We start from the raw sequence: 115,343 nt of genomic DNA, 5'->3' as shown, positions 1-115,343 counted from the left end.
GGCATGGCCAGACCGGTCTGGATCCCGGTCGAGGCGTGCTCGGCGAGCGCCCACGTTCCCGCGATCCCGGCCGCGACGACCGCGCCGCCCACGGCGAGTCCGAAGGTGAGGTCCTTCCTCTCCTTGCTCTCCTGTTCGTCCCGGGGCGTCTCCCGCTTGGCGTACGCGCCGAAGAGGACGGCGACGAACAGGGCGGCGGCGCCGAGCAGCAGCAGCCGGGAGACGAGCGCCGCTCCGGTCTTGGTGGCCAGGACGTCCTGGAGTCCGCCGAGGTCGAAGGCGTCGCCCAGCTTGCCCGAGCCGGTGTACGGGCTGCGCAGGAGCAGCAGGACGAGCGTGGCGGCGGTGAGGGTGAGCCAGCCCTGTACGACGAGCCGTTGCAGGGGACGTACGGACGCGCCGCGAGGCCAGCAACCGAGGACGAAGGCCGCGCCGCCGACGAGGAGGATGAAACCGGCGTACGAGATATAGCGCGCGATGTCATAGAGGGCGCCGACGAGTCCCCCGCCGGCTTCCTCGCCGGGCACGGCGGCCGTGGTCTTCGACGGCGCTCCGATGGAGAAGGTGAAGGCGCCGGAAATGGGATGGCTGTCGGCGGAGACCGCCTGCCAGGCGACGGTGTAGGTGCCGTCGGGCAGCCCCGCGTGGAGGTCGATGCCGTAGGCGACGGTGCCGCCGCTGCTCAGATCGCGGATCTTCCCGGAGTCGGCGCGCTTGTTGTCCGGATCGAGCACACGGATCGAGTCGTCGCCCAGCGCGACCTGTTCGGAGAAGGTGAGGCTGATGTCCTTGGGAGCGGTGGCGACCACCGCCCCGTCCTCGGGGGTGCTCCCGGTCAGTGCGGCATGCGCCGACGCCGTGCCGGAGAGCACGGTGAAGACGGTGCCGAGAAGCACCGTGGCAACGAGCAGTAGCCGCACCAACGGTGCGGATCCGAAGCGCGGGGCGGTGGCTGTCATGGTGTGTCAGTCCCTCATCGCTGGGCCGGGTTGTAGTTGATCTCCTTCACGGGAAGCTCGACCTTGATGGGGTCGGCCTTCTCGAAGTGCAGTTCAATGCCGACCTTCTGGCCCTGCTCCGGCTGCCGTTTGAGACCCATGAACATGATGTGCTTGCCACCACGCGCGAGGTTCAGTTCGCCGCCGGCCGGGATGTCGAAGGACTTCACCTTCCGCATTTTCTGGTTCTCGGTGCTGTGGATCGTGATGTCGTCGGAGATGTCGCTGGTGACCGAGGTGAGCTTGTCGGCGGCGCCACCGCTGTTGGTGACGACGAGGAAGCCCGCAGCGAGATCGCCGACGGGGCGCGGCATATAGCCCCCGCTGACCTTCAACTGAGTTGCGTTGCCCGAGGGGTTGGCGGAAGAGCTGGCGGAAGAGTTGGACGAAGACGAATTGGACGAAGATGAAGAGGAGGAAGCGGATGATGCCGAGGAGCAGCCCGCCAGGGCCAGCGCGGCGGTCAGTCCGACTGCGAGAGCGAGAGGGGCGCGGCGGTTCACGGGGTCTCACCCTTGATGAGCTTCGGCAGGTCCTTGGCGTAGTCGTCCGAGGAGGCGTCCTCGCCGTAGAGGACATACCCGCCGTCGGTCTTCGGTGAGAACGCGATGACCTGTGCGCCGTGCATCGATACGACGGTGCCGTCCTTCTCCTTCTTGGGCGCGTCGATACCGATGCCGAGCTGACGCGCGCCCGCCTGGATGGTGGGGAAGTCGCCGGTGAGACCGACGAAGGACGGATCGCCCGCGCTGGCCAGCCACTTGCCGAGTTCGGCGGAGGTGTCACGCTCCGGGTCGGTGGTGACGAAGATGACCTGGAGCTTGTCCTGGTCGGCCTTGGGCAGCGACTTACGGGCGATGGCGATATTGCTGATCGTTGTCGGACAGACGTCCGGGCAGTTGGTGTAGCCGAAGTAGATGAGCGTCGGCTTGCCCTTGGTCGCCTCGCGGAAGTCGTACGACTTCCCCTTGGTGTCCTTCAGGACGAGGTTCGGCTTCTTGAACGGTGTGTCGAGCACGGTCGCGGCTTGGGTCTTCGGCTCGGCGGAGACATCGGCGACGGACTTCGCCGAGTCGTCGCCGCCACTGCCGCAGGCGGTCAGGGTGAGTGCCAGAGCCGCGACGAGGGCGGCGGCGGAAGCCACTGCCTTCTTGCGGGAGGTCACTGTTTTCGTACGCATGGGGATATTTCCTGGTCGTGGAGTACGGGCACCGGACACGCGGGCCGGGGGTGTTTCCCGGCCGGCGTGTCTGGGGCGCCTCGGGTACGTGGTGTGTGGCGCGGTGGCGCCGTGGTGTGCGGGGCCGCAGCGCGTGAGGGGAGCGTCAGGCCGTACGGCGCCGGCCGGCCAGCACGGCGAAGGTCACCCCGGCGATGCCGACGAGAATGCCGATAAGGCCGAGGGCACGGGCGGTGGTGTCACTCGTGTCGGCGGAGGCCGTCCCGTTCTTCGCGTCGTCCTTCGCGTCGGTCGCGGCGTGGGTCGTTCCGGCCGAGGCGCCGTGCTCGTCCCCGGTGGCCGCGGTGAGCTTCAGTACGGGCGCGGGGCTCAGGGGCTCCGTCGCACCCTCCTTGGGCTCCTCGATCCAGCGGGCGACTTCCTTGTTGTCGTACGTCTGGATCGTCTTGAACACCAGCTGGTCGGCATCCTCGGGGAGTTGTCCGACGGAGAGCGGGAACTGCTGGAACTGGCCCGGTCCGATCTTGCCGCCGTCCGCGGTCCAGGTGACCTTGGACACGGCCTCGGTGATCGTGTTGCCGTGCATCTCCAGTGGCTTGGCGAGCTTGGTCTTGACGACCTCGACCTTCCAGCCCGGCACGGGCTGCGGCAGCACGGACGCCAGCGGGTGGTCGGCCGGGATGTTCACCTCGACCTTGACGGTGGAGGCGTTGTCGCGCTCGTTGGGGACCTTGAAGTTGACCGTCACGGTGCTGCCCTTGGCGGCCTCGCCCTGCGGCTGCACGCTGACATGCGCGGAGGCGGGGCCGGCCAGCAGCAGAAGGGCCGTCGCGGCGATACCGCCGGCGACGGAGACGCGGGTGACGTTCTTTACTGAGAACACAGAGCACTCCATGGTGCGAGAGAAAGTAGAGAGGGGTGATCGGACAGGGGCGCCGCGGCGGTGCGCGACGGCATCGCGACCTCACCCCGGTCCGTGTCCGATGTCCACCGGCACGCGGAAGCGCGGAGGGTGTCGCGTCAGGCCGCGAGAGCGAATACGGCCGGAGGACCGCGTCTGATCACCGTGTGCTGGAGCGTCTCACCGGCCGGTGGCGGGAGAGTGCGGTACGAGCCGCGCCGGGCGGGTGGCCGCGGCGCGGGTACGCCGGGCAGCCCGGCGCGCAGCGCCCGTACGAGGGCGAGAGCCGCGCGCAGGGCACGCAGCACCGCACTGTCGGTGACTTCACCGATGCTCTGTGTCGACAGCTGAGTGAGCCGGAGAAGCGCGAGATCCCCGCGACGCAGCAGCCAGCCCGTCGCGAGGGCGGCGAGGAGATGCCCGAGCACCATGGGGAGGGAGGGCAGCAGTCCCTCGCCGCCGGCGGCGGTGGCCGACGCGGCGGTCGAGGCCGCAGGGCCGAACGCGGACGCGATGTGCTGATGGGTACCCGTCGTCGAACCCACCGGGCTGATCCCCGCGTTGGCGACGATCCGCTGTGCGTCGATGGCGCTGAGTGAGGCGGGGCCCGGTCCGCAGACCAGTTTCGCGGCCATTCTGATCAGCGCGTCGTCCGTGCCCACCGGCACCTTGAGGTGTTGCTGACCGATGCCGAACAGGCTGTGCAGGCCGAGCTGACCACCCATCAGGGCGATGACGATGGAGCCGGTCGAGCGCGCCCGTCCGGCGAGCGGGGCGGCGACCGCGAACACTCCCAGGAAGCCGAGGAGCAGGGTCCACCAGGGGACCGGCGCGCAGGCGGCCAGTACATGCCCCGTCGCCGACAGCACGACGCAGACCGCGGTGAACACCGCGGCCCTCAGTAGCCGCGGAGCGGCTCCGGCGTACATGCGGGCGGGTCTGGACATGGCCGGGTCATCATCGCACTGCGGCCACGGGCGCTGTAGGGCAGGTCCGGAAGATCACTCTCTGCCCGATCTCTGCCCGGTCTCTGTCCAGTTTCCGTCCAGTCCCGGCCTCTGTCCGCAGACCGGGGTGGGCTGTTCCCCGTACCGCTGTGCCCCGTCCCATACACCGCGGTGCGCCACAGACGCGTCCGCCGAATGAGGGTTATCACGTCAACCGCGTGCTTACGACCGGAGGCGCGGGGCAATACGTATCGGTATGTCGAGCCTCGATATGTCGAGCGCCGGTATGTCGAGCCGCAGCCTGGAGGCTGGAGCATGAGCATCTGGTGGTCTGTCCACTTGCGGCGCGAAGCCGCGAGCGTTCCGCTCGCCCGCCGCCTTCTGCTCGGCGCCATGGACACCGCGGGTGTTGACCCGGACATCTCCTTCGACCTGTCGGTCGCGCTCAGCGAAGCCTGTGCGAACGCCGTTGAGCACGGCGGGGACGAAGGGGCCGGCGAGCCCCCGGGGGCGTACCGGGTGACCGCGTATCTGGACGGGGAGAGATGCCGTATCGAAGTGGCGGACTCGGGCCCCGGCTTTCCCGCCCGACGGGTGGTGCGGCCTACGGCCCCGCCCGCGCTCACGGCCGAGAACGGCAGGGGGCTGGGGCTGATCGAGCAGCTCGCCGATCATGTGCAGTTCGGGAACGGGCCGGGGCGCGGCGCGGTGGTCAGCTTCGACAAGATCCTGAAATGGCGCGAGGGCGCCCTGCTCAGAGCCATGTGAACTCCGAGCGGAACGCCCTCCACCAGAATTGGGCCCAGGATCGGGCCCGGGGACCAGGCCCAGGGGCCGGCCCCTGGGGATCAGGCTCAGGTCTGCTTGAGCGCCGCCATCCAGGACTCGACCTCGTCGGCCCGGCGCGGCAGCGCGTCCGACAGGTTCCGGTTCCCGTCCTCCGTGACGAGGATGTCGTCCTCGATCCGGACGCCGATGCCGCGGTACTCCTCGGGCACGGTCAGATCGTCGGCCTGGAAGTACAGCCCCGGCTCCACCGTGAGGCACATCCCCGGCTCCAGCGTCCCGTCCGCGTACGCCTCCCGGCGCGCGGCCGCGCAGTCGTGGACGTCCAGACCGAGCATGTGACCGGTGCCGTGCAGGGTCCAGCGGCGCTGGAGCCCCAGCTCCAGAACCTTCTCGACCGGCCCCTCAAGCAGCCCCCACTCGACCAGCTTCTCGGCGAGGACCCGCTGCGAGGCGTCGTGGAAGTCGCGGTACTTCGCGCCCGGCCGCACCGCCGCGATGCCGGCCTCCTGGGACTCGTACACCGCGTCGTAGATCTTCCGCTGGATCTCGCTGTAGCGGCCGCTGATCGGCAGGGTGCGCGTGACGTCCGCGGTGTAGAGCGTGTGGGTCTCCACGCCGGCGTCGAGCAGCAGCAGATCGCCGGGGCGTACGTCACCGTCGTTGCGCACCCAGTGCAGGGTGGTGGCGTGCGGTCCCGCCGCGCAGATCGAGCCGTAACCGATGTCGTTGCCCTCGACGCGGGCGCGCAGGAAGAACGTGCCCTCGATATAGCGCTCGCTGGTGGCCTCGGCCTTGTCGAGGATCTTCACGACGTCCTCGAAGCCCCGGACGGTGGAGTCCACGGCCTTCTGCAGCTCACCGATCTCAAACGCGTCCTTCACGGCGCGTGCCTCGGAGAGATGGACGCGCAGCTCCTCGTCGCGCTCGGCGGTGACCTTGTCGGTCAGCGCGGCCTCGATGCCGGCGTCGTGTCCCCGGACGTTGCGGACGGGGCCCGTGGCGTCCTTGAGGGCGGCGGGCAGTTCCCGTACATCCTTCGCGGGGATGCCGAGCAGCTGCTCGGCCTCGGTGAGGGAGTGCCGGCGGCCGACCCACAGCTCGCCCTGGCCGTCGAGCCAGAACTCGCCGTTCTCGCGGTTGGAGCGCGGCAGCAGATAGACGGTCGCGTCGTGCCCGTCCTGGTTGGCCTTCGGCTCCAGTACGAGGACGCCGTCCTGGGTCTGGTCGCCGGTGAGGTACGCGTACTCCGTGGAGGTGCGGAAGGCGTACTCGGTGTCGTTGGAGCGGGTCTTGAGGTTGCCCGCGGGGATCACCAGGCGTTCGCCGGGGAAGCGCGCGGAGAGCGCGGCGCGGCGGGCGGCGGTCTCGGACGCCTGCGCGATCGGCTCCAGGCCGTGCAACTCGGTGTCGGCCCAGCCTGACTTCATGTTCTCTGCGAGCTCATCGGACACGCCCGGGTACAGACCGTTCTTCCTCGGCTTGATGGATGCTTCTTCTGTCTCAGGGGTCTCCGGCTCCGGGGTCTCCGGTGTGAGCTCCTCAGCCACGTCTTCTCCTCATACGACTACGGATCTGGACCATCTTTTCCATCGTATGTGCGAGAGGAGGAAGGCTCCGGCTCTCTGTGAGGAATCCGTCATGATCACTCAAAGCGGGCGGCGAGGAGCACGAAGTCCTCGGCCTGCTCCGGGGGACGGGGAGCGTTCGCGAGACCGGCCGTCCCCGTTCCCGTGGGCTCGAAGGGACTGGGACCGTGACTGGGACCGGGACCGGGACCGGCGGGCAGCAGGGCCCGCAGTACGTGGTCGGCGACCGCTCCCGGATCGTCCCTGGCGGTCGCGGGGACACTCGCGGCCGCTGTGTGCAGCCGGGCGAAGGCCTGGTCCATGGGCTCGCCCGTACGGCGCAGCAGCCCGTCCGTATAGAGCAGCACCGTTTCTCCGGGGGCGGTCACCAGCTCCACGCTCGGCGCCTGCCAGCAGGAGAGCATTCCGAGCGGCGCGGAGAGCGATGTCTCGACGAACTCGGTGCGCCGGTCTCCGACGACCAGTGGGGGCGCGTGCCCGGCTCCGGCCAGTAGGAGCGTGCGCCGGGCGGGTTCGGCGTACGCGAAGAGCGCGGTGGCCGTACGCGCGGGCTCGGTCAGCCGTAGCAGCAGTTCCAGATCGGACAGGACGGCGATGGGGTCCTCGCCCTCCATGACGGCGTACGCCCGCAGGGCGGCGCGCAGCCGTCCCATCGCGGCCATCGCGCCGGGCCCGGAGCCGCTGACCGAGCCGACGGCGAGGCTGAGGGCGCCCTCGGGGAGCGGCAGCGCGTCGTACCAGTCGCCCCCGCCGCTCGCCGCGGTGCGGTGGCGCACGGCGAGTTGTACGCCGGGCGTCCGGGGCAGCCGGCCGGGCAGCAGCTCGTGGGTGAGGGCGGTCACGTGGGCGCGGGCCCGTTCCAGCTCCAGCAGGCGGGCGAGGTGTTCACCGGCGTAACGGACGTAGAGACCGATCAGATGGCGCTGTCGTTCCGTCGGCTCGGTGGGTTTGTCGTACAACCAGACGGCGGCACCCCAGCTTTGCGGGACGAGAGGGCTCGCCCGGAGGTGCCGTGCGGGGGTCGCCCCTGGTGCCACCGGCCAGCAGCGGTACGGCGTAACTGGCGCCCAGGCCGAGCCGTGCGGCCACCTCGCGCTGGCGCGGGTCTGTCTCCGTACCTGTCTCCGTACCTGTATCTGTACCGGCGTCCGTACCCGCGTTCGTATCCGCGAGCAGATCGGCGACAGCCACCGGTTCGACCGGTCCGTCGGGACTACCGGGGCTGTCAGGGCTGTCGAGGAGTCTGCCGTAGGAGGTGGCTCGGCGCGGCACGGTCTCCAGAAAGCCGAGATCGGCGTGGCTGAGTCCGAGCCCCAGGGTGGTGACAGGACCCAGACCGTCGGCCGGTTCGAACAGGACCAGACCCCGCCGCGCGCCGACCAGGGCGGCGCCGGCGCGCAGCAGTTCATGGAGCGCGCTGTCCAGGGAACGGGTCCTGGCCAGGCCTTCGGTGAGTTCGTGGAGGGTGGTGAGATCGGAGACCCAGCCCGCCAGCCGGTCCTGGATCAGTGCGCCCGGCACGGACGGAAGGGCGTCGAGGGGCGAGGCAGTCTGCGTGGGGGCAGGGACCGCGGAGTTGATTCCAGCCACTTTCGGCATGTGCGGAGCGCTCATGGCAGCCGACTTCCGAGACGGAGCATTTCACTGAATAGCATCGCAAACCCCCATGTTATTCTGCGCAGCTATCAATAGATCCACATCTACACGCACAACTGATGCGATGTCCAGCATTGTCCTGGAGGAACGACAGGTGTCTGTGAGACGCCGAACTTGGCCAAAAAATGACCGTGGTGATGTGGTTTTGCGGTCGACTGAGGGCGCTCAACTGGGAGTCCTTCAGAGCTGAGTTCGAGTACGACCCGTGTGGAGCGTCATTCCGAACGTGATGGGTACGTAAACGGTGACGGACAGGGGCAGTTGGGACCGCCTCGGAACCTGCCGACGGGCTTGGGCGTCTTAACCGCCGTAGCCCGCGCCCATCCCCCGGAGTGGCGGGAAGAGTACAGCGGTACGGCAGCGGGACAGTAAGTGCCATGCGCACGCCACCCCTCGCCACGCGTTTAATGAAGACAGTCCGAGTTCGGTTCAGGGACGGTGCGACGCACCACGGACCGAGGAGGTCTGTTCATGCCTTGGGCAAGGGGCGGCCACGCGTCGAAATGTACGCACGGTGAAGTGATGCACACACATGGTGTCAGTGTCATGTGGACCTCGGCGTTCAACGGAAAGGAACGAGCGCTCATGCGCGAGATCCTCGGAAGGCGACGCAGGCTCCGGTTCCGGCGCAAGGGGAGGGCTGCCCAACTCGACGCGGCGCTCACCTGCGCCACCGCGTGGAGATGGCCCGTACTGCCGGGCGCCGGACTCAAGTCGGCCGGTGGACGCGGGACGCGCGGCCACGGCTGCGCCTGCCCCGACCTCGAATGCGTCGTGCCCGGCGCGCACCCCTTCGATCCGGGGCTGCTCGCCGCGACCACCGACGAGCGAATGGTGCGCTGGTGGTGGGGCAACCGCCCCACGGCCCCGATCGTGCTGGCCACCGGCGGCAGCGCGCCGTGCGCGGTGAGCCTGCCCGCTGTCGCCGGCGCGCGTGCGCTGGTGGAGCTGGACCGGATGGGCATGCGGCTGGGGCCGGTTGTCGCGACCCCGACCCGCTGGTCGCTGCTGGTGGCTCCGTACAGCCTCGAACAACTCGGTGAGCTGCTCTACAGCAAGGACTGGGTGCCCAGTTCGCTGCGGTTCCACGGCGAGGGCGGCTATTTGGTGCTGCCGCCGTCCGAGGCGGCAGGCGGCCAGGTGCGCTGGGAGCGGGCGCCTCTGGAGGGTTCGGCGGCGCCTTGGCTGCCGGATGTGGAGGCGGTCGTGGACGCGCTCGTCGAGGCGAGCACGAGCGCGCCGGACGGCGGCAGCAGGCTCGCGTACTGACGGCTCTTCGCGCTCTGGTCCGGTCCGGTCAGCTCTGATCCCGACCGGACCCGACCGGATCCGACCGGACCGGCCCCGAACGGATCGACCGGACCGGGGCGGATCAGACAGCGGCGCGTTCACGCTCTGTCACTCATACGGGTGCGAGTAGGACCGAGTTGCGGGGGAATTGGGCGCGCGGGGTCAGTAGGCCCCTCATTCCGTCGATATCTTCGGCCCACCGTCAGCAATTCCCCGGCAGTGACAGGTGGGCCCCACCATGAATCTCCGCATGATCGGGCTCGCGGCCGTTGTGGTGTTCACCGCATTGCTGCCGCTCGCCGCCTCCGCCGGCCCCGTGGACGGCCCATGGTCCGACACGGGAGGGGCGACGGGAGCGACGAACGGCACGAGCGCGATGGGCGGCAGAGAGGGCGGACCGGCGGGCGGAGCGGTGAGCGGCGTGGCGGGCGGAGCGGCCGGGCTCCTTGCGGATGCGAAGACGGGGTTTTCGTCCGTGTCCGGAATTAAAGGGTCCGCGACGGCTGGGAGCGCCGGGAACGCTGTGGCCGCCGGTGCGCGTGATACGGACGCTGTGGCACGTACGACCGAGCGATGCGGGCCCGAAGTCGCCTCTCCCGAGGGAATCGAGGCGCAGACCTGTGTCCTGAGCGCGGCACGCGGCAGAGACGGCAGGCCCGACACCTGGGCGCGTACCTACTACGGCAATGAGACGGGTGGTGAACTGCTCGCCGTACTGAGCCTGATGGGGCCCTACGGACGGACCGTACAGACCCGCTGCCCGATCGACGCCGACGACGAACCGGCGATCTGTGAGACACCGCGCGAGCCGTCCCGGGGCGAGCACGCCGCGTACATGGCGGTGGCGGAGTTCTCCGCGCCCGCGAACAGTGGGAACGCCAGGAACGATGGGGAGACCGATGGACAGATCGATGGACAGACCGATGGGGAGATCAAGGGCGACGGTGCGGAGATCGAGCCGCTGCTGCTGAGGTCCGGGAGCAATTCTCCGGCCCCGGCGGCTCGTTGACACGCCGGGGGCGTCCGAGAACGCGGACGCCCGGTCGCTGGCGACGGGGGATGCACCAGCGACCGGGCTTCTAGAACGGTAACAAGAGATCGGCGGTTAGCAAATTCGATCCGGTGTATTCGGACAATGAATTACCTGCCGGTAGAGGAAGTTGTGACAGGTGTCACCGACTTCAGTGGAACGCGTCACACTCCGTTGGGACTCTCAGCTCAGCGTCACCTGGCGGTTGGTGAGCCCGCCGCGCGCCCGGCGTTCGTCCCCGGTCAGCGGCGCGTCGACGGCGAGCGCCGCGGCGAGCCGCTCGGCGAACTCCGCCGCGGGCTTCTCGCACTCCTCCGCCCCCATCGCGCTCGGCAGGTCCCACACCGGCACCGTGAGCCCATGTGCCCGGAAGGAGCCGACCAGCCGGGTGCCCTCACCAAGGCTTGATGTGCCCGCGGCGTGCAGCCGGGCGAGCGCGTCGAGCAGCTTCTCCTCGGGGTACGGCATGACCCAGCGGAGGTGGTTCTTCTCCGGCGTCTCGCACCAGTACGCGGCGTCCGTACCCGAGAGCAGCGCGGTGGGGATGGCGGCGGCGTTGGCGCGCTCCAGGGAAGCGGTCACCTCCGCCGAGGCGTTCTGCGCGTCCGGGACCCAGAACTCGAATCCGGAGTGGACGACCGGCGTGAAGGCGGCGTCGGGGGCGAGCAGGTCCTGGAGGCGCGGACCGTCGGCGGGCACCCGCTCGGCGGCCACCGGGTTCCCGGGCTCGGCGGTCAGCGCACGCCGGAGCGTGTCGGCGAGATCGCGGCTCAGGTCACCGGACGAGGTGTCGTTCTGGAGTGCGAGCAGTACGGAGCCGTCGTCGCGGCGCAGTGCGGGCCAGGCCATCGGCAGGACCGTCGCGAGGGTTACGGACGGAACTCCCTCGGGCAGTCCGTCCTTCAGGGTCAGCTCGGCGGTCGCGGCGGGCACCAGCTCGCGCAGCGCGACCCAGTCGCACTCACCGGCGAGGCCCTCGAAGGGGCGCTGGACCAGCTCGGTGACGGCGTGCGCGGCGGCCCGGCCGTGACAGGCCTTGTAGCGACGGCCCGAACCGCACGGGCAGGGCTCACGGGCCCCCACCACCGGAATAGGTCCGTCCTTGAGTTGAGCCTTCGCGGCCTTCGTCTGGGGGCGCTTCTTGGCCATGGTGTGGCTTTCTCCCGGTAGCGGCGATGCGGTGTCGGCGCGAGCCTAGCCGTACGGGGATTGCCGGGGGCGCGCTGCGGCCGCGCGAACGGGCGAGGCGGGAGGACGGCGGGGCGAAGGGGTGACGAGGCGCAGGAGCGGCGGGGGAAGACCGACCGAGCGCGGGAGCGGCGGGGGAAGCACCGACCGGGCGAAGGAGTGGCGGGGCGGTGAGACCACGGCGTTGACGAAGCCGGTCTCCCCGGGTCCTCCCGGCAGCCCCTCCGTCGGCTCTCCGCCGCCCCCCGTCAGTCCCCGTCGGCCCCCGTCAGTCCCTTTCCTCCAAGACGTCCGCGAGACCCAGCCCGTTCAGCCCGTCCAGTCCGTCGAGGCCTTCCAGTGCGTCCAGCCCGTCCAGTCCATCCAGTCCGTGCAGTCCGTGTCCGTCCAATTCCTCCGGACCGTCGCGCCTCTCCAGCCCCTGGCGAGGGGATGTGACGCGCGTAGCGAAATTGTCGCGGCGCTGCTCATCCGTAACGATGACCCACACCGTGACTTCTCCGGAGGCGCTGTCCCGTACCCCCCACTCCTGGGCGAGGGCCGTGATGATGTTCAGCCCGCGCCCGCCGCGTGCCGTGACCGAGGGTGTGGCGGGGATGGGCCGCGTAGGACCACCGCCGTCCGTCACCTCGACGGTCAGCCGGCCCGCCTTGTCGACGCGCCAGGCGGCACGTATGTCGCCGTCACCGATCTCCGTACGCCCCAACGGTCTGCCGTGCCGACAGGCATTGCTGAGAAGTTCGGAAAGGATCAGTACGGCGTCGTCCACCACCGAGTCCGACATCCCGCTGCGCCTCAACTGCTCGCGCATCCGGTGTCGCGCTTCACCCACGCCCGCAGGGCCATGGGGTACGGCCATGCACGACGACGTGGGCACTTCCTGTGCCACCACAAACGCCACCCCCGAGACCTCCTTTGCCCCACGCCACGGTGTGAATGCCCCAATGGCCTGGACCGGAAACCGGCCAGAGGAAGGCCATTGACGCACTCGTGACGTTCGAACACGGAACGAACGCGCCGGTGCGCTCTTCGTCGCTGTCCGTGAGCTGGAGTCGGGAGATGTCAGGCAAGACGGCCCAGCTGGGACAGGACCTGTTTGGGGCGGTTGGTGATGATCGCCTCCACTCCGAGGCGGACGCAAAGATCGACATCTTCCGGCTCATTCACAGTCCAGACATGGACACGGTGGCCCGCCCTGTGCAGTCGGGCGATATAGCCGGGGTGGTTACGGACGATCCGCATGCCGGGACCCGCGATCCTGGCCCCGGCGGGAAGCCGTCCGTCGCGCAACCGGGGTGAGACGAACTGCATCAGATAGACCGTCGGCAGCTGGGGCGCGGCGGAGGCGATCCGGTGCAGTGAGCGCGCCGAGAAGCTCATGATCCGTACGGCCGATTCGTCCGGAACGGGTCCGCCCGGCGCGGACCGGCCCCGGAAGGACTCACCCGGCGCCGCGCCGCCCAGGACGCGGCCGCCCCGCGTGGGGGCACCCGGGGTCCGGCCGCCGTGCGTGGGGTCGTCCAGTCCGAACCGCTTCAGCAACTGCAACAGCCGCTCCTCCACCTGCCCGGCCCACCGGGTGGGGTGCTTGGTCTCGATGGCCAGCTGGATGGGGCGGCCGGCGTCCGCGACCAGTTCGAGCAGGCGCTCCAGTGTCAGTACGGAGGTGAACTCGGGATCCCGCCAGTCCGGGCTCTCCTCGCTGTCCTTCCAGGAGCCGAAGTCGAGGGTCGCGAGATCGGCGAGTTCCAGGGCGGAGACGGCGCCGCGGCCGTTGGAGGTGCGGTTCACCCGGCGGTCATGGACGCAGACGAGATGACCGTCGGCGGTGAGCCGTACATCGCACTCAAGTGCGTCCGCGCCGTCCTCGATGGCTTTCGTGTACGCCGCCAGGGTGTGCTCGGGGGCGTCCTCCGAGGCTCCGCGATGGGCGACGACCTGGATGCTGTGCTGGCGTGCTTGAGTCACCGCGTCATGGTGTCATCGTGAGGGGGTAGACGAGTGAACGGTTGGTGTCTCACGGCAGGTCGGTCCAGGTGTGTGCGTTTTGTCCGGAGTAAAGGATGGCGGACAGATGCACAGGTCCTGCTTACAGTGGCCTGACGTGCTGTGGGAAAAGCTGACCGCGGACACTTGCACAGCGGACTCTTGCCGAAGACGACGTGGAACCGAGGAGAAAGAGCTGTGAGCACTGAGAACGAGGGCAACGCGGTCCCTGCCGACCCGTCCGTACCTCCCGTGCCGGATGCCGCTCCCGAGGGCACACCCGCGTCCGCTCCGCGAGGGGCCGCGCATGAGCCGAAGGCGCATGGGCCGAGCCCCTACGAGCCGTCGCCCGCGGCACATGAGCCTGCGGCGCACGAGTCTGCCGGGCACGAGCCTGCCTCGCGTGAGCCGGCGGCGCCGACGGGCGACCGGGCGGGCCATTTCCCCGAGTCCGCCCCCCAGTACCCCTCATCGCAGTCGCAGTCGCAGTCACCGACCCCGGCGCAGCCCGGTTCGGCGCAGGAGCACGCCGCCACGCCGCCACGTGCGGCCGACGCGGGCTGGCCCCCGCCGCCGCCCGAGTTTCCCTCGTACGGCGCAGCGGGCAACGGCGGTCCGGCCTGGGGCGCCCCGGTGCCGGAACACGAGCCGCGGCCGCCGCGCAAGCGCCAGAGCGCGCTGATCACCGGCGTGCTCGTGGCCGCGCTGATCGCGGGCGGGGTGGGCGGTGGAATCGGCTACTGGGCGGCCGAGAGGAACGACGAGGGCTCGATCGGTTCGACCACGGTCTCCGCGGCGGACGCCCCGAAGGAGGTCAAGCGCGACGCCGGTACGGTCGCCTCGGTGGCCGCCAAGTCGCTGCCGAGCGTGGTCACCATCGACGCGCAGGGCGGTAACGGCGAGGGGGGTACGGGCACCGGCTTCGTCTATGACAAGGAGGGCCACATCCTCACCAACAACCACGTGGTGGCCTCCGCGGCGAACGGAGGTGACCTCACGGCGACCTTCTCCAACGGCAAGAAGTACGCCGCCGAGGTCATCGGCCGGGCCCAGGGCTACGACGTGGCGGTGGTGAAGCTCAAGGAGGCGCCCGCCGGTCTGACCCCGCTCCCGCTCGCCAACTCGGAGCAGGTCGCCGTCGGGGACTCGACGATCGCGATCGGCGCCCCGTTCGGTCTGTCCAACACGGTCACCACGGGCATCATCAGCGCCAAGAACCGCCCGGTCGCCTCGGGCGACGGCTCCGGGTCCAGCAACTCGTACATGAGCGCCCTCCAGACCGACGCCTCCATCAACCCGGGCAACTCCGGTGGCCCGCTGCTGGATTCGCGGGGCGCGGTCATCGGTATCAACTCGGCCATCCAGTCGGCGGGCAGCGGCGGCCTGGGGCAGTCCCAGGCGGGCTCCATCGGGCTGGGCTTCGCCATCCCGATCAACCAGGCGAAGAACGTGGCCGATCAGCTCATCAAGACGGGCAAGCCGGTCTACCCCGTGATCGGCGCGACGGTCACGATGGCCGAGGGCGGCGAAGGCGCCACGATCTCGGCCCAGGGCGAGGGCGGCAGCCCGGCCGTCGTCGCGAACGGCCCGGCCGCCAAGGCGGGTCTGAAGGCGGGGGACGTCATCACCAAGTTCAACGGCACCCCGATCGACAGCGGCCCCACCCTCATCGGCCAGATCTGGACCCACCGGCCCGGCGACAAGGTCACCCTGACCTACAAGCGCGACGGCAAGGAGTCCACGACCGAGGTCACCCTGGGCGAGCGCGAGGGCGAGAGCTGACGGGCGGGCTCGTACACGACACGTAACCGGACCCGTGTCCGGAGGTCGGCGGCAGGGCGTGGAGCACGCTCAGCCGCCGACCGAAGAGGCTGAGGTAAGCCCCCACCAAGGCCGACGAATCAGGGGCTCGCCAACCTCACAGCTTGCCTGTGATGACTCCGCGCCAGGTCCACCCCGCGCCCAGGACGGTGTCCTGTAGGGGGTCCTTGAGGTCAGAGCTGTCGAAGCTGAACGTCTCGGTCGCTTTGAGGCCGTTGTCCTCACCCCCGCCGAGCGTCCAGCGCTTCGAGACGGTCTGCACCTGGCCACGTTGGGCCTCGGCCGCGATCGCCAGCCTGGGGGTGTCGCCGACCCACGTGACCTCGTACTCCTGGTCGAGACAGCGGACTTCGTTCTTCTCCGGGACCAGGCGCATACGGACCTGGAACACCCGACTCACTTGTGTGCGGACGAAGAAGGTCTGCCAGGCCGGGTCCAGGATGCGCCACTCGGCCACCAGGTCGGCGCCCTCCTCGTGGCCGTCCCGGATGACGTACGGGACGTCGGGCCGGTTGAGGCCGAGCACGGCCGCGTGGACCTCAGAGGCGGGTCGGGGGGCAACACCGTCGGCGGGGCGCTTGGTTCCGGTCAGTTTGTCGAAGAGTCCCATGAGATCAAACTATGAGGAGTCGGTTTGCCGTTTCAAGGTCTGCCGCTTCCGTGCGACGAGCCATGAGGCCGTGGAGGTGTCCGGGCGGACTGTGCGCAGGAAGTCCTGGAAGTCGTCCACGACGGAGGGGTGCTGGGACGCGATGACCGTCAGGACCGGGCGGATCACTGCCTGCTCGCTCGGATCGGCGACGTCCAGCATGGACAGGCGCATCTGGGACTGGACGAGGTCGCGGGGTACGCCGCCGTTGATGGCCGAGATGGCCGAGATGGCCGAGATGGCCGAGATGGCCGAGATGGCCGAGATGGCCGGCGTCCGCGTGAAACCGGGCGCGTCCGTGGAGCCGATCTCACGGTGTCCGGCGACCCACGACCGACGTAGTGCGCGTGAGAGTCTGCTCGGCGGGGCGTGATCCCTGGTTGGACGTGGTCGGTGGAAGCGTGCCGTGGCCGTGCACCCACCATCGCGACTGACTGTCGTTTGCTGAGGTCGCGACGGGCAGTGCTCGGATCTAACGGCATCGCTGGCCGAACGCGCCGAGGCCGGCTGACCGACCGGCACACAGCCGGGGCCGCCCGATAACCAGCCAAGCCCGGAGACGGTGCGGACTGTCAAGGGTGACCGCAGGTCATCGCCCTGGCGACGCCGAAGGCGCCGTGCAACCGCGCAGGAAACGGCTCAGACGACCATGACCCGGCGCCCGCGCGTGTGACCGGCCTGGCTGTCGATGTGCGCCGCTGCGGCCTCGTCGAGCGTGTACGTCTTCTCGACCGGGATGTGGAGCTTTCCCCGCGAGATGAGGCCGGCGGCCTCGGCGAGCGCATCCGGCACGCTCCCGGCGACGCCGGAGAACCGAACACCGAGCTTCGGCGCATCGAGGTCGGCGATGGAGATCACCTTCCGCGGGTCCCCGGTCAGCTCGACGAGCTCATGGATCACACCCGAGCCGGCCAGATCGAGGGCCGCGTGGACATGGCCGAGCCGCCGCACCCGCTCGACCCAGCCCTCGCCGTACGTCGTGGCGAGGGCACCCAGGCTCCGCAGATAGTCCTGGTTCGCGGCTCCGGCGGTGCCGATCACCGTGATGCCGCAGTCGCGGGCGATCTGCAGCACCGCCGATCCGACTCCCCCGGACGCACCGCTGACCAGCAGCGTCTGTCCGGGCCGCACACCGACCTCGCGGATGATGCGCAGCGCGGTCTCCACCACGGAGGGGTACCCGGCGGCCTCTTCGAACGTCAGGCCCTCGGGCATACGGGCCCAGGCCGACAGCACGGCGAACTCGGCATAGGTGCTGGAGCCTTCGCCGAACACGTGGTCGCCGACCTCGACTTCTTCGACGCCCTCGCCGACCTCGTCCACCACCCCGGCGGCGTCCAGCCCGACTCCGGCGGGCAACTCGATCGGATGGGCCTTCAGGATCTGGCCTTCACGGACCCTCCAGTCTACGGGGTTCACGCCCGCCGCCCGCACGGCGATGCGTACCTGGCCGGGGCCCGCGTGGGGCTTCTCGGCATCTATGAGTTGCAGAACGTCCGGACCGCCGAACTCGGCGAAGCGAATTTTCTTCATGCGATGGACCGTAGCACTAACGGTTAGCATTTTGAAACCGCTATGACTTTGTATCTGATAGTGTTAGGCCATGACCGTGCCGTCCGGGCGCCGTGAGCGCAAGAAGGCCGCGACCCGCCAGAAGATCGCTGACACTGCCCTGCGGCTCTTCCTGGAACGCGGGTACGACGCGGTGGGTATCCGTGAGGTGGCCGCTGAGGCCGACGTGGCCGTCACCACGCTCTTCTCCCACTTCGCGTCCAAAGAGGCCCTGGTGTTCGAGCAGGATGAAGACTTCGAGCAACGCCTCACGCAGGCGGTCACCGGCCGGGCGCCGCACGAGCCGCTCATCCCTGCGCTCCATCACGAGATCCAGGCCCTGGTGCGACATTGCACGGCGGACAGCGCCGCGCCGATCTGGCGCATGATCGACGAATCACCCGCCCTGCGGAAGTACGAGGAGTCGATGAGGCCGCGCCACGCGGAGACGCTGGCAACGGCCATCGCCGCCGATCCCGAACTGTCACAGACCGCAACGGCGAGCCGGACGATCGCGAGGTTCGTGATCGACGCCTATTCGCTGGCCCGCGAGGCGGCCGATCCGGAGGCCGCGGTGGACGAGATCTTCCGGATGATCGAGGCAGCCTGGGAGGTCACCTGCCCTTCTCGACGTGCGTGAGGAACTGTTCCTCCAGTGAGGACAGGGGCCGGTCGGGGATGACGAGCTTCGCTTGGCTGTCGGGACGGTCTTGACTTCCCGGACACGGCGTTCGGCGCGCTTGACCGTGGACCAGCTCCAGCGGCAATCCGTTGCGCTCTGCTCAGCCTTGGGCGGCCACTCTCCGCCGACGTGTCGTCGACGATCTTGTCGTAGCCCTGGCGCGAGCGACATTAAAACTCAGTGACATTGATCAAGGCCGCAGGGCCAGAACGACTCCCGAACCCACCGGCAAACGACTCCCCTGAGAACTGATGTCCTGTCTCAACGAAGTTGGTCGCCCACGTGCTGCTGAACTGCATGGACTGGATTGGGTGAGACACATGGACCGGGTTCGTTGAAACGATCTGGTCCGCGCCTGCCGTCGGCAATCTCTCAAACCTGGGGTGGTCGGGGCTGCGCACCTTCTGCGAGAACGAGTGTCAGCAGTCCAGGAAACCGCGCGTCAAACTCGGGCCGGCGAAGCCGGTTGAGCCTGCGTGATCCCTTGTCCACCTGCTCCAGGAGTCCGGCGGCACGTAGCACCGCGAAGTGGTGGCTTGCCGTTGCCTTTGAGACCGGCAGGTCGAATGTCCCGCATGCCCAAGTGAAGTCCGGTTCACCGGCGCATTTGCGCAGGATCGAGCGCCGCACCGGGTCGGAGAGAGCATCGAGTGCGGCCTGCAGGCTCACCTCTTCCAGGTCGGCGTGGACCAGGTTCCTGACGCGCCGCGCGACCGGTTCGGCCATGGCGGATCCTTCCTCGACTTGACATGTTCGATCCTCATCGTACAGTCATAAGTGTTCGATCCGTATCTAACTCAGTGGGGCGTGCCATGCCAGCGTCGATCAACAGCGGGCCGCAGGTGGCGGTGGTCACCGGAGCCAGCCGGGGAGCCGGCAAGGGAATTGCCCTCGCCCTCGGACAGTCGGGCGCGACCGTCTACGTGACCGGACGCAGCCGGCAATCCTCCGACTCGCCCTACGGCGGCACAGTCGCGGAGACCGCTGCGCTCATCGACGAAGCCGGCGGCAAAGGCGTCGCGGTGGCCGTCGACCACGCCGACGATGAAGCCGTGGCGGAACTGTTCGCCCGGGTAGAACGCGATCACGGCCGACTCGACATCCTGGTCAACAACGCGGCCCAAGTGCTCAACGCCCCGCCCCCCGGGAGGTTCTGGGAACAGCCGCTGGAAGCAGCCGATCTCATCACGGTCGGCCTGCGATCGCACTACGTCGCAAGCTTCCACGCCGCACCCCTGCTGATCGCCAATGGCCGAGGACTGATCGTCAACACAGGTCACTACGGTGCTGTGGCCTACCACCTGGGCCCCGCTTACGGCGCCCAGAAGGCAGGCGCCGACAAGATGGCGGCCGACATGGCCAAGGATCTGCGCCCCCACAACGTTGCCGCCGTCTCGATCTGGATGGGCGGCCTGGACACCGAGCGCGCACGCGCGCACTTCGCAACACTGCCCGCTGAAGCCCGGCCCACCACCAGGCGCGAATCCACGCAGTTCACCGGCCAGGTGATCTCGGCCCTCTACGCGGCCGACGATCTCATGCAACTCTCCGGCAGGGCGCTGATCGGCGCTGAACTGGGAGCACACCTCGGTATCACCGACATCGACGGCAGCACCCCACTCTCCCTGCGCTACGCCCTGGGCGGACCACCCGAACTCCACCCCAGCCTGAGCTGACACCGCTCGACGGCCTCCCGACAGGGAGCATCCGGCAGACCGGAACTGACGGTGTGCGGCGGACGAAGCAGTCCGGGGCGTGGCGACGCTCCCAGTCGTCGCCGCCCAGTACCAGCCCGGGAAGTGACTCTCGCTGCGCGACCAGCGAAACGGGTACCGAACCTGCCTTCTCGAACCGACTCGTCACGCAGTCCCGCAGCGGACGCCGACGGCGTCCACGTACGACATCTCTACGGACGGTTCCGCCGGTTCCACCCCAACTGGTACAGCCATCCAGCACTCGGCCGCGCGACTGGGTTCGCTGAGGCAGAAGCCCGAACGACTCGGTTCATTGAGAAGTGACTCGATTGGGTGAGACAGGACAACTGACACAGCCGGCCAACCCGGAGCCTGCGGCCACGACGCTGGTCAGAGGCGACGTTGGTCAGAAGTCCCAGGATCTGGGGCGCGTCAGCGCCTCCCACTCGGTGCGGAGCAAGGACAGGACCGCGAGGTCGTAGCGGCGTCCCCGGTGCAGGCAGGCTGAGCGGCGCACTCCCTCCTGGACGAACCCGGCGTTTGCCAGGGTGGTGAGTGCGGCTTTGTTGTCTGTGTGGGTGACTGCCTGGAGTCGGTGCGTCGGCAGTTCACCGAAAGCCAAATCGACCAGAGCGTTCAAGGCGTCCGTGCCGTAGCCCTGCCCACGGTTCTGGGGGCCCAGCATCAGATAGACCTCCGCCGTACCTTCGACCATGTCCTGGTCGAAGAGGGCGATATGGCCGATCGGCGTGCCATCGGGGAGGAGAACGATGAAGTCGTCGCGGTCCTGGTCGTTCATGTGGCGCTCGATACGTTCACGGAGGCCGGACAGCGGCTGCGGCCAGATGCCGATCTCATGAGCGGCTACCGGGTCGGACCGCCACCTGTGCACCAGCTCGGCGTCATCGACGTCGAGAGGTGAGAGACCGACTTTCTTCCCCCGCCAGCACGGCTCCCGGTCCGCCTTGGCCGCCGGCTCTTCCATCGCATCCTCGGTCACGGGCGGATGCTACGGGCCAATAGAGCTTGCGGCCACACGATTTAGTCGGTGGGCACCGCACCTCAGCCGGCACCGAACGGTATTCGTGGGAAGGGGGACTGGACCTAGCCGTGCATCGCGGTGCTGTAGACGTACAGGGCGATCACACCGGCGACACAGGCGAGTATCACCCATGAACCGAAACTGGTGTGTTTCCCACGGCCTTTGGGCCGCGCGGCCTTCCCGGACCGCTTCGACCGCTTGGGCGCTGCCCCTCCCGGCGCGACCGGTGCCACATCGGCCGCCGCCTCGGCGAGCAGGCGACGGCAGGTCGCGGCGAGCACGCCTGTACCGGCGGCGAGGGGCACCACGGCCTCGGAACGCGCCGGAGCGGTGGTGCCGCCGTCCAGGATGCGCCCCGCGCGTACGAGGACCTCGTCCCGGCCGCCCGCCGGAGCGAGGCTGATCCACCGCCGTACATGCTCGCCCCGGATGACCACGCCACCGGACCGCTCCCGGTACACGGTGTGTTCCCGCCACAACACCTCCGCCAACTCCCCGGCGATGTCTCTCAGTTGTACGCTCACAACCCCTCCCCCTTCGCCCCCCGACGAATCGAACAAGCATCGCACTCTAGCGGTAGGTGTGGAGCGGGGGTCGAGCGGTCTCCCCAGCGGCCGTGCCCGCACTCGGGAACGGATCTCGTACTACGGGAACGCATCAGCTTGCCCACACGGGAAGGGCGAGGCGGCATAGCGCGGCCTTGCGCAGCGTCGGCAGGTCGAACGAGACCGTCCTCTGTAGTACGAGGACATGGGACAGGCTCTAGTCGGTCAGTTGCGGACGGGCACCTCGTAGACGATTTCGCAGGTGGCGGTTGGGATGACGATGTCCGCCGTTTCCACCGGGCGTGCGTCGTCGCTGTAGTACGTCCGGCGGATGCGTGTGACGAGGGCGCCGCGTTGTACGCCGAGGAGCGTCGCCTCGTCGGCGTTGGCATGTCCGGGCTCCGGTTGCTCCACGACGTGGCTGACGGTGATGCCGGTCTCCGCCACGCGGTCGACCACTCCCGCGCCGGCGTGCGGTCCGCCCTCGGGAAGAACGATCAGCGTGCTGGACGTGATCTCGTACGGCTCCCAACTGGTCGACACCTCGCAACGTCTCCTCAGCGGAGTCGCCGAGCTGGGCCATACGGTCGGGAGTTACCTCGACCGTGATCTCGGCGTCCGGCCAAAGCTTGTCGAGCATGGGCACCATCCCCCGCACGACGGGCCCCTCCGCCCCCTCGACATCTCGTCCGACTCAAGCAGTTCGGGCAGTGGCCGCGCCTCAATCTCAAACGACGACTCCGCCGGCCCGGCATACGGCACGATGCTGTTCGCCCCCATGTTCGCCGAACTGGCCAGCACGAAGGTCAGCGTCTAACGGCTGCCGGAGACGGCGGCATTGACCGCCCGCACGTTGCCGCACTCGTTGAGCTGCACCTGCTGCAACAGCTTCCGGTGGAAGTCCGGCGAGGCTCGATCGCCACCACCTGGCCCTCGTCACCAACGAGCCCAGGTGCGAGGACGCTGTAGTAGCCGATGCTCGCCCCGACGTCGACGAACGCGTCACCGGGCAGAAGCCGACTCTGGATCTACCGGGCATCTGCGGCTCCCGTCCAATCGCCTCTCCGCAGGGTCCCTGCGAACGGGAACGCTCACCAAGAGAGGCAGGATTGTTCCGTCGCGTCCTGGCTGTCACTGTCACGTGTCCGGGCATGCCTCCATGCCTCTGGTCGGCCATTCGTAGACTCGCGCACGTGATAGCAGCCGCCGTTGTCAGACAGTGCCGGTAGAGTGCCTCCGCCCATTTGATGACCACCGCGTTCCGATCTGATAAAGCTACTAAGCTGTGGCAAATCGATTCATTGAACTATTCGCGCGAGTGTGCTCTAGGTCACCCAACGGCAGTGATCTGCGTCACATTTGAATGGGGAATGCCCCGGTGGGCGGGATCCTTGCCTGTTTTTGCTGATCTTGCGTGCAGTTCGACATGTGGCCCGTTGTCGCGTCTCCCATCGTCACAAGGCAAGATGGGGGCAGTCGCGGGGGCAGCGTGTGACCATCATCACTTGATGGGTGTCTGGCTTGCCTACGCTTCGGTAACCAGCATGCGGACATGATGAAGGCCCCACCCTCGCCGGCCTAGCTTTGAGTGAGGCCTTCCTTCAACCGCCGCCTGCGGCGCGGCCCCGACCGTTAGGTCGGGGCTTCGCGTTATCGGTCCATGAGGTCGCGAGTGAACCTGTAGATCACGTAGACCGGGCCGAGCAGCCGGAGCCACTTGTAGTGGCGGTCCGTCTTGCCACAATGACAGCGTCCTTCAGGCGTGTGTGCCATCAGGCCCACCCCTTCTGGTTAGGGTCCACGATCTTGTTCGTGGACTCCCGCGGGAATGGTTCACGAAAGCGATCCGGACCCTCAGGGGTGGTTTGTACCGGGCAGCTTACCCGGGCTGCGGGGTCCGTTCGGCTCGCCGACTGTCGAACGGAGGGTGGCGTATCGGGCACCGAGTGCCACGCTGTCCGACTTCAAGATCGACGCCGGCTCAATGCCGAGGTGCCGCAACCCTCTTAGCTGCGAAGGTATCTGAGGGTGCGTCTGTTGCGCGGTTCGGTTCCCGGGATCGGAGTTGTGTAAATCACATTGTGAAACCATGATTTGGGTGAACGGGCGGGCAACGAGGCGCCCGACCATCCGCTCCGTGCGCTCGCCGTGTGCCCGTTTCCAGGCAATTGTCTTCTGAGGAGCGTCCGTTCGGGTCCGCTGGTCGGGTTCAGCCCTCCCTCTGCCTTGCGACCGACTTCGCTCCTAGAGATCTGGATGACTTGGGTGTCTGGGGGACGGGTTGGGGACAGGCGAGCAACTTCTCACTGTCGCTGCGGTGTTGCTCGGTGCGTTGACGACGCATTCGCCGAAGCGAACAGTCCGAGGCGGAGATGATCGCGGAGATGGCTGAGGCTGAGCGCGACCGCGGGCGGTCGTTCGAGCAGGTCATGCTCCTCGGTGGCGACGAGGCCGCTGAGGCGGCGCACGAACTCCACGCCGCGGTTCGTGAGATCGACTGGCAGGCGACCGGGAGGCGGGAGCGGAACCGCGTCGCAGGGGCGCACAGGGGCGCGTGAGGGTCCGCTCGGCGGGGCGTGATTCCTGGCTGGACACGGTCGGCGGAAGCGCGCCGTGGCCATCCTCCGGCCAGGGCCGCACATCGAGATCGCGCAGCCGGTAGGCTGTAGCCGCTCCGTCGCTGGTGGGCGGGGCCGAGGTGGGTTGCCCGAGCGGCCTAAGGGAACGGTCTTGAAAACCGTCGTGGCAGCGATGTCACCGTGGGTTCAAATCCCACACCCACCGCAGCAGGCCGGCGTAGGCGCTGGTCGGAAGGGGTGGCTCCGGCTGAGGAGTCGCCCCTTCCGCGTTGGGCCCGGAAACCCGCGGCCACCCCCCAACCAGGCATCCTGGCCACGGACACCAGCAGACCACTCACACCACGACACCCAACCCACCACCGACGACCAGCCCCGCCGAGCATGTTCACGAGGTACGGCAGAGGGCTTGGTCGATGAGGTTGCGCAGTGCGTCTTCCTGGCGGATCGCGGTGTTCGGGTCTGCGGAGCGGCTGTGAGCCGAGACGGTGATGGCGCGCCGTCCGTCCGTGGTGACGGCGGTGCGGATGACGTAGCCGAAGCCGCTTCCTCCGTGCCCGAAGTAGCCGCCGCCGCAGGACAAGGGGGTGAAGAACAGGCCCAGGCCGTCCCGGGTGCCTGCCGGGTGGCCGCTGTCCTGCGGCACCGGGACGGTTGTCCGCATGGCAGCGAGTTCAGAGGGTCCCAGCAGCCGTCCGGTGGCCAGGGCGGTGAAGAAGCGGTTGAGATCGTGGGCCGTGCCGGTCATCGAGCCGTCGGCCCCGCTGTCGAAGGGGCGGTAGGGGATCGTGGTGTCGGTCATCGGGTCGTCCGCGGTGAACTGCTGGTAGTTGGCTGTGTGCGGATCGGGGAGGAAGGGCCAGGTGCCGGGAGTTTCCGTGCGACGCAGACCCAGGGGGCGCAGGATGCGGTCGCGGACCTGCTGTTCCCAGGAAAGGCCGGTCACCTTCTCGATGATCATTCCGGCGAGGACGTAGTTCGTGTTGGAGTAAGCCCATCGTGTTCCCGCCGGGAAAGCAGGCTCATGACGCATGGCTTTGGCGATCAGCTGTTCGGGCCGGTAGGTACGCCATCGGTTGGCGTAGTACGTCTGAGCACTGGGTTCGGGGAACACGTCGTAGATGTAGTCGTACAGGCCACTGGTGTGCTGCAGGAGGTCGCGGACCGTGATGGTCCGGCCGTCGTTGCCGGCTCCGGACACGGTGCCGGGCAGCAGTTGCTCCACAGTCCGGTCGAGGGACAGCCGCTTCTCGCCCACCAGTTGCAGCACGACGGTGGCGACGAACGTTTTGGTGGTACTGCCCAGACGTAGATAGCCGTCCATTGGGACCGGCTGGTCGCTGACCAGGTTTCCTACGCCGGACCGGGCCGTGGTGGTCCCCTGCGGAGTTTCCAGCCGGACCGACACCCCCGTGACCCCGGTGTCACGCAGTGCGTCGGCGCCGCGCTGCACAGACCAACCCGCGGCAGAAGAGCGCGGCGTGGCCGAGGACGCGGTGGACGGTAGAGCCGACACAGCCAGCGCCAGCACGGCAGTTGATAACCATAAGCGGCGAATGATCATGACTTGACGCTACGGACACCACGTGTCACCAGCCATCCAGTCCACCCCCTGACCGAACGGGTGCCAGCTGGATGGACACCAGCACCGGTAACGGGCGGAACCACCGGCCTCCCCGCGGCCCTCTTGCAGGGCCACGAAAAACATCACGGGGGCGACCGGCGGTTCCGTCGGGCTTGTGGAACGACTGCGGCTTGGGTCCTCAACTCGGCTGCCGCGAGAGGCCGTTCTTGCTCAGGAGAGTGGCGCCCGGAGGTTTGACAGGTCCCGCGGTGACGGCTGCCTTCGCCCTTTGGGCCGAGGGCGGCTTCGGCGGCGTCGGCTCCGTCGGGGTGGGGGTTGTCGGGGTGGGGGTTGTCGGCTCAATCGAGATAGGCGAGATGGTCGGCGTTTCCTCCGCGCCACTCGATGAGGAGGATGGTCGCGTCGTCGCTGGTGGTGCCGCCTCGTTCCTTTTTCAGGGCGTGGGAGAGCGCGCGCACCACCGCCCGCACCGCGGTGTGGTCACGGACGACGCGGTTGGTCCACTCGATGAGCTGTTCCTCACCGAACTGTTCCCCGCCGGCTTGGTGCTCCTCGATGAGGCCGTCGGTGAAACACAGCAACCGGTCCCCGGGTTGCAGCATCCGCTCGGTTACTTCCGGCTCCTCACCGCCGAATCCGACCGGCAACGTGGTCGGGCTCTCCAGCCGGTCCACCACGGCACGGTCACGGATCAGCAGCGGTGCCGGGTGGCCGGCATTGACCCATTGCAGCCGGCCCGTGGCGATGTTCAGACACATCATCTGTGCGGTGACGAAGTGGTCGTGGCCGAACTGTTCATTGATGGCCTTGTCCATGAACGCGTACACCTGGGACAGGCTGGTGCTGGCCCGTCGCGTATGGCGGTAGGCGCCGATGGCCACCGTCGCCATGGTCGCCGCGTCCAGACCGTGGCCCATCGCGTCGATCATGGCCACATGAAGGATGTCGCCGTTGAGCGCGTAGTCGAAACTGTCGCCGGCCACGTCGTACGCGGGCTCCAGGATGCCGGCCACCTCGACCTGCGGAACGGTCATCGACAGCGGGGGCAGCAACGACCACTGGATCTCCGCGGCCACGCTCATCGGAACCCTGCGCCGGGCCTGGAAGAACAGGTCGGTGTAGGCGTCCTTGGTGACAATCATGTCTGCGACCAGACCGGCGAGTCTGCGCTGCAACCGCCGATCGTCGTCATCGACCCCGTCCAGGGTGACGGCCATCACCCCGATCTGGTCACTGCCGTCCAGCAACGGCAGATACATCCGCACATCGCCGTCCTGCGACACCTCTACCGTTCTGCGGCTCAGGAACGCCTCGCCGGCGGGCGAGCCCTCGACCGGCTCCGGGGCACCGACCATCAGCCGCCGGCCCGGCAGCGGCACCATCAGCATCTGCTCGTAGTCCTGCAAGAGGATCGACAGGTCCCGGCCACCCACCCTGGCCACCTCTTCCGCAACGAGCGGGGCGATCAACTGCGGCGGCATCTCGTGCGCCCGGTCCAGCAGCACACCCAGCAACCGCTCACCAAACCCCTCGGACCGGTCCACCCCGGACTTGCCCGGCTTCCGCCCGCCTTCGGTCATCGCTGCTTGCGTCCCTTCGTACAACGGCATGGGAACTCAGTGGGCGGTTGTATCCATGAGGCGGTCGCGGGCGGCGTGGTGCTCGGCTTCGTCGGTCCGGAGCCGGTACGAGGCGGTGCCGGCCAGAGTGTGGAGCGGTTTGTGCCTTTCTCGGCTTCGGTGCTCTCAGCACCCCGAACACACGGGGCTCCGCGCACGGCAGTGATCAACCCGCACACCCTGACACCGCCAACCGGCCCAACGAACCGATTACGCCAGCGGCGGCATGTCGCAACCGGTCAGAACAATTGGCATGCATGGTCTCCCGCGCGAACGGGTCCGCCGTTCGGCGACGTACGTGCCCGATCCCGTACGGCCCGCCAACACGCCCAGTGAGATCAAGAGTTCCCGCGCGCGGCGATTGACCCTCTCGCCGCCCCGCGTTCCTGTGTCAGTCGCGTTCCACGAGGATGGGTGTTCGTTGCGTTGAAGTGGCCGTGATCAGCGGAAGCGGCCGTGACTAGCGATCGGTGGATCAGTGATCAGCCCCCGCGCCATTCAGAGGCGAGAGAGCGGCAGCGCTCCGCCGAGTCAGGTCTGGTACACGTCGTACGGTTCCAATACGTGCCTTGAGCGGCTTTCGTGCTACATCGCCGGCGGACGGCCGCCGGGCGCCGCCAGGTCGTACCCCGGGTGCAGGGACAAGAGTCTGCCGGGGGTCTCCGTGCCGGTGGAACTCGACGGTGTCATGTACTTCGCCACCGAGTCGCTCGTGTGGGGAGGCGGGAGGGCCTTCTACGACCCCGGCGTCAGGGGCAGGGTGCTGGCGAGGGCGCACCTTGTCTCGGTCGGGCAGTTCTCGGATATCGCGGCACAGGAGATGTACCGGGAGCCGGGGGTTGATCTCGATCTGACGGAAGTGTTGAGCGACGGGCGGGTGACGCTCGGGAACGGGCGGTACGAGACGCTTGTTTGCCCGGGGGCGATGGACGGGGTTCCGGTGCTTACCTTCACCGCTCCGTGGAGCGTCAACGAGCTGGAGTGGAACGCGCCCTCGGCGCCCTACCTGAGGCTGGTGGGTTCCGGCCTGCTGGAGGCGGGTGCCTGGGATGTGGACACCATCGCGCGCTATCTCGCTGCGTGCCCAGGTGCGGCCGGCCGGTGGAACGCGCGTGACGTCGCGGACCTGATCGCTATGTGAGGGGTGGCCGGTGCCGTCGGGTCAGGGGCCGGCGACGAGGCGGGCGGCCGAGGCGATCGTCGCGCGGGCTTCGTGTTCGGTCAGGCCGGTGTGTACGGCGGCGTCGACGAGGGGTTCCGTCAGCGTCTCGCCGAAGCCGTGTTCGTACGCGCGGCAGGCGGCCCAGAACAGCCGGGTGTTGCGCTGGCCCGCGTGCGCCGCCCGTACGAACTGCACCAGGCCGTGGCCGCGCGCGGGCTGTTCCTCGGCCACGCCGGAGCGGTGCCGGTGGTGCTGAGGGCGGCTAGGGGGCGCAGGGGGTGCGAGCAGGCGCAGAAGGGCGCGGGGGCAAGGCGCGGGCGCCAGATCGGCCGTACCTGGGGCCGGTCGGTAGGCGCCCCGCGCCGTGACCGAGCCTGGGCCCACGAGATAGCCGCCGGCGCCGCGTACGTCGATGCCCGGGGCGAGCCGGCTCGCGGAGTTCGGTACGACGACGTTGGGCGGGCCTGTGAGCCAGATGTGGCGGCCACCGCTGGGGGTGAGGACCACCACGGTCTCCGGGAGCGTGAAGAGGTGCTGGAGTGCCAGCTGCTGAAGCGCGGCCACCGAGTCGGGGGGTGAGTCGACGGGTGAGTCGACGGGTGAGTCGACGGGTGAGTCGACGGGTGAGTCGACGGGTGAGCCGACGGTTGAACCGACGGGTGAGTCGAGGGTCGAGAACCGGTTTGAGGTCGGCGCCGTTTCGGAGGCCGGTCCTGCCGCTTCCGAGGGCGGCCCTGAGGTGACGTCCAGGTCTATGCCGATGAGGTGGTGCGGTGGCCGGCCGCAGGCGATGCCGTAGCCGGTCGCCCAGGGTGCGGCGGCGAACAGGGCGCGTACGCCGGTGGGATCGGTGGTGGCGTCGTGCACGCCGTGGCCGGGACGCCCGCACTCGCCCCGGCAGAGAACCGGCTCGGGCTCGCCCCTGTGCGGTGAGCGCAGCGCGGGGAGCTTGGTGGGGGACAGCGGGAAGACGGGGAGCCCACGCTCGGCGGCGGACAGCGCGTGTGCGAGGGCCAGGGTGGCGGTGTGCCGGGCGGTGATGGCCATGGGTCTATGTTCGTACAAGTGTTCGGGGAAGGGAAGAGGAGTGGTTCGAGGAGGGAGGGTGAGGGGGGTGCTGAAACGCTTCTTCCCTTGTGGCGGAAGGGCTCGCGATTTGGATCCCAGCACCTTGGCGAGGGCGGATCCGGGCTTTGGGGGCGCATTGGTGGTTTATCGACATGTCCTCACGCTTGCGAGGGAATCAGGCCCTCCGGGCTGGTTCGCGGGGGATTCGGTGGGCAATTCTGAGGTCGCGACGTCGTCACCGCGACCGAGACAGTCGGCCAACTGCCTCGGAAACAAGCTGTACTTCATGGTTCCTGGAGGAAATGTCATGGCAAACTTCCGTACCGCCCGTGCCTTCGCCGCTGTTGCCGCGCTGCCCCTCGCCGCCGCGCTCTTCACCGGGGTTGCTCAGGCCGACAACGGCGCCTTCTCCGGCGCTGGGTCGAACGCGACCGTGGCCACGATCAGCGGCAGTGGAGTGGGCGGACACAACCTCGGCAACTCGACGACGACGCAGCAGGTAGCGACCGGCGCCGGGGCATCCAATCAGAACAACACCGCGAATGTGATCGGTTCGGGCTTCACGACGATCGACCAGTCCAACGAGAACGTCGCGGTGACCTTCAACAACCTCTGGTGGTGAAGTGCGGCCCGACGGGGGCGTGACTGAGGGGTGAGATACGTTCTGCGCGGCGGTACTCCGGTGCCGTCGCGCAGGACGCCTTTCGCGTTCCCCCGTGTTCCTCGCGCTTCTCGCGTTCCCCCGCGTTCCCCCGCGTTCGCCCGCGCTTGTCGGCGCCGACGGACTCCACGTAACTGATCGCTCTCGTACGGTGGCGGACCCGTCCTCCCATGGGGTGACCCTGACGACCTCCCGGACCGCTCCTCCACCTACAGGAGGTGACGGCGGCACCCTCACTACACCCTGAGGCGGAGACCGCTTCGGGACCTGGGGCCGATCCCCCGAGGTGGCCTCGCTCCTAGCGTTGAGCCATGACCACGCCTGTCTGCACGAGCGCCTCTCAAGCCGCCAAGCCGGCCGCGCACTCGTCGCATCCGAGCCACCCGCCTGCCGCCGGCGGCAGCGCCCATACGAGCCACAGTGCCCATACGGGTCACGGCGCCCACGCCGGCCCCGCGGGCTTCTCGCCGTACCCGCCCTTCGCGTCGTTCTCCTCGTACGTACGGGCGCGGGGGCCCGTGCTGCTGCGTACGGCGCGCTCGCTCACCTCCAATCCGTGCGACGCGGAGGACCTGCTGCAGACGGCCCTCACCAAGACGTACGTCGCCTGGGACCGTATCGAGGACCATCGGGCACTGGACGGTTACGTCCGCCGCGCCCTGCTGAACACCCGGACCTCGCAGTGGCGCAAGCGCAAGGTCGACGAGTTCGCCTGCGAGGAACTGCCCGAGCCCGCCGGTCAGCCGGAGCCCGATCCGGCCGAGCAGCAGGTGCTGCACGACGCGATGTGGCGTGCGGTCATGCGGCTTCCCGACCGCCAGCGGGCCATGGTGGTGCTGCGTTACTACGAGGATCTCAGCGAGGTCCAGACCGCCGAGGTGCTCGGTGTCTCGGTCGGTACGGTCAAGAGCGCGGTGTCCCGCGCGCTCGGAAAGCTCCGCGAGGACCCGGAGCTCTCGCCCGTCCGCTGATGGCCGGGCTTACACCGGGCCTACAGCAACTCCCGCGACCCCGGTCAGCCGAGGACTTCGACTTCCGAGCCTTCGACTTCCGAGCCTTCGACTTCAGAGACTTTGACTTCCGACCGCGGTTTCTACTCCCGGGTAGTGACATACCGCGCGGTACGTGCGCAGAATCTCCGCAACCCTTTTCTGCCATGTAGCGCAAGCGCCCACCGGGAGGACGCCGTGCTGAGCACCATGCAGGACGTACCGCTGACTGTGACCCGCATCCTGCACCACGGGATGACCATCCATGGAAAGTCGCAGGTCACGACCTGGACCGGCGAGAGCGAGCCGCAGCGCCGCAGCTTCGCCGAGGTCGGCGCCCGCGCCACGCGGCTCGCGAACGCCCTGCGCGACGAGCTCGGTGTCGTCGACGACGAACGTGTCGCCACCCTCATGTGGAACAACGCCGAGCATGTCGAGGCGTATCTCGCGATCCCCTCGATGGGCGCGGTCCTCCACACCCTCAACCCCCGGCTCCCGGCCGAGCAGTTGATCTGGATCGTCCAGCACGCGGCCGACCGCGTGATCCTCGCGAACGGGTCGCTCCTGCCGCTGCTCGCCCCGCTCCTCCCGCATCTGCCGTCCGTCGAGCACGTCATCGTCTCCGGTCCCGGCGACCGCGCCCCGCTCGCCGGGGCGACCGTACGGGTGCACGACTACGACGAGTTGATCGCCGGCCGCCCCACCACCTTCGACTGGCCCGAGCTGGACGAGCGGTCCGCCGCGGCCATGTGCTACACCTCCGGCACCACGGGTGACCCCAAGGGCGTCGTCTACTCCCACCGCTCCATCTATCTGCACTCCATGCAGGTCAACATGTCCGAGTCGATGGGGCTGACGGACAAGGACACCACGCTGGTCGTCGTCCCGCAGTTTCATGTCAACGCCTGGGGCCTGCCGCACGCCACCTTCATGACCGGCGTCAGCATGCTGATGCCCGACCGCTTCCTCCAGCCCGGTCCGCTCGCCGAGATGATCGAGCGCGAGAAGCCCACGCACGCCGCCGCGGTCCCCACCATCTGGCAGGGGCTGCTGGCCGAGGTCACCGCCCGGCCGCGCGATCTGACCTCGATGGCCCGCGTCACCATCGGCGGCGCGGCCTGTCCGCCCTCGCTGATGGAGGCGTACGACAAGCTCGGGGTACGGCTCTGCCACGCCTGGGGCATGACGGAGACCTCGCCGCTCGGCACGATGTCCAACCCGCCCGCCGGGCTCACCGCCGAGGAGGAGTGGCCGTACCGCATCACGCAGGGCCGCTTCCCTGCCGGTGTCGAGGCCCGGCTGACCGGACCCGGTGGCGACTGCCTGCCATGGGACGGTGAGTCGGCCGGCGAACTGGAGGTACGAGGTCCGTGGATCGCCGGGGCGTACTACGGGGGCGCGGGCGGTGAACACATCAAGCCCGCGGACAAGTTCAGTGCGGACGGCTGGCTCAAGACCGGCGACGTGGGGAGCATCAGCCCGGACGGCTATCTCACGCTCACCGACCGCGCCAAGGACGTCATCAAGTCCGGGGGCGAGTGGATCTCCAGCGTCGAGCTGGAGAACGCGCTGATGGCCCATCCGGAGGTGGCGGAGGCGGCGGTCGTGGCCGTACCGGACGACAAGTGGGGCGAACGGCCGCTCGCGACGGTCGTCCTCAAGGACGGGGCGACGGCCGACTACGCGTCACTCAAGGAGTTCCTCGCCGGGAAGATCGCGAAGTGGCAGCTGCCGGAGCGGTGGACGGTGGTGTCCGTGGTGCCGAAGACGAGCGTCGGGAAGTTCGACAAGAAGGTGATCCGCAAGCAGTACGCGGACGGTGAGCTGGACGTCACCCGGCTCTAGGTCTAGGTCTAGGTCCTGTCCGGTCGGACAGGACCTGTCCCGGGAGCCGTGGCCGGCGTGGGATGGGGCCGTACGGTACGGGGCGGCGGCGTCGCGTCTCGTACGGTCCCCTCCGTACGCGCACGCGTAGAGGGGGTCCAGGTGGCCCGGGGTTCGTCCAGGACCGGACAGGACCTAGGACAGGACCTAGTTCGTTCCGATCTTCGCGAGCAGGTCCACGATCCGGGACTGCACCTCGTCGCTGGTGGAGCGCTCTGCCAGGAACAGCACCGTCTCGCCGGAGGCGAGCCGCGGCAGCTCCGTCCGGTCGATTCCCGCCGAGGTGTAGATCACCAGCGGCGTCCGGTTCAACTGGCCGTTCGCCCGCAGCCAGTCGATGATCCCGGCGCGGCGGCGGCGTACCTGCATCAGGTCCATGACCACCAGGTTCGGCCGCATCTGGCCGGCGAGGTTGACCGCTTCGTTGTCGTTGGCCGCCCGCGCGACCTGCATGCCGCGCCGCTCCAGCGTCTCCGTCAGGGCGAGCGCGATCTCCTCGTTCTCCTCGATCAACAGGACGCGCGAGGGGTGCTGTTCGCTGTCGCGCGGGGCCAGGGCCTTGAGGAGCACGGCCGGATCGGCGCCGTACGCCGCTTCGCGGGTCGCCTGCCCGAGACCCGCCGTCACCAGGACGGGGACCTCGGCGGCGACCGCAGCCTGGCGCAGTGACTGGAGCGCGGTACGGGTGATCGGTCCGGTCAGCGGGTCGACGAACAGCGCCGCCGGGAACGCGGCGATCTGCGCGTCGACCTCCTCGCGGGAGTGCACGACCACCGGACGGTAGCCGCGGTCGCTCAGCGCCTGCTGGGTGGAGACGTCCGGCGCGGGCCAGACCAGCAGCCGGCGCGGGTTGTCGAGCGGCTCCGGGGGGAGTTCGTCGTCGACGGGCCGTGGCTGGGGCCGGTTGGCCACCTCGACCGCGCCGCCGGGGCCGTCCAGCGGCTGGGGGCCCTCGGCGCCCTCGTCGGGCGCGCCGATCGCGTACGAGCGTCCCTCGGGGTGAGCGTGGGGCAGGCGCGAGCCGCCCTGCGACGCGCCCGCGCCGACGGCGGGGTGCGCCCCGGGGCCGGAGCCCGTGTGGGGGCCGGGTCCGTTCGGGTCGGGGCGTTCGGTGCCGTCGGGCGGGGTGCCCAGCTTGCGTCGACGGCCGGAGCCGAGGGACTGAGGCTGGCCCGGTGCGTGGCCGGGTGCCTGGCCGGGGGCTTGGGACTGGTTCTGCTGGTGGGGGAGCTGTTGCGCGAAGGGGACACCCTGGCCGAGGGTCCGCACGCTGAAGGCCCGCCCCTGTGTGGAGTCGGATGTGGAGTCCGGCGAGAACGGCGCCTCTTCCGGCAGGGGCTGCGCGGGCGGGAGCGGCTGATGAGCACCACGCCGGGGATTCGGTACGGCGACGGCGACGGCTGCGGCGTCGGCCGAGGACGGGGGCTGGGGCTGGGCGGAAGGATCCTCGGGCACCTCCCCCGGCGCCGGGGAGGTACGGGCAGCCGGCGGCACCGGCACGCTGCCGGTGGCGTCGCTCGGGACGGTGCCCGGCACGTTGCTCGTGGCGGGGTCGTCGGGCCAGCCCGGAGGCGCGGCCATCGTGCCGAAGCCCGAAGTCGTCGGCATTCCCCGGCCGTTGGAGGCCGGGCCAGTACCGGGCGCCGGGCCCGCGCCGTGGCCGTAACCGTGGTCCGGGGCGGACCGGCCGGGCGGGGCCGGGTCGGGGCTTCCCCAGGCGTTCGGGTTCGGGGCGTCCTCGGTCTCGGCGAACGCCCCCCTGCGCGCCGACGGCAGCGGGTGCGGCTGCGGCGGGGTGTGGTCGTCGTCCGGATTCGTCCGTACGGCGTCATGGCGACCCGGCAGCGAGCCGCCCGGCGCGGGCGGCGCAACGGGACCGGGGTGACCGGGGCCGGGACTGTGACCGGGGCCGGACGCGGGCGTGCGGTCGGCCTCGGCGGGCGGGAGCGCGAACGGGCTGCGCGCGCCCTCCGGCTCGGCGGGCACAGGGATGTGCCGCTCCTGCGCGGGGGCGAGCGCGCGCCGGGCACGGCGCGCGGCCGGTGGCGTCGGCTGAGCGGAACGCAGCGGCATGGGCGCCGGGGCGGCTACCGGCGCCGGTGCCGGTCGTGGGACGCCAGCGCCCGGCGCGGCAGGCGCGGCGGGTGCCGCCACGCCGGCCGAAGCCGGGGGCGATACGGGTGGCGGTACGGGCGCGGATACGGGAGCGGCGGGCGCCATCGGAGCGGTGGGAGTCGGAGGACCGGCCGGAAGCGCGGGAAGCGCCCGCTGCCCCTGTCCGGCCTGGTCACCTCGTCCGCCCTGGCCCCCGTGCCGAGCCCGGCGCCCCGTCCCGGCGGCGGCCTCCACGGGCACTCCCTGCGGCGGGACGGCCTGGCCGAGCGCCGCCCGTCCGGTCGGATGCGCTCCCTCGGCGGCCGTCACGACCGACCCCTCGGAGGCAGGGGCGGCCGGCAGCGCGACAGCCGCCCCCGGGTTCGGCCCGCCGACACCCGGCCCGCCGACACCCGGCCCGGCGGCAGCGGCGGCTGCCGCGGCGTCGTCAGCGGGGCTCGGACGGCCGCGCCGACGGCCCGTACCACTGCCCCCGCCGGAGTCCTGCGCGGGGATCAGGTCCTGCTGGACTCCCCTGCTCCCCCCGGCCGTCTGGTTCCCGTGGACTCCCGGGCCCCCTGGACCGGCGCCCTCCGTCCCGGCGTCAGCCTCAGCCCCTGCCCCGGCCCCAGTCCCGGACCCGGCCGTGCCGGCCCCGGACCCAATCGTGCCGCCCGCCTCAGCCCCTGGCTCGGCCGCGCGCGCTCGGCGCCGTCCGGTCGGTTCCCCGGTGTCCTCCGTCGCGGACGCCAGAAACGCGTCCGTGGACGCCCGCCGGGCGCGTCGCCTGCCGCTGCCCGAAGTTCCTGCCCCCGCCCCCGCGTCCGGCCCCTGAGCGGGCAGGGCGGGCTGTGCGGACCCCGGCATTCCGGCGGGCGGCCTGACCGTACCCGCGCCCTCGCCGAGCGGCAGCTCCAGCACATACGCGCTGCCGCCCAGGCCCGGCATCTCGTGCGTCTGGAGCACCCCGCCGTGCGCCCGTACGATCCCGCGCACGATCGGCTCATGCACCGGATCACCCCCGGCGAACGGCCCGCGCACCTCGATCCGTACGACATCCCCGCGCTGCGCGGCCGCGACCACGATCGTCGAGTCGACGTATCCGCCGCCCGGCACCAGCCTGGCCCGGCCCGTCGAGTCGACCCCGGCCACATCGGCGATCAGATGCGCGAGCGCCGTCGCCAGCCGGCCCGGGTCCACCTCGGCCTCGATCGGCGGGGCGTGCACCGCGAACTGCGCCCGGCCCGGTCCGATCAGCTCGACCGCGCCCTCCACCCCGGCCGCCACGACCCCGTCGAGCAGGGTGTTCGTCTTGCTCAGCTGTTCCGTGCCCGCGTCGAGCCGCTGATAGCCGAGGACGTTGTCGACGAGCGTCGTCATCCGGGAGTAGCCCGCGGCCAGATGGTGCAGGATCTGGTTGGCCTCCGGCCAGAGCTGTCCGGCCGGGTCGGCGGCGAGCGTGGCCAGTTCGCCGCGCAGCTCGACCAGCGGCCCGCGCAGCGACTCGCCGAGTACGGCGGTCAGCTGGGAGTGCCGGTCGGACGTCTCGCCGTACCGCTCCGTCAGCTCCTCGATCTCGGCCGCGTACCGGTCGCTGCGGTCCGCGAGCTCCGCCGTGTGCCGTTCGGTCGCCTCGTCCAGCTCGGCGCGCAGCCGCTCGGTGGTCTCCGCCAGCTCGGCGCGGAGACGCGCGGTCGTGTCCGTCAGCTCGGTGGTGAGGCGCTCCGTCGTCTCCGTCAGCTCCGCGGTGTGCCGTTCCTCCGCGGCGGCCAGCTCGGTGGCGTGCTGCTCGGTGAGTTCGTCGTACGGACGCCGGTCGGTGAAGGTCATCACGGCGCCGACGAGCTGATCGCCGTCCCGTACGGGCGCGGTCGTCAGATCGACCGGCACCCGCTTGCCGCTCTTCGCCCACAGCACCTGCCCGCGCACCCGGTGCTTGCGGCCCGACCTGAGCGTGTCCGCGAGCGGTGAGTCCTCGTACGGGAAGGGCTCGCCGTCCGCGCGCGAGTGCAGGATCAGCGGGTGCAGCTGGTGGCCGCCCAGATCGCTGGCGCGGAAGCCGAGGATCTGCGCGGCGGCGGGGTTGACGAGGACGACGCGGCCCTCGGTGTCCGTACCGACGACCCCCTCCGACGCGGCCCGCAGGATCATCTCGGTCTGCCGCTGCGAGCGTGCCAGCTCGGCTTCGGTGTCCATCGTGCCGGAGAGATCGCGTACGACCAGCATCAGCAGCTCGTCGCCGGTGTAGCTGTGCGAGTCGTTGTACGCGTCCCGGCCGTCCTCCAGGCTCGCGCTGGTGACCTCGGCCGGGAACTCACCGCCGTCCGTACGCCGGGCGATCATGCGCGTCGGCTTCGTACGGCCGCGCGCGTCCGCCGACTCCGGGCGGCGCATCGAACCGGGGATCAGCTTGGAGTCGAACTCGGGCAGCAGATCGAGCAGCCCGCGGCCGACCAGCGCGGTGCCGGGAGTCTCGAACATCTCCAGCGCGATGGTGTTGGCGTTGACGACCGTGCCGTTGGCGTTGACGAGCACCAAGCCGTCGGGGAGTGCGTCGAGTATCGCCGCGAGGCGAGCAGCGCCTCGCGATGGCCTGCTGCTCACGACGACGCTTCCTCCCTGAACCACTGCACCTTGCGGACCGCGGCACCCATCTTGCCCCTCGGGTTCCGGCCTGTCACGGAAGGGAGTCTAAAGGCTGGGGAAGTGGCCGCGACGGCGGATGAGCGGGAGCTCTCGCAGGGGTTGTGTGCGAATGGCCTGTGCCACTGGCCTTTCACGCGGCCTCCCGCACCTCGCGATTGCCTCATTGTGTGATGTACCGCCCGGCAGGGTACCTGCCTCGACCGGGCCGGGGCAGGCGCCTGTACGAGCCGGAGACCGGTGGGGCCGGCGCTGCGTCCGTCCGCCGACAGGCGTGCACGCGCGTACGTCACGGACGGGGAGGGCCCTACGCCCGGGTGCTCGGCAGCACCGGCTCCAGCGTCTGCCAGCGGGCGATCTCGCACCCGTTCTTCCGGTTGAACGTGGCGTCGATGGCGCGCCCCTGCCAGGTGCCGGTGACCCGGGCGGTGGCGTCGCCGCCGTACAGCATCGTGCACTGCGCGCCCTTCGCCACCGGCGCGAACGGATCCTTCCGCTCGCTCGCCAGCTGCGCCAGCCGGTCACACGCGGCCCGCGCCTGCTGATGCGTCCCACCGGCCGGCCGGCACTTCAGGCGGTACGTGCCGTCGGCGCCCCGGAGACCGGAGTCCGCGACGGTGACGGTGAACTCGTCCGCGGCGTTTGCGGCGTCCGCGCCGTCCGCGGCGCTTGCGGCGTCCTCGGCCAGGGGCAGCGGTACGGGCGCGAGCCGCGTCAGCACGGAGCCGGCGGACTCGGTGAAGGCGCCGGTGTCGGCGCGGGCCGAGGCGTCCGCGGAGGCGGCGGGCGCGACGGCGCCGAGCAGGGCGGCGGACGCGGCGACGGAGGCGGCGGCGGTGAGAGCGAGGCGACGCAGCATGGGAGCTCCTGACGGGTGACGGATCCGGGGCCAACGCCCCGCCCTCTCTAACGCGCGTCAAGCCCCGGCGTTGCGCACGCGGAAGCGCTTTGCTCTGTGGGCCACCCGCCTAGTACCGTGAGAAGCGATTGGTGACACCCCACCTGGCTGTGTCATCATCTGCACGCACCATCCGCGCCCGCGCGGGTGTGCTGGAGGCGTCGCCTAGTCCGGTCTATGGCGCCGCACTGCTAATGCGGTTTGGGTCTTAAAGCCCATCGAGGGTTCAAATCCCTCCGCCTCCGCGTGTTGATCACCGAAGCCCCGGCCCCACGGCCGGGGCTTCGGCCGTTCCGGCAACGATGGCCCGTACGAGTGACCGCTCCCATGACTGATCGTCCGCACGCCCGCCGATACGCGGTCCGGGGCCCGATTCTGAGACGTTTTCGCAGGTCAGCTGTGGTCTGGCGAATGGATTTCACCTGGCGCCACGGGTCATGTAATGTTGTTCCCGCAACGCCGACCGGGAAGAAAAGCCCGGAACGCCGAGCACTCGTAGCTTAACGGATAGAGCATCTGACTACGGATCAGAAGGTTGCAGGTTCGAATCCTGCCGAGTGCACAGCAGGCCAGAGGCCCGATCAAGAAATTGATCGGGCCTCTGGCGTATGTCTTGACGGCGGTGGGTGACGGCAACCGTCCCGGGGCGGGGATCAGATGGCCACTGGCACCCCGGCGGGTGGTACCCCGGCGGGCCGTCCGTCGTGCCAACGGCGGCCGGCATCCTGCTAGTGGTGGCGGTGGCGTGGGGGATGCGCAGGGGAGCGGGTCGGGTATGGGATGGAAGTGCCAGGGGCTTCGCTGGAGCGACGGGGCGCCCGTGCTCCGATGGCGGCGGGGCGAGGGTGGCGCCCGGCGGGAGAGTGTTCTGGAGTACGGGCGTGACCTGGGGTTTCGTGCCGTCGGGGCGCGTACGTGCGTCGGGGCGCGGGGGAATGCGTGCCCCCTGGGGGCGCTGATCGCCGGGCGCGGTACCGGCGGGCAGTGTGCCGAGTGCGCGCGGCTGGACCGGGCGCACTCCGTCGCCGCCGACACCATCGCCGATGATCCGCGGACGTATCGCGTCTATCTCGCGTGGTTCGGGCCCGGGATGGTGAAGGTCGGGATCACCGCCGAGGAACGTGGATCCGCCCGCCTTCTGGAGCAGGGGGCGGTCGCGTTCAGCTGGCTCGGGCGCGGGCCGCTGATGGCCGCGCGGCGGACCGAGGAACTGCTGCGCAGGGCGCTGGGGGTGCCGGACCGTATCCCGTACGCGCGGAAGCGGGCCGTACGGGCCGCGCTGCCGGTCCTGGCGGAGCGGGTGGCCGAGATCGAGCGGCTGTACGCACGGGCGGTGGTGCTGGAAGGGTGGCCGCGGTCGCTGGAGCGGATGGAGTTCGCGGCGGTCGATCACGCGGGGGTCTTCGGTCTGGCCGGGCTGGCGCCGGCCACCGGCGTGGTGGAGGAACTGGTGGACGCCGGGTGCGTCGCGGGGCGGCTGGTCGCGGCCGCCGGGCCCGATCTCCATCTCGCCGCCGTGGACGGCGGGATGATTGTTCTGGATACCCGGCTGATGAGTGGGTGGGAGTTGACCGCGATGCCGGGCGGCGACGGCGTGGATGAAGGCGGGGGTGGGGGCGTGGTCACCGTGCCGGTCAAGGACGTGCACAGCGGCGGTGTACAGGACGGGCTCTTCTGAAGGGGAAGTGGGCTGGTATGAGCGGCGGTCACGAGAGTGAAGAGGGTGAAGAGGGTGAAGTCGAGGCCGTACGGCGGTTCCGCGAGCGGACGGGGCTCCCGGGCCTCATCGACGTACATACGCACTTCATGCCGGAGCGGGTCCTCAAGAAGGTCTGGGCGTACTTCGACGCCGCCGGGCCGCTCATCGGTCGCGAGTGGCCCATCTCCTACCGGCAGGAGGAGGACGAACGCGTCGCTCTGCTGCGCGCGTTCGGCGTGCGGGCGTACACCTCGATGCTCTACCCGCACAAGCCGGGGATGGCGGAGTGGCTGAACGGATGGGCCGCCGCGTTCGCGGCACGTACGCCGGACTGTGTGCGGACGGCCACGCTCTTCCCGGAGGACGGCGTCGAGGCGTACGTACGTGAGGCCGTCGAGGGCGGCGGGGGAGAGGGCGGTGTGGGGGACGGCGGTGTGGGGGGCGGCGCCCGGATCTTCAAGTCGCACCTCCAAGTGGGCGCGTACGACCCGAACGACGAGCGGCTCGACCGGGCCTGGGGGCTGCTCGCCGAGGCCGCCGTCCCGGTGGTGATGCACTGCGGCTCCGGCCCGGCGCCCGGCAAGTACACCGGGCCCGAACCGGTGGGGCGGCTGCTGGCCCGCCATCCGCGGCTGCGGCTGATCGTCGCGCATCTCGGGATGCCGGAGTACGTGGATTTCCTGGACCTCGCCGAGCGGTATGCGGAGGTCAGGCTGGACACGACCATGGCGTTCACGGACTTCAGCGAGGCCTTCGCGCCGTTCCCCGGGGAGGCGAGGGCGCGGCTGGCGGAGCTGGGGGACCGGATCCTGCTGGGGACGGACTTCCCGAACATCCCCTATCCGTACGTCCATCAGCTGGAGGCCCTGGAGCGACTGGGGCTGGGGGACGAGTGGCTGAGGGCGGTCTGTTACGACAACGGTGCCCGGCTCTTCGGGATCGCCGACGCCCAGGGGCAGGGCCGAGGCCGGGGCCGGGGGCAGGGCCGGGGCCAGGCCCCGGCGGATTTGGGCCAAGGCGTTTAGGCCCGGTCTCCGGGCCCTCGCCCGCATTCGTTTCTCAGGGATTTCACAGGAAGCGAAAAGGGCAATCTCAGAGGCCGTCCCCAGGGTGAAGACCATGACCATCACCTCGCCCCGGGGGCGCACCGAAATGCTCAGGCCGGACGGGAGCCCCGTCCGCGTGCTTGTCGTCGACGACGAGACCTCGCTCACCGAGCTGCTGTCCATGGCCCTGCGGTACGAGGGCTGGGAGGTGCGCAGTGCCGGTGACGGCGCGGGCGCCATGCGTTCGGCGCGGGACTTCCGTCCCGACGCGGTCGTACTGGACGTGATGCTGCCCGACATGGACGGGCTGGCGGTCCTGGGCCGGCTGCGCCACGAGCTGCCGCAGGTGCCCGTGCTCTTCCTCACCGCGAAGGACTCCGTGGAGGACCGGATCGCCGGGCTGACCGCGGGCGGTGACGACTATGTCACCAAGCCGTTCAGCCTGGAGGAGGTCGTGGCGCGGCTGCGCGGGCTGATCCGGCGGTCCGGCGCGGCGGCCGGGCGCAGTGAGTCGCTGCTGGTTGTCGGGGATCTGACGCTCGATGAGGACAGCCATGATGTGACTCGTGGCGGGCAGTCCATCCATCTGACCGCGACCGAGTTCGAGCTGCTGCGCTATCTGATGCGTAATCCGCGCCGGGTGTTGAGCAAGGCGCAGATCCTGGACCGGGTGTGGTCCTACGACTTCGGCGGCCAGGCCAATGTCGTCGAGCTGTATATCTCCTATCTGCGGCGGAAGATCGACGCGGGGCGCCCGCCGATGATCCACACCCGGCGCGGGGCCGGCTATCTGATCAAGCCCGGTGAGTCGGGCGACGCCCCGCGATGAACGGGCGACGGCGCGGGGGGACGAAGCGGCGCTGGTCCTTGCGGACCCGGCTTGTCGTGTCGGCGGTCGCGCTGATCGCGATCGTCGGGGCGGTGATCGGTGCGGTCACGACGATCGCGTACCGCTCCTATCTGTACGACCAGTTGGACACACAGGTGCAGGCCATCGCCAAGCGGGCCGCGGGGCCGCCGCCGGGAAGGGCGGCGAACAGCGGCGAGAAGGCGAACAGCGGCGAAAAGGGGCCGGCGGACGGCGCGGGGGACGGCGCGGGGAACGGCGCGGGGGACCGTACCGGCGACGGTGACCGGTCGCCCGACACCTCCCCCGAGGGCAGGGATCCGCTGAAGATCGTCACGGGCGGCGGCGCGCCCGTGGGCACGGTCGGTGTCGAACTGACGGCCGACGGCTCCGTTGGCCTGGGGCTGATGAGCGCCCTGCAGAAGGACGAGAACACGTGGCCACCGATCGCGGAAACCCCGCTCAGCGAAGCGCAGAAGGCGGCCATAGCGGCTGTCCCGAGGGACGACGCGGCCCACACCGTCACGCTGCCCGATGGCGCCGACTACCGGATCCGGTACGTCGACGGCGTCAACGGCGCCTACCTCGTCGGTATCCCGGCCGCTCAGGTGCAGGACAGCCTCAACACCCTTGTGCTCGTGGAGGTCTGTGTCACCGTCGCCGGGCTGATCGCCGCCGGGATCGCGGGCAGTGCTCTCGTCGGCGTCGCGCTGCGACCGCTCAGGCGCGTGGCCACGACCGCCACCCGGGTTTCCGAACTGCCGCTTCACAGCGGTGAGGTGGCCCCGCTCGTACGGGTCCCCGCCGCCGAGGCCGATCCACGCACCGAGGTCGGACAGGTCGGTGCGGCCCTCAACCGCATGCTGGGGCATGTCGGGTCCGCGCTCGCGGCCAGGCAGGAGAGCGAGACGCGGGTACGGCAGTTCGTCGCCGACGCGGGCCATGAGCTCCGTACGCCGCTCGCCTCGATCAGGGGATACGCCGAGCTGACCCGGCGCGGGCGCGAGGAGACCGGCCCCGACACCCGGCGCGCGCTCGGACGTATCGAGGCCGAGGCGGAACGGATGACCGGTCTGGTCGAGGATCTGCTGCTGCTGGCGCGGCTCGACGCCGGACGCCCCCTCTCGTACGAGATCACTGATCTCTCCCCTCTGGTCGTGGACGCCGTGAGCGACGCTCATGCCGCCGGACAGGATCACCACTGGCGCCTTGAACTGCCCGAGCCGGACGAGCCCTCCGCCACGGTGTACGGCGACGCCTCCCGCCTCCATCAAGTGCTCGTCAATCTCCTCGCCAACGCCCGTACGCACACCCCGCCCGGCACCACCGTCACCGCACGCGTGCGCAGAAGCGACGGCGGGTACTGGGGCGGCCGACCGTGGGATGTGTGGTCGTCGGGTGTCTGGTCCTCGGTCGATGGATTCCCGGACGGTGGTGCGCCGTCCGGCAGCAGTGCGTTTCCGGGCAGCAGTGGGTTGTCGGGCAGCAGTGGGTTGTCGGACGGTGGTGCGTTGTCGGGCGGCGGACCCTCCGTCGTCCTCGAAGTCGAGGACGACGGCCCCGGCATCCCTCCCGAGTTGCTTCCGCATGTCTTCGAACGCTTCGCGCGCGGCGACGCGTCACGTTCCCGTGCGGCCGGCTCCACAGGCCTTGGCCTGGCGATCGTCCAAGCGGTTGTCACGGCGCACGGCGGGACCGTCTCCGTGCAGAGCGTCCCCGGCCGGACCGTGTTCTCCGTACGTCTGCCCGGCCCGTCGGCTCAGGGGCAGGTCCATGCCCCGCGGCACCTCCCGTCGCCGCACCCCTCACACGGACAGCGACATCAGCCCCGGCAGCCCCGGCAGCCCCAGCAGGGCCCGTGGGGGCCCGGCCGTGACTCACAGTCGGGGCACAGCTTCACCACACTGCCGTGACAGCGCGCCTCGCGAGTGTCGAGTCATGCGAACCGACACTTCATGGGGCACACTCCCGGCCCGGGAGCATCTCCCGGTCGAGGTGACCGATGCCCCCGTACTTGACGTGACGATCCCCGTCTACAACGAGGAGCAGGACCTCGAACCATGTGTGCGGCGCCTGCACGAACACCTCGCCCGCACCTTCCCGTACAGCTTTCGCATCACGATCGCCGACAACGCCAGTACCGACCGGACCCCCCAGGTCGCGGCCCGGCTCGACACGGAGATTCCGGAGGTACGGGCGTACCGCCTGGAGCAGAAGGGCCGTGGCAGGGCGCTCCGTACCGTGTGGTCGCACTCCGACGCACCCGTCCTCGCCTATATGGACGTGGACCTGTCCACGGATCTCAACGCACTCCTCCCACTCGTGGCGCCGCTGATCTCGGGCCACTCGGATCTGGCGATCGGGTCGCGGCTGTCCCGTTCGTCACGGGTCGTACGCGGCCCCAAGCGCGAGTTCATCTCGCGGGCCTACAACCTCATCCTCAAGTCCTCTCTCTCCGCGCGCTTCAGCGACGCGCAGTGTGGGTTCAAGGCCATACGCCGTGACGTCGCCCAGCGGCTGCTGCCGATGGTCGAGGACACCGGGTGGTTCTTCGACACGGAGATGCTCGTGCTCGCCGAACGCGCCGGACTGCGGATCCATGAAGTCCCGGTGGACTGGATCGACGACCCCGACAGCACGGTGCATATCGTCAAGACCGCGACCGAGGATCTTAAGGGCGTCTGGAGGGTGGGGCGGGCACTGGCGGTGGGCGCGCTGCCTCTGGACCGGCTGGCCAGGCCATTCGGGGATGACCCGAGAGACCGCCGGATCGGTGGGGTGCCTGGCGGACTCGCCCGGCAACTGGTCGGCTTCTGCTTCGTGGGCGCCCTGTCCACGCTCTTCTATCTTCTGCTGTATTCCGGCTTCCGATCAATGGCGAGTCCACAACTCGCCAACGCGGCCGCCCTGCTGGTCTCCGCGATCGCCAACACCGCCGCCAACCGGAGGCTTACCTTCGGGGTACGAGGCCGCGAGCGCGCCGTACGCCATCAGGCCCAGGGCCTGGTCGTCTTCGCCATCGGACTCGCCCTGACCAGCGGTTCACTCGCGGCCCTGGACACGGCCACGGGCGCCCCCTCCCACTCCACGGAGCTGGCAGTGCTGATCGCCGCCAACCTCGCCGCGACGGTGCTGCGCTTTCTGCTCCTGCGGGCCTGGGTCTTCCCTGAGCGCCGTACGGACGACTTCCCCGCCCGCGATATCGATACGGCCTCGACCTCCCCTACAGCCACAGCCACAGCCACAGCCAAGGCCACAGCCACAGCCACCGTTCCCGTCCCTGCCCCTACCCCTGCTTCCGCTTCTTCCGACCCCGCCGACCTCGACCCAAGGACCGCACGATGACCACGATCCTTCAGCCCGACGGCCCCCCGGCGACGGCGAACCACCAAAGCCATCGCGCCTCCGGCGGCGCCGTCCGCTTCTGGCGGGGCAGGGCCGAAGACGCCAGTTGGGTGCGCCCGGCCCTGCTCGCCATCCTGCTGGTCGCCGGGCTGCTCCAGTTGTGGAATCTGAGCGCTTCCGGTTACGCCAACTCCTTCTACTCCGCCGCCGTCCAGGCGGGCAGCGAGAGCTGGAAGGCCTTCTTCTTCGGCTCCTCCGACGCGGCGAACTCCATCACCGTCGACAAGCCCCCGGCCGCGCTCTGGCCGATGGCCCTCTCCGTAAGGCTCTTCGGGCTCGGATCCTGGCAGATTCTGGTACCCGAGGTGCTGATGGGACTCGGCACGGTAGCGGTGCTGTACGCCGCCGTCCGTCGCCGCTTCAGCGCCGTCGCCGGACTGACCGCGGCCGTGGTGCTGGCGCTGACGCCCGTCGCCGTGATGATGTTCCGCTTCAACAACCCGGACGCGCTGCTCGCGCTGCTGATGACCACCAGCGTTTACTGCGTGCTGCACGCGCTGGAGGCCGGACGGACGAAGTGGCTGGTGTGGGCGGGAATCGCGATCGGCTTCGCGTTCCTGACCAAGACGCTCCAGGGCTTTCTGATCCTGCCGGCCCTGGCGCTGGTGTACGCGGTGTGCGCGCCCACGTCCGTACGGCGCCGGCTGGGCCAGCTCGCGCTGGCCGGTCTCGCGCTCGTCGTCTCCGGCGGCTGGTGGGTCGCGATCGTGGAGCTGTGGCCCGCTTCCTCGCGCCCGTACATCGGCGGCTCCCAGACCAACTCCTTCCTTGAGCTGACCTTCGGTTACAACGGTCTCGGCCGGATCAACGGCGAGGAGACCGGAAGCGTCGGCGGAGGTGGCGGCGGCGGGGGCGGGCGCAGCGGCGCGACCGGAATCGGCCGGATGTTCAGCGAGTCCATCGGCGGTCAGATCTCCTGGCTGCTCCCCGCCGCTCTGCTGCTGCTCGTCGTCGGACTCGTGGTGACCCGGCGGAGCGTGCGTACGGACACGGCCCGCGCCGCGTTCCTGGTGTGGGGCGGCTCGCTGCTGGTGACCCTCGCGGTCTTCAGCTTCATGGCCGGAATCTTCCACGAGTACTACACCGTGGCACTGGCGCCTTACATCGCGGCCGTCATCGGGATGGGCGTCACCGTGCTGTGGGAGGAGCGCGCCGGGGTCCTGGCGTCGGTGACGCTGGGGATCGCGGCGGCGGGGACGGCGGTGTGGGCGTACGTCCTGCTGGGCCGGACCCCGGACTACGTGCCGTGGCTGCGCTGGGCGGTGCTGATCGGCGGTCTGCTGGCCGCGGTGGGGCTGCTCGCCGTGAGCAGGCTCGGCCGGCCGCTCGCGCTCACGGCGGCGGGTCTCGCGATCGCGGCCTCGCTCGCCGGGCCGCTCGCGTACACGCTGACCACGGTCAACACCGCGTACCGGGGATCGATCATCACGGCGGGACCGGCCTCGGCGCGGGGCGGCGGCTTCGGCGGTGGCGGTGGGTTCCGCGGTGCCGGTGGCGCGGGTGGCGCGGGTGAGGCCGGGATGGTGCCGCCGGGTCAGCAGGCGGCGGGCCAGACACAGGGTCAGGCACCTGGACAGGGCCAGGCACAGGGCCAGGCCCGGGGGCAGGGTCAGGGACAAGGCCAGGCACAGGGACACGGCCAGGGCCAGAGGCAGGGCCAGGGCCAGGCGCAAGGGCAGGGACAAACCCCGGCCGCGGGCGGCGGCCGGCCCCAACTGCCGCCGAACGGCGCGCTGCCCGAGGGCGGCAGGGGCGGTATGGGCGGCGGAGGCGGCATGGGTGGCCTCCTCAACGGCCAGACCGTCAGCTCCGAGGCGGAGGCCGCGCTCAAGAAGGACGCTTCCGACTACACCTGGGTCGCGGCGACCATCGGCTCCCAGAACGCGGCCAGCTATCAACTCGCCACCGAGAAGCCCGTCATGGCGATCGGCGGCTTCAACGGCAGCGATCCGTCCCCGACCCTCGACCAGTTCAAGCAGTACGTCGCGGACGGAAAGATCCACTACTTCCTGTCGGGCGGCGACGACGACGGCGAGGGCGGCGGTGGCGGTGGCCGGGGCGGCGGTGGCGGCGGTGGCGGCCGGGGTGGCGGCCTCGGCGGTTCCGACTCCGGGATCTCCACATGGGTGGAGTCCACCTTCAAGAAGGTCACCTTGGACGGCGCGACCCTCTACGACCTGACCCAGGAGGCCTGACTCACAGCCGGGCACTGATTCACAGCCGGGCACTGACTCACAACCGGGCACTGACTCACAGGCAGGGCCCGGATCGCAGCCGGGATCCGGCTCACAGCGGGATCCCGGCTGGCGAGAAAAAGACGCTATGCGGCGTAAGGGAGGCTCTTGTACGGTGTACGGCGACGGTTCCCGTACACCGTACAAGGAGTTCTCATGACGGCGACAGCCGCCGAGCACCACACCGCCCCCGCACGTCACCCGCAGCGCTGGCTGATCCTCGGTGTCATCTGTCTCGCCCAGCTCACCGTGCTGCTCGACAACACCGTCCTCAGTGTCGCGATCCCGTCCCTCACCCGCGAACTGCACGCCTCCACCGCCGACATCCAGTGGATGATCAACGCCTACTCCCTGGTCCAGTCGGGCCTGCTGCTCACCGCGGGCAACGCCGCCGACCGGTACGGCCGCAAAAAGCTGCTGATCGTGGGCCTCGTGCTGTTCGGGATCGGCTCGCTGGCCGCCGGACTCGCCCAGTCCAGCGGCCAGTTGATCGCCGCCCGCGCCGGAATGGGCGTCGGGGGCGCGCTGCTGATCACCACGACCCTCGCCGTCGTGGTCCAGTTGTTCGACGACACCGAGCGCGTCAAGGCGATCGGTATCTGGTCGACCGTCAACTCCCTCGGTTTCGCCGCCGGCCCGCTGATCGGCGGGGCCATGCTCGACCACTTCTGGTGGGGCGCGATCTTCCTGATCAACATCCCGGTCGCGGTGCTCGGAGTGATCGCGGTCGCCGCGCTCGTACCGGAGTCGAAGAGCAAGGAGGGCGACCGCCCCGATCTGCTCGGCGCGCTGCTCTCCACCATCGGTATGACGGCCGTCGTGTACGCGATCATCTCCGGGCCCGACCATGGCTGGCTCTCCGGTCAGGTGCTGCTCTCGGCCTCCGTCGGGCTGGTCGTCCTCGGCCTGTTCGTCCTCTGGGAGCTGCGCGTCCCGTATCCGATGCTTGACATGCACTTCTTCCGCGACCAGCGCTTCATCGGGGCGGTGGCCGGAGCCGTCCTGGTCGCCTTCGGGATGACCGGTTCGCTCTTCCTGCTGACTCAGCATCTCCAGTTCGTGCTGGGCTACGGCCCGTTGGACGCCGGTCTGCGTACGGCTCCGCTCGCGGTCAGTGTCATCGTCCTGAACCTCGCGGGCATCGGCGCGCTGGCCGTACGGAAGCTCGGCACGCCGGGCACCATCGCGCTCGGCATGGTCCTTGTGTCCGCCGGGCTCGCCGCGATCGCGGTGTTCGGCGCCCATGGTTACGGCGGGATGCTGCTCGGCCTGATCGTGATGGGCGCGGGTGTCGCCCTCTCCATGCCGGCCATGGCGAACGCCATCATGAGCGCGATCCCGCCGGAGAAGGCGGGGGTCGGCGCGGGCATCAACGGCACGCTCGCCGAGTTCGGCAACGGTCTCGGCGTCGCCGTCCTGGGCGCCGTGCTCAACTCCCGCTTCGCCGCGCTCGTCCCGGCGGCGGTAGGGGCCGCCTCGCTGCCCGCCGCGCTCGCGGCGGCGGACGGGGAGGCGGAGCGGCTGAGCATCTCCGACGCGTTCGCGTCGAGCCTGGAGACAAGCCAGCTGGTGGGGGCCGTGGCGGTGCTGGCGGGCGGTCTGCTGGCCGCGCTGCTGCTGCGCAGGGCCGAGCGCGCGAACCCCTCTCCGGGCTCTCCGGGTTCCTCGGGCTCTCCGGGTTCCCCGTCGGCCTCGTCGTCCGGCTCCCCGTCGGACTCTGTGTCAGGGGCGGCATAGCATCGGAAGAGCGGCAGGCGTCCGGGCTCCGGCTCATCGGATCACCCGGTCGTCGCCTCGGTCGTCGTCCCGGTCCCCGGAGACGGACGGCCGGGGCCTGGAGCCGGCCGGGGCCTGAGCCGGGCAGAGAACGGGGCCTGAGCCGGGCAGAGAAGTGGAGTCCGGCCGAAGCCCGGCCGGCGGGAACCGAGGAGGCTCACCCATGGTGCCGGAAGCCGATCGCGCCAAGCGGCCGACCCGTACCAGCGTTTGGCTGGAGGGTAAGCCCGCGGGCCGCGGTCGCAGAAACGAGAACTCGGACCATCCCGCCGGTCTGGACCGCGACCGCATCACGGCGGTATCGGTGCGGCTGCTCGACACGGAGGGCCCGGCGAAGTTCTCCATGCGGCGGCTGGCCGCGGAGCTCGGCGTGACCGCCATGTCCCTCTACTGGTACGTCGACACCAAGGACGACCTGCTGGAACTCGCCCTGGACCGCGTCTTCGGCGAGGTCCGGGTCCCCGATATGACGGACGAGGACGCCGACTGGCGCGACCAGCTGCGCGAACTGGCCACCAGCTACCGGGAGGTGCTGGTCAAGCACCACTGGGTCTCGCCGCTCGTCGGCCGATATCTGAACATCGGTCCGCACTCGATGGCCTTCTCGGCGGCCGTCCAGACCGTCATGGACCGGACGGGCCTGGCGCCGCACGGCCGGATGGGCGGGCTGTCGGCGGTCTTCCAGTTCGTGTACGGATTCGGCACGATCGAGGGCCACTTCGTACAGCGTTGCGCCGACGCCGGGCTGAGCCAGGACGAGTACTTCCGGCAGGCGATGGGCGCCATCTACGAACAGCCGAAGTTCCAGGAGTCGTTCGAGAGCGCGGACGAACTGATGGAGGCGCGTGGCGGCGATACGGTGGCGGAGATGCGCCAACGCGACTTCACGTTCGCGATCGAACTCCTCATCGCGGGCATCGAGACGATGCGGGCGCGCGACAGGGCCTCCGCGGGGCCCCGCGCCGGGACGGAGGACGGGCCCCGCGACCCGAGCGGGGACGGGCCCCGCGACTGAACTCGTGGACGGGGCCCGCGACCGAATCCGAGAGGGGCCCGCGACCGAATCCGAGAGGGACCCGCGACCGAATCCGAGAGGGACCCGGGAACGAGCCCCGGACGGGTCTACGAGACGAGACGGGCCGGGAAGCCGCCGGTGGCAAGAGGACTCCAGCGCTCCGGGGTGATCCGGATGATGGACTTCCCCTGCTTCACCATCGCTTCCCGGTACTCGTCCCAGTCGGGGTGCTCGCCCGCGATGTTCCGGTAGTACTCGACCAGCGGCTCGACCGACTCCGGGGAGTCGATCACCTCGGCCGTACCGTCGACCTGGACCCAGGGACCGTTCCAGTCGTCCGACAGGACGATCACGCTCACCCGCTCGTCCCGCTTGGCGTTCCGCGTCTTGGCGCGCTCGGGGTACGTGGAGACGACGATCCGGCCCGAGTCGTCGACCCCGCAGGCGAGCGGGGAGCCCTGCGGCCGGCCGTCGGAACGGGTGGTCAGCAGGATCGCGCGGTGCCTGGGGCGTACGAACTCCAGCAGCCCGGCGAGGTCAACGGCCGTATTCGTTGCGATATTCGGTGCCATGCCGCGCAGCCTACGACCTCGGAGCCCGCCCGCCGGGAACCACACCCCTCTCCGGAGCCACACCCTCCCCCGGAGTCACCTGAGCGTCAAATGGGCGTCGAATGGCCGTTAAATGGGCGTCACATGCTGGGCAGGTTCTCGCCCTGTACCGCCTGGATGTCCAGCTCCACCCGCAACGTCGTCCCGATCATCGAGATCCCCGCCTGCACCACCTGGTTGTAGTTCATGGCGAAGTCCTCTCGGCGCAGTTCCGTGGTCGCGCGGAAGGACGCCCGTACCCCGCCCCACGGGTCCGGCCCGGTGCCCAGATAGCTCAGGTCCAGGTCCACCTCGCGTACGACGCCGTGCAGCGACAGCAGTCCGTGCACCGTCCAGCGGTCGGGGCCCGCGGGGGTCAGCCTCGTACCGCTGTACGTGATCTCCGGGAAGCGCTCCACGTCCAGGAAGTCGGGCGACTTGAGGTGTTTGTCCCGCAGGGCGTTGCCGGTGTCGATGCTCGCCGCGCTGATGACCGCGTCGACGCGCGACGCCTCAACCCCGTACGCACCTCCCGCGCCTCCCGCACCTCCCGTACCTCCGGCGCCCCCTGCGCCGGCCGCGCCCTCCGTGCCTGCCGCGCCCTCCGCGATCTCGATCCGTCCCCAGAACTCGGTGAACCTCCCGCGCACGCTGGAGATCCCCAGATGCTGGGCCACCGCGCTCACCGCCGAATGCGCCGGATCCAGGCTCCAGGCGCCCGGTGGCGGCAGTTCGACCCCGCCCTGCCTGGCCAGGACCACCGTGCCGACCTCGGCCCGCCCGCTCGCGGTGACCAGCGCCGTGGAGGCGACGGGCGCGTAGCCGACGGCCGTGACGACCACGGTGTACGGGCCCGGTGCCAGCGCCGCGTCGGTCCGTACCGCGCCGTTCTCGTCGGCGCTCTCCCGCAGCACCTGCGTACCGCTCATATCGGTCATGGTCACGACCGCGTGCTGCACGGCCCAGCCGTCCCGTGTCCGTACCTGTCCGCGAAGTCCCATCCCGCCCGTCCCACCCATCCCGTTTCTCTCTCCCTCGGTGTCCCGGTGTCCCGGTGTCCCGGTGTCCCGGTGTCCCGGTGTCTCACAAAGAGCCGGGCCCCGGCCGGGGGCGAGCAGGCCGTCCCCTGCCCGCCGCCCCCGCCACCGGAGCCCGTTTCCGCACCCGACCGACGCGCCGCCCGCTACAAGCGCCACGCGGCCCGGGGGTTTCTCCTACTCGCCGGGGTGGGCGAGTTCGATGTCGTGGCCGTCGACCCCGCGGCCGGTGACCGTCAGCGAGCCCGCCACCGGCGGGTAGCCGGTCGCGATGACCGTGTACTCGCCCGAGTCCAGGTCGGCGAAGGCGTACGCCCCGTCCTCCCCGGTCGTCGCCGTCGCGACCACGTTTCCGGCCGCGTCGACCAGCGTCACCCGGGCGTCGTGCGCCGGGCGGCGGGCCGCGCCCGCCCTGACCGTGCCCTGGACCAGGGCGCCGGAGAGGAGGACCGCCTCGACACGGGTGACGCCCTGGCCGCCTATCTCCACGGGCAGGGCCAGCGGCCGGTAGCCCGCGGCGTTCACCGCGACGGTCACATATCCGGGGACCAGCTCACTGAAGCCGAACTCGCCCTGCTCGGACGACTTCCCGGTGGCCAGCACATCGCCGCGCACATCGGTCACGATCACCATCGCGCCGTCGATCGGGTATCCGCCGTCCGCGGCGCGCACGGCCCCGGTGAGGCCGCTCGTACCGGAGAGCAGGATGTCGTACGAGAGCGGTCTGTCCCCGACGACCACCGTGGACGCCTGCGGCTGGAAGCCGTCGGCGGAGGCGATCAGTACGTAGGAGCCGGCGCCCGGCGCGTCCAGGACATAGCCGCCGTCGGACTGGGCGACCGAGCGGGCCAGCTGCCGTCCGCCCAGGGAGATCAGGGTGACGGCGGCACGGGGCACCGGCGTGCCCTCGGAACCGAGCACCACACCCTGTACGGCGGTGCCCGGCGCGGGTGCCGCCGCGAACGACGAGCCAGCCGATCCGGCTGATTCGGCCGATCCAGCCGATCCAACAGTCATGGGCCCTCCAGAAGCCGCTGCCATTCCGGACACCGCCGCTACGGGTGCCGCTGCCTGGGACGGGATCGTTTCGGACAGCACGGGTATCGCGGCGGTCGTCGCGGTGGTCGCGGTGGTCGCGGTGGTCGCGGCGGGAGCCGTCGCCGTCTCACCGCCGGCCCTCGACTTCAGCGCGACCTCCTTGATGAACAGCGTCAGCAGCAGCGCGACCAGCGCGGCCGGTGCCGAGTAGAGGAAGACATCGCCGACGCCATGGCCGTACGCCACCTCCATGACGTGCCGCATCGGGGCGGGCAGCGTGTCCAGGTTCGGGATGCCGCCGCCACCGGTGCCCCCGTGGCCCAGGGCCGCGCCCTGCGGGCCGAGGTCGGCCAGCCCTTCCTTGACGTAGTGAGTGACCCGGTTGCCGAGCACCGCGCCCAGCGCCGAGACACCGACCGCACCACCCAGCGAGCGGAAGAAGGTGACGGTGGAGCTGGCCGCGCCGAGGTCCTCCGGGGAGACCTGGTTCTGCGTGCACAGGACCAGGTTCTGCATCATCATGCCGACGCCGAGACCCATCAGCGCCATGTAGATCGCCATGTGCCAGTACGGGGTGTCGTACCGCAGGGTGCCCAGCAGCCCGAGCCCGGCCGTCACCAGCACACCGCCGCTGACCAGCCAGATCTTCCAGCGTCCCGTCTTGGTGATGATCATGCCGGAGACGGTGGAGGAGATGAACAGACCACCGATCATCGGGATGGTCATGACACCGGACATCGTCGGCGACTTGTCGCGGGCCAGCTGGAAGTACTGGCTGAAGAAGACCGTACCGGCGAACATCGCGATACCGACGAAGAGCGAGGCCAGCGAGGCCAGCGTGATGGTGCGGTTACGGAAGAGCCGCAGCGGGATGATCGGCTCGCGTGCCTTGGACTCGACGAGGATGAACGCGGCGCCGAGCAGCACCGATCCGCCGACCATCGCGTACGTCTGCCACGAGATCCAGTCGTACTTGTTGCCCGCGAAGGTGACCCAGACCAGCAGCAGCGAGACGGCCGCGCTGATGAAGAAGGCGCCGAACCAGTCGACCTTGACCCCTTCGCGCTTGACGACCGGGAGCTTCAGGGTCTTCTGGAGCACGATCAGCGCGACGATGGCGAACGGTACGCCGACGTAGAAGCACCAGCGCCAGCCCAGCCATGTGGTGTCGGTGATGACACCGCCGAGCAGCGGGCCGCCGACGGTGGCGACGGCGAAGGTCGCGCCGAGGTAGCCGCTGTACCGGCCGCGCTCGCGCGGCGCGATCATCGCGGCCATGACTATCTGGGCGAGGGCGGAGAGACCGCCGACGCCGATGCCCTGGACCACCCGGCAGGCGATCAGCATCCCGGCGCTCTGCGAGAGGCCGGCCACGATCGAGCCCGAGACATAGATGATCAGGGATATCTGAACCAGGAGCTTCTTGCTGAAGAGGTCGGAGAGCTTGCCCCACAGCGGGGTGGTCGCCGTCATCGCCAGCAGCGAGGCGGTCACCACCCAGGTGTAGGCGCTCTGTCCGCCGCCCAGGTCGGAGATTATCTCCGGCAGTGCGTTGGAGACGATCGTCGACGAGAGGATCGCGACGAACATGCCCAGAAGCAGTCCGGAGAGCGCCTCCATGATCTGACGGTGTGACATCGGCGCGCCGCTCGCGGGGGCGGGAGCGCCGCCTCCGTGCTTGGCGTGGACGCCCCGCACACCCGTCGGTGTGGTCGTAGCCATTGAATTCCTTGTCTTACGTCTCTTGCCGCATGGGTGTACGGGTGTACGAGTCTTGGTAGCGCCAGTCCCGGCAGTCGCCGAAGCTGTTGCGCAGCCGCTCCAGCATCGTGACCAGCTGCCCGACCTCGTCGTCGGTCCAGTCGTCGAGCGTCCGCGCGAACATCTCGGTCGTCCGCCGGGCAAGCTCCCTGATCAGCTCCAGGCCCGCCGGGGTGAGCCGCAGAATGCGTGAGCGCTTGTCCGCGGGGTCCGGGGACCGCTCGATCCAGCCACGCTCGGCGGCGTGGGCGACATGCCTGCTGGTCACCGACATGTCGACGGCGAGGAGCTCGGCGAGGCGGCTCATCCGCATCTCACCGTGCCGGTCGAGCAGGGTCAGTACGGCGGCCGTGCCGGCCGGGCACTCGGCGGGCAGGATGCGCGCCAGCCCCCGTTTGACGGCGCCGATGGCACTGATCTGTCGGGCCAGTTCCGCGTACTGACTCTGTGCTGCGGCCATGGGCCCTCCCGACATCTTGTTGCTTGGGGCAACCATAGAACCATAGAAGCCGTTGGTTGCTGCAGGCAAACGAAAACGGGCTGAGTGGAGTAAAGGAACCGAAAAGGCTTCGCATGGCCGAGGTCAATGCCCGGCGCGGGAGCTGTCGCGGGGCTGTAGAGGGAACTGTCGCGGGAGCTGTTACGGGAGCTGTCCGGGGGCGTATCAGTCGGTGGGCAGCGCCATATCGGTCAGCGGGCGGGCCCGGCGTTGGAAGGGATCCGCGCGTTCGCTAGGGTCCTGGCGTATGGCACACAACCCCCATGCCCCGCAGGGCCCCGAGGGCAATCCCGACCCCGCGGGCAGCACCCAGATGTTCCGTGCGTTCGTCGACGACGGCGAGCCGCAGCGCCGGCAGGCGCCGCCCCAGCAGAGCGGGCCGAAGGTCGGCGTGATCGTCGGCGTTGTCGCGGCCGTCGTGGTCCTGGCCGTGGTGGCCTGGCTGGCCTTCGCCTGACCTGATCCGACCCGGTCCGACCCTGTCCGGTCCGACCCGGTGTGCATACGGTCCTGTATGCGTACGGTCCGATCCGGTACGGTCCCGTCGTTCCGAACCCCGCCCGCGACATCGCCCGAGAACGGGCGAGGGGCGGGGTCCGCGGGCCTCAGTCCGAGATCAGCCCTTCCCGCAGCTGCGCGAGCGTACGGGTCAGCAGCCGCGAGACATGCATCTGGGAGATGCCCACCTCTTCGCCGATCTGCGACTGGGTCATGTTCGCGAAGAACCGGAGCATGATGATCTGCCGCTCGCGGGGCGGCAGTTTGGCCAGCAGCGGCTTGAGCGACTCGCGGTACTCGACGCCCTCAAGCGCCATGTCCTCGTAGCCGAGCCGGTCCGCGAGCGAGCCCTCCCCGCCGTCGTCCTCCGGTGAGGGCGAGTCCAGCGAGGAAGCGGTGTACGCGTTCCCGACCGCGAGGCCGTCGACCACGTCCTCCTCCGACACGCCCAGTACGGCGGCGAGTTCGGGGACGGTCGGCGAGCGGTCCAGCTTCTGCGCCAGCTCGTCGCTCGCCTTCGTCAGCGCGAGACGCAGCTCCTGGAGCCGGCGCGGCACCCGCACCGACCATGAGGTGTCCCGGAAGAACCGTTTGATCTCGCCGACGACGGTCGGCATCGCGAACGTCGGGAATTCCACGCCACGTTCGCAGTCGAACCGGTCGATCGCCTTGATCAGGCCGATCGTGCCGACCTGGACGATGTCCTCCATCGGCTCGTTGCGGCTGCGGAACCGGGCCGCCGCGTAACGCACCAGCGGCAGATTCAGCTCGATGAGGGTGTCACGTACGTAGGTGCGCTCCGGGCTGTCCTGATCGAGCACGGCGAGCCGCAGGAACAGGGAGCGGGACAGAGTGCGGGTGTCGATGGCTTCCGGCTGGGACACACGCGGCTGGACCACGTGGTCGAGAGCATCGGGCGCGGGAGCGCTCTTTGTGAGCGTGAGCACCTTCGAGCTGCCCTGTTCTACGGACATGCCACCCCCTTGAGGTCGCGGACGGTCGCGTCGGCCGCTCCCGTCGGTGGAACGCAGCCTCCACCTGAATACCGGAGCCGGGAGTGCGGCAAACGCGGTTCCAGCAGAATGTCACATGTCGGCAACACGCTGTAGTGACATGTCGACAAGTAAGCGCTGAATCCGCCCTGGAAAGAGGGGGTGTGGGGCTTTTCGGGCCGCGAAGAGGAGTCGAAGTGGGTCTACCCCTGTGGGTTACGACTCGATCCGATTTGCGGATCGCAGTCGGGCAAAACTTCTGGCCAGAAGTCTTGACACATGCATCTGGGAAACCCCCAATTCCTGACTGATCTGGGACTGCGTCAGGTTGTTGTAATAGCGCAGCATCAGGATCCGCTGTTCCCTCTCGGGCAGCTGTACGAGCAGATGCCGCACCAGATCGCGGTGCTCGACCCCGGCCAGCGCCGGGTCCTCGTAACCGAGCCTGTCCAGCAGGCCCGGCAGTCCGTCCCCCTCCTGGGCGGCCTCCAGTGAGGTCGCGTGGTACGAACGCCCCGCCTCGATACAGGCCAGTACCTCGTCCTCGGAGATCTTCAGCCGCTCGGCGATCTCGGCGGTCGTGGGGGAGCGGCCGTGCGCCGTCGTCAGGTCCTCGGTCGCGCCGGTGACCTGTACCCACAGCTCGTGCAGTCGACGCGGGACATGGACCGTCCGCACATTGTCCCGAAAGTAGCGTTTGATCTCGCCGACGACGGTCGGCATCGCGAACGTGGGGAACTGCACCCCGCGATCCGGGTCGAACCGGTCGATGGCGTTGATCAGACCGATCGTGCCGACCTGTACGACATCCTCCATGGGCTCGTTGCGGCTGCGGAACCGGGCCGCCGCATAGCGCACCAGCGGCAGATTCGCCTCGATGAGCGCGCCGCGCACCCGGGTGTGTTCCTCGCTGCCCGGCTCAAGCCCCTTCAGCTCGGCGAAGAGGACCTGGGTCAGCGCCCTGGTGTCCGCGCCCCGGCTCTGCGTCGTGGGGCGGGGTTCGGTCTCGATCTGGGGCAGCAGTTGAGGCGTAGTACTGGCCGGCACGGTGACGCCACCCCTTTGCGGTCGACTACGTCAACTCATCCGTCAAAAGCGGTCATAGCATCACAAGACATGTCCACTGTGTGCAAGCACCTGAAAAAACCGTGTTGACGGCAAGGTGGAGCAATAAACCCAAAAGCCCCACACCGAATGGGTGTGGGGCGAGGAGGCGGAAGGCTCAGAACTCGTAGTCTGCGATCACCCAGGTGGCGAATTCACGCCACTGCGCGACGCCCGCCTGGTGCGCCGGGTGGTCCAGATAGCGCTGGAGCGCATCGCGATCGACGACCGCCGCGTTGATGGCGAAGTCATAGGCGATCGGGCGGTCGCTGATGTTCCAGGCGGCCTCCCAGACCTCCAGCTCGGGCACCTGCCCGCCGAGCTCCTTGAAGGCCTTCACCCCCGCGACGACACGCGGCTCGTCGCGCGAGACACCCTCATTGAGCTTGAAGAGGACCAGGTGGCGGATCACGGGCACTCCTTGAAGGACGCGGAGGAGGGAGAGGGGGAGCGGGCGCGGACCGTTGGCTCGGACCGTTGGCGCGGACCGGTCCGTGACTGAGCGTCGGTCAGTTGATGAGCTCGGACATGAACTCGCCGACACCCTGGGCGGCGCTGGAGATGCCCTCGAACCCTACCTGGACAAGATCGGCGGCCCTGGCAGGCGACGTGATGATCGTGTACAGCACGAAGACGGCGACCGCGTACAGCACTATCTTTCTCGCTTGCCCCATCCGCCGCTTCCTCCCCTGTCCTCCCAGTGCGGTCGCGCGTGAGTCTAACCGTATGAACGGCAGTGCCCAGAGGTCGCTCTCGCGCATGACTTCGGCCCCGGGAGCCAGAGTCCTCTCGGCCCGTACATGCTCAAGGGCCCCGGCGTGGTGCGCCGGGGCCCTTCCGGGAGCGGTGGCGGAGGGATTCCGAATCCGCTCACGTGACCCGTCTCATCTGCGGTTTTTCCTGGGTTGTACGTGCGGCACGGCCTAAGCCCCGTGGTGACTTCGTCGTGGTCCAGGTGGGGCAGCCGCTGGAACCAGGGGTTCTCTCCGGGCCGGCCGGTGTTCACGACGAGGATCGAGTGCCGACGGCCGTCGGGAAAGAATTCAGCGCCTATTCCCGTGGCGTCGAATCCTGCCGTCGGTCCGGCCGCGAGGAGTTCCGCGGCGGCGGGACCGCTCGGGCAGTTCACCCCGGTCGACCGAGCGGTCCACAAGGGACATCACGTGGGCCGCTCCCTGCTCCATCAGTGACGTACGCACCGCCTCTCCGAGGTCGGCGTCCGGCAGGACGACGTGCCCCATCGCGGCGAAGACGGCGGTCTCCTTCTCTGCGTGGGTGGCCGGCACAACCCCCAGAGCGAGCAGGTCGTCGCGCAGGGGTTTCCGATGGCCCGGGCGACGGGCTGCCCGTTCGCCCCGCCCCCGGAGCTGTGGGCCCAGCGGCAAGGGGGGCGGTTCACGAGGGTCCGCGCGTGGGACGGCAGTAGCCCTTGGCCGGTGACCCGCCACGCCGATCAGCATTCGCGCCGGCGAGGGCCTGCTCTTCCCCACCAACCTCGCCAACCGTGACCCCGACGCCTTGGCGGGCGACCCCGAGCAGCTAGGTCCTGTCCGGTCGATCTTCGCGGGCCCGCGACGCCGCAGTGACATCAGCCGCTGCCGCGGCGGGCCGCACCTCGCCGCGTTGTCGGAGTCGCCCGGGTACATCCAGTACACGGGCGATCCTCCGCCTTGCGATCGCACGCGTCGGCACAGGGGCGTACGCCCAGCTCAACCCACCTGTTTCACCTGGATGACCTTGTATTCCTTGCCACCGATGATTTTCGTCTTCACGCCCACCTGCTCGAACTTGCCGCCGCGCGGGATGAGGACCTCCGACTCCTTGGGCCGATAGCGGGACAAGGGGTCGATGTTGCGGCCGTTGTCCGTAGTCACTTCGAGCACGACATTCTCGCCCGCCCGACCGTTGGACTTCGCGTTTTCGGTGGCGCGGTCGGCCTTTGCCGGGTCGCTGGACGTGCTGAGGTACTCGGGCATCTCGACCTGCTCACCGTTGGCGAACCTCTTGATCAGCTCATCCGGCATGAACGTACCCCGGTAGAACGTCCCCTCGACCGGCGGCAGGTGCTCCAGCGCACGGTCCATTTTCTCGATGAACTCCGGGACCCGTCCCGCACGGAGGCCGGAGATCGGCTGACCACGTAGGTACTTGTTCGCGTCCTCGGCCCAAGGGCCGGTGTAGTCGGCGATGATGAGCGCGTCCTCGGCGGTGAGATTCTCTGTCAGCGGGTTCTCGTCAGCCTTCTTCTCGACCTCCTCCGACCACTTCTTCCTGTCGCCATTGCGGTACTTCGGGACATCGTCCAGCGCGGTCATCGGGTCCGGGCGCTCGGAGCAACTTCCCCCATCCGGACCGGGCTCGGGCTCCGGCTCGGGCTCCGGCTCGGGCTCCGGCCTCGGCTCATCAGTGAGTCCAAGAGCATGGGTGACCCTGTTCTCCGCGTCTTGGTACGTATCGACACCAGCGATAGAGAATCCGGAGAGCGACTGCGCCACGTCCATCGCGGAAGCGCTTCCGGGGTCGGCTGCGAGCGCGACGCCGCTGACGACACCCCCCCTGGCGACCACACGCGTACGAACCGCGGCCGAGGCAAGCGTGTAACGCCCGTCACCGGCCGCGCCGGTGTTCACACTGCCGGAGAAGGCGACCTTGGTTCCGTTCAGGCAGTCGTTCTTACTGTCCTTGTCCTTGTCCTCGTCCTGGTCGTCGCTCTCGTCGCCATCATCCTTGTTGTCGTCGTTCCTGCCGCCGCTGCTCCCGCCCGAGGCACCACCGGTACCTCCGCCGGAGTCAGACCCGCCGGTGCCTGTGTCCGTGCAGCTCTGCATGATGCCCCAGGGGGCCATGACTGGATTGCACTCGACGCCGCCGCTCGACCCACCACTGTCAGAACCGCCGTCGGAGCCGCCGCTGTCGGAGCCGCCGTCGGAGCCGCCGCTGTCAGAACCGCCGTTGGAGCCGCCGCTGTCGGAGCCGCCGTCGGAGCCGCCGCTGTCAGAACCGCCATCCGAGCCGCCGCCGTTGGAGCCGCCGCCGTCGGAACCGCCATCCGACCCGCCGCCGTCGGAGCCACCGTCAGACCCGCCGGTGTCCGTGTCCGTGCAGCTCTGCATGATGCCCCAGGGGGCCATGACTGGATTGCACTCGACACCGCCACTCGACCCACCATTGTCAGACCCGCCGTTGTCGGACCCGCCGTCCGAGCCGCCGTTGGACCCGCCGTCCGAGCCACCGCCGTTGGACCCGCCGCCGTCCGACCCGCCTCCGTCGGAACCGCCGCCGTTGGACCCGCCGCCATCCGAACCCCCGTCGGAGCCGCCCCCGTTGGAACCACCGCCGTCCGAACCCCCGTCGGAGCCGCCCCCGTTGGAACCACCGCCGTCCGAACCACCATCGGAGCCGCCATCGGACCCGCCGCCGTTGGAGCCGCCATCGGACCCGCCGCCGTTGGAGCCGCCGCCGTTCGACCCACCGCCGTTCGAGCCGCCCCCGTCGGAGCCACCGCCGTCCGAACCGCCATCGGACCCACCGCCGTTGTCCCCGCCGCCGGAGTTACCGCCACCGCCGGAGTCCCCGCCGCCGTTGCCGCCGCTACCCGATTCCCCGCCACCCGATTCCCCACCACCCGAGTCACCGCCGCCCGACTCGCCACCGCCGCCTGCGACCGTGTCGCTGTCACAGTCGCCGCCGAGGATGTTGCAGACCGCGGTCTGGAGACCATTCGCGACCTGAGTCCCCACGCCACTGAGAACCAGCGTGCCGATGATCAGAGCGACCAGACCGACCATGCCTACGTACTCGACCGTCCCCTGACCACGGTTCCGGCGCCACCCGATCATGTGCGGAATCGACGGGAACGCTTCCCGACGCAACCGCTCGCGCGTCCAACGCGGCCTCACAGCCCGCTGCTCGACGGGCAGTTCGAACCAGGTCCGGCCGGCACCCGCACTCACCAGCGCCAGCAGAGCACCCGGCAACAGAAGCTGGCTGAGCCCCCGCGCCGAACCCCCGTACAGATTCACGACACTGCCGACCAACAGCCACACCTGGAGACCGACCAACGCGAACCAGACGACCTTCCCGCCCGTCCAGAGTCGCCGCGCCAGGATCACCGCGGCGATCCCGGGCGCCACCGCGTACAGCGCCAGCAGACTGAGCGTCGGCGTGACACGGGTACCCAGCTCCAGCAGCGAGTTCACCACGCCGACGCCGCCCAGCAACGTGAGAGCGAACATCAGATACAGCAGAACCCGGGTCGCGGCGAGTGCTCTCGGCAACTCCCAGCGCTGCGCGGGTATGCCGGCCTGGAACGCGAGGCCCTGTGAGTCCGACACGGGGAAAACCCTTCAGCAAACTGCCTAAGATGTCCGGCCCAGGCGTCCAGCCGTGACGCGTATGTCAGTACGGTACGTACGCGCAAGACCGATGCCGAGGGTCTACGGGCCCACCTCGGGCCCACGCCGGGCCCACGCCGCGTCTCAACGGCCGACTCCCCCTCCCCGAACGCCCGGACGACATCGGGTGACCGAACACAGCGGCTGCCGCGTCGCGTGGGATCGCCGGATGGACGAAGCGCTCGGAGTGCGAGGGCGGGCAGTACCAGAACTGCGGCCACGTCTCACCGCTGAGCGCCGGCGCCGCCCCGCCCTACGAGAACCCCTCCCGGCGACGATCACTACACGCGCGGCTCAGCGTCCCTGCCGGCGTCAGCCTGCCTGCCCAAGTGCCGCAGGTGCCTGTATCCGCGGCGACCCGAGGATCACGGGCGGGTCGGCCGATGTGATCCACGGCGGTCGAGAGACGAGGTACGAAGCAGGTTTCGTGGTGCGGAGCGGGGTACACGGGTTCGTACGAAACGAACGGGCATCCCCCCCGAAGGGGCGATACCACCGGGACCGACGTCCGCTGCCCGTAAGAAGCGGAACCCGGACACCGTGCCTCTCGCGAGGACGCGGTTACGCACCGATCAGACCTTGAGGTGAGGAACACCATGATTCTCCTTGGCGCCATTCTGCTCATCATCGGCCTGCTGGTCGGTATCTCCCTCTTCACGACTATTGGCGGTGTGCTTGTCCTGATCGGTGCCGTCCTATGGCTCTTGGGCGCCACCGGTCGCGCCGTCGGTGGTCGTAAGCACTACTTCTGAGGGACCATCGCGGTTGGAATGTCCGCCGTATGTCAACGGCTACTCGGTTCTCCCCGGAGGCGGCCAGCCGTTTTTCCCCAACCGCGGCCAGATGTCTCTCCGCTGTCGGTAGGCGGATGAGCGAGGGGATCACCCCTGACCGCTGGTCGCTTGGTCGAGCCGGAAGGAATCACCGTCGATGCGGCCGACAGCTCCGCACGAACAGCGCCGGGCGGGCTCGACGGTCTGTTGCTCAGCGGACCGGGCTCATGGCCCGAGCGTGGAAATGCGGGCCACAGAAAACCGTCCCCGGCCTGCTTTCGCAGATCAGGGGCGGTTTTGCGGCAGCAGCGGAGGGTTTTGAACGCGCTTGCGTGAGCCCCCTCACCTGCGGTTTTCCTGAGAGTGGGACATACCACCCTGTTTCCATCCCGCTGAGTCCTGCTCGATCGACCTCTGACGGTTCCTATGCGGAACGTTCCGCACGGCGAGGATGGGCTCCGCCGGCGTTTTTCGCCTGGCGTCTCGGCGGTTAACCCAGGCTGGGTGACGACCGTCGCTGTGGATGGTCGCATTGTGTAACTGATGTGTGGGGTGACGCGGGCTGAGGGACTGGACCGCCCCATTGCCTGATGGGTATTTCAGGGGCCTGGGATCAGTGGCGGGCCGACTCGGGCGGCTCGGTTGATTCTGGATCGTGGCATGCCTCCCGCTGGTGATTATGCGTCTCTCTCGGACGTGGGGTCCCGCCACCGTGGGGCGTCCAACGATCTTGGAGGCCATCGATATATCAGCCGGCCCCGGGAGCTCGGTGTGGGGTCGACCGCGTGCGTGCGAAGCCGACGGCAGCCTCTCGGGCATCTCGGGCACGTTGCGGGAATGTCCCCGCAGGCGCGGGGTCGACCCCAACGCCGAGCGCACCCGGTCCAGGGATGCAGGAACACCGGCCTGACTCCGCTGTTCTGGATGCACATCGGACCCTATCTGGACGTTTTGGGTGACTGCCTCTGAACCGTCTTGAGGTTCACGGGCGTCCATAGAGTCTCGCTGGCACACTCTTCTTGTGGATGCTGGGACTTCAGCGGTTCTGGGTGCTGCGGTGGGAGTAGTGGGAACAGCCCTTGCAGCGGTCATTGCCGGGAGAGCGGGGCAGCGGCAGGTTCGAGCTGAGCGGCGAGGAGACGGCGGCACAGATCAAAAACCTGTCCGACCTCTCGGCCTACAGCGGCTACCGCGAAGCGGCGACGGCCCTCACGGAACGCGTCGGTGCGGTGGTGTCCGGGAGCGGAATGAGCCCACAGACGCAGGCCCACTTCCGCGAGACGTTCCTCGCCCCACTCCAGGCAGGCATCACCCTTGAAGCCCCGCTACTGGTCGCGCTCACGCCGCCCGCAGGCTGACTACTCGGCCTTCTTGAAGCACTGCGAGTACACGGTCACGTCAAGTAGGGGCGTGTTTCCGTCGAGGCCTTTAAGCCACCTGACCTCAAGCTGGCTGTGCGTCTTCTGGTGGACGGCCAGCACCTCGGGATTCTTATTCCGACTGCCGTCATCTCCGTCCTTCACGATTTTCCACCCATCATCGGGCAGCGATCGCTTCAGATTGGCAAATCCTTCGCCGAGCTTACTGTTATCAATTCCGTACATGGACCAGGGGTGCCTCACCCAGACACCCTTGTTGCCGTCATCGGTGCAGGCCGATGTGTATGGCCCAGGTTCGGTGACTTTTCCCTTGACTTTGAACATGTCCAGCACCTGGCTGGAGAGCGATGACACTTCGCCCTCCACTGCGGAGGAGCTACGTGTAGGAAGAGGCTTACCGCTGTCCTTGTCCATTGAACATCCTGCAGTGAGAAGGAGTGATGACGTCATGAGCGTGGCAATCAGCCCAGTTCGCTGCGCGCCGCGCCATCTATTCGAGCTTGACATCTCCATACCTTCCCGCAATTACGTCTGCTTGGTTTTGGAGGCTCGTTGAAGCCTGCCCCTCGTTGTAATCCCAGTAGGAGCTGTGCCCCGAGAGGAAGCTACCGGTGTCGTTCTGCATGACGTTGGCGCCGAATCCTTCGTCGGTGGGGTTCGCCCACCAGTTGCCGAGGCCGACCAGTCTGCCACCGTGACGGACGACGGCGTCATCCACCGACCCGTCCGCCCCCTCGGCCCACACGTGGTCGGCTCCTACGCCCAGATCCTTCGCATGCCCGACCTGCATTCCCGGGCTACCGAGCGCAATGATGTCATCCGCCGGGATGTGGTTATGTTTGGCGGTCTCACCGATCACTGTGCTGCCGTAGCTATGTCCGATCACAGTCGTATGGCTGGAATTTGGTCCACCTTGTGCGGTTTGGGTTCCCTGGAGAAAATCGTCGAGTCTCGGACCAGCGTGCTCCGCACGCGAACCATCCGTGGCCTGGGGAATGGTATCCGGGGCATCGTAGTCGAACCAGTAAATGCTCGAAACTGATTGACCGGGCACGAGATGCTGACTCTCTCGCCACATCGCCTCGCTGCGGTCAATGCCGCCGCCGGTTCCCCCGATATTCGTTCCCGTCCCGGGGACGTAAACCGCAGTATGGTCAGCCGTGTCAGGGTTTCCGTTGGCGAGAATTACTCGCCCGTCGTCCTCCCCTTTAGGGTCGAAGCCCAATAGATACGCTTCAGGCAATCCCTTTTCGCCGGTTCTGTCGAATCGTTCCTGAATGGCCCTTGTTCCGTTCAGGACTTTCTCAAGCTCAGCCTTCCGGTCACCATATTTTTCGTTCCAGGCCATCCACTCATCGGAGTGGACCCTCACAGGACCGTTGATGGTGTTGATCATCGTGTACTTGTTGGCGGGCTCAGCGGGGATCGAGTCGAGGTCCAGCTGGTACTGCGCACGGGTCTCATCGAACACAGTGCGGTTGGCCTCATCACGTACTTCAGCGGGCAACCCGTTCATCTCGCCCACTGCCTTCGGGCGGAGGGCTAGGTAGGCAGCGCGCTCTTCTGGCGTGAGTTCCTTCCACCACTGCGCGTTGGCCTTGGGGTCGCCGTCCTTGGGCGGGTGCTTGATGCTGTCGAGGTAGTGCTCAGCCGCCTTGGACACACCGGCCATGTCCGACCTGGCGTCTGCCCAGTCGCGGTTGGAGACGGTGAGGTCATCGTCGGCCTTCAGCGCCCGAATCTTCGGCTCCCACTTGCTGTCCGCCTCCGTCGCCTCCTTCAAAGCAGCGGCGATACGGTCCGCGATGGCCAGGGCCTCGGCGTGATGGGGGTTGGGGTCAAAGTTGGCGGACTGACGACCTACCGCCTGGGCCGTCGGATCGGTAGCACCGCTGACCGAACCGCCCTTGGGCGGCAGTTCGACGCCGTTCGCCGGCTTCCCCTCCGGGTAGGTGACGCTGCCGTCGGCGTTAACCGTGAACTTCCGGGCCTCCGCGTCGTCGAGTGCGGCCAGGAGCTTCTTCCGGGCAGCGTCCATGTCGAAGGCGAAGCCATTGAGTGCCGCACTGACCAGGCCGCATTCGGTCTGCGTGTAGTGGAAGTTGGCCGAGAGCTTCTTGAGTTCCCCGACTGCTGCGTCAAGAGCCTTGCCCTTAAGGGCCTTGTTCATTCCGGCGGCGATGACGTTGTCGATCTCGTCCTTGGCCGCGCTGGCCATGTCACCTGTCGCGCGGTAACCGTCGGCTGCCTGCTCGAACTCGGAGGGCTTGAGCTTCTTGAGCGTGGCGAGGTCCATAGCCGCCCCGTCACCGCCCCGAGCCCTGGCCGCCGACGGCGGGCGTGTCGGTGTACTTGGTGTCGATGTTGCCGAACGCAGCTCGGACGCCTTCATCGGTCAGGAGCAGGTCGTGGCCGACCTGTTCAAGAACCTCTTTTACGCCACCACAACGCTCATTGACCGACTTCACGTAGCGGGTCCAGGAGCTGTACACGTCCTGCTGAGCGCCGGCGGTCAGGCATCCCACGTCGTCGCCGAGGCCTTTCTGCCCGTCCGCTAACTTGGTCAGGGCTTTGCCGATCCCTTCCCGCAGCCCGCCGACGCCCTCGCCTGCCTTGTTCCATGCGGCTTTGGTCGACTTGAGACCTTCCGTCACGCTACTGGTGGCGCTCCCGCCGCCGGGATCGGCGAGTTGGTTGATCTGCATGTGCGCCGGGCCGCCACGCGCGGCAGTATCCGCCTTGAGCTGTTCCCACTCGTCCCACGCCATGCCTGATCTCCTCCCCGTGGCCCGCGCCGAAGCGAGACGCGAGCAGTCACCCAACGTCCGCTGTTCGATTGGAGGTTGCTGTGACAGAGGTTACAGACGGACGCGTTGTGTGACGTCCGCACGATCACCCAACTCGCCCCGAGTACCTGTACCTAGTTCATTGCTGGTGTCCTTCGCCGCCGTCGTTTTGTCGCCGGGGGGATGCGGCGGGGACCGACTCTGCCGACGACGGTGCAGCGGATGCCTTCTCCGCAGCGGCCAGGTCGGGCAGCGGGTACTTGTCCGCGGCACCCGGATCGCCGAGGGTTCGTCAGGGCGATGCGGGACGACGAACACGCTTGCCAGAACACGCCAAGTCATCGAGGCCTCGGGTACGAAGGCACCCGAAGTCGTGAGCTGGATCGAGGAGTCACGCCGATGGACCTGATGTGTTACTCGCACGCCGACGCGCGCGACGTCCGCTCCTTGCTCCTGGACATTCACGACGAGGTGTACGCGAACGATCCCGACCCGTTCCACTCGTGCGAACGATTCTCGTACTTCGTCGACCTGCGGTCGGGGCGCGAGGACTGGCTGTGTGTCTCGGGACGGGAGAACGGCGGCCCGGTCGGATACGCATTCGGCGCGAAGTTTAAACCGGGCGGGTGGTGGAAGGGAACGGACCGGCCCAAGGACGTGCGCGGCCGGATCTTCGCCCTGTCCGAGTTGATGGTGGTGCCCCCAGTGGCAGGGCACCGGCCGGGCGCAACAGATTCGTGACGCGCTGGTCCAAACCGCCGACGTCGACTTCGTGACGCTCCTCGTCGAGGTGGTGCTGCCAGGGGTGAGCGTGCTGGAGCGGCTGGTCTCCGGCTCGCGCGAGCGCGCCGAGAAGCGCCTGTGGACGACGCTCGCCGCCGCCCCGACCGCGCGGGGGTCTGCGGATCGCGGCCGGCACCTGGTAACCGGTCAGCAGCACGACCGGACCCTTCTTGCTCAAGTTCAACGCCCGTTCCAGAGCGGAGAAGAACTCCAGTAGCCGAGCGCGCTTGATACGTGCCATGGACAAGGAACCTAGAAGGCCGTCGGTGTGGCAAAGCGTGAGGCACAGACGGGCACAAAAAACCGCCCCCGATCTGTTTTCGCAGATCAGAGGCGGTTTTGCGGCGGTAGCGGAGGGATTTGAACCCTCGGTGAGTTTCCCCACACTCGCTTTCGAGGCGAGCTCCTTCGGCCGCTCGGACACGCTACCGAGAGAGAGCTTAGCCCAAGGTGGGCCGTGCTCCGAAATCGATATCCCGGGTGCGACCCGAAGGACGCCCGATGGCTGGTCGGCGGCTGCCCGACAACCCGTCAGCGGTCCCGGAAGAACGACGTCAGCAGGTCGGAGCACTCCTCCGCGAGCACCCCGTGGATCACCTCGGGCCGGTGGTTGAGGCGTCGGTCCCGTATGACATCCCAGAGCGAGCCGGCTGCCCCCGCCTTCTCGTCGAGCGCGCCGAAAACCACCCGGTCCACCCGGGACTGGACGATCGCGCCCGCGCACATCGTGCACGGCTCCAGGGTCACCACCAGCGTGCACTCCGTGAGCCGCCAGGCTCCGAGCTTCCCGGCGGCCCTGCGGATCGCCAGGATCTCCGCATGTGCCGTCGGGTCGCCCGTGGCCTCGCGTTCGTTGTGGCCCGCGGCGAGCACCGTGCCGTCCGGGGACAGCACGACGGCGCCGACCGGTACATCACCGGACAGGGCAGCCCGTGCCGCCTCCTCCAGGGCAAGGCGCATGGCCGCCCGCCACGGTGCGCGTACCGGGTCGGGCGCGGGGTCGTGCCGGATCACTATCGGACGGTCTCCAGCACCTCGGCGGCTCCCAGAGCCTCCGCGATCTCGGCCATCGCGTCCGAATCCAGCGCCAGCAGATCGGCCTCGGACAGGCCGAGGTCGGTGAGAATCTCGCGGTCGCCGACGGCTCCCGCGGGCACGGTCTCCCCGTTCTTCAGGGGGATGTCCTCTTCCTCCTCGTCGTTCTCGTCCGGTTCGCCGTCCTCCGTACCGTCGAGGTCCAGCGTGTCCAAGTCGTCGGCCGGGTCGTCGTCGTCCCTGCCGAGCAGTTCATCAATGAGGATCTCCCCGTACGAGGAGCGTGCGGCCGCGGCCGCGTCGGAGACGTAGATGCGAGGATCTTCCTCGCCCTCCACGCGGAGGATGCCGAACCAGGCATCCTCCTGCTCGATAAACACGAGCACCGTGTCCTCGTCCACCGAGGCTTCGCGGGCCAAGTCGGTCAGGTCCGACAAGGTCTCCACATCGTCGAGCTCTGTGTCGCTCGCTTCCCACCCGTCTTCGGTGCGCGCGAGCAGTGCGGCGAAGTACACCGTGACTCTCCCACTGGTCAGAGGTGTGACGATCCGGCGGTGCGCTGATCTGCCCCGCCCACTCGGAATCGTGGCAGAAACGAACGCTTCGCGAGAGGTCTTCCACCGTTGCGTCGTCGGGCCATTTTATTAGGCCCCTGTTCGGCTCCGGGCGCCGGATGCCTTCCATGAGCATGCGGGATGGACATGAGGTACGTCGCGCGCCGGGCGCGGCTACCGGCCGGTCACCACCGGAACGTACGCATCCGCATCTGCTGGCGCATCCGCGCGGCGCGGGCCTGCCGGGGTTTTACGCGCTCGCGCAGCGCCTTGGCCTCGTTCAGCTCCCGCAGAAACTGCGCGCGCCTCCGACGGCGCTCCGCCTCGCTCTCCCGAGCGTCTGCCCGGGTCTCCTCCGGGGTCTCCGCCCGGGTCACGTCCCGACCGTCCGCCTGGTCCGCTTCCCGGGCCTCCGCCTCCGCCTCGGCCTCGACCTGGTCGCGGCGCTGATCCCGGCCTTCCCGATCCTCGTCCGGCATGGCTGCGTCACCACCTCAGGCTCCGTACTCAGCTCCGCGGTCGTATCGGGGCCCCTAGACACCTTCCCTCGCTGACAGGGGTTGATGCCAGCCAGGCGGTCGCAGCGCGTGGAGCCTTGGCCCCCGGTTACTGTGTCGCCATGCGGATTCATGTCGTCGACCACCCGCTGGTGGCGCACAAACTCACCACGCTGCGCGATCGGCGCACCGACTCCCCGACCTTCCGGCGCCTCGCCGACGAGCTGGTCACGCTGCTCGCGTACGAGGCCACCCGGGACGTCCGGACAGAACAGGTCGACATCAAGACACCGGTAACGGGCACGACGGGTGTGAAGCTCTCGTATCCGCGCCCGCTCGTGGTCCCGATCCTCCGGGCCGGCCTCGGCATGCTGGACGGCATGGTGCGGCTGCTGCCGACCGCGGAGGTGGGCTTCCTCGGGATGATCCGCGACGAGGAGACCCTTCAGGCGTCCACGTACGCCAACCGTATGCCCGAGGACCTCTCGGGACGCCAGGTGTACGTGCTCGATCCCATGCTGGCCACCGGCGGCACGCTGGTCGCGGCGATCCGCGAGCTGATCAAGCGCGGCGCGGACGATGTCACGGCGGTCGTGCTGCTCGCGGCGCCCGAGGGCGTCGAGGTGATGGAGCGCGAACTCGCGGGCACGCCGGTGACGGTCGTCACGGCGGCGGTCGACGAGCGTCTCAACGAGAACGGCTACATCGTGCCGGGCCTCGGCGACGCGGGAGACCGTATGTACGGGACGGCCGAGTAGGACATCCCCTTGGGGCTCGGTTTGAGTTGAAGCTCGGTTCGCGTTGGGGCCTGGTTCGCATTGGGGCCCGGTTCGCGTTGAGGCCCGGTTCGCGCGGCAGGCGAACCGGGCCCCGTCGGAAGGCGCGGCGGTCAGTTCTTCGGGGCGGCCCCCAGATCCCCGCAGGCGGGATCCGACGCGGCGCTCGACACGGTGGCCAGGGCCTGGTCGGCGTCCTTCTGTTCGGTCAGCGCCTCGAAGGCCGCGCCGATGATCAGATCGACATCCGGTGTCTTACGGTTGTCAGTCTTCGACGTGGCCCCCTTCAGCTGGGCACCGAGGACGGTGAAGAAGCCGTCCTCCGACTTCAGCGCGCCGAGCAGTATCCCGGTGCCAGGGACCTTCTTGTCGTACGCGGCGGGGGCGTTGCCCACCTTGCCGATGACGAAGCCGCGTTTCTTCAGCTCGTCGGCGGTGGTCTGGGCGAGTCCGCCTCGCGGGGTCGCGTTGTAGACGTTGACCGTGATCTGGCCGGGCTTGGGGAGCGCCTTGACGGGCTCGGACGAGTGCGTGCAGCCGGACTTCCCGGCGGCGGCGGCGCTTTTCGTGCCGCCCCCCGTGAAGACGTCGATGAGCTGCAGCGTTCCCCAGCCGGCCAGGCCGAGGGCAACGACGGATGCGACGGCCGCGAGCACGATTCTGCGACGATGACGGGGGCGGCGCATGCGCGGGTACTTGTTGCCCGTAATGCGGTACTTTCCGCCCATGCCGGGGGGAGTCAGCATGCTCATGGCCGCAGCGTAGTGCGCGCTGGTGGTGTTTCCTACTAAATGATCAACCGGTTGCGCGGTCCGGGTGGCGAAAGGCCCCGAAAGGCTCAGTGCCCGAAGGGCCGGCCCTGCCGGAGCCTCCTCCGCCAGTCCCTGTCCGGCACTCATCAGGGTCTGTCCGTACGGGTCAGACCCTGTCCGGTACGGGCCGGATCAGCGCGGATCCATCTCCAGCACGCGTGCGTGCAGCACCTGGCGCTGCTGGAGCGCGGCGCGTACGGCGCGGTGCAGGCCGTCCTCCAGATAGAGATCGCCCTGCCACTTCACGACGTGAGCGAAGAGGTCCCCGTAGAAGGTCGAGTCCTCGGCGAGCAGCGTCTCCAGGTCCAGTTGACCCTTCGTGGTCACGAGCTGATCGAGGCGGACCGGGCGCGGCGCGACATCCGCCCACTGCCGGGTGCTTTCCCGGCCGTGGTCGGGATACGGCCGCCCGTTACCGATGCGCTTGAAGATCACACGGAAAGCCTACCGGGCGAGCGGCTCCGGGCGCAGCCATGGTGCCCGAGTTCAAAGCTCACATTCAGTGACAAAGGGGGAGTGAGGCGTGAGTGGAACCAGCCCTTCCGGTGCCTGTACCCCCGGGAACGCGGCCGTCGGTCACCGGACCGTGCCGCTGATTCGCTCGAAAGGGGTCGGGTGAGGTGTGCGACGGCGGCTCACCCCCCCGCCCGTCCGCCGGGCCCGTCAGACGGGCGGGGTACCGGGCGGGGACTGCGGGCGCGGGTTCGGCGGCGGATGCGGGCCCGGATCGGGGGGTAATTTGGGGCCGCCCGGTTTCGCGTGCTTTCCGTTGCTCATTCTGGCCCTTCGGTTCGAGAGCCCGAAGATTCCGAACGGCGGAAAGATATCCACGCGCCTCGGGAAATTCGCCTCGGCGCACCTGAGGCACAGCAGGTCCATACAGCCGTCCTGGGTGGTGCGTGCAGCCTCCACGCTGTTTATCCAGCAGGATTCGCAGTACCAGCAGTCCGTCTTTGAGAGCAGCACGGTGGTCAAGGTCGCCCTGGGCATCAGGTCACCTTTCCGTGTGCCGTGTTCTGATGCCCACCTGCGGATACCCGGAGATCAACCGGCTCGTACAATTCACCTGCTTCGGCGGATAGTTGTTCCGTCCGGTGCCGCCTGAGCATGGTCGTGCCGAGGACCACGGCCGCCAATTCAGGGGGACGGTGTGTCATTGAGTTCGATTCCTCGCGCATTGTCGTCCTCGGGGCGATGCAACTACGTTGCACAGGACAAGGGTTGCGTTGCGCGGGGCGGGCGCACAACATCGCACGCGTTCCAGTCGAGATCTGTCACATGACATGAGGGGAGCGGCCATGGGCCGACGCAACGCAGGGGGCGGGGAGAAAGTCGCCAGCACGGCCGATGTGTTCGGTGAAGTTCTCAGGCACTGCCGTGAGTCCATAGGTGTTACGCAAATAGCACTGGCTGGCGAAGTCCCCTGCGATCGCTCCTACGTTGCCCGAGTGGAAGCCGGAACACGTGTTCCTGACGAGAAATTCGCTGAGACTTGCGACATCGTGTTGCGTACCGGCGGCATCCTGCAGAAGCTCTGGCACAAGATCGACTGGTATCCGGAAGTGGACCATCCGGACTGGTTCAAGCGCCGTGCCGCCATGGACGCCGAGGCGACGGCGCTCCGTGAGTACCAGACCCAGATGATGCCGGGACTGCTGCAGACCGAGGACTACGCCCGCGCGCTGCTCTCGCGCCGGGCCGGCGGGGACGAACTGGACAGGCGTGTTCGCGCGCGGCTCAGCAGGCAACACAGGTTTCTCTCCCCCGAGGGTCCACTTCTGCTCATGGTCCTGGATGAGAGCTGTATCAGGAACACCGTCGGAAGCGCGGCCGTCATGCGGGACCAGTGCGCACATCTGCTGCGTGTGGGAAAGCAGCCGAACATCCGTGTCCAAGTCGCCCCTGCGGGTGTCCCGGGTATTTGGCGTCCCAATACTTCCATGTCCCTGATCACCCTCTCGGATGGCCATGTCTGGGTGTACTCGGAATCGCTTGACCGCGGACATTTCAGCGACGATCCGGAAGTTACCGGCCGCCATGCACAGACCTATGCTGTTCTGAGGGCGGATGCGCTTTCCGCCTCCGAGTCTGCCGCGTTGCTCCATGACGCGATGGAAGGGTACGGCCACCATGATGAATCGCGATTTCAGAGCGACAACGTGGGTAAAGAGCAGTTACAGCGGCGACAACAGCGGAAATTGCGTGGAAATAGGCACCGGTATCCCGGGCATTATCCCCGTACGTGACAGCAAGAATACCGAAGGTCCGGTGCTTGTGTTCAGCAGAGCCGTTTTCTCCACCTTTGTTTCCGATGCCAGAACTGTCGCGCACCCCACCGCCTGAAAGCGATGGGGTGCGCTGTGCCGTCGGGCCGCCCCGCTACGCGGTGGGCGTGTGGCCGCGGGAATGCGAAACAGCGCCGGACTCGGCGCCCTTGAGCGGGATCCGCGCCGCATCGGCCGTCGCCGCCGGCTTGGTCACCGAGCTCAGATCGTGGGCGTAGGTGCCCACTGCGTTGGCGATCACATCGATGTTAATGCCGAACGCCTTCATATTGATGTTCGAGAGGTCGTCGCAGGCTGAGTGGTAGCACTTGTCGTACGCGATACCGGCCTCGCCGCCGTACTTCGCCGCCTGGGCCTCGGACTTGATGCCCTCGGCGCCGGTGAAGGTGCCGCCGGACGGGATGCCCGCGTCGATGAACGGCCCGTAGTCGGAGCGGCCGTCGAAGTCCGTGCCCTCGTGCGGAACGTTCCTGCTGTCGAGGAAGTCGGTGATGCCCTTCTCCAGCTGGGCGGAGCCCTCGGGCCCGGGGCCCGCGCCCGTGCCGTCCGAGTCGTCGCCGTCGTACACGAACTGAGCGAAGTTCGGCGAGGCGATCATGTCGAAGTTGAGGTAGAGCGCGATGTCCGCGCGCTGTGCGGCGGTGAGGCCGTTGACGTACGCCTCGGCGCCGAGCAGGCCCAGTTCCTCCGCCGACCACCAGGCGAAGCGCACCTTGTTCGCCGGCTTGTCATGCGCCTTGGCGAGCTTGAGGGCGACCTCCAACAGCCCGGCGGAACCCGAGCCGTTGTCGTTGATGCCGGGGCCCTCGGTGACGGAGTCCAGATGGGAGCCGAGCATCACGGTCCGGTCCGCCCTGCCGCCCTTGGTCTCGGCGACCACATTGCGGGTGGTGCGCTCCTCCTGGAGCTGGCGGATGTCCAGGGAGACCTTCACCGCGCCCTTGGCGGCCTCGGCGGCGAGCGCCTGGCCCTCGGCCTGCGTGATACCGCCCGTGGGGATCTTCCCGGCGTCCGGGCCGCCGAGCGTGCCGTTGAGCGCGCCCTCGGTGTTGTTGTAGATGATCGCGGCGACCGCGCCGGCCGCCGCCGCTTCCTTCTGCTTCGTCGCGAAGTCGCAGCCGCCGCGCTGGATCAGCGCGATCTTGCCGGTGAAGGCGCCGGCGGCGTAGTCGGCCGGCTCGCAGCCGGTGGTCGCGTCGACCGGGACGGCGGCGAGGTCGGCCGCGATGCCGCCCTCCTTGGTGGACGTCGTGTACGACATGGCCGCGATCGCGACATCGCGAGGCGTCGGCGCGGTGACCGTCAGCTTCTCGGCGAGCGTCTCGATATAGGTGATGTCGAAGGTGTCGTACGAGACCTGGTAACCGGCCTTCTTCAGCTGGCTGTACACATACGCGGCGGAGGCGTCATGGCCGAGCGTGCCCGCCGCCCTGTTGCCGTTGGCCGAGTCCGCGATGGCCTGGAACTTCTCCAGATGCCGGTACGCGTCGCCGGCCGATGCCTCGCGCACCAGCTTCCGGGAGAGCTTCGCCGCGTCCTTGGCGGCGTCCTTGGCCGGGTCGTGCGAGCGCGCGGAGGCGGGCGAGGCGGAGAGCAGCAGAGGGGCGGCGAGCGCGGTGGTGGTCGCGACTGCCAGGAGTCTGCGGGAAGTTGCGTTCACAGGGGCTGGGATCCTTCCGGTGCGAACGAATGTGAGGGAAAGCTAGCCAGCGCCGCGCCGCCTGGGAACAGGTGTGTCATAGCTCACGGTGCGTATCGGGTGATCAGCCGCGGATCAGGCCTGGTTCGGCTCTGATTCGGCCCTGATTCGGGGCGGGGTGGGGCGGGGCGGCGCGGGGCAGGTCGGGGCGGGCCGGTCGCGGATCGGTTGTGGTCCGGAGCCCGGATCGGCCGGCGGTCAGTCGGCCTTGGGCGCTCGCGTCGCCTTGGCCGCCTTCGCCGCGCGCTTCGCTTCCTGCTTGAACGCCCGTACCCTGGCCAGCGATTCGGGTCCGGTGATGTCCGCCGCCGAGCGGTACGACCCCACGTCCCCGTACGCGCCCGCGGCCTCGCGCCAGCCCTTGGGCTGTACCCCGTACTGCTTGCCCAGCAGCGCCAGGAAGATCTGGGACTTCTGCGTGCCGAAGCCGGGCAGCGCGTTCAGCCGGTCCCGGACCTCCGCGCCGGTGGCGATGTCACGCCAGATCGCGGTGGGATCGCCGTCGTAGTGCTCGACGAGGTACTGACAGAGCTGCTGGACGCGTCGGGCCATCGACCCCGGATAGCGGTGCACGGCGGGCTTGTCCGAGAGCAGCGCGACGAACGCCTCGGGGTCGTACGCGGCGATCTCGCGGGCGTCGAGGTCGTCGTGTCCCATGCGTACGGCGATGGTGTACGGGCCGGAGAACGCCCACTCCATCGGGACCTGTTGGTCAAGCAGCATGCCGACCAGCGCGGCCAGCGGGCTGCGGCCGAGCAGCTCGTCGGCCTCGGGCTGTTGTGCGAGCCGGATTGTGGTGCTCATTCAGCGATGATCACCCGGGCCGCGCCATGACGCGCGTACGCCACGCGCTTGCTGTGTGTTCATATGACTAATTTGTGGTCCGGATGGCGGAGTCGGTCGAGGGGTAGATCACGACTCAGGGAAAATCACCGGAACCGTCGGGAAAGGCCGCTCGCCCGTGACACAGCCGTTTGAATTGCCGGATTTCTATATGGCTTATCCGGCCCGACTCAATCCGCACCTGGAGGAGGCCAGGGCGCATTCCAAGCGGTGGGCCAGGGACATGGGCATGCTGGAGGGGTCGGGTATCTGGGAGGAGCGCGACCTCGATTCCCATGACTACGCCCTGCTCTGTTCGTACACGCATCCGGACTGCGACGGTCCGGCGTTGTCGCTGGTCACGGACTGGTATGTGTGGGTGTTCTTCTTCGACGACCACTTCTTGGAGGTCTACAAGCGGCCGCAGGACCGGGAGGGTGGCAAGGCGTATCTCGAACGGCTGGCCGCTTTCATGCCGATGGATCTCGCCGCCGGATTCCCGGAGCCGACCAATCCGGTCGAGGCGGGGCTGGCGGACCTCTGGGCCCGTACGGTCCCGAGCATGTCCATGGCGTGGCGGCGGCGGTTCGCGGAGTCCACGGAGAATCTCCTCAACGAGTCCGACTGGGAGCTCGCGAACATCAACGCGCACCGGGTCGCGAATCCGGTCGAGTACATCGAGATGCGCCGCAAGGTCGGCGGAGCGCCCTGGTCCGCGGGGCTCATCGAGTACGCGGCGCGCGCCGAAGTGCCCGCGGAGATCGCCGACTCACGCCCGCTGCGGGTGCTGAAGGAAACGTTCTCGGACGGTGTCCATCTGCGCAACGACCTGTTCTCGTACCAGCGGGAGATCGAGGAGGAGGGCGAGCTGAGCAATGGAGTGCTTGTCCTGGAGACGTTCCTCGGCTGTACGACACAGGAGGCGGCGGACGCCGTCAACGATCTGCTCACCTCGCGTGTCCAGCAGTTCGAGAACACCGCGCTGACCGAACTGGGGCCGCTCTTCGCCGAGAAGGGCCTGGATCCGCAGTCGTGCGCCGACACTCTCGCCTATGTGAAGGGGCTTCAGGACTGGCAGTCGGGCGGCCATGAGTGGCATATGCGCTCCAGCCGGTATATGAACGGCGCCGGTTCCGGTTCCGGCGCCGATTCGGACGCGGGTTCCGGGGCGGGTTCCGGGTCGGGCGCGTCGTTCTCGATGGTGCCGGTCGGTCTCGGTACGGCCGCGGCCGATATCGCGAGGACGATCGGCGCGGGTGCGCCGGCGCGGGCGCGCGGCCACAGCCATATCCCGTTCGAGCGGGTCGGTCCCTCCGTGCTGCCGGAGTTCCGGATGCCGTTCGCTCTGTCGCTGAGCCCGCATCTGGACCACTCGCGGGAGCACACGGTCGAGTGGGCCGACCGCATGGGGATCCTGAGGGCGCAGCCCGGTATCCCCGGCTCGGACGTCTGGGACGAGCGTCGGCTGCGCCGTATCGATCTGCCGCTCTGCGCGGCCGGTATCCATCCGGACGCCACGGCGGAGGAGCTAGATCTCACCTCGGACTGGCTGACGTGGGGGACGTACGGCGACGACTACTACCCGGTGGTCTACGGCAACGCGCGCGATATGGCGGGCGCGAAGGCGTGCAACGACCGGCTGGCGCTGTTCATGCCGGTCGAGAGCACGGAGACGCCGGTACCCGCGACCGGGCTGGAACGGGGGCTGGCCGATCTGTGGGTCCGTACGGCGGGCCCGATGGATCTGGACGCGCGGCGCGTCTTCCGCAAGTCCGTGGTGGACATGACCGACAGCTGGCTGTGGGAGCTGGCCAATCAGGTGCAGAACCGTATCCCCGACCCCGTCGACTACATCGAGATGCGCCGGCAGACGTTCGGCTCGGACATGACGATGAGTCTGTCCCGGCTGAGCCACGGCCGGGTGGTGCCACCCGAGATCTACCGGTCGGGGCCGATGAGGGCCATGGAGAACGCGGCGCAGGACTACGCGACGCTGCTGAACGACGTCTTCTCGTACCAGAAGGAGATCGAGTTCGAGGGCGAGGTGCACAACGGTGTGCTCGTCGTGCAGAACTTCTTCAACTGCGACTACCCGACCGGCCTCGCCATCATCGACGACCTGATGAACTCACGGATGAGCCAGTTCCAGCATGTCGTCGCCAACGAACTACCCACGCTGTACGACGACTTCGGCCTCGACGCGGACGCACGCCGGGTGCTCGACGGCTATGTGAAGGAGCTGGAGAACTGGCTGTCCGGGATTCTCAACTGGCACCACGGCTGTAAGCGGTACAAGGAGGCCGAACTGCTGGAGGACCGGGCCGGGATCACCCACTGGCTGCCCCCCGTTCCGAGCGGGCTCGGCACCTCGGCGGCACGGATTCACCTACCTGGGTGGGAACCGACGCGATCTTTGCCCCAAATGGCGCAGTAACTCGCTTACGGGCGCGCCCGTTTGTCATCCGGTCGATGTGATCTTTTACCGGATGGGGGCCGTGGGTGGCGAGTGGAAACGCGCTGTACGGGCGCACGGAGGCGCGAGACCCGCGCGCGAGGGGGCGCGAAGAGGGCTGGGAGGAGAAGAGCCGGGAGGGGGTGGAGCCACGGACGGCGGTACTGGAGGCCGTCGCGGGGTGGGTTCCGGGGGAGCCGGTCCCCAATGGGGCGTTGCCCGCTGAGTGGGAGGTGGACGACGCCTGGATCCGTACGCGTACGGGCATCGCCGGCCGTCATCGGGCTGCTCCTGGGATGTCCACGGGGGATATCGCGTACGAGGCGGCGAGGCTGCTGGTCGCCGATCCGGCGCGGGCCGGTGCCGTGCGGGCGGGTTCCGCGTGGGCGGGTTCCGTGCCGACGGGTGTGCGGGCGGGGTCCGCGCGGGCGGTGGACGCCGTGGTGCTGGCCACGGCGACTCCGGATCATCTGTGTCCGGGGACCGCGCCTGCGCTGGCGGCGCGCCTGGGGTTGGGCACGGTACCCGCGTTCGATATCGGCGCGGTGTGCAGTGGCTTTGTCTACGGTCTCGCCGTCTGCCACGGACTGGTGGTGTCGGGGCTCTTCGAACGGGTGCTCCTGGTGGGCGCCGATGTGTACTCGACCTGGCTGGATCCCCGGGACCGCTCCTCGGGCGTGGTGTTCGGCGACGGCGCCGGAGCGGCGCTGATCGGTGCGGGCAGGGCCGGGGACCCGGGCGAACTGCTCGCCTTCGACCTGGGCAGTGACGGCACGGGATATGACCTGATCACCGTGCCGGGCGGCGGGGCGCGGTCGAGGTCGGTGGCGGAACCGTCCGCCGAGGGCGACGAGTTCTTCCGGATGCGGGGGCGGGCGGTCTATCAGCACGCGGTCGAGCGGATGACCGGTTCGTGCCGCTCGCTGCTGCGCACGGTGGGCTGGGACGCCGCCGAGGTCGACCATTTCGTACCGCACCAGGCCAACGCCCGGATCCTGCGGGCCGTCGCCGAACGGGTGGGGATCGGCGCGGGGCGCTGTGTCACCCATCTCGACCGGGTGGGCAATACCGGCGCGGCCTCCATCCCTCTCGCCCTGGCGGACGCGCACGCGCGGGGACGCTTCCGCGCGGGCGACCGCATGCTGCTGACCGCCTTCGGCGGCGGCCTCACCTGGGGATCGGCGGCGCTGCGCTGGCCCGCGACGACAACGCCCGCGACGACAACGCCCGCGACGACCACGCCCACGACGACCACGCCCACGACGACCACGCCCGAGGCCGCACGGCCCGAGAACTCACGGGCCACGGCCCTCGACGGAAGGAACGGATCATGACGCCGACGACTGAACGGGGGCGCGGGCAGGAGAGCGGGACGGTCGCGGTGACCGGGCTCGGGGTGGTGACTCCCGCCGGTCATGATGAACGGTCGTTCTGGGAGGGGCTGTGCGCGGGGCGGTCGGTGGCCGGTCGGCGCCCGGAACTGGCCGGTATGCCGGTCGACTTCGCCTGTGCGGTCGAGGGCATCGATCTCGACGCCGTGATCGGCGGTCGGTCGGTCTGGCGGATGGCGCGGTTCGTGAAGCTGGCGCTGATCGCGGCCCGGCAGGCCGTGGCGGACGCCGGACTCGACCCCGCGAGCTGGGACAGCGGCCGGGTGGGCGTGGTGCTCGGCGTGGGCGTCGGAGGTGTCTCCCTGCTCGTCGACAACGCGCTGAAGCTTCAGGCGGACGGCCCGCAGGCGGTCTCCCCCGTACTGGTGCCGATGATGATCCCCAACGCGGCGGCGGGAGAGGTCGCCATCGCGCTCAAGGCCCGGGGGCCGAGCCTGGCCCCGGCGACCGCCTGCGCCTCGGGTGCCACCGCGATCGCGGTGGCCCGCGATCTGCTGACGAGCGGGCAGTGCGATGTGGTGGTGGCCGGGGGCGCCGAGTCCGTACTGACCCCGCTGGTGGTGACGGCATTCGCGCGGATGGGCGCGCTGTCGACGCGTACCGGCGCTCCGGCCGAGGCGTCACGGCCGTTCGCGTCGGACCGGGACGGGTTCGTCATCGGCGAGGGCGCCGCCATGGTCGTCCTGGAACGGGAGGCGGACGCGCGGGCCCGGGGCCGCGCGCCGCGCGCGCTGCTGGCCGGCGCGGGCGCCAGTACGGACGCGCACCATCCGACAGCGCCCGCGCCGGACGGCCGGTGGGCCCAGGCGGCGGTGGAGGAGGCGCTGCGGGACGCGGGCTGGAGCCCGTATGACGTCGAGCATGTCAACGCGCACGGCACGTCGACACCGCTCAACGACGCGATGGAGGCGACACTGATCGACCGGGTCTACCCGCACCGGCCGCCGGTCACGGCGCCGAAGGGGGTGGTCGGGCACACGCTGGCGGCAGCGGGGGCGATCGAGGCGGTGGCGACGGTGCTGACCCTCGAACATGGCGTGATTCCGCCGATCGCCAACGTGGACGCGCCCGCTGTCGAGTTCGACCTCGACTGTGTCACGAAGGAACCCCGGCGGCAGTGGGTGGAGACGGCGGTCAGCCACTCATTCGGGTTCGGCGGGCACAACGTGGCGCTGGCGTTTCGGCGGGCCTGACGACAGGTCACATCAGGGAGCTGATCGTACGAATGTCCCATGGTTCTGCGGGTGGGAGAGTCGTTTCTTCGCCATTGATTGATCGTTATACCGGCGTGAGTATAAATATCAACGCCGTTGCCGTGAACTCGGTTGACCAGACAGGCTCATTGGACCCGACGGGCTCATTGGGTCCGACGGGTTCATTGGGGCCGACGGTGGATCCGCTGACGCGCGCGCTCTTCGGGGAGGACTTCGACCGGGAGCACGCGCCGTGGCGTCGGCTCGCCGCCGCGGCGCCGTTCCGCCGCCGGCCCGGTGCCTCGTCCGGGGAACGGCTGGCGATGGCGTACGAGCGGCTGCGTACCGTCAATGACACGCTCGACAGCCCGGCGGAGCTGGTGGCCGACGCGCGCGGGCTCGCCGCGCTGCATGAGTGGCTGGGCCCGGTCGATCCGGCCTTCACGACGGTCGCGGGCATTCACTACAACCTGTTCCTCGGCAGTCTCCTCGACCACGCGCGGAGTGAGAGGGGCGCGGCGCGCGGCTCGGCGCGGGACATGGCGGGCTCGGCGGATGTGGCCGACTTCTTCGCGCTGCGCCGGGTGGGCACCTTCCTCTGTACGGAGGTGGCGCACGGAAACGACGCGGTCGCCGTGGAGACGACGGCCGCCTACGACCGGGAGCGGGACGGTTTCGTCCTGTGCACGCCGCATGCCGGGGCGCAGAAGTTCATGCCGAACACCAGCCCGGTGGGCGGCCCCAAGTCCGGTGTGGTGGCGGCACGGTTGCTCGTGGACGGTACCGATCACGGCGTCTTTCTGTTCCTGACGCCGCTGACCGACGCCGTCGGGGCGCTCCCCGGCGTCCGGGTGCGCAGGCTGCCCGCCCGGCTGGGCAGCCCGGTGGACCACTGTCTGACCTCGTTCGACCAGGTCTTCGTGGGGCGCGAGGCGCTGCTGGGCGGTGCGCAGGGGCGGATCGGTGACGACGGTGTGTTCCGGAGCGAGCAGAGCAACCGCCGACGGCGTTTCCTGACCTCGATCGGCCGGGTCACGGCGGGCAAGCTCTCGATGAGCGCGTGCGCGGTCGGCTCGGCGCGGGTCACGCTGGCGCTCGCCGTGCGGTACGGCGCGCACCGGCGGATCTCCGGTCCCAGAGGAGGGGAGCGGGTAACGGTGTTCGCGCACCGCAGCCACCACGGTCCCCTGGTCGGAGCCCTGGCCACGGTCTTCGCGATGACCTTGTTGCACCGTACGGCGCTGGACGCCTGGGAGTCGCGTACCGAAGCGGACACGGACGAGGCCGAACGGCTGGTGGCCGTCGCCAAGGGCTGGATCAGCTGGCGGGCGCGCGAGGTCATCGTGGAGTCACGGGAACGGTGCGGGGCGCAGGCGCTGCTGGAGAACAACGGCATGACCGAGCTGCTTGCGGGTATCGAGGGCGTCATCACGGCGGAGGGCGACAATGTCGCGATCTACGCGAAGGCGGCGGCCGAGATGCTGTTCTCGGCGACTCCGGGTCCGGACCCGGGCCTGGGCCCGGAGCGGGGTCCGGAGCGAGGTCCGGGGCGGGGCCCGGAACTGGAGCCGGAGCCGGTGTCGGAGTCGGAGCCCGATCAGGTTTCCGTTTCGGAGCCGGATTCAGTTTCAGTTTCGGTTTCGGGTCCGGAGCCGGAGTACGGATCGTACGGCCCCTCCCGCCGCGAGCTGACCGACCCGCTGTTCCTGGACGGACTCCTGGTCGCTGTCGAGGCCCTATGGCTGGAACGGGCCCGCCGCCGGATGAGCCAGGTGCCGCACGGCGACTCGCTGGCGCGGTGGAACGCGGCGTCCGGTGCCGCGCTGCGTGCCGTGGAGGCGTACGCGTACCGGCGCGCGTCGGAGGCGTACGCGGTGGCGATGGCGGGGCTGGAGCCCGGCTCGTCGCCCTCCGCCACGAAATCGTCCCCCTCCGTCTCCTCGGCCTCGGCCCATGACCTGCTGCGTTCGCTGCACCGGCTCTTCGCGCTCCAGTGGATCGACCGGAACAGCGGCGATCTGCTGGCCGCGGGCCGGCTGGCCCCCCGTCATCTCGATGAACTGCCCGAGGCCGTCGAACAGCTCATCTCGCGGCTGGCCGGCCATGCGCCCGCCCTCGTCGAGTCCTTCGCGCTGCCGGAGGAGATGTTCGCCGACTGGCCCATCTCCGGGGCCGGTTACGTGGACGCCTACGACGACGCGGAGGGCGCGTGGCACGCCGCACCCGCCGCATCCGCCGCACCCGCTTGAAACCACCGACCCCCTCAACCGACCCAACCCCTGGAAAGGACAACCCATGAGCGAGATCCACCCGAAGATCTCCGAGGTGCTGACGGAGACGTTCAAGGTGCCCGCCGTGGAGATCATCCCCGAGGCCACGATGGACAGCCTGGAGATGGACTCACTCGCCGTCGCCGAGTTCGCCGTCATCATCAAGGAGACGCTGGGGATCGACGCCGACTCGGACTCGCTGCTCAAGGGCGCCACGCTGGCGGAGATCACCGCGTTCCTCGACGGGGCGCGCACGGCGCGTACGGCGCACACCGCGCACGCGGCGCGCCCGCTCCGCGCGGTTCACGCGGCGGGCGCGATGAGCGGCGTCGGCGACACGATGAGCGGCGTCAGCGAGACGATGAGCGGCGTCAGCGAGACGAACGAGGCCGCGGTGGGCGTCGGCCGATGACCGGACCCGCCATCGCCATCACCGGTCTGGGGATGATCACCCCGGCCGGGAACGACACCGACTCCACCTGGCACGGCGTGTGCGCGGGAGTCTCCCCGGCGCACCGGGTACCCGAACTGAGCGGCTGCGCGGTCGACTTCGCCTGCACGGTCGAGGGCATCGATCTGGACGCCGCGATCGGTGGGCGTACGGCCTTCCGGATGGGCCGGTACGTGAAGTTCGCGCTCCTCGCCGCGCGCGAGGCGGTCGCCGACGCCGGACTCGACCCGACGAGCTGGGACGGCACCCGGGTCGCCGTCGTGGTCGGGACCAGCAGCGGGGGGTCGGCCAGCCTGACGGAACAGTCCGTCGCGCTCGACAGACGCGGGCCCGAGGCGACCTCCCCGTCCGGCATCCTGCTCACGATCCCGAACATGCCGGCGGCCGAGATCGCCATCAAGATGCGCGCCACCGGGCCCAGCATGGCGCCGTGCACGGCGTGCTCCTCGGGGGTCACGGCGCTGTCCGTGGCACGGGATCTGCTCTCCACCGGGCAGTGCGACATCGCCGTGGCGGGGGCGACGGAGTCCATCGTCTTCCCGGTCGCCATAACCGGGTTCGTGCGCTCGGGCGCCGCCGCGTCGGCAGGTCCCGGCGACGACCCGGCGCTGTTGTGCCGGCCCTTCGCCTCGGACCGCGCGGGGCTGGTCCTGGGAGAGGGCGCGGCGATCATGGTGCTGGAGCGCGAGCAGGACGCGCGGGCGCGCGGCGCGGAGCCACGCGCGCTGCTGGCGGGCGCCGGTGCCACGACCGATGCGCACCACCCGACGAGCCCGCACCCCTCGGGCGCCGTCGCCCAGCGCGCCGTGGAGGTGGCGCTGCGGGACGCGGGCTGGCAGTCGGGTGATGTCGAGCATGTCAACGCGCACGGCACGTCGACGCCGCTCAACGACGCGACCGAGGCGGCGCTGATCAGCAGGGTCTATCCGCACCGGCCGCCGGTCACGGCGCCCAAGGGCGTGCTCGGGCACTGTATGGGGGCGGCGGGCGCCATCGAGGCGGGCCTGACCGTGCTGACGCTCCAGCACGGCGTCGTACCCCCGATCGCCAACCTGGACGCGTCGGCCGTCGAGTTCGACATCGACTGCGTGACCAAGCAGCCGTTGCGCCGGCGGATCGACCGCGCGGTCAGCCACTCGTTCGGCTTCGGCGGGCACAACGCGGTACTGGCGCTGCGACGCGCCTGACCCATGCCGCCGCACGCACCGTCGTGCCGTACCGCGCCTGTGCGCGTACCCGCGCGCCCCTGCACACCGCGCCTGTGCGCGCGATGCGTCGGCGTACACAATGCGCCGGCGTACGGAATGCCGTCCTCCAGCCACGCGCCGGGGGGCGGCCTCCCCTCACTCTCACTCCGGAGGACCCACCATGAGCAGGCATCCACCGCTCCGAGGACGTACCGCCGTCATCACCGGCGCCGCGCGCGGCGTCGGCGAACAGCTCGCCCGGTCCCTCTCCGAGCGGGGTGCCCGGCTGGCGCTCGTCGGCCTGGAGAAGCCCGAACTCGCCCGTGTCACCGAGTCATTGACGGGCGAGGCGGACCATTGGCACGCGGATGTCACCGACGCGGCGGCCATGCTGCGTACGGCACGGCTCGTCGAGGAGCGCTTCGGTACGGTCGATGTCGTCGTCGCCAACGCGGGGGTCGCGGCGGGCGGGCTCTTCCGTCACTCCGAACCCGACGCGTGGCGCCGCGTCATCGAGGTCAATCTGATCGGCAGCGCCAACACCGCCCGCGCCTTCCTCCCCGCCCTGCTGGACTCCCGCGGCTACTACCTCCAGATCGCCTCGCTCGCGGCCCTCGCCCCCGCCCCGATGATGACGGCCTACTGCGCCTCGAAGGCCGGGGTGGAGTCCTTCGCGCACACTCTCCGTATGGAGGTGGCGCACCACGGGGTGGAGATTGGCGTCGGCTATCTCACCTGGACCGATACCGACATGGTCCGGAGCGCCGAGCAGGATTCCACGCTCCGCGAGCTGCGCTCCCGTATGCGCTGGCCCGCCAACCGGACCTATCCGCTGGCCCCGGCCGTGGACCGGCTCACCGCCGGCATCGAACGCCGCGCCCGCCATGTCTATGCCCAGCCCTGGCTCCGCGCGGCCCAGCTCGTACGCGCGGCTCTCCCGCGTGCCGCGGCGCACCGAGCCCGCCGCGCCCTGCCGGCCCTGGAATCCGCCTCGGCCGCGACCCCCACCACCCTCCTGGGCGCGGGCGGAGCCGCGAACGAGGCGGGCGACTCCGCCGGCCGGCCGTAATCCGGCCCGGTGAGGGCCCGGCTCCGCCCCGCGCCGCCCACGTGATGTTCATGGTGCACGTCTCGTGCCGCGTGCATATTCTGGGAATTCCATGCTCATACCGGACTGTCACGGCTTATCCGGCAGAAGACGCGTGCCGGAAATATGATGAAGGTGAGGCTTGAGCGAGAGGCCCCTCTGTACTCCGTTGCGAGGAACAACTCACAGCGGTCCACCAACGGACGTACCTCGGAGCGGTGCATGACCCGGCGTCGTCCCAGCCGGTCGGCGAGCGCCGACGACCTGCTGACCACACTCGGCCGGCTCACCGCCCAGGCGCGGCGGCGGGTGGAGCTTCAGCACGCCCGGGTGGAGCTGGCGGAGGCCCTGCAACGCGCGATGCTCCCGCCCTTTCTCCCCGCCGTACCCGGGCTGCGGACCGCCGCCAGGTACGCGCCCGCGCGGGACGGTCTGGATATCGGCGGCGACTGGTACGACGGTTTCGTGCTGCCCGACGGCGCGCTGGCGTTCTGTGTCGGCGATGTCCAGGGGCACGATGTCGAGGCGGCCGTGATCATGGGGCAGGTACGGATCGGTCTGCGGGCGGTCGCGGCGGCGGCCGGCGATCCCGGTCAGGTGCTGAGCCGTGCGAACGATCTGATGCTGTCGGTGGACTCCAGCCTCTTCGCGACCTGTACGTTCCTCCGCTTCGACCCGGTCACCCGCGTGCTGGAGAGCGCCCGCGCCGGCCATGTGGCCTCGGTGTGGGCCGCGGCGGACGGCAGCTCGGGTGTCGACGAGGACCCGGGCGGTCTGCCGCTGGGCATCCTGCCGGGGGAGATATACCCGGTGATCCGCCGCCGCCTGACGGACACCGGGGCGTTCGTGCTGGTCACGGACGGTGTGGTCGAAGGCCCCGCGTTCTCGGTCGAGGACGGCCTCGGGCGGGTGGCCCAGCTGACCGCCGCCGCGGTCCTGGCCGCCGAGGCCGCCGGCGTCGGTGCGGACCCGGGCGCGATGGCCACCGAGGTGCTGAAGGTGGCCGAGCTGACCGGTCACGCGGACGACGCCGCCGTGCTCGTCCTCTGCCATGACTCCGTACCGGACGGTCCCGTCGGCGCGCGCGGCCCGTGCCGCTGACTGTTCGGGCGGTGGCCCGGGCCACCGCCCAGGCCGCTGTCCGCTGCCCAGGCCGCTGTCCGTTGTCCGCTGCCCAGGCCGCTGTCCGCTGTCCGCTGTCCGTTGTCCGCGCGTAGGGTCCGGGGTGACGCGAGCCTTCCGGCAGTGCGTGTCACGGCGTACCCGGGCGGCGGGCGTTGTCTGATGGCTGATGTGGTGCCTACCGAGGAAGTCCGACGTCTCTCCCTGGCCGTTCTCCGGATTCTCGGCGTCGCCGCCGCCTATGCCGGGGCCGCACAGCTCGGTCTGCTGAAGCAGCTGCTGATCTCGGGCGCGGTCGTGACGCCTCTCTGGCCGTCCTCGGGCATCGCGGTGGCCTGCCTGCTCTTCCTGGGCATCGGGATCTGGCCGGGGATCGCGCTCGGCGCCCTCATCACCATCATGACGCTCGGTCCCGTCCATCTCTTCGACATCGGGGTCATCGCGGCAAGCGCCCTCGCCCCGGTCTGCTCCGTTCTGATGCTCCGGCGCGTGGGTTTCCGTACGGAGCTGGACCGGCTGCGGGACGGGGTCGCCCTGGTGTTCCTCGGGGCGCTGGCCGGGATGCTGATCAGCGCGACGCTGGGAGCGTGGATGCTGGTGCTCGGCGGCAAGCTGCGGCCCGAGGGGTTCTGGCCGACCTGGACGGCGTGGTGGGTGGGCGACGCCATGGGGGTGCTGGTGGTCACGCCGATGCTGCTCATGCTCCGCAGGGCCCGGCGCCCCCGGGTCAGGGACTTCCGCCGCTGGCCCGAGGCGGTGGCCCTGTTGATCACCGCTGTCGTCGTGACGCCGCTGGCCACCATGAGCAGATTCTCCGTGCTCTTCCTCGTCTTCCCGGTGCTCATCTGGGCCGCGCTGCGCTTCCAGCTCTCCGCGAGCGCGCCGTACGCGCTGTTCGTTTCGGTACTGGCGATCTCGGAGGCGACCGACCGCGTCGGGGGGTTCGAACACCACACCCTCATCGAGCGGCTGGTCAGCCTCCAGGCCCTCAACGGGTCCGTCGCGCTGACCTCGCTGCTGCTGGCGGCGATCGTCACGGAGCAGCGGAACGTCCGGCTGAAGGTCGAGGACGCGTGCGTGGAGCTCGCCGATCTGGTGGCACACCTCAGCCCGGCGGAGCCGCCGAAGCAGTTCGGGCCGGACCGCGGCAAGGACCCCGGGGGCGGCTGATCCCCGTCGGCCCCGGGCCACGCGATCGCCCGCCGCGTACCGCCCGCCGCCCGTCGCGTACCGCCCGCCGCCTACCGCCCGTCGCGTACCGCCCGCCGCCCGCCGCCCGCCGCCCGCCGTACGTCGCACGCCGCCCGACGAAGCCCAGAGCAGAGAGGTGAGGTAGCGCACCATGCCCCTGACAGGAGCGATGTTTCTCGGCGCCGAGCGGCGGCCCGGCCGAGGCCCGGCGGTCGCCTCGGTCGATCCCCGTACGGACACCCCGCTGGAGCCCGGCTACGGCTCCGGTACCCCCGAGGACGTCGCCCGCGCCTGCGAACTGGCCGAGCGGGCCGCCCCGGGCTACCGCGCCACCTCCCCCGAGCGGCGGGCGACCTTCCTGGAGCGGATCGCGGACCGTATCGAGGCGCTCGGCAAGGAGCTGATCGTCCGGGCCGTCGCCGAGAGCGGCCTTCCCGCTGACCGGGTCACCGGCGAACGGGACCGTACGACGGGGCAGTTGCGGCTTTTCGCGGCCGAGGTGCGCTACGGCGCCTGGGCGGAGGTACGGATCGACCGCGCGCTGCCGGACCGCGTCCCCGAGCCGCGGCCCGATCTGCGGGAGCGTCATATCGGCATCGGGCCCGTGGCGGTGTTCGGCGCGAGCGACTTCCCGCTCGGCTTCTCGGTGGCGGGCGGTGACAGCACGGCCGCGCTCGCCGCCGGCTGCCCCGTCGTGCTCAAGGCGCACAGCGCCCATCTGGGCACCTCGGAACTGGTCGGCTCGGCCGTGGCCGCCGCCGTACGCGAGAGCGAGCTGCCGGAGGGCGTGTTCTCGCTGCTCTTCGGCTCCGGCGCGGAACTGGGCCGGGCCCTGGTCGCCGACCCCCGGATCCGGGCGGTCGGCTTCACCGGATCGCGGGCGGGCGGCGAGGCACTGATGCGTACGGCCGCCGCCCGCCCCGAACCGGTCCCGGTGTACGCCGAGATGAGCAGCGTCAACCCGGTCTTCCTGCTGCCCGGCGCCCTCCGTGACCGGTCCGCCGCGCTGGTCGAGGGGTTCATCGGCGCGCTGACGGCGGGCGCCGGGCAGTTCCGTACCCGGCCGGGGCTGCTGGCCGCCGTCAACGGACCCGAGCTGGCGGAGTTCCTGGCGGCGGCCGGCCGTGCGGTGTCCGCCCGGATCGCGCAGACGGTGCGGACCCGCGCCCTCCACGACGCGTACGAGCGCGCGGCGGCGGCGCTGGCGGCGGTCGAGGACGTACGGGAGATCGCCGCCGGACAGCCGGGCGAGGGCGCCAACACCTGCGCGCCCCGGCTGCTCACGGTCCCCGCCGAGACGTTCCTGAGCCGGCCGGAACTCCAGGATCAGCCGTTCGGCGCCGCCGCGACCGTGGTGACCTGCCGTGATACGTCCCAACTCATCGAGGTGGCCCGCGCCTTGCGGGGCCAGTTGACCGCCACGGTCCACCACGGCACCGGTGACCACGAGACCGCCGCCGCCCTGCTGCCGCTCCTGGAGACCAGGGCGGGCCGCGTCCTCTACGACGGCTGGCCCACGGCGGTGGAGGTCAGCCACGCCATGGTGCACGGCGGCCCGTACCCCGCCACCTCGGACGTACGCACGACCTCGGTCGGCACCCTGTCCGTCCGCCGCTTCCTGCGCCCGGTCTGCTACCAGGACGTCCCGGCCGACTTCCTCCCCGCGGATGTCTCCGACGGCAACCCCCGCGACCTGCCGCGCCGGCTGGACGGCGCGCGGGAACACCGCTGAGCGCTTCCGCCGCGCCCGCCGGCCGTGCGGGCCCCGGCCCTCAGTGGTAGACGGGGAACGGCGTGGTCGCCGGGCTGATGAGGGCCGCGTACGGGTCCTCGTGCCGGCGATGGCGGCCGGACTGACCGCTGTCGGAGGGCGGGGTACGGGGCGTGAGCAGCCCGTCGTTGGCCAGGGTCTGTACGCGGAGCAGCAGCGCCCGCAGATCGAGGCCCAGCTCGGCGGCGACCGTCTGAAGGTCGAGGCCGGACTTCCAGCTCCACAGCAGGACGGAGTCCATGCTCGCCGACCAGACCACGGTCTCCTCCACCGCATGGGGATGGAAGTCGGTGGGCGCGGCCGCTGTCTGCGCGTCCTGCGGCATCGTGTCCGGCTGCGGGGGAGGCATCTCGCCCCGGGGCTGGGGCAGATGGACCTCCGACATCGAGAAGGTATCGGCGGCGGGATCGGACATCGGCGGCTGTCCCTGTCCCTGCCCCTGCCCCTGTCCCTGCCCCTGCCCCTGTCCCTGCCCCTGGGCCTGCCCCTGTGCCTGTGCTTGTGGCGGGGGCGGCGGAGTCTGGGGCGGTCCCTGCGGGATCAGCGGTGTGAGCGGTGGTGGCGGTGGCTGCGCTCCGCGGATCAGGAGTTCCTCGGCGACGGACCGGGCGTCCTCCCGGCCCACCGTGCGCCGGGCGACCCGCACTTCCCGTTCGTTCAGGCCCATCAGATCGGCGACCGCGCCGTCGTTCCCGACCGTCACGGAGAAGGCCGCGAGCGTCCTGCTCCGCTCGGCCTGCGCCTCGTCCAGCACTGACTGTGCTTGGCGTACACGCTCATCGCTGGCGCAGAACGCTTCGGCCAGGACAGTGTTCCGCTCCCAGAGTTCACGTGGATCCACGTGCGTAACAACGTCCATGGCGCACACAGGAATGGACTATCTGTTCAATTGCACCCAAAGGGCCTAAAGATAGAATAAAGGCCAGTTGGATCAGATCTCTCATGGAGATGTCATTGGATGACAATCTCCGGGTGAGGGGCGCGGGGGCTCAGGCCGGCAGTCCGGCGGCGCGCGTCCGCAGGTACCGTGCCTCGGGCACGCTGAGCGTACCCCCGGCGGCCAACCGGTAGGCGGCTCGCGCGCCTTCGATGTCTCCCGCCTTCTCCAGCAAATGCGCGCGTACGGCGTCGAGCCGGTGATGGCCCGCCAACCGGTCCTCCAGGACGGCGATCTCGTCCAGTCCGGCCCGGGGGCCGCGCACCATCGCGACGGCCACGGCCCTGCCGAGTTCGGCCATGGGCTCGGGCGCCCGGCGCACCAAGATGTTGTACAGGGCCAGGATCTGCGGCCAGTCGGTGTCCTCGGCGCGGGCCGCCTCGTCGTGGAGCGCGGCGATGGCCGACTGCAACTGGTAGGCGCCGGCCGGTCCCTGGGACAGCGCCTCCGTCACCAGCGCGGTGCCTTCCGCGATCGCCTTCGGATCCCAGAGGGAACGGTCCTGCTCGTCCAGCGGGATCAGTTCGCCGTCCGGCCCCGTACGTGCCGCGCTACGGGCGTCGGTGAGCAGCATCAGCGCCAACAGCCCGGTCACCGCGCCCTCCCGGGGCAGCAGCCGGCGCAAGGCCCGGGTCAGCCGGATCGCCTCGCGGGCGAGATCGGCGCGGTGCAGATCGCTGCCGGAGGTCGCCGTATAGCCCTCGTTGAAGATCAGATAGAGCACCTGGAGCACGGGCGCGAGCCGTTGGTCCCGGTCCTCGGGCCCCGGCTGCCGGAAGGGCACCCCTCTGATCCGCCGCTTGGCCCTGCTGATCCGCTGCGCCATCGTCGCCTCGGGCACCAGATGGGCCCGGGCGATCTCGGCCGTGGTCAGACCGCCGACGGCACGCAGCGTGAGCGCGATCTGCGCGGCGGGCGCCAGTTCGGGATGGCAGCAGAGGAAGAGCAGGGTGAGGGTGTCGTCCTGGGACGGCGCGCGGCTCTCACCCGGCGGCGGCGCTGTGAACGCGTCGCGCGGGGTGAGCGCCGCGGCCGTCTCCTCGCGCAGTCGCCGCGCCTCATCGGCGCGCAACTGGTCCATGAGCCGTCGGGAGGCGACCCTGATCAGCCAGCCGCGCGGGTTGTCGGGCACTCCCGTCTCGGGCCACTGCCGTGCCGCGGCGAGCAGCGCCTCCTGTACGGAGTCCTCGGCCGCGCCGAAGTGCCCGTACCGGCGTACCAGCGCGCCGAGGACCTGCGGCGTGTGCAGCCGCAGCAGGTCCTCGATCTCCCTTCCGGGCCTCATGCCGTACGTCTCACACGTCTCAGACGTCGCCGCCGCCGATGTCCGGGATGGGCCGGATGACCACGGGGTAGATCGGGGAGCCCTCGGGCGCCGGGCACCGCAGGAAGCGCTCGGCGATCTCCGTCACGCGCTCCAGGCTCTCGCAGTCCAGTACCCAGTAGCCGGCGAGCAGTTCCTTGGTCTCGCCGTACGGGCCGTCCGTGATCACGGGCCGGCCGTCGTCGCCGACTCCGACGACGCGCGTGGCGGCGGGCTCGGCCAGACCGTTCCCGTCCACCATCTCGCCGCTCTCGGCGAGGTCGTTGTTGAGCTCTTCCATGTAGGAGAACATCGCCCGCAGATCCTCCTCGCTCCAGGCAGGACTGTGGGCGGACGCCTTGCCGGCCATCGCGTCGTAGTCGGCCTGCGCGCCCTGCACCATCACCAGGTACTTCATGATGTCGTCTCCTCTGTTCCTCGGTACGCCGTCACCCCTCGTGGGCGACTTTCACAGGGGACGTCGGAGCGGGTCGCGCGTTCTCGACAGCTCGCGGCACGGACTCGCGAAGATTTTCCCGGAACCGCTCTCGGAGCGGAAGGCTCTCGGCAGGACAGGCTCTCTGAAGGGCAGGCTCTCGGCGGGGAAGAGACCGGCACCGGTGATCAGCCGATCAGCGGGCCGTCTCCCGCAGGGGAACAGACCGGGACGCCTGCGCGGGGGTCCGATCGAACGCGGTTTCCAGGGGCCGGCGGGCCCAGCGGCCCGCGATGACCGCGCACACCATCAGCTGCACCTGGTGGAAGATCATGAGGGGCAGGATCACCGGGCCCGCCGAGGCGCCGAACAGCACCGCCGCCATGGGCAGCCCCGTCGCCAGGCTCTTGTTGGAGCCGCAGAAGACGATCGTGATCCGGTCCTCCGGGCCGAAGCCCAGGCGCCGCGCGGCGAACGAGGTCGTCGCGAGGGCCACCGTCAGCAGGAGCATGGCCAGCGCGACCAGACCGGCCAGCCGCGCGGGGGTGATCTGCCGCCAGATGCCCTCGGCCATGCCCAGGCTGAAGGCCGTATAGACGACGAGAAGGATGGAGAACCGGTCCAGCAGGCCGATCCGCTTCTTGTGGCGGCCGATGAAAGCGCCGATCCAGCGGCGCGCCACCTGCCCGGCGACGAAGGGAAGCAGGAGCTGGGTGGTGATGGCCACCGCTCCATGGGCCGAGAAGCTGACGGTGGAGCCGATCAGCCAGGCCGCGAGCAGCGGGGTGGCGACCATGCCGAACAGGCTGGAGTACGTACCGGCGCAGATGGCGGCCGGGACATTGCCCCTGGCGGTGGAGGTCAGCGCGATCGACGACTGGACGGTCGAGGGGACGACGCAGAGGAAGAGGAGACCGGTGTAGAGCTGGTCGGTGAGGAGGAACGGTACGAGTCCGCCCGCGGCCAGCCCGAGCAACGGGAAGAGCGCGAACGTACTGGCCCCGATCACGAGGTGGAGTTTCCACTGCCGCAGTCCGTCGACCGCCTCACGGGTGGAGAGCCGCGCGCCGTAGAGGAAGAAGAGCAGCGCGATGGCGAGGTCGGCGGCACCGCCGACGGCCAGGGCCGCCCGGCCGCTCGCGGGCAGCAGCGCCGCGAGCACGACCGTGCCGAGAAGGGCGACGACATAGAGGTCGATCGCCCTTCCCAGCCGGCCTGGCCAGGACATCAGCCAGGACTTAGAGGTCACGTCATTCACCGTTCTCGCCTTGGTACGGCGGATGCCCGATCTGCCCGATCTGCTCGATGACACCACCCGAGCCGGTGCCCGAGCCGGTGCCCGAGCCGGTGTCCGAGCCGGTGTCGGAGGGGCGCGAACATGGGCAGGGCCCGGTCCGGTCGCCGCTCCCGCTCCCGCTCCCGCTCCCGTTCCCGGGTCCGGGTCCGACATCCCCGGTCCGCACGTCGATGGCGCCACCACCCCCGTCGTGGTCGCTGCCCGCCGTGCCCTTGCTTCTGAACAGCATGTTGAGCGTCCGGTCGATCTCCAGCCATGAGTCGGCGTGGGAGTTGTCGATCACGAGCAGGCCGACGTTGCGTCCGGCGACCGGCCCCGACCGCTCGGCGTCGTCGTCGTCGGCCTGTGCGGCACCGGCACCGCACAGGACGCTCGTCGTCGCCGCGACGATGACACCCGTCGTGGAGACTCCCCTGAGAAGGGGCGTTCTCTTCGGAAGACGGTGCCGGCCGGTGCCGGACCGAAGGAAATGAGATGACAAGAGGGAATTCCCGTGGTCAGACCGACACCGATACGCGAATGTCGTGGTGTCTGCTGATGTTCTTTTCCAGCAATTCCGTTGATCCCTTGACCCCGATCGCTCCCGTCTCCCTGGTGTCCGGCAGCCGTCCGTCCGCCATTTTCAGATCGACCAGCGCGCCGTCGATCGCACCGTGCGCGGCGAAAAGGCACGGCGTGCTGTAGATGGCGAGATTGACACCCAGGTCGGAGAGTTCGGAGAGGGAGAGCCTCGGCGACTTTCCGCCCGCGATCTGGTTGAACAGCAGCGGCTTGTCGCCCACGACCGAGCGGATCTTACGAATCCACTCCACGCTCCGCACGCCGTCGACGAGGACGACATCCGCGTCCGTCTCCGCCAGCGCGGCGGCGCGCCGTACGATCTCCGACTCCTCCGTGGCGTCCGTACGCGCCACCACAAGCATCTCCTCCCTGCTGCGCAGGACCAGATCGAGCTTGGCCAGGTACTCCTCCAGCGGCAGGATCAGCTTCCCGTCCGCGTGCCCGCAGCGTCGTGGGCGCTTCTGGTCCTCCAGAATCACCCCCGAGGCCCCGGCACGCTCCAGCCGCTGGACGACATGGCACGCGACCTCGGGGTCGACGTACCCGTCGTCGATGTCGACGAGCATGTGATGGCGAGGAAACGCCAGACGAAGCCGCTCCGCGAAGGCCACCATGTCGGGCCAGGCGATGAAACCGATGTCCGGCAGCCCGTAATGGGAAGCGGCGAAGCCGAAGCCGGAGACAAAGAATCCGTTGTAGTGCTGGGCCGCGATCGAGGCCGAGTACATGTCGTAGATGCCGATGAGAGGTGTCGTGCGAGGTGATTCGACCGCTTCTCGCAAGGCATTGCCGTAGCGCATGGTTCTCCCTCATTCCAGAACCCGCCCGATCACGAGTTCAGGCGATGTGCTGACGGGCACACATTTACAGAAGACCAAGACTTCGTAAAACGACACACCGTATCGTCGCCCGATCTGGCAAAAAATGCGGAGTGATCGCTATGTGTGATATTTCAACGAAGCGGCGATTCCTCGACCGGGGTCTGTCCGGGATCTGTCCGGGGTCAGCCTTGGGCGCGCCGGGTCTCCAGGCCGTCGAGTACGCAGACGAGCCCGCCGTCGAAGTTGTCCTCGCGGGCGCCGCCCATGTCCTGGCCGCGCTGTGCGGCGTACAGCCTGCGCAGGCGTGGGTACGGCGCCGCGGCCCGTTCGGCGGCCGGCCACAGCCGCTCCGTCCACTCCTGCTCGCTCCGACCGCTGCGGGCGAGCATCGTTACCCACGCGGCCTCGCTGGTGGATATCCCGATGACGTACGAGGCGACGGTGTTCACGGCCCGGTCCGCCTCCGGCAGCGAGAAGCCCGCCTCCTCGAAGACGGTGAGGAGACTCTCGGACAGCCTCAACATGTTCGGCCCCAGGTGGGCCACCCCCGCCTCACCGAGCATGGGGACGATCCAGGGGTGCCGCAGGAACGCCGAGCGCAGGCTGTGGGCCCAGTGGGTGACGGTCGCGCGCCACCGCGCCGGGTCTCCGGCGTCCGGCAGCTCGATCTCACCGTAGACCTCGTCCACGATCAGCTCGATCAGCTCGTCCTTGTTGGCCACGTGCGAGTACATCGAGGTGGCACCCGCGTTCAGCCGGGTACCGAGCTTCCGCATGCTCAGGGCGTCGATTCCCTCGGCGTCCAGCAACTGGAGGGCCGTGGACACGATCTGTTCCCGGCTCAGCGCCGGCTGCTCCCGCCGCTGCCGGCGCGGACGGGTCCACACGGACGGGAACGGCTGCTCGTCGGCCGACATGCGCACTCGTCGGTGTCTCCGGCCGCCCAGGACAGCTTGGCGCGCACGGCGTACGGTCGTGCGTACAGCGTGCGGGCGGGTGGGGCGTCAACACGCCTTGGGCGGCGGCTGGATGGCGGGACCTCCTGGCGAGACCAGCTCCGTCTCGTAGGCCAGGACGACGGCCTGGGCGCGGTCGCGCAGGGCGAGCTTGGCGAAGATACGGGCGACATGGGTCTTCACGGTGGCTTCGCTGAGGGTGAGTTCCCGGGCGAGTTCGGCGTTCGAGAGGCCGCCGCCCATGAGGGTCAGGACCTTCAGCTCGCGAGGTGTCAGGGACGTGAGATCGCGGTGGACGGCGGGGAGTCCGGGCGCGTGGCCGGACCGGTTGCCGGACGGGTTGTCGGACCGGTGACCGGACGGGTTGCCGGCTGGGTGGCCGGGACGGTGGTCGCCGGTGGCGAAGCGTTCGACGAGACGCCGGGTGATCGACGGGGAGAGCAGCGCGTCACCGGTGTTGATGAGGCGTACGGCGGCGGCGAGGTGCTGCGGGGTGACGTCCTTCAGCAGGAAGCCGCTCGCGCCGAGAGCCAGGGCGGCGTACACGTAACGGTCGAGGTCGAAGGTGGTCAGCATGAGCACCCGGCAGTCCGGGTTCTGCTCGGCCCGGCTCACGATCGCGAAGGTGCTGCACAACGAGTGACACCGCGCGTCATGCCGACGCCGATCAGCACGATCACCATGCCCGCGAGGACGCGGGCGCTCAGCTGCTCGCCGAGGACGAGCGCGCCGAGGGTCACCGACACCACCGGCAGGAGATAGCCGACCGTGGCGGTGGTGGTGGGGCCCTCGTCGTCGAGGAGCCGGTAGTTGAGGTGGAACGTGACGCCCGTGCCCAGGGTGCCCAGGATGACGACGGCGATCACGGCGGTGAGGGTCGGGCCGCCGGGAGCCGCCGGGGCGGTGGGAAGGGCGAGGGTCGTCAGGCCCGTCGCGGCGAGGAGTTGGGCTGCGGAGAGTGCGAGCGGCGCGGTGCCCCGGCCGGTGAGGTGGCGGGCCATATAGGCGAAGGCCACCGCGTAGCTGACCGCCGCGCCGAGCAGGACCAGGGCGCCCCAACTCGTCAGTCCGCTCCGCTGCCAGGGCGCGAAGATGAGCAGGGTGCCGGCGAAACCGAGGAGCAGACCGGCCAGTCGGAGCGGCCGTAGCCCCCGCTCCGTACCGAGCGCGAGTCCGATCAGCAGGGACCAGAGGGGCGTTGTGGCGTTGAGTACGCCGGCGACGCTGGAATCCACGGTCTGCTCGCCGATGCCGAAGAGGAAGAACGGCAGGGCGTTGCAGAAGAACGCGGCCACGACGAGATGGCCCCAAGTCCCGCGGTCGCGGGGGAGGCGCTGGCCGGCGGAGAACGCCAGGGCCAACAGGACGGCCGTCCCGAGTGCGCAGCGGATGACGGTGATGTGGAGGGGTGACAGTCCTCCGGTCAGGGCGATCTTGATCCAGAGGAAGCCCGATCCCCACAGCAGGGCGAGAACAGCCATGCGGAGAAGGGTTCTTCGTGAGCCGCTGAGCACGGTGCGCCTCCTGCGGGGCGGGTGGGGGTTTCACCGTGTCTCAGCGGGCTGTCGTAAGACAAGCGAAAAGAACTGCACTCACCATTAAGCTCTCCTACATGCTTGATATGCGGCGCATGCAGTTGCTGCGGGCGGTGGTGACCAGTGGGTCGGTCACCGCGGCGGCCCGGAACCTCGGCTACACACCCTCCGCCGTCAGCCAGCAGATGGCGACGCTGGAGAAGGAGGCGGGGATCACGCTGCTGGAGCGGTCCGGGCGCGGGGTGCGGCCGACCGACGCCGGGCGGTTGCTGACCGAGTACGCGGCTCTCATCGGCAGACAGGTCGCCGAGGCGGAGACGGCGTTGGCGGACCTGCGGGCGGGCCGGACGGGACGGGTGGTGGTCCGCTACTTCGCCACGGTGGGAGCCACCCTGGTGGCGCCCGCGCTGGCGGAGCTCCGCCGTGAACATCCGGGCGTACAGGTCGATCTGAGGCTCACGGGTTCCGACGACCCGCTGCCGGAGGTGAGGGAGGGCCGGGCGGATGTGGCGCTCGTGGTCCGGCCGAAGGAGCTGGGACGGTCGGAGGAGCTGGGGCGGCCGAAGGAGCCAGGACGGTCGGAGGAGCCGGGGCGGCCGTTGGGCGGGCTCTTTGTCGACGGCGTACGGTTCGTGCACCTTCTCGACGACACGTACCGCGCCGTGCTGCCCAGGGGGCACCGGCTCGCCACGAAGCGGGTACTCGAACTGTCCGACCTCGCCGAGGAGCCATGGGTCGGCAGTGAGTGGCCCGGTCCGTGCCTCGACGCCATCCTCACCGCGTGCGGCGCGGCCGGCTTCAGCCCGGACTTCGTGGTGGAGAGCGAGGACTACGCCACGGCCCAGGGCTTTGTCGCCGCCGGACTGGGCATCAGTCTCGTTCCGGTCACCGGGCTGGCCGGCCACCATCCGGCGGTGGTCATACGCAAGATCAGGAATCCGGAGCCGGTCAGGGCGATCTACGCGGCGGTACGGGGACCGGGGCCGGACCCGATCGCGCTGCGCGGGCTGCTCGACGCGCTACGGAGGGCGGCGACGCCGTAACGGGCGACGCCGTAACGGGCGACGCCGTAACGGGCGACGCCGTAACGGGCGACGCCGTAACGGGCGACGCCGCGACAGGCGACGCCGTGACGGGCTCCGGTACGTACGTGGGTCAGACCGCCAGGTCACCGACCAGATGGTCACCCGGGATGCCCGCCTTGTCGGGGTCGTAGTAGTCCCTGATGCCATCGGCCCAGGTCGCCCGCGCGATCCGGTCCGCGTCCGTGGGCCCGAACGCGTCGAAGAGGGCGTGGATGTTTGCGAGCCGGAAGCCGATGGCCATCATGAGCGCGACGAACGTGGGCCGCCGGACCAGTCCATCGCCCTCCGGATCGCCCAGGGCGGACAGTGATTCGGCGAATTCGCCGATCGCCTCGTTGAAGCGTTCCGGGGAAAGGACGCAGGCCGTGTACTCGTCGAAGCTGACCTTGCCGTCGCGGTCGGCGTCCAGTTCGCCGACCACGGTCGTCCAGTATGTCCGGAACGCGGCGGCCATCGCGCTCTTCGCCGCGTCGTCGGCGCTGGGCACCGCCTGGATGACATGAGTCGCCATGGCCTCGAAATCGTCCGCTTCGAGATATCCGTTGCCGTTGACGTCGAAGAGTGTGAAGACGAGCTTGACCCGGTTGAGTGCTTCCGTACGCATGATGTCTCGCCCTCCGTCAGGCTGTGACCGGCTGTGACCGGCGTGCATCCGTTATCCACTGTGCGAGGCGGAGGTCGGTACGTCCGTAAAATGACAGGCGTTCATCAGAATGAGTGAACGCGGCTTCTCAGAGGGCGAGTTGAGCGTCCCTCGTCACTTCGAGCGCCGCGCGCGCGAAGACCTGGACGGCGCCGGTGTCGTCCCCGGCCCGCCACACCAGGCCGTACCCGATGGGGTCGGCGTCCTCGAACGGCAGGTACGTGACGCCCGGCCGCGGGTAATACGTGGCGGTGTGCGCGACCGACAGCAGGGCCCCCTTGCCACCGGCGACGAGCGTGAGCGCCTCTTGCATATGGGTGACGGCCGGGCCGCGACGGATCGGTCTGCCGCTGGGCGTGTGCGCGGGCACCCGCTGTTCCAGCCGGTAGTCGGGGAGTTCACCGGCGATCGTCAGCAACGGCACCTCGGCCAGGTCTTCGAGCGACACCTTCCCGCGGGCGGACAGCGGATGCCCGGAGGAGACCGCCAGCACGCGCCCCTCCGTGAGCAGGGTGGGACCCTCGCCGAGATCGTCCTCACGTACCGGGAACTCCGTGAGCTGGACATCGAACTCGCCGCTGCGCAGCTGTCCGAACGGGTCCGAGAGCGGCACCTCACAGATCTCCACGCCCAGCTCGGGATGGCCGGCGCGCAGTGCCTCCGCGGCTTTCATCACGATCTCCCCGGCCAGCGGGGTGGAGAAGCCGACATGCAGCACGCCACTGATGCCGCGCGCGGTGGCGGCGGCCCGCGCGACGGCGGCGCCGACCGCGCGATGGTGCGGTTCGAGGTCGTCACGGAGCTGCCGGCCGAGGGCGGTGAGGGCGACGCGGCGGCTCGTACGCACGAACAGCGGGGCGCCGACGCGGCGCTCCAGGCGCTGGACGAGCTGGCTCACCCTGGCGCGGGACAGCCGCAGCCGGTCCGCCGTGCGGCCGAAGTGCAGCTCCTCGGCGAGGATGAGAAAGCACTCCAGTTCAACGCGCTCCATGGATGCCCCCGGATTGGTGAGTCGACCGGATCGCTGAGTCAGCCCGATCGGTAAGCCGGCCGGATCGGTAAGCCGGCCGGATCGGTAAGCCTGGCTTGACGAACGTTGCGATCTTCGCCGTTGTTCCCCCACAGCCGCTGATCGATGGTGATCGAGCCAAGAACTTCCCTACACCATCGAGGAATTCAGATGAGTACGCGTGACTGGGGCGTGCTGTTCGTCCTGTGCGGTGCGATCTTCCTGGAGGGCATCGACGTGGCGATGCTCAATGTGGCCCTTCCCGCCATCCGCTCCGAACTAGGCCTGACCACGGGCGAGTTGCAGTGGGTCATGAGTGCGTACGTCCTCGGCTACGGCGGCTTCATGCTGCTCGGGGGACGGGCCGCCGACCTCTTCGGCCGCCGCAGGATGTTCGTCTTCTGGCTCACCGTCTTCCTGCTCTTCTCGGGCCTCGGCGGGTTCGCCACCGACGGCTGGACGCTGATCGTCGCGCGGTTCGTCACCGGCGTAGCCGCCGCCTTCATGACCCCGGCCGGGCTGTCCATCATCACCACGAGCTTCGAGGAGGGCCCGCGCCGCGACAAGGCCCTGCTCGTCTACTCCGGCACGGCGGCGGGCGGCTTCTCGATCGGTCTGGTCGTCGGCGGGCTGCTCACCGCGGTCGACTGGCGATGGGTGTTCTTCGCCCCGGTCGTCCTGTCCTTCCTCATCCTGACCGCCGCGCTCGCGCTCCTGCCCAGGTCGCCGCGGCCGGACAGGACCGGGGAGAGCGTGGACCTGGCCGGTTCGGTCAGTGTCACCGCGGCCATCGTGCTGCTCGTGCTCGGCGTCGAACGCGCCTCCCACACCGGGATCGGCTGGACGCTCGGCACGCTCGCGGCGGGCCTGGTCCTCCTCGCCGTCTTCGTCGCCGTCGAACGGCGCTCGGCCTCCCCGCTCGTACGCCTGGGCATCTTCCGCGTCGGAGCGCTGGTGCGGGCCAACCTCTCCGCGTCGCTGTTCGCGGCCGGCTTCTTCGGATTCCAGTTCCTGGTGGTGCTGTATCTCCAGGAGCTGCGCGGCTGGTCGACGCTCCAGACGAGCTTCGCGATGATCGTCATCGGCATCGACGCCGTACTCTCGCCCACCCTCACACCGAAGCTGGTGGCCCGGTTCGGCAACGCCAGGGTGATCTTCGGCGGTCTGCTGCTGGCCGCGCTCGCCTACGCGCTGTTCCTGCCGGTCGGCGCCGACTGGACGTATCCGATGATGTTCCCGAGTCTGATCATCCTCGGGCTGGCCTTCGCGCTGGCGTACGGCCCGCTCACCATCGCCGCCACGGACGGTATCGAGGAGCGCGAACAGGGGCTGGCCGGCGGTCTGCTCTACACCTCGTTCCAGTTCGGCGCCGCGCTCGGCCTCTCGGCGGTCACCGCCGTGAACGTCGCGGCCACCGACGCGGACTCGTCGGCGGCCGTGCTGGAGGGTTACCGCGCCGCGCTGGTCGTCCCGCTCGCGGCGGCCCTGCTCGCCGCCCTCGTCAGCGCTTTCGGGCTGCGGCCGCCGAAAGGCACGGCGGTCGCGTACGAGGAGGCGCCGGCCCCCCGTCCCGACACCCCCGCTGCCCGCTGAGTGCCCGACCAGCTGAATCGCCGACCAGCGTGAGGAGCCTTTCATGGCCGACAGAGCCAGTGCCTTCGCCGAGATCCAGGACACCTTCTTCAGCTACGTCCGCGGCATCACGTACGCCACGATGATCACCGTCGACCGCGAGAACCGCCCCAGGGCCCGCGTGCTCCTCCCCGTCTGGGAAGTCGTCGACCGCCACCCGGTCGGCTGGCTCGCCGTCTACAAGACCCCGGTCAGGACGGCCCACCTCGCGGGCAACCCGCACACTACGTACGCGTACTGGAGCCCCCGGCAGAACGCCGCCTTCGTCGACAGCGTCTCGACCTGGGCCGAGGACGAGGAGTCCAGACGCCACGCCTGGGACCTGTATGTCGAGGGCGGTCCGCCGGGGGTGGGGTACGACCCGGTCCGGTACTGGCGCGGCGGACCCGAGGATCCCGAGTACCACGTGATCCGTATCGATCCCTGGCGGATCCAGCTGGTACGGGGCGCCGATCTGCGGAGCACCCTCTGGTACCGCGACGACCGGCCGGGCCACCGCGGTCCCGGCGGGTCCGTCAGCGCGGGGTCGCCGTGAGGGGTCGCCGTGAGGGGAACGCTGAAGGCTCCGGCCATGAGGTTGTGAAATAGGACTGACGTACTAAGGGTGAATGCGCAGAGATCGCGATGTGCCCGGGGCCGGGTACCGGCACTCTGCTGAGGGTCGATCTGCTGCGGGTCGATCCGAGCGGTGCGTGGAATCGGGGGTGCGGGAGTGTGCCACAGGCCGCTCCGTCGCGTGCGGGAACGCCGATCACCCGGGCGGACCCGACAGGTTTCCGGTAGGTGTGCGACGCACGTAGCGGTGCGGGGCCCATCGCGGTGGTGCCTCGCGGCCCGAGGCGGAGGGGGACTGGGGACTGTGTTGCGGCAGCCGGGGGAGCACATGTGCCGGGGATACCGGGGACGCCGGGGATACCGGGGGAGCACGTATGACGGTTGAACGAGCCGGCGGTACTTCCGCCTCGTCCTCGTCCTCGGCGTTCGCGCAGCCGCGTCGCCCGGCCGCTGAGGACCGGCAGGGGAGCGTGCCGCGTCACGTCGCGTGCGTGATGGACGGGAACGGCCGGTGGGCGGCACAGCGGTCATTGCCGCGTACGTCGGGTCACCAGGCGGCAGAGGCGACGGTGATCGACATCATCGAGGCGGCACGGACAGCGGGGGTGGAGTGGCTGAGCCTGTACGCGTTCTCCACCGAGAACTGGCAACGCCCCAGCAGCGAGGTCGACTTCCTCATGCGACTGGTGCGCCGCGTGGTACGCAAACACGCCCCGCTGCTGCTCGCGCGCGGTATCCGCTGCCGGTTCCTCGGAGTGGCGGACCCGAGGATCCCCGTACCGCTGGCCCGGGACTTCGCCGACCTGATGACGCTGACCAGCATGAACCGAGGCATGACGCTGACCGTGGCGTTCGATCACGGCGGACGCAGGGACATCGTCGAGGCGGCTCGGTCCCTCATCCGCAGCGAGGTGCCGGCCGATGCCGTCGACGAGCGGGCCTTCGCCGCTCATCTGCCCTTTCCCGACACACCCGATGTGGACCTCCTCATCCGGACCTCCGGCGAACAGCGCATCTCCAACTTCATGCTCTGGCAGGTGGCCTACGCCGAGTGGATCTTTCCGCCGGTGCTCTGGCCCGACTTCCGCGCGCCGCACTTCCTGGAGTGCCTGCACACCTACCGGCAACGCGACCGCCGCTTCGGCGGCGTGGCGCCGCACGCGAACGGAGAACCTCACCCGTGACGGACACAGGCAGCAGCCGCCCCAAGGACGCCCGTTCCGAAGCCACCGATCACCACGGTGACCCGGTACGGCCGACCCCTGAAACACAGCCCGGCTCCCTGTTCGGGCCCGACGCGCAGTTCCACCGGTTCTTCAACGATCCGCGCTGGGCCCTGGCCGTCCTCAGGGCCACGGTGCTGGAGGCCGCCCATCCGCAGATCGGCGCGGCCCTGATCGACAACTCGACGTTCGTGGCGCATCCGTGGCGGCGGCTGCGCAACACCCTCGTCAGCCTCCAGCGCATGTTCGAAGCCGACGACGATACGCGGCGAAGGGAGGCGGCGCGGCTCAACCGTCTGCACGCGAGGCTGAGCGGTACGGACGCACAGAACCGGCCCTACGACGCGATGGACCCCCAGGTCCGCGCCTGGGTGGTCGCGACGCTGTTCGAGAGCTCCGTCACCATGTGCCGACTGAGCGGGCAGCCGCTCGACCGGACCACCATGGAACAGCTCTACGCCGAATTCCAGGCATACCTCGGGGCCTTCGGGGATCAGGCCGGTCATCTGCCGCCCACGTTGAAGGAGTTCTGGCAGTACTACGACCACATGGTCCAGGAGGAACTGGAGGACACCGAGGCCCTGCGCGTCATCCTCTACAAGCTCTTCGACCATCTCCCGGCGCCGCCTCTGCTGGACGGCCTGCCCACCGTATGGGCGGCGGGTCGCGCGCTCGCCGGTCCGGTCCTCGGCACGATCACCGTGGCGTCCCTCCCCGAATCCTTCCGCCGACGGGCGGGTCTGCCCGAAATCCCCGGCGCCCAGTCGCTGATGCACAGCGCCTATGTGGGCGTCGGTCTGGCACGCTTCCTGCCCGACAACTGGCTCCGGGCCGAGAACGTCACCAGCCTGCTCTACCTGTCCCCGGACAGCGACGACCCCCGCGCGGCGACACTCAACGCGCTGCGCGACCGGATGAAGAGGGCCGGCGCCCTGTTCCGGCTGGTCACGCCCTTTCCGGCGCAGGACGGTTCAGCAGAGGGAGCCGAGCCGCGGCGGAGCGCCGAGGAATTCTTCACCGCGGTACTGGACCAGACCGGGGACGGCTACCTGGACTGGCCCGATCTCGCCGCCATGGCACGGGAGTTGTCCTCCCGCCTCGACCTGGACGAGCCGGAGGAGACCAAGCTCTACAACGCGTACGCCGAGTGGTGGAGGGAGCTCCAGGCGGCTCTCGACATCGACGGTGACGGCCGTATCAGCAGGGAGGAGTACGCCGCCGCGGTCCCCTCTCTCGCCGGGCCCGCGCTGATCAGGGTCGCCGAGGTGCTCTTCGACGTCACCGATACGGACGGCAACCAGTCCATCGACGCGGACGAGTACCGGGCCCTGTTCCGGACCGGGTTCCGGCGTACGGTGGCCGACGCCGACGCCGACGCCGACGCCGACGCCGACGCCGACGCGACGTACTCCCGCAGCGCGTTCGTGAAGGACTTCCTCTCCTTCATGTCGGGCCGCTGGAGCTCGACCCCTTTCGACCCGCTGCTCGCCGAGGCGTAGGAAGAACACCGAGGTCCCGCCGGGCCTCTTCACCGGGGCGGACGCCCCTTCGCTCGACCCCATCCTGGCCGATGCCGTGGCGGCGCGAGACAGCTCGGGACGGACCTGGCAAGCCCTGTCGGCGCTGGCGCTCGCACTGCTGCGGGAACACGCGGGGGGCGGCGAACGACCGCTGCTGGACTGGGCGTTGACCACCCTGGCGCGACTCCCATCCCGGCTGGAGGCGGTCCTGCGCGCCGCACTGCTGCCCGCGACCGCGGGCGCACCCGCCCCTGCCGCCAAGGTGACCAGCCGTAAGGAACTCGTCCGGCTGGCCGCCTCCCGGCTCCCCGTCGGCACCGCCGCCGCGATCGTCGCCGAAACGTTCGCTCCTCCCGGGCAGCACCCCGATGTCCAGGCGGCCTGTGTGCCCGTATCCATCGAACTGCTGCGCTCGCCGGCCGCCTGGAGCCTGCTGGAACGTGCCTCCGACGGCCCGCCGGTCACCCAGGCCGCGGTCCGAGAGGCGGCCCTGGCGCTCAGCACGGCGGTCGAATAGGAGCCGAGACCGCGCGGAGCAACCGCACGGACGCGCACCGCGCCCCGTAGCTCCTCGTTGCGGAGACCATGCCGAGCCGCCATCGCGCAACACAGTGCGTCGCCTCCCAGCCCCGCCCGCCTCAACGCCGGCCGATCCGTCAGTTCCGCGCCGCTCAGGAGATGGCCGAGCGGCCTGTGGGCGCCAGCCGCAGTACCCGCGGGGCCGCTGTCTGTTCTCGCTCGATGGCCGGCAGCATCTCGTCCCGTGCGAGGGGATCGGCCTGTATATCGGCGAGGTGCTGTCGGTAAGCGCTCTCGTCCGGATACGAGGTGCAGACCACGGCGACGTTCTCTCCGGTGCGGACGGGCAGTCCGGCGAATGTGTTGTGCGCTGTCTCGGTGCCGAGGGCGGCGAACGGTGTGGGGCCCGTCTTCCGGAGCACGGGGAGGAGGCCGTCCCGGATCAGCGCGATGCCGTCGTACCGACCGGGAGGGAAGGACCACATGGTGGCGGACACGAATCGCTCCGGTGCCGGAGCACCGACCTGGGGTCGCTCGGACGAGGAGACGGCGAAGCCGTTCTCGTCCGACAGGGGGCGCAGCAGCAGGACGTTGTCAGAGTCGATCATGGTGGCGTTGGCCCGGGGGCCGTGCTTGGCCCAGACGGGGCCGTCGTAGAAGGCCGTCAGTGCGCGGTGTCGTGCCGCCATGTCCCGGAAGCCGCGCAGCCAGACGAAGCGGTCCGGGTCATCGAGGTCCCGGAACTGGCCGAGCACGGACATCCCTGCCTCTTCCTGGGTTTCGACGAACTCCCGGTCGAACAGCTCGATGAGTTCGTCGCGTCGGCCGGGACGCAGCGTGTACTGGCGGAGCTCGATCACGGCAGGGTGCACGACGGGATCCGTAGGGGGCACGGCAAGCTCCTGTTCGGTTCTCTTCTTCAGGCGCGGGTTCCCGGCTCGTTCGGTCGGAGCCGGCCGTGGACTGACGGTAGGGCGGCCATGTGCCAGGGGCTGTCAGGGTTTCCGGGGAGAATGTGCCCATGTCTGTTGGTCGACTGCTGTCGGTGATGCTGTTGCTGCAATCCCGCGGACGCGTACCCGCGCAAGGGATAGCCGACGAGCTGGGTGTGTCCGTGCGGACGGCATACCGTGACCTGGCGCGTCTGCGGTCCGCCAGGGTTCCCGTCTACGCGGAGCCGGGCCGCAAAGGCGGATATCAACTGCTCGACGGCTATCGCACCCGCCTGACCGGGATGAGCCAGGGGGAGGCGCGGGCACTGTTCTTCGCCGGGCTGCCCGGCCCCGCCGCCGACTTGGGGATCGCGTCGGAGATGACGGCAGCATGGCTGAAGTTGCTGGCCGCGTTGCCGGCGGAGCTCGGTGAGCAGGCGGCGCGGACCGCGGCGGTGTTCCACCTGGACGCTCCGGCCTGGTACCGGGAGCCCGAACAGACGCCGTATCTGACCCTGTTCGTCGACGCGGTGCTCACACGGCGAGCGGTGGACGTGCGCTACCGCCGTTGGCGCGCGCCGCAAGAGGTATGTCGCCGCCTTCGCCCCTACGGCCTGGTACTCAAGTCCGGTGTCTGGTACCTCGTAGCCGCTACGGAGAACCGGATCGGGACCTACCGGGTCACCCAAGTCCTCGACGCGGTGCTGAGCGATGAACGGTTCAATCGCCCCCAGGACTTCGACCTGGGCGCCTACTGGGCCTCCTACCTCGACGACTTCCAGACACGCCGTTACACCGGCACAGCCACCATCCGCCTGTCTCCGCGGGGACGCCGGCGCCTGCCCGACAACATCCCCCCAGAAGTGGTGCGGGCGGTCGACTCCACCGCGACCGCCGTCGGCGACGACGGATGGGTCGAGGCCGTCATGCCGACCGAGAGCACCGACCACGCGTGCGGGGAGCTGCTGCGGCTCGGTACCGATGTCGAGGTCGTCGCACCGGACGAACTGCGCCAGGCCATGGCCGCCACCGTGGGCGTACTCGCCCGAGCTTACGGACTCCACTGACGCCGGAATGCGCGTCCGGCGGTCGTGGTGAGCGGGCTCTCCGGCTGAGGGCGACGTACGGCTCACCACGATGCGGGCGATCGACCGGGGTGAACGCGCGGGGTGAACGCGCGGTGAAGACGGCCGGCTCGCTCACCGGCAACAGCCTCGCGTGATCCAGTGGGTTCGTCGGTGAGGGGAAGAGTCGGTTTGAACGCGCAGCTTCACGGGCGAGCCCCGGCCCTTACGGCAGTGGGCCGCTGATCGCCGCTGTACTTGTGTCCCGCCTGCACCTTCGGATGGGCCGGCTCCACCAGGAGCGTCACCCGCTCCTCCGGGCGTCACCCGCTCCTCCGGGCGTCACCCGCTCCTCCGGGCGGTCGGCGAGGAGTGCTTCAGGAGCGGGTGGAGAAGGGCTACGTCTTCACCTCGCCGACCGGTGAACCGCTCAACCCCATGGAGGCGGCCGGGCTGAGGGCCGGTCGCCTGCACGACGCCCGCCACACCGCCGGCACTCTCCCGCTGATCCTCGGGGTCCCGGACACGGTCGTAACGCGATCACGTGAGGGGTTGCCCCAACACGCTTTCCAAATGTTCGTCTGGGGGTTCCGGGGCGTGCAGGAGTGTTCTGACCTGCGGTGCAGCGGGTGTGGGTGGGCGTTCTGAACGGTGTCGTACATCGGCGAACGCAACCAGAAATGCAACCCGCACAAGGTTGCGTTCGCAGGTAACGTCCCGGCGCTTCCGGTGTCCGGACCACCAGGTCGGAAGGGGTGCGAGGCGAGGGCCGGAATCCGCGAGATCCTCGCGGACCCGGCCTCAGCAGCGGCCGGGGCGCGCGTACACCGTGATCACCGAACCGTCGACCGTTCGCTTGCCGCACGCCTCGAAGTGGTCAGCGAGCGTGTCCCGCTTCACCCGGGCCATGGCACTGTCCTCTACCGTCACGCCGGATGGTGAGGCGACGGCGATGATCCGGTGACGAGCGAGCATTCGAGCGCGCAGTTCGTCGGGGGCCACCTCGGTGCCGTACAGGCTGTGCGAAGTGAGCGGGCTGCGTGCCCTTGCCAGATCCATCCCCGGGGCGGGCCTGGGCTCGGCGAGTTCCCAGGCCCTGCGCTTCACGGACAGGTACACCACGCCGTCGTCGGGGAGGACGGTCTCGCGCAGAACGGCGGCGAGTGCGGTCATGTCGTCCGAACGGCTTGCGGGAGTGCGTAGGTTTAGGGCGGTCGGCACCAGTGCCGCGAAGGCGGCGACGGCTGCGACGACCACGCCCGCGCGGATCCTGCGTCCGCGCCGCAGCACCTGGTCGAACGCTGCACCGAGGAGCAGCGCGAGGCCCGCGGCGCCGTAGAGCACGTACCGTTCCAGGTACAGCGGTTTGGCCAGGGCCAGGAGCATCAGGAGGCCGGTTGGCATGAGGAAGAGACCGAGACCGAGGACGACCAGCCGGCGCTCGCACGCGGGGCGGCTCCTTCGGCCCGCCAGGGCGATCCATACCGCCGCCAGGGCCACGCCGACCATGAGTGCGAAGTGGGCGTACTCGTCAGGTTTCGTGGCGTCCAGCCAACCCACCTGGGTGGACTCCCGCATACTCACCAGCACAAGCGGGGCAAGCCCCACAATGACGCCCACGGCCGCCGCCACGAAGGTCCGGCGCATCGCGCGCGGCACCACCAGGGCATGCGCGGCCAATGCGAGCACCGCGAACTCGTGCACCAAGCAGGCCGTGAGCAGCAGCGCCGTGTAGGCCGCCCACACGCCCCGCCGATCGCGCTCGACCGCTCGCACCAAGGCATAGGTCGCCCAGACGACAAGGGCGCACACCAGCGCGTACGAGCGGCCCTCCTGCGCGTACCGCTGCACCCCGGGCAGAACGACGAACACGATGCCCGCGCACAGCCCGGCACGCGGCCCTGCCAGGTGAAGGCCGATCATCGCGACGCCGCCTGCGGCCGCCGCCGCGGCGAGCACCGAGGGCAGCCTCAGCACGACGACGTCCGTACCGAAGATGTCGAACAGGCCGTGCATCAGCAGGTAGTAGAGACCGTGCACCGCATCGATGTGCCCTAACGTCTGCCACAGATCGGGAAGATCGCGACTCGCCAGCCCGATGGTCACGGCCTCGTCATGCCAAACGGCACCATCGCGCCGCAGACCCCAGAGACCCAGTATGAGAGCGAGCAGCGCCGGCACGCCCACGACGCATCGCCGGCCGAGGGCTGCTGTTGCACGGGGGGAGGGCGTGGTGCGATGACGTGCGAGGAGCGTGTGGGGTTGGACGGTGGCGATGGCTGACTCCGGCATGGCTCGACGAGTGGGACAGGTCGAGTCCAGCCGCCGAGGAATTGATGCGCAGTCCCCGTTACGGGGCCCAATCAATTCCCGGCAGGACGCCGAACAGCAGTAACGCTGGCCGGATAGGCTCGTGGGGCTGACGGGGGCCGCGACCGGTGGTTGAGGGGGCCCGCATCGCACGACGGGGGGAGCCACCCATGGGGCGCCGGGAGAAGCCGCTCGACCCGGCTGCGGGTGCCGCTCCACGCCTCGCGTACGAGCTGCGGAAGTTGCGTGGGGAAGCGGGCGGACCTACATATAGGGCGATGGCCGAGCGCGTCGGATTCTCGGCCCCGACCCTGTCCGCCGCCGCCTCCGGTGAGCGAGTTCCGACTCTGCCCGTCCTGCTCGCATATGTGCGGGCCTGCGGTGGCGACGAGGCCGACTGGGAGCGGCGCCGGCGCGCGGCAACCGCGGACGCTGCCGAGGAAGCCGAGGCCGTGGAGGAGGTGGCGGCCTCTCCCTACAAGGGTCTGGCCCGATTTGAGCCCGACGACCGAGATACGTATTTCGGGCGCGGCGAACTTGTAGCGGAACTCGATGCCTCCGTCGCCCGCCACCGCATCGTCGCTCTGGTGGGCGGCTCTGGAAGCGGCAAGTCGTCCCTGCTGCGCGCGGGGCTCGTCCCAGCCCTGCGCAACGAAGAGGATCCGCGGCGCAGACCCGCCGTCGTCCGTGTCATCACCCCGTCGGATCGCCCCGATCCCTCCCTGCTCGCACCGGACGCTGCTCAACAGGGCGACACGATCGTCCTGATCGACCAGTTCGAGGAGTTGTTCACGCTCTGCCACGACGACTCCGCCCGCGCCCGATTCATCGACGCGCTGCTCGCAGCCCGCGCTCCCGAGAGCCGACTGCGCGTTGTCATCTCGGTACGCGCCGACTTCTACGGCCGCTGCGCCGAGCACGGTCCGCTCGCCGACGCCTTACGATCCGCCACGCTCCTCGTTGGCCCGATGACGTCCGCCCAGCTCAGGGAGGCCATCGTCGGTCCGGCGCAGCGCGACCGTCTCATCGTGGAGAGGGCGTTGACCGCCCGCATCGTTGCCGACGTCGAGAGGCAGCCGGGCGGTCTGCCGCTGATGGCACACGCCCTGCTCGAAATCTGGCGTCGACGCCGTGGCAAGACGCTCACCGAGCAGGCGTACGACGCGATCGGTGGGGTGCGCGGCGCCATCGCCCACACCGCCGAGGCGCTCTACGCCCGATTCACCGATGAGCAGGCTGCGGTCGCCCGCCGACTGCTGCTGCGCATGGTCTCCCCGGGTGACGGCACACAGGACACCCGCCGGCCCGTGGAACGTTCCGAACTTCCAACGGCGTTGGCCGAGTCGGCCGTCTTGGAAGAGCTTGTGCGGGCCCGACTGCTCACCATCGACGGCACCACGGTCGACCTCGCCCATGAAGCCCTGCTCACTGCCTGGCCACGGCTGCGCGGCTGGATCGAGGCCGACCGAGAACGGCTGCGCCTGCATCGGGCGTTGACGGAGGCGGCCCGTACGTGGGAGGCGCTGGATCGAGACCCCGGGGCGCTGTTTCGGGGCGTACGACTCTCGGCGGCCCGTGAGGCGTTCGGAGATCCGGACAAGGCGGAGCGCAAGACAACTACCGGTGAGTTGACGGCCCTGGAAGGCGACTTTCACCTCGCGAGCCTGGCCGCCCACGAGCAGGCGCTTAGGACACGCATGCGTGGTGCCCGCCGACGCCGCGCCCTGATCTCAGCCCTGGCCCTGCTGATTTGCCTTGCGGCGGTAGCGGGCACGGCGGCCTGGCAGCAGGGCCGCATCAGCGACAGCCGCCGCGACGAGGCCGAGGCCCGCCGCATTGCCGGTGTCGCGACAGCCCTGCGTGCATCGAACCCGCGCCTGGCCATGCAATTGAGTGTGGCCTCATGGCGGATTGCCGACCTGCCGGAAACCCGCGAGGCGGTGCGAGGCGCCGCCGTTCAGCGCGAGCAGGCATCGTTCACACCGCGCGACGGTACGGGCGATATGCAATCGCCGGGCCGGCTCAGCTCGGACGGCCGGATCCTGACAAAGGTCGGCAGGGACCGTGTTTACCAGTGGGATGCGCGCACCGGCCGCTCGCTCGGCGCGGTCAAGATTCCAGGCGACGCCTTCTCATCAGTCCTCGCAGTAAGCGGCGACGCCGGGCGGGTCGCGTACCTCGACAGCCGGGGCACCGTCGTTGTGCGGAACCTGCGCGACGGGCAGCGGACGCAGCGACTCGATGATCTTCAGGGGGACCATCCAGAAGTCGAGTTCGGCCCCGATGGGCGCCTCCTCATCACCCTGGACAAGGACGAGAATAGAGCCAGAGTGCAGGTGTGGGACGTGGAGACGGGCCGGGTCGTGTTCACGGTGGGGGCACGCCAGAGTGACGGCCCGATCGCCCAGCTGAGCCCGAATGGGAAGCTCTTGGCCGCCTGCGCAAACGAGGGCGCCCGATTGTCTGTCTGGGACATCGAGTCGAAGCGCCGACTGCCCGCGCCCTGGACCCGCGAGGCGGATCGCGAACTGTGCGACAACGGCGCCCGATTCATGTTCTTGCCCGACAGCCGCGCCATCGCCGTAGGGGTGGAAGGCGGAGTCCGTACCTGGGACGTGCGGGACGGCCGGGAGCGCCCTGTGATCAAGACGGGTGGCAAGGACAGGCCGGAGGTGTCGTTCAGCACCGACGGGATATACGCCGTCACTCTCCAAGGCGGCATCGCCCTGTGGCACACCGCGAGCCCGAACCACCCACTGACGACCTACACACCGGAAGCGTCCGACGCCATCGAGCCACGGATCAATCCGGCAGACGGAGTGCTGCGCTTCGTCGTCGGCGGAACGAACACCGTGAAGACGCTCGACGTCCGCGCCGTACTGGAGACTCCCGGATTGGGGCGGCCAGAGCAGCCCTACCAACAGGCCGAGTTCAGCCCGGACGGACACAGAACACTGACGACACAGCGAAACGGTCAGGATTGGGAGTTCCAGCTGCACGAACGAGGCGGCAGGACGATCCTCCTTCCGGGCCGGGTACGCGGGGACATAGCACCCCACCTCGCTTTCTCGCCGGACGGCCGTACCGTCGCATACGGAGACTCCGAAGTTCGCCTGTGGAACGTGGATCACCGGCGCGAGACCGCGCGAATCAAGGTGCCGGAACTGATTCAGACCATCGCCGTGGGCGCGGACGGCGCGTCCCTGCTTTTCGCCACCTCCCGGCCGATCGGCGGGCAGAACGACGCCCCGAGCGTCGTCGAGGTGTGGCGGGCCTCAGCGCAGGCCAGACACCGTCTCCTGCGCAAGCAGACCGAGACGTTCTCCGCGTTCCTGACACCGGACGCGACCGCTCTGCTCACGTCGAACGGCGATCGATACGATCTGGACACCGGCCGCAAATTCACCGGCCTGTACGGCGAGGACACACTGCGGTCTGCGTGGTTCAGCCGGGGCGGAAACCACCTGGCGGTCAGCACCTTTGAGGGCCGGGTCACGTTCTGGGACCGCCTTGGCCAACACCGGATCGCGATCCTCGCACCGTCGAACCACGACGGGCGGCACGAGTCGCCGGCCGTCGCCTTCTCGGCCGACGGCGCGTTCGTCGCGGTCGGAACCCAGGACGATTCCGTACGTGTCTGGGAAACCGCCTCGCCCGGCACGCCGGGCACGCTCATCCAGATCGAGGAGGGCCGCATCCTCGGGCTCGGATTCACTGACAACAGCGACACCCTGCGGATCGCAACCTCGAACGGTGTACACCGTGAGATCGGAGTGCTCGATCCGCAACGGGCCGCGCGGCGGGTGTGCGAACGGGTTGGGGGCGGACTCGGTACGGAACAGTGGGACGCCTATCTCCCGAAGATCGCCTACCGGGAGACCTGCTAGTGTGATGCGCCTGAAATCGCGGGCTTAAATCTGTAGGCTGTTTTCATGTCTCGTGGTTCTCGTGCCGTCGAAGTCGTGTTGTCCGATGGGGAGCGTGCCGAGTTGCTGCGCTGGGCGGGCGGGGCGGTGGCGCCCCGTCTCGTTGAGCGGGCA

The 115,343-nt window shown here is 69.5% G+C and carries 97 protein-coding genes, 4 tRNA genes and 5 pseudogenes (1 of these 106 running past the window's edge); 50 read left to right on the top strand and 56 right to left on the bottom strand.

Translation table 11 applies throughout. The features are described from left to right. The 5 genes from ACFRMN_RS23290 to ACFRMN_RS23270 form a co-directional block, all read right to left on the bottom strand. Positions 1-959 carry the beginning of a copper resistance protein CopC gene (locus tag ACFRMN_RS23290; RefSeq protein ID WP_383022471.1) on the bottom strand. 1,075 nt of this gene lie to the left of the window's left edge, so only the first 959 of its 2,034 coding nucleotides appear in the window; it begins with the start codon at positions 957-959; its stop codon lies off the left edge, out of view. A 14-nt stretch (positions 960-973) separates the two neighbouring features. Continuing rightward, the gene (locus tag ACFRMN_RS23285) at positions 974-1,501 is read right to left on the bottom strand and encodes a copper chaperone PCu(A)C (protein WP_383022469.1); all 528 of its coding nucleotides are present in this window, start codon (positions 1,499-1,501) and stop codon (positions 974-976) included. Next, positions 1,498-2,178, bottom strand: a complete 681-nt coding sequence (locus tag ACFRMN_RS23280) for an SCO family protein (protein WP_383022468.1) — start codon at positions 2,176-2,178, stop codon at positions 1,498-1,500. Before ACFRMN_RS23280 ends, ACFRMN_RS23285 begins: the two co-directional genes overlap by 4 nt. A 145-nt stretch (positions 2,179-2,323) precedes the next feature. Then, complete coding sequence (locus ACFRMN_RS23275) at positions 2,324-3,073, bottom strand: YcnI family protein (protein WP_383022466.1); 750 nt, start codon at positions 3,071-3,073, stop codon at positions 2,324-2,326. A gap of 125 nt (positions 3,074-3,198) precedes the next feature. Next, positions 3,199-4,026 (bottom strand): hypothetical protein, encoded by an 828-nt coding sequence (locus tag ACFRMN_RS23270; protein WP_383022464.1) that lies wholly within the window; start codon positions 4,024-4,026, stop codon positions 3,199-3,201. A gap of 315 nt (positions 4,027-4,341) precedes the next feature. Between ACFRMN_RS23270 and ACFRMN_RS23265 the strand changes: the two genes are divergently transcribed. Continuing rightward, entirely contained in the window at positions 4,342-4,794 is a 453-nt protein-coding gene (locus tag ACFRMN_RS23265) for an ATP-binding protein (RefSeq protein ID WP_383022462.1), read from the top strand. Between the two features lie 86 nt (positions 4,795-4,880). Here ACFRMN_RS23265 and ACFRMN_RS23260 read toward each other — a convergent pair whose 3' ends face one another. Further along, positions 4,881-6,362, bottom strand: a complete 1,482-nt coding sequence (locus tag ACFRMN_RS23260) for an aminopeptidase P family protein (RefSeq protein ID WP_383022460.1) — start codon at positions 6,360-6,362, stop codon at positions 4,881-4,883. A 95-nt stretch (positions 6,363-6,457) separates the two neighbouring features. Next, positions 6,458-7,991, bottom strand: a pseudogene (locus tag ACFRMN_RS23255) (PP2C family protein-serine/threonine phosphatase). A gap of 651 nt (positions 7,992-8,642) precedes the next feature. Here ACFRMN_RS23255 and ACFRMN_RS23250 point away from each other — a divergent pair. Further along, positions 8,643-9,326 (top strand): bifunctional DNA primase/polymerase, encoded by a 684-nt coding sequence (locus ACFRMN_RS23250; RefSeq protein WP_249951530.1) that lies wholly within the window; start codon positions 8,643-8,645, stop codon positions 9,324-9,326. Between the two features lie 259 nt (positions 9,327-9,585). Further along, positions 9,586-10,356 (top strand): hypothetical protein, encoded by a 771-nt coding sequence (locus ACFRMN_RS23245; RefSeq protein ID WP_383022459.1) that lies wholly within the window; start codon positions 9,586-9,588, stop codon positions 10,354-10,356. A 204-nt stretch (positions 10,357-10,560) separates the two neighbouring features. Here the strand turns inward: ACFRMN_RS23245 and ACFRMN_RS23240 are convergent, their stop codons facing one another. The 3 genes from ACFRMN_RS23240 to ACFRMN_RS23230 form a co-directional block, all read right to left on the bottom strand. After that, positions 10,561-11,526 (bottom strand): DUF5926 family protein, encoded by a 966-nt coding sequence (locus ACFRMN_RS23240; RefSeq protein ID WP_383022457.1) that lies wholly within the window; start codon positions 11,524-11,526, stop codon positions 10,561-10,563. Between the two features lie 307 nt (positions 11,527-11,833). Then, positions 11,834-12,553: an ATP-binding protein gene (locus ACFRMN_RS23235; RefSeq protein ID WP_383022456.1), complete on the bottom strand. Its 720-nt coding sequence runs from the start codon at positions 12,551-12,553 to the stop codon at positions 11,834-11,836. A 74-nt stretch (positions 12,554-12,627) separates the two neighbouring features. Further along, positions 12,628-13,533 carry a glycerophosphodiester phosphodiesterase gene (locus ACFRMN_RS23230; RefSeq protein WP_383022455.1) on the bottom strand — a complete coding sequence of 302 codons (906 nt, stop codon included), beginning with the start codon at positions 13,531-13,533 and terminating at the stop codon, positions 12,628-12,630. A gap of 216 nt (positions 13,534-13,749) precedes the next feature. Between ACFRMN_RS23230 and ACFRMN_RS23225 the strand changes: the two genes are divergently transcribed. Beyond that, entirely contained in the window at positions 13,750-15,333 is a 1,584-nt protein-coding gene (locus ACFRMN_RS23225) for a trypsin-like peptidase domain-containing protein (RefSeq protein WP_383022454.1), read from the top strand. A gap of 136 nt (positions 15,334-15,469) precedes the next feature. Here ACFRMN_RS23225 and ACFRMN_RS23220 read toward each other — a convergent pair whose 3' ends face one another. Then, a complete protein-coding gene (locus tag ACFRMN_RS23220) occupies positions 15,470-15,982 on the bottom strand; it encodes a hypothetical protein (protein WP_383022453.1) in 513 nt (170 codons plus the stop codon). Between ACFRMN_RS23220 and ACFRMN_RS23215 the strand changes: the two genes are divergently transcribed. Further along, positions 15,981-16,394 (top strand): hypothetical protein, encoded by a 414-nt coding sequence (locus ACFRMN_RS23215; protein ID WP_383022452.1) that lies wholly within the window; start codon positions 15,981-15,983, stop codon positions 16,392-16,394. The two genes, ACFRMN_RS23220 and ACFRMN_RS23215, sit on opposite strands and share 2 nt — an antisense overlap. 266 nt (positions 16,395-16,660) lie before the next feature. On the opposite strand, the gene ACFRMN_RS23210 is transcribed toward ACFRMN_RS23215, so the two are convergent. After that, the gene (locus ACFRMN_RS23210) at positions 16,661-17,554 is read right to left on the bottom strand and encodes an NADP-dependent oxidoreductase (RefSeq protein ID WP_383022451.1); all 894 of its coding nucleotides are present in this window, start codon (positions 17,552-17,554) and stop codon (positions 16,661-16,663) included. 70 nt (positions 17,555-17,624) lie between these two features. On the opposite strand from ACFRMN_RS23210, the gene ACFRMN_RS23205 reads away from it, so the two are divergent. Then, positions 17,625-18,212, top strand: a complete 588-nt coding sequence (locus tag ACFRMN_RS23205) for a TetR/AcrR family transcriptional regulator (RefSeq protein WP_383022450.1) — start codon at positions 17,625-17,627, stop codon at positions 18,210-18,212. A 414-nt stretch (positions 18,213-18,626) separates the two neighbouring features. Here the strand turns inward: ACFRMN_RS23205 and ACFRMN_RS23200 are convergent, their stop codons facing one another. Further along, positions 18,627-18,980, bottom strand: coding sequence for an ArsR/SmtB family transcription factor (locus ACFRMN_RS23200; RefSeq protein WP_383022449.1), 354 nt, complete (start codon positions 18,978-18,980; stop codon positions 18,627-18,629). Between the two features lie 86 nt (positions 18,981-19,066). On the opposite strand from ACFRMN_RS23200, the gene ACFRMN_RS23195 reads away from it, so the two are divergent. Further along, positions 19,067-19,930, top strand: a complete 864-nt coding sequence (locus tag ACFRMN_RS23195; protein ID WP_383022448.1) for an SDR family NAD(P)-dependent oxidoreductase — start codon at positions 19,067-19,069, stop codon at positions 19,928-19,930. A gap of 424 nt (positions 19,931-20,354) precedes the next feature. Here ACFRMN_RS23195 and ACFRMN_RS23190 read toward each other — a convergent pair whose 3' ends face one another. The 4 genes and pseudogenes from ACFRMN_RS23190 to ACFRMN_RS23175 all read right to left on the bottom strand — a co-directional run. Further along, the gene (locus ACFRMN_RS23190) at positions 20,355-20,948 is read right to left on the bottom strand and encodes a GNAT family N-acetyltransferase (RefSeq protein WP_383022447.1); all 594 of its coding nucleotides are present in this window, start codon (positions 20,946-20,948) and stop codon (positions 20,355-20,357) included. 104 nt (positions 20,949-21,052) lie between these two features. After that, entirely contained in the window at positions 21,053-21,514 is a 462-nt protein-coding gene (locus ACFRMN_RS23185) for a hypothetical protein (protein WP_383022446.1), read from the bottom strand. 246 nt (positions 21,515-21,760) lie between these two features. Continuing rightward, positions 21,761-22,090, bottom strand: a pseudogene (locus tag ACFRMN_RS23180) (UTRA domain-containing protein); the annotation flags it as partial. Beyond that, positions 22,062-22,563 (bottom strand): annotated as a pseudogene (locus ACFRMN_RS23175) (FkbM family methyltransferase); the annotation flags it as partial. The pseudogenes ACFRMN_RS23180 and ACFRMN_RS23175, both read right to left, overlap by 29 nt. 1,356 nt (positions 22,564-23,919) lie before the next feature. On the opposite strand from ACFRMN_RS23175, the gene ACFRMN_RS23170 reads away from it, so the two are divergent. Then, complete coding sequence (locus ACFRMN_RS23170) at positions 23,920-24,093, top strand: hypothetical protein (protein WP_383022445.1); 174 nt, start codon at positions 23,920-23,922, stop codon at positions 24,091-24,093. Between the two features lie 139 nt (positions 24,094-24,232). Continuing rightward, positions 24,233-24,319: transfer RNA gene (locus ACFRMN_RS23165), tRNA-Ser, on the top strand. Positions 24,320-24,499: 180 nt separating this feature from the next. Here the strand turns inward: ACFRMN_RS23165 and ACFRMN_RS23160 are convergent. Both ACFRMN_RS23160 and ACFRMN_RS23155 read right to left on the bottom strand, forming a co-directional pair. Further along, a complete protein-coding gene (locus tag ACFRMN_RS23160) occupies positions 24,500-25,675 on the bottom strand; it encodes a serine hydrolase domain-containing protein (protein WP_383022444.1) in 1,176 nt (391 codons plus the stop codon). A 359-nt stretch (positions 25,676-26,034) separates the two neighbouring features. Continuing rightward, positions 26,035-27,276 carry a PP2C family protein-serine/threonine phosphatase gene (locus ACFRMN_RS23155; RefSeq protein WP_383022443.1) on the bottom strand — a complete coding sequence of 414 codons (1,242 nt, stop codon included), beginning with the start codon at positions 27,274-27,276 and terminating at the stop codon, positions 26,035-26,037. A gap of 703 nt (positions 27,277-27,979) precedes the next feature. Here ACFRMN_RS23155 and ACFRMN_RS23150 point away from each other — a divergent pair. Beyond that, a complete protein-coding gene (locus ACFRMN_RS23150) occupies positions 27,980-28,456 on the top strand; it encodes a histone deacetylase (RefSeq protein ID WP_383022442.1) in 477 nt (158 codons plus the stop codon). Between the two features lie 21 nt (positions 28,457-28,477). On the opposite strand, the gene ACFRMN_RS23145 is transcribed toward ACFRMN_RS23150, so the two are convergent. After that, positions 28,478-29,524: a bifunctional DNA primase/polymerase gene (locus tag ACFRMN_RS23145; protein WP_383022441.1), complete on the bottom strand. Its 1,047-nt coding sequence runs from the start codon at positions 29,522-29,524 to the stop codon at positions 28,478-28,480. 328 nt (positions 29,525-29,852) lie between these two features. Here ACFRMN_RS23145 and ACFRMN_RS23140 point away from each other — a divergent pair, with 328 nt between their 5' ends. The 3 genes from ACFRMN_RS23140 to ACFRMN_RS23130 all read left to right on the top strand — a co-directional run bounded on the left by ACFRMN_RS23140 (position 29,853) and on the right by ACFRMN_RS23130 (position 33,040). Further along, positions 29,853-30,167, top strand: coding sequence for a hypothetical protein (locus ACFRMN_RS23140; RefSeq protein WP_356509109.1), 315 nt, complete (start codon positions 29,853-29,855; stop codon positions 30,165-30,167). A gap of 350 nt (positions 30,168-30,517) precedes the next feature. Further along, positions 30,518-31,177: a SigE family RNA polymerase sigma factor gene (locus tag ACFRMN_RS23135; RefSeq protein ID WP_383022440.1), complete on the top strand. Its 660-nt coding sequence runs from the start codon at positions 30,518-30,520 to the stop codon at positions 31,175-31,177. A 216-nt stretch (positions 31,178-31,393) separates the two neighbouring features. After that, complete coding sequence (locus tag ACFRMN_RS23130; protein WP_383022439.1) at positions 31,394-33,040, top strand: long-chain fatty acid--CoA ligase; 1,647 nt, start codon at positions 31,394-31,396, stop codon at positions 33,038-33,040. A 186-nt stretch (positions 33,041-33,226) separates the two neighbouring features. Here the strand turns inward: ACFRMN_RS23130 and ACFRMN_RS23125 are convergent, their stop codons facing one another. Together ACFRMN_RS23125 and ACFRMN_RS23120 are read right to left on the bottom strand one after the other, a co-directional pair. Then, a complete protein-coding gene (locus ACFRMN_RS23125) occupies positions 33,227-37,777 on the bottom strand; it encodes a PAS domain-containing protein (protein WP_383022438.1) in 4,551 nt (1,516 codons plus the stop codon). 346 nt (positions 37,778-38,123) lie between these two features. Next, positions 38,124-38,675 carry an SSI family serine proteinase inhibitor gene (locus tag ACFRMN_RS23120; protein WP_383022437.1) on the bottom strand — a complete coding sequence of 184 codons (552 nt, stop codon included), beginning with the start codon at positions 38,673-38,675 and terminating at the stop codon, positions 38,124-38,126. 193 nt (positions 38,676-38,868) lie between these two features. On the opposite strand from ACFRMN_RS23120, the gene ACFRMN_RS23115 reads away from it, so the two are divergent. The 10 genes from ACFRMN_RS23115 to ACFRMN_RS23070 all read left to right on the top strand — a co-directional run bounded on the left by ACFRMN_RS23115 (position 38,869) and on the right by ACFRMN_RS23070 (position 50,736). Continuing rightward, positions 38,869-38,959: transfer RNA gene (locus ACFRMN_RS23115), tRNA-Ser, on the top strand. Positions 38,960-39,203: 244 nt separating this feature from the next. Further along, a tRNA-Arg gene (locus ACFRMN_RS23110) sits at positions 39,204-39,276 on the top strand. A 213-nt stretch (positions 39,277-39,489) separates the two neighbouring features. Continuing rightward, complete coding sequence (locus tag ACFRMN_RS23105) at positions 39,490-40,392, top strand: DUF2797 domain-containing protein (RefSeq protein WP_383022436.1); 903 nt, start codon at positions 39,490-39,492, stop codon at positions 40,390-40,392. A gap of 17 nt (positions 40,393-40,409) precedes the next feature. Further along, a complete protein-coding gene (locus ACFRMN_RS23100; RefSeq protein WP_383022435.1) occupies positions 40,410-41,438 on the top strand; it encodes an amidohydrolase family protein in 1,029 nt (342 codons plus the stop codon). A 94-nt stretch (positions 41,439-41,532) separates the two neighbouring features. Then, a complete protein-coding gene (locus ACFRMN_RS23095; RefSeq protein WP_383022434.1) occupies positions 41,533-42,288 on the top strand; it encodes a response regulator transcription factor in 756 nt (251 codons plus the stop codon). Beyond that, positions 42,285-44,219, top strand: a complete 1,935-nt coding sequence (locus tag ACFRMN_RS23090; protein ID WP_383022433.1) for a sensor histidine kinase — start codon at positions 42,285-42,287, stop codon at positions 44,217-44,219. Before ACFRMN_RS23095 ends, ACFRMN_RS23090 begins: the two co-directional genes overlap by 4 nt. 25 nt (positions 44,220-44,244) lie before the next feature. Continuing rightward, a complete protein-coding gene (locus ACFRMN_RS23085) occupies positions 44,245-45,651 on the top strand; it encodes a glycosyltransferase (RefSeq protein WP_383022432.1) in 1,407 nt (468 codons plus the stop codon). After that, positions 45,648-47,906, top strand: a complete 2,259-nt coding sequence (locus ACFRMN_RS23080; RefSeq protein ID WP_383022431.1) for a glycosyltransferase family 39 protein — start codon at positions 45,648-45,650, stop codon at positions 47,904-47,906. Before ACFRMN_RS23085 ends, ACFRMN_RS23080 begins: the two co-directional genes overlap by 4 nt. Before the next feature lie 195 nt (positions 47,907-48,101). After that, the gene (locus tag ACFRMN_RS23075; protein WP_383022430.1) at positions 48,102-49,682 is read left to right on the top strand and encodes an MFS transporter; all 1,581 of its coding nucleotides are present in this window, start codon (positions 48,102-48,104) and stop codon (positions 49,680-49,682) included. Positions 49,683-49,884: 202 nt separating this feature from the next. Further along, entirely contained in the window at positions 49,885-50,736 is an 852-nt protein-coding gene (locus ACFRMN_RS23070; RefSeq protein ID WP_383022429.1) for a TetR/AcrR family transcriptional regulator, read from the top strand. 107 nt (positions 50,737-50,843) lie between these two features. Here ACFRMN_RS23070 and ACFRMN_RS23065 read toward each other — a convergent pair whose 3' ends face one another. The 4 genes from ACFRMN_RS23065 to ACFRMN_RS23050 form a co-directional block, all read right to left on the bottom strand. Then, positions 50,844-51,308, bottom strand: a complete 465-nt coding sequence (locus ACFRMN_RS23065; RefSeq protein WP_129767386.1) for a PPOX class F420-dependent oxidoreductase — start codon at positions 51,306-51,308, stop codon at positions 50,844-50,846. Positions 51,309-51,427: 119 nt separating this feature from the next. Next, entirely contained in the window at positions 51,428-52,327 is a 900-nt protein-coding gene (locus tag ACFRMN_RS23060; RefSeq protein ID WP_383022428.1) for a YceI family protein, read from the bottom strand. Positions 52,328-52,540: 213 nt separating this feature from the next. Continuing rightward, on the bottom strand, positions 52,541-55,123 hold the full coding sequence (locus ACFRMN_RS23055; protein WP_383022427.1) for an MFS transporter: 2,583 nt from the start codon (positions 55,121-55,123) through the stop codon (positions 52,541-52,543). Between the two features lie 13 nt (positions 55,124-55,136). Then, a complete protein-coding gene (locus ACFRMN_RS23050) occupies positions 55,137-55,622 on the bottom strand; it encodes a MarR family winged helix-turn-helix transcriptional regulator (RefSeq protein ID WP_383022426.1) in 486 nt (161 codons plus the stop codon). A gap of 286 nt (positions 55,623-55,908) precedes the next feature. Here ACFRMN_RS23050 and ACFRMN_RS23045 point away from each other — a divergent pair, with 286 nt between their 5' ends. Next, on the top strand, positions 55,909-56,118 hold the full coding sequence (locus ACFRMN_RS23045) for a hypothetical protein (protein ID WP_129767389.1): 210 nt from the start codon (positions 55,909-55,911) through the stop codon (positions 56,116-56,118). Between the two features lie 148 nt (positions 56,119-56,266). Here the strand turns inward: ACFRMN_RS23045 and ACFRMN_RS23040 are convergent, their stop codons facing one another. The 6 genes from ACFRMN_RS23040 to ACFRMN_RS23015 form a co-directional block, all read right to left on the bottom strand. Then, on the bottom strand, positions 56,267-57,133 hold the full coding sequence (locus ACFRMN_RS23040) for an RNA polymerase sigma factor SigF (RefSeq protein ID WP_030349953.1): 867 nt from the start codon (positions 57,131-57,133) through the stop codon (positions 56,267-56,269). 234 nt (positions 57,134-57,367) lie between these two features. Beyond that, complete coding sequence (locus tag ACFRMN_RS23035; RefSeq protein ID WP_383022425.1) at positions 57,368-58,198, bottom strand: RNA polymerase sigma factor SigF; 831 nt, start codon at positions 58,196-58,198, stop codon at positions 57,368-57,370. Positions 58,199-58,373: 175 nt separating this feature from the next. Then, positions 58,374-58,667 (bottom strand): Dabb family protein, encoded by a 294-nt coding sequence (locus tag ACFRMN_RS23030; RefSeq protein WP_383022424.1) that lies wholly within the window; start codon positions 58,665-58,667, stop codon positions 58,374-58,376. A gap of 97 nt (positions 58,668-58,764) precedes the next feature. After that, complete coding sequence (locus ACFRMN_RS23025) at positions 58,765-58,929, bottom strand: hypothetical protein (RefSeq protein WP_165371796.1); 165 nt, start codon at positions 58,927-58,929, stop codon at positions 58,765-58,767. A 369-nt stretch (positions 58,930-59,298) separates the two neighbouring features. Further along, a complete protein-coding gene (locus tag ACFRMN_RS23020; RefSeq protein WP_383022423.1) occupies positions 59,299-59,541 on the bottom strand; it encodes a hypothetical protein in 243 nt (80 codons plus the stop codon). A gap of 423 nt (positions 59,542-59,964) precedes the next feature. Continuing rightward, positions 59,965-62,589: an ADP-ribosyltransferase gene (locus tag ACFRMN_RS23015; protein WP_383022422.1), complete on the bottom strand. Its 2,625-nt coding sequence runs from the start codon at positions 62,587-62,589 to the stop codon at positions 59,965-59,967. 656 nt (positions 62,590-63,245) lie between these two features. On the opposite strand from ACFRMN_RS23015, the gene ACFRMN_RS23010 reads away from it, so the two are divergent. After that, positions 63,246-63,401, top strand: a complete 156-nt coding sequence (locus ACFRMN_RS23010; protein ID WP_383022421.1) for a hypothetical protein — start codon at positions 63,246-63,248, stop codon at positions 63,399-63,401. 1,100 nt (positions 63,402-64,501) lie between these two features. After that, the gene (locus ACFRMN_RS23005) at positions 64,502-64,780 is read left to right on the top strand and encodes a hypothetical protein (protein ID WP_383022420.1); all 279 of its coding nucleotides are present in this window, start codon (positions 64,502-64,504) and stop codon (positions 64,778-64,780) included. Here ACFRMN_RS23005 and ACFRMN_RS23000 read toward each other — a convergent pair whose 3' ends face one another. From ACFRMN_RS23000 to ACFRMN_RS22990, 3 genes are all read right to left on the bottom strand, one after another. Beyond that, the gene (locus ACFRMN_RS23000; protein ID WP_383022419.1) at positions 64,781-65,215 is read right to left on the bottom strand and encodes a hypothetical protein; all 435 of its coding nucleotides are present in this window, start codon (positions 65,213-65,215) and stop codon (positions 64,781-64,783) included. Between the two features lie 76 nt (positions 65,216-65,291). Next, the gene (locus tag ACFRMN_RS22995; protein WP_383022418.1) at positions 65,292-67,097 is read right to left on the bottom strand and encodes an alpha/beta hydrolase; all 1,806 of its coding nucleotides are present in this window, start codon (positions 67,095-67,097) and stop codon (positions 65,292-65,294) included. A gap of 10 nt (positions 67,098-67,107) precedes the next feature. Further along, complete coding sequence (locus ACFRMN_RS22990; RefSeq protein ID WP_383022417.1) at positions 67,108-67,569, bottom strand: hypothetical protein; 462 nt, start codon at positions 67,567-67,569, stop codon at positions 67,108-67,110. Positions 67,570-67,986: 417 nt separating this feature from the next. Here ACFRMN_RS22990 and ACFRMN_RS22985 point away from each other — a divergent pair, with 417 nt between their 5' ends. Next, complete coding sequence (locus ACFRMN_RS22985; RefSeq protein WP_383022416.1) at positions 67,987-68,328, top strand: hypothetical protein; 342 nt, start codon at positions 67,987-67,989, stop codon at positions 68,326-68,328. Positions 68,329-68,359: 31 nt separating this feature from the next. Beyond that, complete coding sequence (locus ACFRMN_RS22980) at positions 68,360-68,587, top strand: hypothetical protein (RefSeq protein ID WP_383022415.1); 228 nt, start codon at positions 68,360-68,362, stop codon at positions 68,585-68,587. Between the two features lie 128 nt (positions 68,588-68,715). On the opposite strand, the gene ACFRMN_RS22975 is transcribed toward ACFRMN_RS22980, so the two are convergent. From ACFRMN_RS22975 to ACFRMN_RS22960, 4 genes are all read right to left on the bottom strand, one after another. After that, positions 68,716-68,800: transfer RNA gene (locus ACFRMN_RS22975), tRNA-Ser, on the bottom strand. 101 nt (positions 68,801-68,901) lie between these two features. Continuing rightward, the gene (gene tadA, locus ACFRMN_RS22970; protein WP_382873833.1) at positions 68,902-69,330 is read right to left on the bottom strand and encodes a tRNA adenosine(34) deaminase TadA; all 429 of its coding nucleotides are present in this window, start codon (positions 69,328-69,330) and stop codon (positions 68,902-68,904) included. Positions 69,331-69,383: 53 nt separating this feature from the next. Next, the gene (locus ACFRMN_RS22965; RefSeq protein ID WP_383022413.1) at positions 69,384-69,920 is read right to left on the bottom strand and encodes a hypothetical protein; all 537 of its coding nucleotides are present in this window, start codon (positions 69,918-69,920) and stop codon (positions 69,384-69,386) included. 224 nt (positions 69,921-70,144) lie between these two features. Next, entirely contained in the window at positions 70,145-70,438 is a 294-nt protein-coding gene (locus tag ACFRMN_RS22960; protein ID WP_383022411.1) for a hypothetical protein, read from the bottom strand. Positions 70,439-70,578: 140 nt separating this feature from the next. On the opposite strand from ACFRMN_RS22960, the gene upp reads away from it, so the two are divergent. After that, complete coding sequence (gene upp, locus ACFRMN_RS22955) at positions 70,579-71,214, top strand: uracil phosphoribosyltransferase (RefSeq protein WP_383022409.1); 636 nt, start codon at positions 70,579-70,581, stop codon at positions 71,212-71,214. A 131-nt stretch (positions 71,215-71,345) separates the two neighbouring features. On the opposite strand, the gene ACFRMN_RS22950 is transcribed toward upp, so the two are convergent. Further along, positions 71,346-71,984, bottom strand: coding sequence for a LytR C-terminal domain-containing protein (locus ACFRMN_RS22950; RefSeq protein WP_383022407.1), 639 nt, complete (start codon positions 71,982-71,984; stop codon positions 71,346-71,348). A 192-nt stretch (positions 71,985-72,176) separates the two neighbouring features. Continuing rightward, a complete protein-coding gene (locus ACFRMN_RS22945) occupies positions 72,177-72,479 on the bottom strand; it encodes a type II toxin-antitoxin system VapB family antitoxin (protein WP_383022405.1) in 303 nt (100 codons plus the stop codon). An 863-nt stretch (positions 72,480-73,342) separates the two neighbouring features. Between ACFRMN_RS22945 and ACFRMN_RS22940 the strand changes: the two genes are divergently transcribed. Continuing rightward, complete coding sequence (locus tag ACFRMN_RS22940; protein WP_383022403.1) at positions 73,343-74,290, top strand: Scr1 family TA system antitoxin-like transcriptional regulator; 948 nt, start codon at positions 73,343-73,345, stop codon at positions 74,288-74,290. Beyond that, positions 74,247-74,387: a DUF397 domain-containing protein gene (locus ACFRMN_RS22935; protein ID WP_383022402.1), complete on the top strand. Its 141-nt coding sequence runs from the start codon at positions 74,247-74,249 to the stop codon at positions 74,385-74,387. Before ACFRMN_RS22940 ends, ACFRMN_RS22935 begins: the two co-directional genes overlap by 44 nt. A gap of 36 nt (positions 74,388-74,423) precedes the next feature. Here the strand turns inward: ACFRMN_RS22935 and ACFRMN_RS22930 are convergent, their stop codons facing one another. Together ACFRMN_RS22930 and ACFRMN_RS22925 are read right to left on the bottom strand one after the other, a co-directional pair. Further along, a complete protein-coding gene (locus tag ACFRMN_RS22930; RefSeq protein WP_383022400.1) occupies positions 74,424-75,989 on the bottom strand; it encodes a M28 family metallopeptidase in 1,566 nt (521 codons plus the stop codon). A gap of 237 nt (positions 75,990-76,226) precedes the next feature. Next, the gene (locus ACFRMN_RS22925) at positions 76,227-76,832 is read right to left on the bottom strand and encodes an HhH-GPD-type base excision DNA repair protein (RefSeq protein ID WP_383022398.1); all 606 of its coding nucleotides are present in this window, start codon (positions 76,830-76,832) and stop codon (positions 76,227-76,229) included. 157 nt (positions 76,833-76,989) lie between these two features. Here ACFRMN_RS22925 and ACFRMN_RS22920 point away from each other — a divergent pair, with 157 nt between their 5' ends. From ACFRMN_RS22920 to ACFRMN_RS22875, 10 genes and pseudogenes are all read left to right on the top strand, one after another. After that, positions 76,990-79,284 (top strand): family 2 encapsulin nanocompartment cargo protein terpene cyclase, encoded by a 2,295-nt coding sequence (locus tag ACFRMN_RS22920; RefSeq protein ID WP_383022397.1) that lies wholly within the window; start codon positions 76,990-76,992, stop codon positions 79,282-79,284. 161 nt (positions 79,285-79,445) lie between these two features. Beyond that, the gene (locus ACFRMN_RS22915; protein ID WP_383022529.1) at positions 79,446-80,636 is read left to right on the top strand and encodes a beta-ketoacyl-ACP synthase 3; all 1,191 of its coding nucleotides are present in this window, start codon (positions 79,446-79,448) and stop codon (positions 80,634-80,636) included. After that, entirely contained in the window at positions 80,633-81,886 is a 1,254-nt protein-coding gene (locus ACFRMN_RS22910; RefSeq protein WP_383022395.1) for a beta-ketoacyl-[acyl-carrier-protein] synthase family protein, read from the top strand. The genes ACFRMN_RS22915 and ACFRMN_RS22910 overlap by 4 nt, the downstream gene beginning before the upstream one ends. A 32-nt stretch (positions 81,887-81,918) precedes the next feature. Then, positions 81,919-84,135: an acyl-CoA dehydrogenase gene (locus tag ACFRMN_RS22905; protein ID WP_383022393.1), complete on the top strand. Its 2,217-nt coding sequence runs from the start codon at positions 81,919-81,921 to the stop codon at positions 84,133-84,135. Between the two features lie 46 nt (positions 84,136-84,181). After that, positions 84,182-84,406 (top strand): annotated as a pseudogene (locus tag ACFRMN_RS22900) (acyl carrier protein); the annotation flags it as partial. A gap of 158 nt (positions 84,407-84,564) precedes the next feature. Continuing rightward, entirely contained in the window at positions 84,565-85,794 is a 1,230-nt protein-coding gene (locus ACFRMN_RS22895) for a beta-ketoacyl-[acyl-carrier-protein] synthase family protein (RefSeq protein WP_383022392.1), read from the top strand. A gap of 181 nt (positions 85,795-85,975) precedes the next feature. Continuing rightward, a complete protein-coding gene (locus ACFRMN_RS22890) occupies positions 85,976-86,863 on the top strand; it encodes an SDR family oxidoreductase (protein ID WP_383022390.1) in 888 nt (295 codons plus the stop codon). A 240-nt stretch (positions 86,864-87,103) separates the two neighbouring features. Beyond that, positions 87,104-87,982, top strand: a complete 879-nt coding sequence (locus ACFRMN_RS22885) for a PP2C family protein-serine/threonine phosphatase (RefSeq protein ID WP_383022389.1) — start codon at positions 87,104-87,106, stop codon at positions 87,980-87,982. A gap of 192 nt (positions 87,983-88,174) precedes the next feature. Then, the gene (locus tag ACFRMN_RS22880) at positions 88,175-89,173 is read left to right on the top strand and encodes an MASE1 domain-containing protein (RefSeq protein WP_383022387.1); all 999 of its coding nucleotides are present in this window, start codon (positions 88,175-88,177) and stop codon (positions 89,171-89,173) included. A 172-nt stretch (positions 89,174-89,345) separates the two neighbouring features. Beyond that, positions 89,346-90,926: an aldehyde dehydrogenase (NADP(+)) gene (locus ACFRMN_RS22875; RefSeq protein WP_383022385.1), complete on the top strand. Its 1,581-nt coding sequence runs from the start codon at positions 89,346-89,348 to the stop codon at positions 90,924-90,926. A gap of 40 nt (positions 90,927-90,966) precedes the next feature. Here the strand turns inward: ACFRMN_RS22875 and ACFRMN_RS22870 are convergent, their stop codons facing one another. The 9 genes from ACFRMN_RS22870 to ACFRMN_RS22830 form a co-directional block, all read right to left on the bottom strand. Then, a complete protein-coding gene (locus ACFRMN_RS22870; protein WP_383022384.1) occupies positions 90,967-91,824 on the bottom strand; it encodes a hypothetical protein in 858 nt (285 codons plus the stop codon). Positions 91,825-91,954: 130 nt separating this feature from the next. After that, positions 91,955-93,187 carry an RNA polymerase sigma factor gene (locus tag ACFRMN_RS22865; RefSeq protein WP_383022382.1) on the bottom strand — a complete coding sequence of 411 codons (1,233 nt, stop codon included), beginning with the start codon at positions 93,185-93,187 and terminating at the stop codon, positions 91,955-91,957. 19 nt (positions 93,188-93,206) lie between these two features. Continuing rightward, a complete protein-coding gene (locus ACFRMN_RS22860; protein WP_383022380.1) occupies positions 93,207-93,623 on the bottom strand; it encodes a YciI family protein in 417 nt (138 codons plus the stop codon). Between the two features lie 214 nt (positions 93,624-93,837). Then, positions 93,838-94,869 carry a bile acid:sodium symporter family protein gene (locus ACFRMN_RS22855; RefSeq protein WP_383022528.1) on the bottom strand — a complete coding sequence of 344 codons (1,032 nt, stop codon included), beginning with the start codon at positions 94,867-94,869 and terminating at the stop codon, positions 93,838-93,840. Positions 94,870-94,891: 22 nt separating this feature from the next. Then, positions 94,892-95,419, bottom strand: coding sequence for a hypothetical protein (locus ACFRMN_RS22850; RefSeq protein WP_383022378.1), 528 nt, complete (start codon positions 95,417-95,419; stop codon positions 94,892-94,894). A 16-nt stretch (positions 95,420-95,435) separates the two neighbouring features. After that, entirely contained in the window at positions 95,436-96,299 is an 864-nt protein-coding gene (locus tag ACFRMN_RS22845; protein WP_383022377.1) for an oxaloacetate decarboxylase, read from the bottom strand. Between the two features lie 203 nt (positions 96,300-96,502). Continuing rightward, positions 96,503-97,237: a TetR/AcrR family transcriptional regulator gene (locus ACFRMN_RS22840; protein ID WP_383022375.1), complete on the bottom strand. Its 735-nt coding sequence runs from the start codon at positions 97,235-97,237 to the stop codon at positions 96,503-96,505. A gap of 87 nt (positions 97,238-97,324) precedes the next feature. Continuing rightward, positions 97,325-97,891: a LuxR C-terminal-related transcriptional regulator gene (locus ACFRMN_RS22835; RefSeq protein ID WP_383022373.1), complete on the bottom strand. Its 567-nt coding sequence runs from the start codon at positions 97,889-97,891 to the stop codon at positions 97,325-97,327. Then, positions 97,888-98,757 (bottom strand): DMT family transporter, encoded by an 870-nt coding sequence (locus ACFRMN_RS22830; protein ID WP_383022372.1) that lies wholly within the window; start codon positions 98,755-98,757, stop codon positions 97,888-97,890. The genes ACFRMN_RS22835 and ACFRMN_RS22830 overlap by 4 nt, the downstream gene beginning before the upstream one ends. Before the next feature lie 131 nt (positions 98,758-98,888). Here ACFRMN_RS22830 and ACFRMN_RS22825 point away from each other — a divergent pair, with 131 nt between their 5' ends. Continuing rightward, a complete protein-coding gene (locus tag ACFRMN_RS22825) occupies positions 98,889-99,854 on the top strand; it encodes a LysR family transcriptional regulator (RefSeq protein WP_383022370.1) in 966 nt (321 codons plus the stop codon). Positions 99,855-99,966: 112 nt separating this feature from the next. Here the strand turns inward: ACFRMN_RS22825 and ACFRMN_RS22820 are convergent, their stop codons facing one another. Together ACFRMN_RS22820 and ACFRMN_RS22815 are read right to left on the bottom strand one after the other, a co-directional pair. Further along, positions 99,967-100,500 (bottom strand): EF-hand domain-containing protein, encoded by a 534-nt coding sequence (locus ACFRMN_RS22820; protein WP_383022368.1) that lies wholly within the window; start codon positions 100,498-100,500, stop codon positions 99,967-99,969. 127 nt (positions 100,501-100,627) lie between these two features. Further along, entirely contained in the window at positions 100,628-101,530 is a 903-nt protein-coding gene (locus ACFRMN_RS22815; protein WP_383022366.1) for a LysR substrate-binding domain-containing protein, read from the bottom strand. Between the two features lie 189 nt (positions 101,531-101,719). Between ACFRMN_RS22815 and ACFRMN_RS22810 the strand changes: the two genes are divergently transcribed. The 5 genes from ACFRMN_RS22810 (at position 101,720) to ACFRMN_RS22790 (ending at position 106,995) form a co-directional block, all read left to right on the top strand. After that, a complete protein-coding gene (locus ACFRMN_RS22810; protein ID WP_383022365.1) occupies positions 101,720-103,141 on the top strand; it encodes an MFS transporter in 1,422 nt (473 codons plus the stop codon). Between the two features lie 43 nt (positions 103,142-103,184). Then, positions 103,185-103,715, top strand: a complete 531-nt coding sequence (locus ACFRMN_RS22805) for a pyridoxamine 5'-phosphate oxidase family protein (protein WP_383022363.1) — start codon at positions 103,185-103,187, stop codon at positions 103,713-103,715. 514 nt (positions 103,716-104,229) lie between these two features. Continuing rightward, on the top strand, positions 104,230-104,919 hold the full coding sequence (gene uppS, locus ACFRMN_RS22800; RefSeq protein WP_383022526.1) for a polyprenyl diphosphate synthase: 690 nt from the start codon (positions 104,230-104,232) through the stop codon (positions 104,917-104,919). Beyond that, positions 104,916-106,457 (top strand): oxygenase MpaB family protein, encoded by a 1,542-nt coding sequence (locus ACFRMN_RS22795; protein WP_383022362.1) that lies wholly within the window; start codon positions 104,916-104,918, stop codon positions 106,455-106,457. Before uppS ends, ACFRMN_RS22795 begins: the two co-directional genes overlap by 4 nt. Positions 106,458-106,533: 76 nt before the next feature. Further along, positions 106,534-106,995, top strand: a complete 462-nt coding sequence (locus ACFRMN_RS22790; RefSeq protein ID WP_383022360.1) for a hypothetical protein — start codon at positions 106,534-106,536, stop codon at positions 106,993-106,995. 154 nt (positions 106,996-107,149) lie between these two features. On the opposite strand, the gene ACFRMN_RS22785 is transcribed toward ACFRMN_RS22790, so the two are convergent. Continuing rightward, positions 107,150-107,890: an NIPSNAP family protein gene (locus ACFRMN_RS22785; protein ID WP_383022358.1), complete on the bottom strand. Its 741-nt coding sequence runs from the start codon at positions 107,888-107,890 to the stop codon at positions 107,150-107,152. 128 nt (positions 107,891-108,018) lie between these two features. Between ACFRMN_RS22785 and ACFRMN_RS22780 the strand changes: the two genes are divergently transcribed. Then, complete coding sequence (locus ACFRMN_RS22780) at positions 108,019-108,996, top strand: helix-turn-helix transcriptional regulator (RefSeq protein WP_383022356.1); 978 nt, start codon at positions 108,019-108,021, stop codon at positions 108,994-108,996. Between the two features lie 387 nt (positions 108,997-109,383). After that, positions 109,384-109,527: pseudogene (locus ACFRMN_RS22775) on the top strand (site-specific integrase); the annotation flags it as partial. A 267-nt stretch (positions 109,528-109,794) separates the two neighbouring features. On the opposite strand, the gene ACFRMN_RS22770 reads toward ACFRMN_RS22775, so the two are convergent. Beyond that, complete coding sequence (locus tag ACFRMN_RS22770; RefSeq protein ID WP_383022354.1) at positions 109,795-111,099, bottom strand: glycosyltransferase family 39 protein; 1,305 nt, start codon at positions 111,097-111,099, stop codon at positions 109,795-109,797. Between the two features lie 374 nt (positions 111,100-111,473). Here ACFRMN_RS22770 and ACFRMN_RS22765 point away from each other — a divergent pair, with 374 nt between their 5' ends. After that, positions 111,474-115,190, top strand: a complete 3,717-nt coding sequence (locus tag ACFRMN_RS22765) for a hypothetical protein (RefSeq protein WP_383022352.1) — start codon at positions 111,474-111,476, stop codon at positions 115,188-115,190. Positions 115,191-115,343 lie beyond the last annotated feature (153 nt).

The organism is Streptomyces sp. NPDC056835 (assembly GCF_042789485.1).
Taxonomy (GTDB): Bacteria; Actinomycetota; Actinomycetes; order Streptomycetales; family Streptomycetaceae; genus Streptomyces.
Note: the sequence above shows the minus strand (reverse complement) of the source record. Positions and strands in the feature narration are given on the sequence as shown.

Coding starts and splice junctions, on each gene's coding strand:
- ACFRMN_RS22810 (WP_383022365.1), top strand. CDS start 101,720: ATGAGTACGCGTGACTGGGGCGTGCTGTTCGTCCTGTGCGGTGCGATC.
- ACFRMN_RS22990 (WP_383022417.1), bottom strand. CDS start 67,569: ATGGCGTGGGACGAGTGGGAACAGCTCAAGGCGGATACTGCCGCGCGT.
- ACFRMN_RS23075 (WP_383022430.1), top strand. CDS start 48,102: ATGACGGCGACAGCCGCCGAGCACCACACCGCCCCCGCACGTCACCCG.
- ACFRMN_RS23215 (WP_383022452.1), top strand. CDS start 15,981: ATGAGATCAAACTATGAGGAGTCGGTTTGCCGTTTCAAGGTCTGCCGC.
- ACFRMN_RS22940 (WP_383022403.1), top strand. CDS start 73,343: ATGGGCCGACGCAACGCAGGGGGCGGGGAGAAAGTCGCCAGCACGGCC.
- ACFRMN_RS23135 (WP_383022440.1), top strand. CDS start 30,518: ATGACCACGCCTGTCTGCACGAGCGCCTCTCAAGCCGCCAAGCCGGCC.
- ACFRMN_RS22890 (WP_383022390.1), top strand. CDS start 85,976: ATGAGCAGGCATCCACCGCTCCGAGGACGTACCGCCGTCATCACCGGC.
- ACFRMN_RS23025 (WP_165371796.1), bottom strand. CDS start 58,929: ATGGGGCAAGCGAGAAAGATAGTGCTGTACGCGGTCGCCGTCTTCGTG.
- ACFRMN_RS23275 (WP_383022466.1), bottom strand. CDS start 3,073: ATGGAGTGCTCTGTGTTCTCAGTAAAGAACGTCACCCGCGTCTCCGTC.
- ACFRMN_RS23280 (WP_383022468.1), bottom strand. CDS start 2,178: ATGCGTACGAAAACAGTGACCTCCCGCAAGAAGGCAGTGGCTTCCGCC.
- ACFRMN_RS23120 (WP_383022437.1), bottom strand. CDS start 38,675: ATGCTGCGTCGCCTCGCTCTCACCGCCGCCGCCTCCGTCGCCGCGTCC.
- ACFRMN_RS22805 (WP_383022363.1), top strand. CDS start 103,185: ATGGCCGACAGAGCCAGTGCCTTCGCCGAGATCCAGGACACCTTCTTC.
- ACFRMN_RS22765 (WP_383022352.1), top strand. CDS start 111,474: ATGGGGCGCCGGGAGAAGCCGCTCGACCCGGCTGCGGGTGCCGCTCCA.
- ACFRMN_RS23040 (WP_030349953.1), bottom strand. CDS start 57,133: ATGTCCGTAGAACAGGGCAGCTCGAAGGTGCTCACGCTCACAAAGAGC.
- ACFRMN_RS22820 (WP_383022368.1), bottom strand. CDS start 100,500: ATGCGTACGGAAGCACTCAACCGGGTCAAGCTCGTCTTCACACTCTTC.
- upp (WP_383022409.1), top strand. CDS start 70,579: ATGCGGATTCATGTCGTCGACCACCCGCTGGTGGCGCACAAACTCACC.
- ACFRMN_RS23160 (WP_383022444.1), bottom strand. CDS start 25,675: ATGATCATTCGCCGCTTATGGTTATCAACTGCCGTGCTGGCGCTGGCT.
- ACFRMN_RS23170 (WP_383022445.1), top strand. CDS start 23,920: ATGGCTGAGGCTGAGCGCGACCGCGGGCGGTCGTTCGAGCAGGTCATG.
- ACFRMN_RS23200 (WP_383022449.1), bottom strand. CDS start 18,980: ATGGCCGAACCGGTCGCGCGGCGCGTCAGGAACCTGGTCCACGCCGAC.
- ACFRMN_RS22830 (WP_383022372.1), bottom strand. CDS start 98,757: ATGGCTGTTCTCGCCCTGCTGTGGGGATCGGGCTTCCTCTGGATCAAG.
- ACFRMN_RS23210 (WP_383022451.1), bottom strand. CDS start 17,554: ATGAAGAAAATTCGCTTCGCCGAGTTCGGCGGTCCGGACGTTCTGCAA.
- ACFRMN_RS23010 (WP_383022421.1), top strand. CDS start 63,246: ATGATTCTCCTTGGCGCCATTCTGCTCATCATCGGCCTGCTGGTCGGT.
- ACFRMN_RS22815 (WP_383022366.1), bottom strand. CDS start 101,530: ATGGAGCGCGTTGAACTGGAGTGCTTTCTCATCCTCGCCGAGGAGCTG.
- ACFRMN_RS22875 (WP_383022385.1), top strand. CDS start 89,346: ATGCCCCTGACAGGAGCGATGTTTCTCGGCGCCGAGCGGCGGCCCGGC.
- ACFRMN_RS23205 (WP_383022450.1), top strand. CDS start 17,625: ATGACCGTGCCGTCCGGGCGCCGTGAGCGCAAGAAGGCCGCGACCCGC.
- ACFRMN_RS23080 (WP_383022431.1), top strand. CDS start 45,648: ATGACCACGATCCTTCAGCCCGACGGCCCCCCGGCGACGGCGAACCAC.
- ACFRMN_RS23090 (WP_383022433.1), top strand. CDS start 42,285: ATGAACGGGCGACGGCGCGGGGGGACGAAGCGGCGCTGGTCCTTGCGG.
- ACFRMN_RS23095 (WP_383022434.1), top strand. CDS start 41,533: ATGACCATCACCTCGCCCCGGGGGCGCACCGAAATGCTCAGGCCGGAC.
- ACFRMN_RS23145 (WP_383022441.1), bottom strand. CDS start 29,524: ATGGCCATCACCGCCCGGCACACCGCCACCCTGGCCCTCGCACACGCG.
- ACFRMN_RS22950 (WP_383022407.1), bottom strand. CDS start 71,984: ATGAGCATGCTGACTCCCCCCGGCATGGGCGGAAAGTACCGCATTACG.
- ACFRMN_RS23060 (WP_383022428.1), bottom strand. CDS start 52,327: ATGGGACTTCGCGGACAGGTACGGACACGGGACGGCTGGGCCGTGCAG.
- ACFRMN_RS23070 (WP_383022429.1), top strand. CDS start 49,885: ATGGTGCCGGAAGCCGATCGCGCCAAGCGGCCGACCCGTACCAGCGTT.
- ACFRMN_RS22855 (WP_383022528.1), bottom strand. CDS start 94,869: ATGTCCTGGCCAGGCCGGCTGGGAAGGGCGATCGACCTCTATGTCGTC.
- ACFRMN_RS22925 (WP_383022398.1), bottom strand. CDS start 76,832: ATGAGCACCACAATCCGGCTCGCACAACAGCCCGAGGCCGACGAGCTG.
- ACFRMN_RS22960 (WP_383022411.1), bottom strand. CDS start 70,438: ATGCCGGACGAGGATCGGGAAGGCCGGGATCAGCGCCGCGACCAGGTC.
- ACFRMN_RS23085 (WP_383022432.1), top strand. CDS start 44,245: ATGCGAACCGACACTTCATGGGGCACACTCCCGGCCCGGGAGCATCTC.
- ACFRMN_RS22895 (WP_383022392.1), top strand. CDS start 84,565: ATGACCGGACCCGCCATCGCCATCACCGGTCTGGGGATGATCACCCCG.
- ACFRMN_RS22840 (WP_383022375.1), bottom strand. CDS start 97,237: ATGTCGGCCGACGAGCAGCCGTTCCCGTCCGTGTGGACCCGTCCGCGC.
- ACFRMN_RS22825 (WP_383022370.1), top strand. CDS start 98,889: ATGCTTGATATGCGGCGCATGCAGTTGCTGCGGGCGGTGGTGACCAGT.
- ACFRMN_RS23155 (WP_383022443.1), bottom strand. CDS start 27,276: ATGACCGAAGGCGGGCGGAAGCCGGGCAAGTCCGGGGTGGACCGGTCC.
- ACFRMN_RS23265 (WP_383022462.1), top strand. CDS start 4,342: ATGAGCATCTGGTGGTCTGTCCACTTGCGGCGCGAAGCCGCGAGCGTT.
- uppS (WP_383022526.1), top strand. CDS start 104,230: ATGGACGGGAACGGCCGGTGGGCGGCACAGCGGTCATTGCCGCGTACG.
- ACFRMN_RS23105 (WP_383022436.1), top strand. CDS start 39,490: ATGGGATGGAAGTGCCAGGGGCTTCGCTGGAGCGACGGGGCGCCCGTG.
- ACFRMN_RS23140 (WP_356509109.1), top strand. CDS start 29,853: ATGGCAAACTTCCGTACCGCCCGTGCCTTCGCCGCTGTTGCCGCGCTG.
- ACFRMN_RS22860 (WP_383022380.1), bottom strand. CDS start 93,623: ATGAAGTACCTGGTGATGGTGCAGGGCGCGCAGGCCGACTACGACGCG.
- ACFRMN_RS23045 (WP_129767389.1), top strand. CDS start 55,909: ATGGCACACAACCCCCATGCCCCGCAGGGCCCCGAGGGCAATCCCGAC.
- ACFRMN_RS22985 (WP_383022416.1), top strand. CDS start 67,987: ATGGACCTGATGTGTTACTCGCACGCCGACGCGCGCGACGTCCGCTCC.
- ACFRMN_RS23055 (WP_383022427.1), bottom strand. CDS start 55,123: ATGGCTACGACCACACCGACGGGTGTGCGGGGCGTCCACGCCAAGCAC.
- ACFRMN_RS22870 (WP_383022384.1), bottom strand. CDS start 91,824: ATGGACGTTGTTACGCACGTGGATCCACGTGAACTCTGGGAGCGGAAC.
- ACFRMN_RS23100 (WP_383022435.1), top strand. CDS start 40,410: ATGAGCGGCGGTCACGAGAGTGAAGAGGGTGAAGAGGGTGAAGTCGAG.
- ACFRMN_RS22845 (WP_383022377.1), bottom strand. CDS start 96,299: ATGCGCTACGGCAATGCCTTGCGAGAAGCGGTCGAATCACCTCGCACG.
- ACFRMN_RS23000 (WP_383022419.1), bottom strand. CDS start 65,215: ATGGACAAGGACAGCGGTAAGCCTCTTCCTACACGTAGCTCCTCCGCA.
- ACFRMN_RS23050 (WP_383022426.1), bottom strand. CDS start 55,622: ATGGCCGCAGCACAGAGTCAGTACGCGGAACTGGCCCGACAGATCAGT.
- ACFRMN_RS23065 (WP_129767386.1), bottom strand. CDS start 51,308: ATGGCACCGAATATCGCAACGAATACGGCCGTTGACCTCGCCGGGCTG.
- tadA (WP_382873833.1), bottom strand. CDS start 69,330: ATGCGCCTTGCCCTGGAGGAGGCGGCACGGGCTGCCCTGTCCGGTGAT.
- ACFRMN_RS22905 (WP_383022393.1), top strand. CDS start 81,919: ATGTCCCATGGTTCTGCGGGTGGGAGAGTCGTTTCTTCGCCATTGATT.
- ACFRMN_RS23240 (WP_383022457.1), bottom strand. CDS start 11,526: ATGGCCAAGAAGCGCCCCCAGACGAAGGCCGCGAAGGCTCAACTCAAG.
- ACFRMN_RS23270 (WP_383022464.1), bottom strand. CDS start 4,026: ATGTCCAGACCCGCCCGCATGTACGCCGGAGCCGCTCCGCGGCTACTG.
- ACFRMN_RS23250 (WP_249951530.1), top strand. CDS start 8,643: ATGCGCGAGATCCTCGGAAGGCGACGCAGGCTCCGGTTCCGGCGCAAG.
- ACFRMN_RS22910 (WP_383022395.1), top strand. CDS start 80,633: ATGACGCCGACGACTGAACGGGGGCGCGGGCAGGAGAGCGGGACGGTC.
- ACFRMN_RS23195 (WP_383022448.1), top strand. CDS start 19,067: ATGCCAGCGTCGATCAACAGCGGGCCGCAGGTGGCGGTGGTCACCGGA.
- ACFRMN_RS22995 (WP_383022418.1), bottom strand. CDS start 67,097: ATGGACCTCGCCACGCTCAAGAAGCTCAAGCCCTCCGAGTTCGAGCAG.
- ACFRMN_RS23245 (WP_383022459.1), top strand. CDS start 9,586: ATGAATCTCCGCATGATCGGGCTCGCGGCCGTTGTGGTGTTCACCGCA.
- ACFRMN_RS22780 (WP_383022356.1), top strand. CDS start 108,019: ATGTCTGTTGGTCGACTGCTGTCGGTGATGCTGTTGCTGCAATCCCGC.
- ACFRMN_RS22865 (WP_383022382.1), bottom strand. CDS start 93,187: ATGAGGCCCGGAAGGGAGATCGAGGACCTGCTGCGGCTGCACACGCCG.
- ACFRMN_RS22885 (WP_383022389.1), top strand. CDS start 87,104: ATGACCCGGCGTCGTCCCAGCCGGTCGGCGAGCGCCGACGACCTGCTG.
- ACFRMN_RS23220 (WP_383022453.1), bottom strand. CDS start 15,982: ATGGGACTCTTCGACAAACTGACCGGAACCAAGCGCCCCGCCGACGGT.